The sequence below is a fragment of the Leptospira mtsangambouensis genome (assembly GCF_004770475.1).
Taxonomy (GTDB): Bacteria; Spirochaetota; Leptospiria; order Leptospirales; family Leptospiraceae; genus Leptospira_A; species Leptospira_A mtsangambouensis.
The window spans coordinates 115,343-205,000 of the sequence record NZ_RQHK01000002.1 but is presented as its reverse complement, the minus strand read 5'-3'; the positions used below and the strand labels follow the sequence as shown (position 1 = coordinate 205,000).

The 89,658-nt window shown below is 39.0% G+C and carries 82 protein-coding genes (2 of these 82 only partly in view); 35 read left to right on the top strand and 47 right to left on the bottom strand.

Annotated elements, in window-relative coordinates; all coding sequences use genetic code 11:
• A protein-coding gene (locus tag EHR01_RS00880; RefSeq protein ID WP_135693864.1) for a methyl-accepting chemotaxis protein crosses the window boundary here: on the bottom strand, positions 1-1,078 show its 5' portion. The gene continues 629 nt to the left of window position 1, outside the view; 1,078 of the gene's 1,707 nt are visible here — the first part of the coding sequence; it begins with the start codon at positions 1,076-1,078; the stop codon falls past the left edge of the window.
• A gap of 800 nt (positions 1,079-1,878) precedes the next feature.
• On the opposite strand from EHR01_RS00880, the gene EHR01_RS00875 reads away from it, so the two are divergent.
• Both EHR01_RS00875 and EHR01_RS00870 read left to right on the top strand, forming a co-directional pair.
• Entirely contained in the window at positions 1,879-2,712 is an 834-nt protein-coding gene (locus EHR01_RS00875) for a hypothetical protein (protein ID WP_135692671.1), read from the top strand.
• Positions 2,713-2,739: 27 nt separating this feature from the next.
• Positions 2,740-3,342: a hypothetical protein gene (locus EHR01_RS00870; protein ID WP_135692669.1), complete on the top strand. Its 603-nt coding sequence runs from the start codon at positions 2,740-2,742 to the stop codon at positions 3,340-3,342.
• Between the two features lie 136 nt (positions 3,343-3,478).
• Here EHR01_RS00870 and EHR01_RS00865 read toward each other — a convergent pair whose 3' ends face one another.
• The gene (locus tag EHR01_RS00865; protein WP_135692667.1) at positions 3,479-5,260 is read right to left on the bottom strand and encodes a methyl-accepting chemotaxis protein; all 1,782 of its coding nucleotides are present in this window, start codon (positions 5,258-5,260) and stop codon (positions 3,479-3,481) included.
• A 138-nt stretch (positions 5,261-5,398) separates the two neighbouring features.
• Positions 5,399-6,595 carry a metallophosphoesterase gene (locus tag EHR01_RS00860; RefSeq protein ID WP_135692666.1) on the bottom strand — a complete coding sequence of 399 codons (1,197 nt, stop codon included), beginning with the start codon at positions 6,593-6,595 and terminating at the stop codon, positions 5,399-5,401.
• Positions 6,596-6,665: 70 nt separating this feature from the next.
• Between EHR01_RS00860 and EHR01_RS00855 the strand changes: the two genes are divergently transcribed.
• On the top strand, positions 6,666-8,195 hold the full coding sequence (locus tag EHR01_RS00855; RefSeq protein WP_135692664.1) for a malate:quinone oxidoreductase: 1,530 nt from the start codon (positions 6,666-6,668) through the stop codon (positions 8,193-8,195).
• 32 nt (positions 8,196-8,227) lie between these two features.
• Here the strand turns inward: EHR01_RS00855 and EHR01_RS00850 are convergent, their stop codons facing one another.
• Positions 8,228-9,481 (bottom strand): OmpA family protein, encoded by a 1,254-nt coding sequence (locus EHR01_RS00850; protein ID WP_135692662.1) that lies wholly within the window; start codon positions 9,479-9,481, stop codon positions 8,228-8,230.
• A 102-nt stretch (positions 9,482-9,583) separates the two neighbouring features.
• Between EHR01_RS00850 and EHR01_RS00845 the strand changes: the two genes are divergently transcribed.
• The 5 genes from EHR01_RS00845 to EHR01_RS00825 all read left to right on the top strand — a co-directional run bounded on the left by EHR01_RS00845 (position 9,584) and on the right by EHR01_RS00825 (position 15,994).
• Positions 9,584-10,756, top strand: coding sequence for an NAD(P)/FAD-dependent oxidoreductase (locus EHR01_RS00845; protein ID WP_135692660.1), 1,173 nt, complete (start codon positions 9,584-9,586; stop codon positions 10,754-10,756).
• A 4-nt stretch (positions 10,757-10,760) separates the two neighbouring features.
• Positions 10,761-11,699 carry a sigma-70 family RNA polymerase sigma factor gene (locus EHR01_RS00840; protein ID WP_135692658.1) on the top strand — a complete coding sequence of 313 codons (939 nt, stop codon included), beginning with the start codon at positions 10,761-10,763 and terminating at the stop codon, positions 11,697-11,699.
• Positions 11,700-11,876: 177 nt separating this feature from the next.
• Complete coding sequence (locus EHR01_RS00835) at positions 11,877-14,165, top strand: ATP-binding protein (RefSeq protein WP_135692656.1); 2,289 nt, start codon at positions 11,877-11,879, stop codon at positions 14,163-14,165.
• A gap of 10 nt (positions 14,166-14,175) precedes the next feature.
• Positions 14,176-15,207 carry an MBL fold metallo-hydrolase gene (locus tag EHR01_RS00830; protein ID WP_135692654.1) on the top strand — a complete coding sequence of 344 codons (1,032 nt, stop codon included), beginning with the start codon at positions 14,176-14,178 and terminating at the stop codon, positions 15,205-15,207.
• Positions 15,208-15,259: 52 nt separating this feature from the next.
• A complete protein-coding gene (locus EHR01_RS00825) occupies positions 15,260-15,994 on the top strand; it encodes an SDR family NAD(P)-dependent oxidoreductase (protein WP_135692653.1) in 735 nt (244 codons plus the stop codon).
• Between the two features lie 12 nt (positions 15,995-16,006).
• On the opposite strand, the gene EHR01_RS00820 is transcribed toward EHR01_RS00825, so the two are convergent.
• From EHR01_RS00820 to nirK, 4 genes are all read right to left on the bottom strand, one after another.
• A complete protein-coding gene (locus tag EHR01_RS00820) occupies positions 16,007-17,062 on the bottom strand; it encodes a BPSS1187 family protein (RefSeq protein WP_135692651.1) in 1,056 nt (351 codons plus the stop codon).
• A gap of 165 nt (positions 17,063-17,227) precedes the next feature.
• Entirely contained in the window at positions 17,228-17,848 is a 621-nt protein-coding gene (locus tag EHR01_RS00815; RefSeq protein WP_135692649.1) for an SCO family protein, read from the bottom strand.
• Entirely contained in the window at positions 17,845-18,612 is a 768-nt protein-coding gene (locus EHR01_RS00810) for a formylglycine-generating enzyme family protein (protein ID WP_135692647.1), read from the bottom strand. Before EHR01_RS00810 ends, EHR01_RS00815 begins: the two co-directional genes overlap by 4 nt.
• 24 nt (positions 18,613-18,636) lie before the next feature.
• Positions 18,637-20,037 carry a copper-containing nitrite reductase gene (gene nirK / locus EHR01_RS00805; RefSeq protein WP_135692645.1) on the bottom strand — a complete coding sequence of 467 codons (1,401 nt, stop codon included), beginning with the start codon at positions 20,035-20,037 and terminating at the stop codon, positions 18,637-18,639.
• 206 nt (positions 20,038-20,243) lie between these two features.
• Between nirK and EHR01_RS00800 the strand changes: the two genes are divergently transcribed.
• A complete protein-coding gene (locus EHR01_RS00800) occupies positions 20,244-22,007 on the top strand; it encodes a GAF domain-containing SpoIIE family protein phosphatase (protein WP_135692643.1) in 1,764 nt (587 codons plus the stop codon).
• Positions 22,008-22,082: 75 nt separating this feature from the next.
• Here EHR01_RS00800 and EHR01_RS00795 read toward each other — a convergent pair whose 3' ends face one another.
• From EHR01_RS00795 to EHR01_RS00780, 4 genes are all read right to left on the bottom strand, one after another.
• The gene (locus tag EHR01_RS00795) at positions 22,083-23,861 is read right to left on the bottom strand and encodes a methyl-accepting chemotaxis protein (protein WP_135692641.1); all 1,779 of its coding nucleotides are present in this window, start codon (positions 23,859-23,861) and stop codon (positions 22,083-22,085) included.
• Positions 23,862-24,000: 139 nt separating this feature from the next.
• Positions 24,001-24,384, bottom strand: coding sequence for a hypothetical protein (locus EHR01_RS00790; protein ID WP_167482915.1), 384 nt, complete (start codon positions 24,382-24,384; stop codon positions 24,001-24,003).
• 112 nt (positions 24,385-24,496) lie between these two features.
• Positions 24,497-25,138 (bottom strand): hypothetical protein, encoded by a 642-nt coding sequence (locus EHR01_RS00785; RefSeq protein WP_135692639.1) that lies wholly within the window; start codon positions 25,136-25,138, stop codon positions 24,497-24,499.
• A gap of 79 nt (positions 25,139-25,217) precedes the next feature.
• Positions 25,218-25,439: a hypothetical protein gene (locus EHR01_RS00780; protein WP_135692637.1), complete on the bottom strand. Its 222-nt coding sequence runs from the start codon at positions 25,437-25,439 to the stop codon at positions 25,218-25,220.
• A gap of 250 nt (positions 25,440-25,689) precedes the next feature.
• On the opposite strand from EHR01_RS00780, the gene EHR01_RS00775 reads away from it, so the two are divergent.
• Both EHR01_RS00775 and EHR01_RS00770 read left to right on the top strand, forming a co-directional pair.
• Positions 25,690-26,637 carry a GDSL-type esterase/lipase family protein gene (locus EHR01_RS00775; RefSeq protein WP_135692635.1) on the top strand — a complete coding sequence of 316 codons (948 nt, stop codon included), beginning with the start codon at positions 25,690-25,692 and terminating at the stop codon, positions 26,635-26,637.
• 74 nt (positions 26,638-26,711) lie between these two features.
• Complete coding sequence (locus EHR01_RS00770; protein ID WP_135692633.1) at positions 26,712-27,308, top strand: hypothetical protein; 597 nt, start codon at positions 26,712-26,714, stop codon at positions 27,306-27,308.
• Between the two features lie 131 nt (positions 27,309-27,439).
• Here the strand turns inward: EHR01_RS00770 and EHR01_RS00765 are convergent, their stop codons facing one another.
• A complete protein-coding gene (locus EHR01_RS00765; protein WP_135692631.1) occupies positions 27,440-27,973 on the bottom strand; it encodes a gamma carbonic anhydrase family protein in 534 nt (177 codons plus the stop codon).
• Positions 27,974-28,130: 157 nt separating this feature from the next.
• Here EHR01_RS00765 and odhB point away from each other — a divergent pair, with 157 nt between their 5' ends.
• The 3 genes from odhB to EHR01_RS00750 are packed head-to-tail and all read left to right on the top strand — an operon-like array spanning position 28,131 to position 33,571.
• Positions 28,131-29,354 (top strand): 2-oxoglutarate dehydrogenase complex dihydrolipoyllysine-residue succinyltransferase, encoded by a 1,224-nt coding sequence (gene odhB / locus EHR01_RS00760; protein WP_135692629.1) that lies wholly within the window; start codon positions 28,131-28,133, stop codon positions 29,352-29,354.
• A gap of 4 nt (positions 29,355-29,358) precedes the next feature.
• Complete coding sequence (lpdA, locus tag EHR01_RS00755) at positions 29,359-30,768, top strand: dihydrolipoyl dehydrogenase (RefSeq protein ID WP_208721733.1); 1,410 nt, start codon at positions 29,359-29,361, stop codon at positions 30,766-30,768.
• Between the two features lie 34 nt (positions 30,769-30,802).
• Positions 30,803-33,571 (top strand): 2-oxoglutarate dehydrogenase E1 component, encoded by a 2,769-nt coding sequence (locus tag EHR01_RS00750; RefSeq protein ID WP_135692625.1) that lies wholly within the window; start codon positions 30,803-30,805, stop codon positions 33,569-33,571.
• An 83-nt stretch (positions 33,572-33,654) separates the two neighbouring features.
• On the opposite strand, the gene EHR01_RS00745 is transcribed toward EHR01_RS00750, so the two are convergent.
• From EHR01_RS00745 to EHR01_RS00715, 7 genes are all read right to left on the bottom strand, one after another.
• Positions 33,655-34,434: a hypothetical protein gene (locus tag EHR01_RS00745; protein ID WP_208721720.1), complete on the bottom strand. Its 780-nt coding sequence runs from the start codon at positions 34,432-34,434 to the stop codon at positions 33,655-33,657.
• Positions 34,434-35,555, bottom strand: coding sequence for a DegT/DnrJ/EryC1/StrS aminotransferase family protein (locus tag EHR01_RS00740; protein ID WP_135692621.1), 1,122 nt, complete (start codon positions 35,553-35,555; stop codon positions 34,434-34,436). The genes EHR01_RS00745 and EHR01_RS00740 overlap by 1 nt, the downstream gene beginning before the upstream one ends.
• A gap of 12 nt (positions 35,556-35,567) precedes the next feature.
• Positions 35,568-35,993 (bottom strand): hypothetical protein, encoded by a 426-nt coding sequence (locus EHR01_RS00735; RefSeq protein WP_135692619.1) that lies wholly within the window; start codon positions 35,991-35,993, stop codon positions 35,568-35,570.
• Complete coding sequence (locus EHR01_RS00730; protein WP_135692617.1) at positions 35,990-36,934, bottom strand: PdxA family dehydrogenase; 945 nt, start codon at positions 36,932-36,934, stop codon at positions 35,990-35,992. The genes EHR01_RS00735 and EHR01_RS00730 overlap by 4 nt, the downstream gene beginning before the upstream one ends.
• A complete protein-coding gene (locus EHR01_RS00725) occupies positions 36,935-37,375 on the bottom strand; it encodes a bactofilin family protein (protein WP_002973191.1) in 441 nt (146 codons plus the stop codon).
• 68 nt (positions 37,376-37,443) lie between these two features.
• Positions 37,444-38,217, bottom strand: coding sequence for a hypothetical protein (locus EHR01_RS00720; protein WP_004785268.1), 774 nt, complete (start codon positions 38,215-38,217; stop codon positions 37,444-37,446).
• Position 38,218: 1 nt separating this feature from the next.
• Complete coding sequence (locus EHR01_RS00715; RefSeq protein ID WP_135692615.1) at positions 38,219-39,418, bottom strand: LBF_1011 family protein; 1,200 nt, start codon at positions 39,416-39,418, stop codon at positions 38,219-38,221.
• A gap of 48 nt (positions 39,419-39,466) precedes the next feature.
• On the opposite strand from EHR01_RS00715, the gene EHR01_RS00710 reads away from it, so the two are divergent.
• The 7 genes from EHR01_RS00710 to EHR01_RS00680 all read left to right on the top strand — a co-directional run bounded on the left by EHR01_RS00710 (position 39,467) and on the right by EHR01_RS00680 (position 49,506).
• On the top strand, positions 39,467-41,734 hold the full coding sequence (locus tag EHR01_RS00710; protein ID WP_135692613.1) for a lytic transglycosylase domain-containing protein: 2,268 nt from the start codon (positions 39,467-39,469) through the stop codon (positions 41,732-41,734).
• A gap of 68 nt (positions 41,735-41,802) precedes the next feature.
• Complete coding sequence (locus EHR01_RS00705) at positions 41,803-43,092, top strand: citrate synthase (protein ID WP_135692611.1); 1,290 nt, start codon at positions 41,803-41,805, stop codon at positions 43,090-43,092.
• Between the two features lie 50 nt (positions 43,093-43,142).
• Positions 43,143-45,074, top strand: a complete 1,932-nt coding sequence (locus EHR01_RS00700; RefSeq protein WP_244309931.1) for a SpoIIE family protein phosphatase — start codon at positions 43,143-43,145, stop codon at positions 45,072-45,074.
• Positions 45,071-45,904, top strand: a complete 834-nt coding sequence (locus EHR01_RS00695; RefSeq protein ID WP_135692609.1) for a class I SAM-dependent methyltransferase — start codon at positions 45,071-45,073, stop codon at positions 45,902-45,904. The genes EHR01_RS00700 and EHR01_RS00695 overlap by 4 nt, the downstream gene beginning before the upstream one ends.
• Positions 45,905-45,937: 33 nt before the next feature.
• On the top strand, positions 45,938-46,771 hold the full coding sequence (locus EHR01_RS00690; protein WP_135692607.1) for a TrmH family RNA methyltransferase: 834 nt from the start codon (positions 45,938-45,940) through the stop codon (positions 46,769-46,771).
• The gene (locus tag EHR01_RS00685; protein WP_135692605.1) at positions 46,768-47,835 is read left to right on the top strand and encodes a glycosyl transferase; all 1,068 of its coding nucleotides are present in this window, start codon (positions 46,768-46,770) and stop codon (positions 47,833-47,835) included. Before EHR01_RS00690 ends, EHR01_RS00685 begins: the two co-directional genes overlap by 4 nt.
• Positions 47,836-49,506, top strand: coding sequence for a DUF342 domain-containing protein (locus EHR01_RS00680; RefSeq protein ID WP_135692603.1), 1,671 nt, complete (start codon positions 47,836-47,838; stop codon positions 49,504-49,506). It abuts the gene before it with no gap.
• A 14-nt stretch (positions 49,507-49,520) separates the two neighbouring features.
• On the opposite strand, the gene EHR01_RS00675 is transcribed toward EHR01_RS00680, so the two are convergent.
• The 12 genes from EHR01_RS00675 to pyrB all read right to left on the bottom strand — a co-directional run bounded on the left by EHR01_RS00675 (position 49,521) and on the right by pyrB (position 58,888).
• Positions 49,521-50,285, bottom strand: a complete 765-nt coding sequence (locus EHR01_RS00675; protein WP_135692601.1) for an LA_1326/LA_4305 family lipoprotein — start codon at positions 50,283-50,285, stop codon at positions 49,521-49,523.
• A 5-nt stretch (positions 50,286-50,290) separates the two neighbouring features.
• Positions 50,291-50,587 (bottom strand): STAS domain-containing protein, encoded by a 297-nt coding sequence (locus EHR01_RS00670; RefSeq protein ID WP_004785957.1) that lies wholly within the window; start codon positions 50,585-50,587, stop codon positions 50,291-50,293.
• A 117-nt stretch (positions 50,588-50,704) separates the two neighbouring features.
• The gene (locus EHR01_RS00665; RefSeq protein ID WP_135692599.1) at positions 50,705-50,893 is read right to left on the bottom strand and encodes a hypothetical protein; all 189 of its coding nucleotides are present in this window, start codon (positions 50,891-50,893) and stop codon (positions 50,705-50,707) included.
• Positions 50,890-51,684 (bottom strand): pentapeptide repeat-containing protein, encoded by a 795-nt coding sequence (locus EHR01_RS00660; protein ID WP_135692597.1) that lies wholly within the window; start codon positions 51,682-51,684, stop codon positions 50,890-50,892. The genes EHR01_RS00665 and EHR01_RS00660 overlap by 4 nt, the downstream gene beginning before the upstream one ends.
• 47 nt (positions 51,685-51,731) lie before the next feature.
• Entirely contained in the window at positions 51,732-51,932 is a 201-nt protein-coding gene (gene rpmE / locus EHR01_RS00655; protein ID WP_100791481.1) for a 50S ribosomal protein L31, read from the bottom strand.
• Positions 51,933-51,942: 10 nt separating this feature from the next.
• Complete coding sequence (rho, locus tag EHR01_RS00650; RefSeq protein WP_004784490.1) at positions 51,943-53,346, bottom strand: transcription termination factor Rho; 1,404 nt, start codon at positions 53,344-53,346, stop codon at positions 51,943-51,945.
• Positions 53,347-53,488: 142 nt separating this feature from the next.
• Entirely contained in the window at positions 53,489-54,652 is a 1,164-nt protein-coding gene (locus EHR01_RS00645) for a helix-turn-helix domain-containing protein (RefSeq protein WP_135692596.1), read from the bottom strand.
• 46 nt (positions 54,653-54,698) lie between these two features.
• Positions 54,699-55,337: a hypothetical protein gene (locus EHR01_RS00640; protein WP_135692594.1), complete on the bottom strand. Its 639-nt coding sequence runs from the start codon at positions 55,335-55,337 to the stop codon at positions 54,699-54,701.
• A gap of 1 nt (position 55,338) precedes the next feature.
• A complete protein-coding gene (locus tag EHR01_RS00635) occupies positions 55,339-56,331 on the bottom strand; it encodes an adhesin OmpL37 family surface protein (RefSeq protein ID WP_135692592.1) in 993 nt (330 codons plus the stop codon).
• Between the two features lie 53 nt (positions 56,332-56,384).
• Positions 56,385-57,611, bottom strand: a complete 1,227-nt coding sequence (locus tag EHR01_RS00630) for an LL-diaminopimelate aminotransferase (RefSeq protein ID WP_135692589.1) — start codon at positions 57,609-57,611, stop codon at positions 56,385-56,387.
• A complete protein-coding gene (locus tag EHR01_RS00625; RefSeq protein WP_135692587.1) occupies positions 57,595-57,963 on the bottom strand; it encodes a DUF2203 domain-containing protein in 369 nt (122 codons plus the stop codon). Before EHR01_RS00625 ends, EHR01_RS00630 begins: the two co-directional genes overlap by 17 nt.
• Entirely contained in the window at positions 57,956-58,888 is a 933-nt protein-coding gene (gene pyrB / locus EHR01_RS00620; protein WP_135692585.1) for an aspartate carbamoyltransferase, read from the bottom strand. Before pyrB ends, EHR01_RS00625 begins: the two co-directional genes overlap by 8 nt.
• 66 nt (positions 58,889-58,954) lie before the next feature.
• On the opposite strand from pyrB, the gene EHR01_RS00615 reads away from it, so the two are divergent.
• A complete protein-coding gene (locus EHR01_RS00615; protein ID WP_135692583.1) occupies positions 58,955-59,368 on the top strand; it encodes an acyl-CoA thioesterase in 414 nt (137 codons plus the stop codon).
• Here EHR01_RS00615 and EHR01_RS00610 read toward each other — a convergent pair.
• The 5 genes from EHR01_RS00610 to EHR01_RS00590 all read right to left on the bottom strand — a co-directional run bounded on the left by EHR01_RS00610 (position 59,352) and on the right by EHR01_RS00590 (position 63,391).
• The gene (locus EHR01_RS00610; RefSeq protein ID WP_135692581.1) at positions 59,352-59,948 is read right to left on the bottom strand and encodes a UbiX family flavin prenyltransferase; all 597 of its coding nucleotides are present in this window, start codon (positions 59,946-59,948) and stop codon (positions 59,352-59,354) included. The genes EHR01_RS00615 and EHR01_RS00610 overlap by 17 nt on opposite strands.
• A complete protein-coding gene (locus EHR01_RS00605) occupies positions 59,948-60,856 on the bottom strand; it encodes a UbiA-like polyprenyltransferase (RefSeq protein WP_135692580.1) in 909 nt (302 codons plus the stop codon). Before EHR01_RS00605 ends, EHR01_RS00610 begins: the two co-directional genes overlap by 1 nt.
• Positions 60,857-61,658: 802 nt before the next feature.
• Positions 61,659-62,300 carry an endonuclease III gene (nth, locus tag EHR01_RS00600; RefSeq protein ID WP_135692578.1) on the bottom strand — a complete coding sequence of 214 codons (642 nt, stop codon included), beginning with the start codon at positions 62,298-62,300 and terminating at the stop codon, positions 61,659-61,661.
• Positions 62,301-62,323: 23 nt separating this feature from the next.
• Positions 62,324-62,608 carry a 50S ribosomal protein L28 gene (rpmB, locus tag EHR01_RS00595; RefSeq protein ID WP_004785895.1) on the bottom strand — a complete coding sequence of 95 codons (285 nt, stop codon included), beginning with the start codon at positions 62,606-62,608 and terminating at the stop codon, positions 62,324-62,326.
• 18 nt (positions 62,609-62,626) lie between these two features.
• Entirely contained in the window at positions 62,627-63,391 is a 765-nt protein-coding gene (locus tag EHR01_RS00590; protein WP_135692576.1) for an LOG family protein, read from the bottom strand.
• Between the two features lie 34 nt (positions 63,392-63,425).
• Between EHR01_RS00590 and EHR01_RS00585 the strand changes: the two genes are divergently transcribed.
• Positions 63,426-64,274 carry a hypothetical protein gene (locus tag EHR01_RS00585; RefSeq protein WP_135692574.1) on the top strand — a complete coding sequence of 283 codons (849 nt, stop codon included), beginning with the start codon at positions 63,426-63,428 and terminating at the stop codon, positions 64,272-64,274.
• On the opposite strand, the gene EHR01_RS00580 is transcribed toward EHR01_RS00585, so the two are convergent.
• Both EHR01_RS00580 and EHR01_RS00575 read right to left on the bottom strand, forming a co-directional pair.
• Positions 64,225-64,434 carry a hypothetical protein gene (locus EHR01_RS00580; RefSeq protein WP_004787737.1) on the bottom strand — a complete coding sequence of 70 codons (210 nt, stop codon included), beginning with the start codon at positions 64,432-64,434 and terminating at the stop codon, positions 64,225-64,227. The genes EHR01_RS00585 and EHR01_RS00580 overlap by 50 nt on opposite strands.
• A gap of 57 nt (positions 64,435-64,491) precedes the next feature.
• Positions 64,492-65,388, bottom strand: a complete 897-nt coding sequence (locus tag EHR01_RS00575) for an aldose 1-epimerase (RefSeq protein ID WP_135692572.1) — start codon at positions 65,386-65,388, stop codon at positions 64,492-64,494.
• Between the two features lie 55 nt (positions 65,389-65,443).
• On the opposite strand from EHR01_RS00575, the gene sppA reads away from it, so the two are divergent.
• From sppA to EHR01_RS00560, 3 genes are read left to right on the top strand one after another with little or no spacing between them, the layout of a single operon-like run.
• Positions 65,444-66,442, top strand: a complete 999-nt coding sequence (gene sppA, locus EHR01_RS00570) for a signal peptide peptidase SppA (protein ID WP_167482914.1) — start codon at positions 65,444-65,446, stop codon at positions 66,440-66,442.
• Positions 66,443-66,461: 19 nt separating this feature from the next.
• A complete protein-coding gene (locus tag EHR01_RS00565; RefSeq protein ID WP_135692569.1) occupies positions 66,462-67,889 on the top strand; it encodes an MBOAT family O-acyltransferase in 1,428 nt (475 codons plus the stop codon).
• Positions 67,855-68,583 (top strand): hypothetical protein, encoded by a 729-nt coding sequence (locus EHR01_RS00560; protein WP_208721719.1) that lies wholly within the window; start codon positions 67,855-67,857, stop codon positions 68,581-68,583. Before EHR01_RS00565 ends, EHR01_RS00560 begins: the two co-directional genes overlap by 35 nt.
• A 58-nt stretch (positions 68,584-68,641) precedes the next feature.
• On the opposite strand, the gene EHR01_RS00555 is transcribed toward EHR01_RS00560, so the two are convergent.
• The 3 genes from EHR01_RS00555 to EHR01_RS00545 all read right to left on the bottom strand — a co-directional run bounded on the left by EHR01_RS00555 (position 68,642) and on the right by EHR01_RS00545 (position 72,697).
• A complete protein-coding gene (locus tag EHR01_RS00555) occupies positions 68,642-69,082 on the bottom strand; it encodes a tetratricopeptide repeat protein (protein WP_135692567.1) in 441 nt (146 codons plus the stop codon).
• A gap of 239 nt (positions 69,083-69,321) precedes the next feature.
• A complete protein-coding gene (locus tag EHR01_RS00550; protein WP_135692565.1) occupies positions 69,322-71,739 on the bottom strand; it encodes a penicillin-binding protein 1A in 2,418 nt (805 codons plus the stop codon).
• A 4-nt stretch (positions 71,740-71,743) separates the two neighbouring features.
• On the bottom strand, positions 71,744-72,697 hold the full coding sequence (locus tag EHR01_RS00545) for an MBL fold metallo-hydrolase (RefSeq protein ID WP_208721732.1): 954 nt from the start codon (positions 72,695-72,697) through the stop codon (positions 71,744-71,746).
• Positions 72,698-72,755: 58 nt separating this feature from the next.
• Here EHR01_RS00545 and EHR01_RS00540 point away from each other — a divergent pair, with 58 nt between their 5' ends.
• Genes EHR01_RS00540 through glyA form a run of 3 tightly spaced genes read left to right on the top strand, consistent with a single transcriptional unit; the run spans position 72,756 to position 75,696 of the window.
• Positions 72,756-73,580: a rhomboid family intramembrane serine protease gene (locus tag EHR01_RS00540; RefSeq protein ID WP_135693860.1), complete on the top strand. Its 825-nt coding sequence runs from the start codon at positions 72,756-72,758 to the stop codon at positions 73,578-73,580.
• Positions 73,577-74,449 carry a lipoate--protein ligase family protein gene (locus EHR01_RS00535; protein WP_135692561.1) on the top strand — a complete coding sequence of 291 codons (873 nt, stop codon included), beginning with the start codon at positions 73,577-73,579 and terminating at the stop codon, positions 74,447-74,449. The genes EHR01_RS00540 and EHR01_RS00535 overlap by 4 nt, the downstream gene beginning before the upstream one ends.
• Positions 74,446-75,696 (top strand): serine hydroxymethyltransferase, encoded by a 1,251-nt coding sequence (glyA, locus tag EHR01_RS00530; protein WP_135692559.1) that lies wholly within the window; start codon positions 74,446-74,448, stop codon positions 75,694-75,696. The genes EHR01_RS00535 and glyA overlap by 4 nt, the downstream gene beginning before the upstream one ends.
• Here the strand turns inward: glyA and EHR01_RS00525 are convergent.
• Entirely contained in the window at positions 75,693-76,484 is a 792-nt protein-coding gene (locus EHR01_RS00525; RefSeq protein ID WP_135692556.1) for an NRDE family protein, read from the bottom strand. The two genes, glyA and EHR01_RS00525, sit on opposite strands and share 4 nt — an antisense overlap.
• 115 nt (positions 76,485-76,599) lie before the next feature.
• On the opposite strand from EHR01_RS00525, the gene EHR01_RS00520 reads away from it, so the two are divergent.
• Genes EHR01_RS00520 through EHR01_RS00510 form a run of 3 tightly spaced genes read left to right on the top strand, consistent with a single transcriptional unit; the run spans position 76,600 to position 79,307 of the window.
• Entirely contained in the window at positions 76,600-77,211 is a 612-nt protein-coding gene (locus tag EHR01_RS00520; protein WP_135692555.1) for a DUF4254 domain-containing protein, read from the top strand.
• Positions 77,208-78,266 (top strand): glycosyltransferase family 9 protein, encoded by a 1,059-nt coding sequence (locus tag EHR01_RS00515; protein ID WP_135692553.1) that lies wholly within the window; start codon positions 77,208-77,210, stop codon positions 78,264-78,266. The genes EHR01_RS00520 and EHR01_RS00515 overlap by 4 nt, the downstream gene beginning before the upstream one ends.
• Before the next feature lie 39 nt (positions 78,267-78,305).
• A complete protein-coding gene (locus EHR01_RS00510; protein ID WP_135692551.1) occupies positions 78,306-79,307 on the top strand; it encodes a hypothetical protein in 1,002 nt (333 codons plus the stop codon).
• Here EHR01_RS00510 and EHR01_RS00505 read toward each other — a convergent pair.
• Together EHR01_RS00505 and EHR01_RS00500 are read right to left on the bottom strand one after the other, a co-directional pair.
• Entirely contained in the window at positions 79,267-79,902 is a 636-nt protein-coding gene (locus tag EHR01_RS00505; RefSeq protein WP_135692549.1) for a hypothetical protein, read from the bottom strand. The two genes, EHR01_RS00510 and EHR01_RS00505, sit on opposite strands and share 41 nt — an antisense overlap.
• Positions 79,899-81,188, bottom strand: coding sequence for a glycosyltransferase (locus EHR01_RS00500; protein WP_135692547.1), 1,290 nt, complete (start codon positions 81,186-81,188; stop codon positions 79,899-79,901). The genes EHR01_RS00505 and EHR01_RS00500 overlap by 4 nt, the downstream gene beginning before the upstream one ends.
• A 49-nt stretch (positions 81,189-81,237) precedes the next feature.
• On the opposite strand from EHR01_RS00500, the gene EHR01_RS00495 reads away from it, so the two are divergent.
• Genes EHR01_RS00495 through EHR01_RS00485 form a run of 3 tightly spaced genes read left to right on the top strand, consistent with a single transcriptional unit; the run spans position 81,238 to position 86,391 of the window.
• Positions 81,238-82,557: an O-antigen ligase family protein gene (locus EHR01_RS00495; protein ID WP_135692545.1), complete on the top strand. Its 1,320-nt coding sequence runs from the start codon at positions 81,238-81,240 to the stop codon at positions 82,555-82,557.
• 4 nt (positions 82,558-82,561) lie between these two features.
• Complete coding sequence (locus EHR01_RS00490) at positions 82,562-84,538, top strand: glycoside hydrolase family 5 protein (protein WP_135692543.1); 1,977 nt, start codon at positions 82,562-82,564, stop codon at positions 84,536-84,538.
• Positions 84,535-86,391, top strand: a complete 1,857-nt coding sequence (locus EHR01_RS00485) for an adenylate/guanylate cyclase domain-containing protein (protein WP_135692542.1) — start codon at positions 84,535-84,537, stop codon at positions 86,389-86,391. Before EHR01_RS00490 ends, EHR01_RS00485 begins: the two co-directional genes overlap by 4 nt.
• Before the next feature lie 139 nt (positions 86,392-86,530).
• Here EHR01_RS00485 and EHR01_RS00480 read toward each other — a convergent pair whose 3' ends face one another.
• The gene (locus tag EHR01_RS00480; RefSeq protein WP_135692541.1) at positions 86,531-87,175 is read right to left on the bottom strand and encodes a hypothetical protein; all 645 of its coding nucleotides are present in this window, start codon (positions 87,173-87,175) and stop codon (positions 86,531-86,533) included.
• Positions 87,165-89,658 carry the 3' end of a TIGR04388 family protein gene (locus EHR01_RS00475; RefSeq protein WP_135692539.1) on the bottom strand. It continues 3,395 nt past the right edge of the window, so 2,494 of the gene's 5,889 nt are visible here — the last part of the coding sequence; its start codon lies beyond the right edge, outside the window; its stop codon occupies positions 87,165-87,167. Before EHR01_RS00475 ends, EHR01_RS00480 begins: the two co-directional genes overlap by 11 nt.

The window sequence follows — 89,658 nt, the reverse complement described above, 5'->3', positions numbered from 1 at the left end:
TCTGATAAATTGTTTGTTTCACAATGCCTTGGCCTTCTTCTACTTTTTCCAAAACACCATTTGACAATTCTGAAACCACATAAGTTGCCTCAGCAATTTTTGCGATCGCAAGTGTATTTTCTTCTACTGCCGATTTGTTTTCTGAAAATGCTTCCAATTGGGTATTTGAATTACTTCGCACTGTTGTCATTGATTCTGAAATTGTCGCAGCAACGCTTGCAGATCCTTTTGCACTTTCAATCAACTGATCTGCCGATTTCAATACTTCATTTGAAGATTGCGAAACAACCTGAATCATCGTTCGCAAACTATTCGTCATTTGATCAAAATCAGTAAGAAGTGATCCAATTTCATCTTTATATAGATGGTTAGATTTTGAAGTCAAATCTCCTTCTCTTGCTTTTCCGATGAGTGACTTCACGTGATTGATCTTCTTTGCAAAGATTGCTGCAAAAAAATAGGAAAACACTAAGGAAATGACAGAAGCAAAGATAGCACCGAAAAAGAATAAGTAGGAAAGGGACTTAAGGCGCTCTTCATAAAAAATAGCCTCTCTCCCACCAGAACCAACAATCCAATCCCAAGGTTCATAATAAATCTGATAGGCTATCCAAGAATGAGTTGGCTCCTCTCCCTCTTGCCACAACTCATAAACTATTTTTCCGGTTCTTTCTTTATTCGACCAAGTGTCTCGAACCGTAAATTTTCCATCAACCTGGTAATCCCAAAGATTGACTCCTTCAATGTTAAAGGGGTTCATTGTAAAAACACCATTCGGACGAGAGGCCCAAACTCTCATGTCCAATTTGGCAGACATTTTGCCTTTGGACAAGTCGCGAACTCCATCGGATCCTTTAGGTCCCAAAATATAGATCCTAGCCATTTCTTGGGCGTCCGCTAAACTTATTTTTCCGGCCTTTACATCTTCATTTAACAAATCGATCACAGCGACTGAATCAGTTGCCAAGGTTTTAAACAATTCTCCACCGAGATTTACAATTTGGTTTTTTGCAGAATGATATACGAGATAAAAAATTGGGCCAAGTACTAAGTTGAGCACAAAAAAAATGAAGATCATCAGCTGAGTACGGATACTAAGAGAATATAGTTTATGAAGAATTTGTTTTAACATACTTTGTAAGTTATCGATTGAATTATGAGGAAACAAAAACTTCCGATGAAATGAAAGTATTTTTTTAATATCTCTATATTTATTAATCCACTACAAATCATCTAGTGGCAATTCACCAATAAGAACAATGTACTTTTCAGCACCAATTGTAAATAAAAAATTAACCAAGTCCCCAACTGACCAAGATGAAGAGACATAGATTTGGGCATTGGTCACCCTCATTACAAAAATCAAAACTCAGATTGAACAAGAAGATAACGATAGTGAAGGCAGATTATTTTTTTAGCATATGTTTTTGTAAACGTATCATATACTGATAGGTCAAGACTTCGAAAATAAATAGGATGATCATATATCTATGAATGATAAAAACTCAACTGATGCAAATAATCCAAGAAGCATTCAACATCCTTTTGATAAGAATTAACTCATACCTCAATATTCTTAAACTGATTTTATAAAGTAGAACTACGAACCAAAGAAAAACTTGCAAATGTTAAACTGAATCCTTTAGAACCACCAAACATACCCACTATCTTCAGGATTTATCACCCAATCATCTGTGCGAAACTTAGAGACGTTCAGTTCTCTGAACCAGAGAATCTAACACATCAAGCAGGAACCACTGGTGTATATTTTAAGAATAAATTAAATTTCTGTTTTTACGATTTTTCAAATGAACCAAACCGTTTTACTTGCCAAATTCTCAAATCCTTACAGATTTTGCAAAAATTAAGGAAGTCAAAATGAACAAATTTCGCATCACGGGAATTATATTACTCCCCCTATTCTTGTTTGTAACCGCCTGTAAGTCCTCTGTCTACAGGTTAGAGTCTCCCAAGTCCAAAGAAGAAATCAAATCAGTAGGTTTGGTCGGATATGGAATCTATTTAGAATATCCACCTGGTCTTTTTGGAAGTGAAAACCAATACCAATTTGGTCAGGCATTTGGAGACCTAATCGTTAAATTGGATGCAGATAGCAAAGTGAATGCCAAAAAAAGAACTCCAGATCCAGCAGATGTCTTAGTAGAAGAAACGGATAAGGAAAAAATTTATAACGGTAAAAAATTACCAATCATTTCCTTCGTTTCACGGATTGTTCCTGTTGATGGAAAATCATATACTGTTTCAACTACAGGTTATGTTTATTGCCAAACCAAAATTGTATTTGTTAACGGAGTTCCTACAACACAACAACAATGTAATAATGTGTATATAGACTTTGATCCAGAAGACAGTTCTAAAGTAATGAAATTCAAAGCAAAACCAGGTGAAATTCAATATTTAGGATTGTTTAAAGGGGTATTAAAGGAAACAACTTCTGATGACCAATTTGCGCTTTCAGCAACCTTAGATGAGTTAATCGGTCTTTCCAATAAAAAGAAATTTGTTTTAGAAAAAGACAATGGTTTCATCCTAAAATCAAATTCAGAATTACTCAAAGACAAATACTACTACCCAGATTTACGTAGAGCAGGTTTTGACGAGTTTGTTTTTTTAGAAGGTGTGAGCAAAGCGAATCCGAACTCCTACTGGAAAGAAGTTGCAGATAAAAAACTTAGTAAATTTAAAAAATAAACTTTATACCTTCAATCAGGAAAACTAATGATTAAACCTTTTTATAAAAACCTAACATTAATGATTCTGGGAATTCTAACAATCAACTGTTTGAATTTTCGAAGTGGTGAATATGAAGGAACTCCTATTGTCAAAAACTTTGGTACTTCAAAAAAGTTAGCAGTGAAAGTGAATGCCACTTACCAGGGGACAGTGAATGGAGAACCTGACGATCCACATGAATTTTTGAAGCAAAAATGGCAAAATGAATCTGCTAAACTTTTGAATGAAAGCGAGGATGTTTATTCTACCAGAAGTCAAACAGAAGCAGACTATACATTTGATATCAAAGCGACAGAAGATCGTGGTTATTTTTCTGCCAAAGTATCTCTTTGGCTTTCTTTGCCAACTCTTGGGATTTTACCTTATTACGCAGGATCCCATATTACTATGAATGTAGTTGTGAAAGATAAAAAAGGGAAAGTTATTGCCGAAATGAAACGTGAAGAAAAAAGAACTGAAGTCGGCCAAATCTTACTTTTATTTGTAATGCCTTTTGCTGATCCAGTGGCAAAAGTAGATGCACAAAGAAGAGATTTACTGAGTTCAGTCTTTGCTGAAATCAAAGAAAAAGGTTATTTAAAAAAATAACTTTCGAAAGATTCTCATTCTGTTCTGTTTGCAGGATGAGAATCAACTCTTCCATACAAAACCTAAATTTCCATTTCAGTCATTGTATAGCTGTCCCAAGTTTCAATTGGGTGATTGTTTTTCATTTGCTTTTAAACTAAAATCGAAACCGAGAAACAATCTTTTCCATTGAATCTGATACAGTTTGCAGACGATTTGCTTCTTCGGAAATTTCACCAAAGGTTGTAGAAATTTTTGAATGGTTCTCCCACAACTCTTGTAAATTGGTATTCGACTCTTCTGTATATCCTGTTTGTAATTTCATTTCTTCGGTAATTTGTTCTGCATCCCGCTGGAATTGAGCAACAAGGTCTTTTAATGACTTTACATTCTCGGAACTTGTTTCACTCGTCCGACCGAACATCTGCACTACTTTCGAAATTTCTTCAAATTTTAATTTTACATCTTCATTGGTGGAGATAATTTCTTTCATGGATTCCAAACTTTCTTTGGAAGCAACTTGAGATAACTTTACAACTCGTTTGATTTCTTCAATATTCTTGGCTGTTTCATCCGCAAGACGTGATACTTCACCAGCGACAACAGCAAATCCCCTTCCCATTGATCCGGCACGTGCCGCTTCAATGGAGGCATTTAAGGAAAGTAAATTCACTCTGTCAGAAATACCTTCTACAATAGAAATGGTTTCTTTGATATTTTCACTCATTTGATTCATCACTTCTACCTTTTCGTAGGCAGATTGGATAGCATCCTTTGCAACTTGAATGGTTCCAATAGAATGGACTGTATTTTGTGCCAAACCATCCGCTTTTACTGAAAGGTCAGTCATTTCTTCAGTGACTCGAGTGAGTTCTGTCACTAAAAAATTAGTTTTATCTTTCTGGGAAAGAACACGATCATAAGTCGCTCGGGATAAATTTTGAATTTGGTTTACCGATTCAAAAGTGGAGTCTAGTTTGTTTTTTTCTGCACTTACCTGAGAATCGATGACACTTCCTTTATCTAAAATTAATCTAGAAGTAGAAAGGAGAGAGATAGCTTCAACTTTTGCGGTTTGGAAATACTGGCGTAACGATTCCATAAATAAGTTTAATTTAGTGATCGTATGACTCAAGTTTGTGGCAGAAAGCTGTGGGATGGTTTCCGATAGTTCCCCTTTAGATAGTTTTTCTATCGAGTGGTTTAAGTTACCAATGTCTTCTTTAAGAGATTTACTACCAACATATGCTGCATAGATGATAATGACTACCATCATGATAAAAACAATTGGCATTTGGTAAAACCAATAAGGAGAACGAAACTCCGTTAATAAAATTAAAAACAAATAATATCCAAACGTTAACATTGGTAACAAAGCAACCGCAATCATCGTAAAAAGATTTCTTTGGAACACACCAAAAACCCTAATTTTCGTTTCATCCAAAAGAACAGAAGACAATTCATTGGCTTTTAATACGGGACTCAAGTTTACTTCCGTTTGAAAATAAAATGCCAAATAGATAATGGGAGATAACATCACACAAGCATAAGGCAATGCTAATATTTCTTTCCACGGAAGTTCCAAAACGGTCGTTGCCATAAAGGAAAATCCAAAAATAGAAACGATCCAGCGGATGAGGATAACCTTTCCTTCCCAATGCGGATGTTCCAAAAGACCTTTTTTCAAAACTTCTAAGGTTTTTCCATCCGTCTGACTAGAATAAGCTAACAGGCGTTTTAATCTACGATACCGTAAGGAAATTCCAATCACCAATGGGAGAAGGGAAAGTAGAGAACCAAGGATGGCAAGTTGGATGAGAGTTGTAACATCAAAACGTGAGGCAAATAAACAAAAGTTTATAAAATAAGGAAAAATCAGTAAGTAAAGAGGAGCTTCTATTGCAATAGTCAATTTTCTGATGAGTAGATTCTGATTCATGCTCTTTGGTCCGCCATTTCGTTTGACAATCATTTCAGAAATCCCAAAGGACTTCACCTACTTTCGTATTTTTTTTCAACTAGGAACAACCCGAGTTCTAGGTTCAGGATTCAATTTAATAGGCTCGAAACTCCGAAATTATGCGGATTCTAGTTTTAAAATGGAAATTTCAGAAGGAGCCCCTAATCGAAATGGAGGACCCCAATATCCGGTTCCACGACTAACATAAATTAAAGAATTTTTATACTGATGCAAACCGGAAACAAACTTTTGGGCAAAATAAATCAAAATATTTCCGGGAAAAAATTGTCCGCCATGAGTGTGCCCAGAAATCTGCAACTGAAAGCCAGCTTCACTTGCTTCATAAATACTATTGGGTTGGTGGGCCAATAGTATTTTAAAATCACAATTTTCACCACCAAGCATTGCTCGTTTAGGATCTGTTTGGTGAGATTTGATCATTCGACCGGCGGTTAGGTCCGTAACCCCAGCCATTAATAATTTTGCTTTGCCAACTGTTAAAATTTGATTTTGGTTGAGTAGGATTTTTACGCCTAAGTTTTGAATCTCAGGCAACCAGGAAAGAACGCCAGAATAGTATTCATGATTTCCCGTAACATAAAAGGTGCCATATTGAGACTGAATGCCGGCGAGTGGTTTTAAATGTTGTTTTAATGTAGAAGCTGGTCCATCCACCAAATCTCCGGTAATCACAACGGCATCAGGTGATTCTTGGTTAATCCTTTTCACAACTTTTTGCAAAAATTTTTCTTTGATCGTAGGTCCGATATGAACATCCGAAATTTGAACAATCTTAAAACCATCCAAGTCAGGATGTAAATTTTTAATAGGAACTGACACTCGTTTGTATAACAATCGAACGTGTGCATTAAAAAATCCAAGAGAACTGAGAGCAGTAGCGGCAACAATAGTTGAAAATGCCAAACTAAAGTTTTTGACTTCGGTGATTCCATCTAATGGAAATCCAAAATGTACCAAACTTGAAAACAAAACTTGTGAATATTGAGTGATAATTCCCAAATCCACCCAACGTAAAAAATCCATAAAAAGAACCAATGTGAATAGGATGGAAAAAAAACCAAAATTGGTAAAGGTGATATAAGCAAAGATTGTTTGCGTTTTTTCCCGTTTGGAAATCCGACTAAAGGTATAAGTCAAGGGAACAAGTAAAACCAAAGCTCCAATTCCCAATAAAATCACAGAAACTACCGGTCCATTCAGTGAAAGTCCTGAGATCAACCGGAAGGTAGAATAGTAATAGATAAATCCGAGTAACGATGTGAGAACGGACAAAAATAGGAAGAATGCTTTCAATTGAGTGACCCTATTCTTTGGACATAGATTAAATCACAAAAGTTGTCGATAATGAGACAGAAGGTTGAGGATGAAAGAAAAAGATACAGTTAGAACGAAGTCGGATGTAATTTTGATTGGCGCAGGAATCATGAGTGCCACCCTCGGAGTTCTTTTGAAAGAACTTGCACCTCACCTAACAATCACAGTTTTGGAACGTCTGGATGCAGCGGCAAGGGAAAGTTCCAATGCTTGGAATAATGCCGGAACTGGACACTCTGCCTTTTGTGAATTGAATTATACGATCGAAAATGAAGATGGTTCGATCCAAACGAAAAAAGCCCTTCAAATTGCTGAATGGTTTGAAATTTCGAAAGAATTCTGGGGTTATTTATCTGGCACCAAACGAATTTTAGATGCAGATGAATTCATTCACTCTATTCCTCATTATAGTTTTGTTTGGGGGGAAGAAAATGTCTCCTTTCTTAAAAAGCGATACGAAGCTTTAAAAAAATATCAACTCTTTAAGGATCTCATTTATTCAGATGATACCAAAACTTTAACAGAATGGCTTCCACTGGTTATGTCTGGTCGTGATTCTTCAGAACCTGTTGCTGCTACCAAAATGGAATTAGGCACTGATGTCAACTTTGGAACTTTAACTAGAGCCATGTTTCGTTATTTAGAAAGTTTTCCAGATGTTCATGTTCATTATTTTGAAGATGTAAAAGATTTGGAACGAAGTGAAAATGGATTATGGCACCTAACATCAAATAATATTCAAACCCATGAAAAGGAACACCATGAAGCCAAATTTGTATTTATTGGAGCCGGTGGTGGTAGTCTTCCTCTTTTAGAAAAATCAGATATTCCTGAGGCTTCTGGCTTTGGTGGATTTCCAGTCAGTGGGCAATGGTTGCGTTGCCGCAACCGCGATGTCATCAAACAACATTTTGCAAAAGTATATGGAAAAGCGAATGTAGGTTCTCCACCAATGTCCGTTCCCCATTTAGACACAAGAATCATAGAAGGAAAAAAAGAACTATTATTTGGACCATTTGCAGGTTTTACGACAAAGTTTCTAAAACGAGGATCTTATTTAGACTTAGTGAAATCGTTGGAATTTGACAATATCTTTCCAATGTTATCTGCTGGGATGCACAACCTTCCATTAACAAAGTATCTCATTGGCCAGGCCATACAATCACATGAAGATAGGATCGATGCATTAAGAGAATACTTTCCTGAAGTAAAGTCAGAAGACTGGGAATTAGTGATCGCAGGACAAAGGGTACAGGTCATCAAAAAAGATGAAGAAGAAGGTGGCGTTTTAGAGTTTGGAACAGAGGTGGTTTCTGCAAAAGACGGATCGCTTGCAGCATTACTTGGGGCAAGTCCCGGTGCCTCCACTTCCGTTTCGATTATGTTAGAAGTTTTAGCAGATTGTTTTCCAAAAGAAATGTCATCAAATGAATGGAAATCCAAACTCAAAATGATGATTCCAAGTTTTGGTGAATCCATGAAAGATAACCCGGAAGTTTGTTTGGTGAGCCGAAGAAATACTGCCGAACTTTTGGAACTCAACCAAACAGAAAAAACAAACGTTGGTTCCAAAAGGTAATCAATCAAAAATACGATTGGGTTTCGAAGGTATTATTTTACTTTTTTTCGAAGCTCAATCACTACCTTTTCTTTTGATTCTACTGTATAAAGAGAGGAACCCTGAGTGGAATTGATGATCCGCTGTGGACTTACTCCCTTATCTCTTAAAATCCTAGAGATTGCTTGGGAACGTTCAAAACCAAGGTCGTAATTTTCATAATTTCCTGGTAAATCATCCCGAAAGGGGCTAGTATACGTAATCACGAGAACATCATAATCCTTATACTCATTTACTAAACTGCGAGCAATGGCATCTAAACGAGCTCTCCCCTCTAAGTGAATACGGCTTGTGGGTAGATCAAATATCTCACTTGCAAGAAATACAAATCTCTCCAGTTTATTTTCTAAAACCGGTTCTTTGGATTGGGTTGGAATTTCCGAACCTGCGGTATCTATGACTGAGTTAGGTTTGGTTTCTATCTCCGGTTTATCATCACCTAACGCGGGAAAACTGACACCCAATCCTATTTTGTAATATGTTTCTTCAAAATTTCCCTTGTTCCTATGACCAGAACTGGGTGCACTATAATTCACTATATAAACATTGGAATGTTCTAATTCAGCATTCACAAAAAAATGACTGTCGAAATGATACCTAAAACCGACAGCTCCGAATACACGATTCGTACCGCCACCGAACAATCGTTCGTATCCCGCACCACCTCCAACTCGAATATATGGATCCATCTGATCATTTGGTTGTAAGTGAAAAAAAAGATTCAAATCACCTGAAGTCGAATGGAAGACGTCTCTTTTTTTTTGAACAGCTAAGTCATAAGTATCTCCTTGGTTTAGTCGACTGAGGAGAGTAGAATAGTTTGTAGCAGTTAACGCATATAGAATAATCTGTCTTTCGTCTACGGACCGAAAGTTAGAAGCCCGGATCACTTGGTCAGAAACGGATAAACCAATTCCAAAATAACGAAACAATCCATATTCGAATCCCAATTCACCGAAATGGCTAGAAAGTTCAGTTCTCTGTTGGTTCACCATATTGATGGTATAATAATTCATATAAGCGGAGAGATTGTCCGCATAAGGAGAGTTTAGTGCAAGAAAATTCGGAAAATTTGTCTTTTCTACATTTTTTTCCAAAGTCCCCGAATTTTCGCCGATCCCAAAAGCGCCATTCCCATAGAAAATTAATTTTCCACGCTCAAACCCTTCTGCATGAACCGGTAAAATTGGGAAAAGGAAAACCATTCCACAGTAGGCAAGATAAGATTTCCAATTCATTTTCTGCATTTGTGATCTTTCATTTTATCAAGTGTTAAATCAAGCCGAAATTTTTTGCAAACTCTGTCACAAAACCTGAGGGGGTTTTCGTCTTGGTAATGAGGTATAAAGATGAAACCAAAAATTATCATATTAGGAGCTGGTTATGCAGGAATTATGGCTGCAAATCGCTTAGAAAAACAATTGGACGAGGTGGAAATTATTTTAATTTCCGAATCTAATTTCTTCCAAGAAAGAATTCGAAACCATGAAACCACTGTTCAGGAAAAAAGAAAAAACTACCAAATCAAAGATCTACTCCGAACACGAGTTAAATTTTTACAGGCAAAAATTACCAATATTTTACCAAATGAAAAATCGGTTTCACTTGAAGGAAGATCTGAACCACTCTTCTATGATTATCTGATTCTTTGTCTCGGTAGCACTGGAATCCAAAAAAAATCCAACTTTGAAAATTCCATTCAATCCCAAGAAGCCGTTTCCAAGTTTTTGAAAGATTCAAAACAAAAAGAAATTCAAAATCTTTGTATCATTGGAGGGGGACTGACCGGAATTGAAATGGCCACAGAATGGAAACACTACCACCCGCATTCTTCTGTAACAATTGTTGATCGAAATGAATGGGGAACTTCCTTTTCCAAAAAAGCAAAAGATTATTTACAATCCTATATGTTCCAGAACCAAATCCAAATTTTAGATAACATAAAGATCGAAACAATCTCGGAAAAAGAAATCATCTTTCAAAACCAAACCAAACTTTCGTTTGACGTTCTTTTTAATTGTTGCGGGTTTCATTGTTCTCCCCTTCCCAAACAAGCAGGTTTCTCAACGAATGAGAGAAACCAAGTGTATGTGGATCCATTCCTAAGGACTGTTGGACATCCAGAAGTTTTTGTTGCAGGTGATTTAGCTTATTTAGAAAACTCTTATTTAAGAATGGGTTGTGTGACAGCTTTACCGATGGGAGCTTATATTGCAGATCACCTCGCAGATCTCATACAAGGAAAAAACATTTCTCCTTTTTTATTTCAGTTTTTTGGAAGGTGTATATCTTTGGGTAGAAATGAAGGGCTCATTCAATTTACAGACAAAGATGATAAACCGAAAGAGAAAATCATTAAAGGAAAATGGGGAGCTCGTATCAAAGAAATGGTAAACCGTTTTACAATCTTTTCTTTGAAGATGGAAAAACTCCTTCCGTTTCGATTCTATTTTTGGCCGAAAGGAAATCCGATCCAGATGGAAAATAAATTACAGAAGAACCCAGTCCCAATCGGAGTTTAATTCCATGAATGAAATTCAAATATTTTTAAAATGGAAACACTATCTTTTTTCCATTGCATATCGGATTACAGGAAGTTATGCGGATGCAGAAGACATTGTACAGGAGAGTTATCTTAGATGGCTCTCCGCAAAAAAAGAAGATATTCAAAATGAAAAATCCTATTTGGGAAGTATAACTGCAAGACTTGCATTTGATCTTTTGAAAAAGGCTTCTAGAAAAAAAGAAACCTACATTGGACCTTTTTTGCCAGAACCAATTCCAGAAACTGCTGAATCAATGGATGATGAAAGAATCAACTTTGCATTTCTCGTGATTCTCGAAACACTCAATCCAAAAGAAAGAGCAGTATTCATATTACGAGAGTTATTCGATTTTTCTTATGAAGAAATCGCAGAAATAATCGGAAAATCTCCTGATAATTGTAGGCAAATCTTTAGCCGAGCCCGTGTGGCAATTCAATCCAGAAAAAAGAAATTTGAACCTGACCCAAATCTTCATTCTAAACTTTTAATCGAATTTAGTTTTGCATGTTATCATCAGGACACTCAATCGCTCACCAAACTTTTATCTGAAGATGTCATTGCCTATGCGGATGGAGGTGGCAAAGTTCATGCTGCAAGAATTCCAATTCCAGGAATCCAAAGAGTTGTTACATTATTAAAAAAAACGACAGAGAAAAAAGCAAAATCAACAGAAATCTATTTTGGTTATGCCAACGGTTCACCAGCACTTGTGGGATATTCGAACGAAGTTCCAAGTTTTGTTCAAATTTTTACAATCCAAAACAACCAAATCGACACCATCTTCAATTTAGTAAATCCTGATAAACTAAAGGGCTTTCAAAACAAAGAAAATCTAATTAAACTGGGATATCTACGGAAACCAAGCTGGATAACCTGGGTTCTTTTCAACGTAAGGCGGTGGTACCTCATCCGTAATTGATGCAGTTTTTTGTGTTTTCTTTCGTCCAATCAGTTGAAGGCAATGAAGATCACAAAACCAATCTTCCTGTTGATATTTTTGACCACATCGTTTAGCCACTGTGGCGTAGGTCAGGATGTTAGTGTACCAGTTGCCCAAAATGCCGTTTTAGATTTAAGACAATGGAACTTTGAAACCATGGGAAATGTGCCCCTCAATGGTGAGTGGAAAATTCATTGGCAAAACTGGAACCCAAACGAAGACCTATCTTCAAACGAGTTTACAAATGTACCAGGTCACTGGACCAATCACAATGGGGAAAAATACCCAGCCGGATTTGCGACCCTCAGTTTAAAGATCCTGGTTGCAGAAAACACAAAAAATCTTTATCTTCAAAATGGAGTTACTCGCAATGCCTTTGAAATAGCAGTGGATGGGGAAACCATTTACCAATCAGGAATCATTGGAGAAAACTATGCCAATGAAGTTCCTCACTTAAACATTCAAACAGTTGCTCTGCCCAATTCATTAAACAACCAAATCAATTTAGTCGTTAGAATTTCCTGTTTTCATTATCATATCTGCGGTATTGCAACACCTTATCACCTAGGTTCACATTCTGGAATCAATCGATCCTTTTTAGAAGCGATTACACGTGATGTCTTTGTATTAGCATCACTATTTACGTTAGCATTTTTCCATTTGATTTTGTATCTATTTTGGAGAGATGAAAAAACCCATGTTTTTTTCGCCGCTGTCTGTTTTATTGCTGCGATACGATTGTTTACCACTGGTGAAACTCGTTTCATCTATAACTATCTTCCTATTGGTTTTTATGAAACGATTGTAAAATTCAATGGGATTAGTTTTGTTTTGCTCTATATTTCATTTGTTTTGTATGTAAAGGAAATTTATAACGCAAAAGAATATCGTTTTGTGTATCGGGCAAACTTCATCATTGCTTCTTTGTTATTTTTTGCGTTGCCACTTGATATATTAACATTTTCAAAATTTCTCGGCATTCATCTCATTCTTTCCTTATTCACTTTATTTGGAATACTATATCCTATCGTCGATGGTGTGATTTTAAAAAAACCGGGAAGTAAATTTTTTCTTTTTTCTGTCATTGCAACAATGGCACTATTCTCTCTCGATATACTTACGGAATTTGCCAAAAAAGGGACCGCCTATCTCGCGCAATACGGATTTTTAGTATTTGGTTTATCCCAAGCCCTATTTATTGCTGATCGGATGATTGAAAATTTCAAAAACAAAGAAAGGCTAAAACAAGAAAAAGAAAATGCCGAAGCAAAAGTAAATTTCAAAACATCATTTTTATCTACTATGAGTCACGAAATCAGAACTCCCATGAACGGGATTTTGGGTATGACTCAAATTCTGCAACAAACGGACCTAACCGAAGAACAAAAAGAATATTTAAATCTAATTCAGTTCAGCGGAGACAATCTATTATTACTTGTGAACGATATTTTAGATTTAACAAAATTAGAATCGGGGCAATTTGAGTTACACCTTGAACCTGTTCCTTTACCAAAATTTCTAAACGATTGTATCAATCTTTTTAAATCCCAATCAGATCCAAATCGCCTCCTCATCTCATTAGAACTTTTGAACACTCCGCCAAATTTCCTAATGACTGATCAAAGACGATTTGCACAAATTCTAACCAATCTTCTAAGCAATGCAGTTAAGTTTACAGAGAAAGGAACCATCACAGTTACTGTAGAATTTATACCTTTGTTAGATGGAAAAGTTCGATTGGCAATCTCGGTAAAAGATACGGGAATTGGAATTCCGGAAGATCGAATGGGAATTTTATTCCAACCGTTTTCCCAAATCCATTCCCATCTGACAGAAAAAACAGTCGGCACTGGGCTTGGACTTGCCATCACAAAAAAATTAATAGAAGAGTTGGGTGGCTCTATTTCCGTACAAAGTGTATACGGACGGGGTTCCAACTTTTTTTTCCAATTTGATTCACAAATTCCCTCCGACTCCTTTCGAACCGAATCATCCATAAACCAAGGGGAGATACTGACAAAAACCGAATGGGATTCCAAACTCGCTGAAAAATATCCCATAAAAATTTTGATCGCAGATGATGACCCTATCAATCAAAAAGTTTCGGATCTGTTTTTGAAAAAACTTGGATTTACCGCCTTACAAGCAGATAACGGAGAAAAAACCTTGGATATGATACGTTCTGAACAACCAGATCTAGTATTTATGGATGTCCAAATGCCCGATATGGATGGAATCACTGTCACCAAGTGCATTCGCCAATCCAAAACCATATCCAAACAACCTGTGATCATCGCCCTCACAGCCAATGTGTTAGAAGAAGAAAAACAACGATGCCTTTCGGCTGGTATGGATGATTTTATGACAAAACCGCTTCTTTTACACGATCTCGATTTTATGATACGAAAATGGGCAAAAAAGGATTTAGCACCGTCCAATCATTAAGGACGATATTTTGGCAACAACTCTCGGCAAACTCCCTCACGGTGATATTCTCAAACGGATTTCTCAGTCTGAACATTTCCAATCTGGAAGTTTTCAAAACATTGAACATACAGAAATGTTAGCACCTAACAGTTCTTACTGGAAAATGGCTATCAAATATTGGCAAAAACCAAATTCCATTCGGCCTTCTTCCCCCATTCCCTCTACTAAAATCAATTTAAAAGAATTAGATGCAAACAAAGCACAATACATTTGGTTCGGGCATTCTTCTTATCTTCTTCTGGCAGAAGGAAAAAAAATATTAGTGGATCCTGTTTTTTCCGGTTATGCATCTCCTGTGCCTTTTGCAGTTCAATCGTTTGAAGGAACTGATATTTACCTTCCTGAAGATATGCCAGATTTAGACATTCTGATCATTACTCATGATCATTACGACCATCTTGATTATGAAACAATGCTAAAAATACATCCGAGGACAAAAAAAATCATCGTTCCATTAGGTGTCTCTGCACATTTATTGTCTTGGGGAGTACCTCTCTCAAAAATCATTGAATTGGATTGGTTTGAAACAAAAGAAATTGATCCCATTATTACAATCACAGCCACTCCAACACGACATTTTTCTGGACGAAGTGTACTAAGAAACAAAAGCCTTTGGTGTTCTTATGTTTTGAAACTTGGAGAGTATAAAGTTTTTATTGGTGGAGATTCAGGATACGGATCGGTGTTTGAATCCATTGGCAAAAAATACGGACCATTTGATTTGGCTTTTTTAGAATGCGGGCAATATGGTGACGACTGGCCTTCCATTCATATGCGCCCAGAAGAAACAGCTATGGCTGCAGCTAATATTGGTGCAAAATCCTTTGTTCCAGTGCATTGGGGAAAATTTATTTTGTCTCTGCATCCTTGGAATGATCCTATCAAACGAGTGCTTGCTGCTTCCCAAAATATAAAACTAAATTTACAAGTGCCAAAAATTGGAGAAAGTTTTGAATTCACAGGATCTGGCAGTGTGGATGGTTGGTGGAATTTTCAATGAAAAAAAATCTAGCCACCAAATATAGTCAGATCAATTTGGATTCGGTTAAAAAATGAAAAATGCACTTGTCGTTGGAGCCACATCCGACATTGGAATTTATATAGCAGAATCTCTCGCAAAAAGAGGATATTCACTTTCTTTAACGGGAAGAAATAAACAAAAGTTATCTGATACACAATTTAAAATTAAGTCTCAATTTTTGGTTCCTGTGGAAATTTTTGAATGGGATGTTACCAATTTTCATTCTCATCAACAGTATTATGATGGACTTTCCCAAAAACCAAATATTGTTTTTTTCGTAGTCGGATACTATGAAGATCAAACCAAAGCAAGAGAAGATCAAAATGAACTTCTTCGAACCATTCAGACAAACTACTCTGCGGTTGTTTCTCTTATAAACATCATTTCTTTGGATATGGAGAAAAGAGAAGAAGGAACCATTGTTGCTATAAGTTCTGTAGCTGGAGACCGAGGTAGGCAAATGAACTATATATACGGGAGCGCAAAGGCAGGACTTACCACATATCTATCAGGTCTTAGGACTCTCTTGTTTCCAAAGGGAGTCCATATCACAACAATCCAATTAGGACCAGTTTATACAAAAATGTCGGAGGGCCATAACTTAATCCCTTGGCTCACCTTACAACCTAAAGTTGCCGCAGAACTCATCGTTCGTGCAGGATTAAAGAAAAAAAATTTAGTATACATTCGTTGGCCATGGAAATGGATTATGATGGTGATTCGTATGATCCCCGAATGGATTTTCAAACGCCTTCCACCTTTTTAACCAAAGAAAACACTACGGGTAACTAATATAATTCCAAATGGATTGGAATCCATTGACCATAGGGCAACTGTGTAAAGCGGCTGTCCCCATCCCGTTACAAGCACTTGTCACCAAACGATGGCTATTTCCAAATGGAGAACCAACACTTGTATTCGTAAGAGTTCCTGTCATAGAAAACTGACTTGACCAAGCATCTGTTACTTGGTTTGTATCCCCGCTAAAATTAGCGACCGTATCATTTTCATGAATGAGTCCATAATAAGATGCCGCTGGTGTGTTTTGGGTGGTTCCCATCCAACTAGGCAAAGTAGCAAATTGCAAACTATAATCAGAAACTCCACTGTAAATAGAGACTCGCCCCAGAGTTCGAATTTTTCCATGAAAGGCAGCATGTCCACTTCCTTGCGAATGCCCCCCGACATACACTAAGGACCAATTGACAACATTGCCTGTAAGAAATTGGTCCCAACCTTCGCCCGGTCTCGTTTGGACTAAATATTGGATGAGACTAAGCAACCTTCCTTCGATTGAATTGGCGACATCTACGGAGACATAGGGAGAAACATCGGCACCTGTAATCACTTCTCTCCTTAAGTTTTCAAAACATCCAGCATCAGATCTTGCCGCACCTAGGTTACAAAGACTATTCACAGCTTCTCCATTGGGGTAACTCAGTCCAATGATATGGTATCCGCGAGAAGCACCTTGTTGTAGGATGGCTCCGATTTCACAAGGTGTTGAACCAGTTCCAGGATAAAAAACAGAAAGAATATTTTTTCGACTAACACCCGATTGCGGATGGTAAACATGATGGGGTTGGTTATAAGAAGTGATTGCAGAGGAAGTTAAAGATGGTTGGATCTGTAATCTTGTCAAAGCACCGACAGAACCATTTGTAGGAAATGTATTTTGACCCACACAAGACCTAGCATATAATCCAAGCCCGAGGATTGTGACCAAATCTTCCTCAGTATCATCTGCCTTTTTTTTGCAGGAAAAAACAAAAGAAAAAAGAATCACAAAAACGAAAATACTTCGAACCAAACGAACCAAATCAATAGAAAACAATAGCAACTACCTTAAACTAAATTAGAATCTTAGGTATTCATAAAACCAAGCGAATGAAAAGCAAATCAATTCTAAAGTTGAAACCCTTTCATTAGTTTGCAGTAGTTGCCTAAAGAAACAACAATCTGCATAAAGTTTGGAGATAACAAAATATATACCTTAGGTTTATTTTAATTTTTGGTATTGGGAAATTAAACCATCTGCATTTGATCCTATACCTTCAACTCGTGAAACAATAAAACCTTCTTTGGAAACTAAACTATAAACTGCCGAATGATTAAATTCTCCATTGGAAATCTTTTTATAATTGATACCAAGAACAACGGATAACATTCGAATGTCTGTTTCCTTTCCAGATAGAAGAGTCCAATTGTCGTTCAGTTTCATTTTCTTTTTATAAGCATTCAGGACATCTGGACTGTCTTTTTCAGAATCAAAACTAACTAGAACCATACGAGGCTCATGGCCAGCTGATTCCTTTATTTTTTTGGCTAATTGTTCCATATCAGCCACAAGTCTTGGGCAAATGGACTGGCAAGTTGCATAAAACATACTAATGATAAAAAGAGAACCTCGGTATTGGTTCAATTCGATCGTTTTGTTTGATTCGGTTGTCCACTTGGAACCTAAATCAAACAAACTGCCTTGTGCAGCATCATTTGCAGCCAACACATGTTCTTCTCCATGATGGTGGTGATGGTTGATTGAATTTTGTTCGTCACAGCCGGAACAAAAAACCAAACAAATAAAAAAGATGATGAATTGAAAAGTAGATTGAAATTTCATAATGGATTGTCCTTTATTTTAATATCTGATGCACATCTAAACCCTAAATATTTGGCTGTATACCAACCTTTCAATCCAGCACGATACCCATAACGCATGTAAGATGCATAATTGGAAAAATCATTAGCCTTTAATGAACCACCGCCACAAAAAAGATTACTTTCTAAATCGGTATCTTGTCTTGAATCACCAGTCACAGAAGTATTATTAAAATCAAATACCCATTCCCAAATCATTCCATGTTGGTCATACACTCCCAAACCATTTTTATATTTACCTACAGATGGAAGATATTCTGGTTTTTGTTCCCCATACCAACCTAGTATTACCGATTCGACAGCTTTTTTATTTTTCCCAGTGGGAGGAATACTGGCTACATACTCCCATTCTGATTCGGTAGGCAAACGTTTCCCTTTCCAGCTGCAATATGCATTAGCGCTAAACCAGGAAACATAAGTTACGGGAGAATTGGAATCGCGGCTTATTGGAACCTTTTCTTTCCAATCTCCCAAATACCCACCATCAGCAAACAAATGGGAGACTTTTCCCTTTTTCCATTCAGGATTGGCTTCGATAAATTCAAAATATTCTTTTTTGGTAACAGGATATTCATCCAAATAAAAACCCTTTACGATTATCTGTCCACCTAACTTGAATTCGCTTCCCCTTAAAAACGGTTTCAAACTTCCTCTAGGTATTTTAACCATTTCAGCAGAAAGTGAAATGGTTAAAATGAGGATTAAAAAAACAAAAAAACGATTCATTGCCTGATTACATAAGTATTGAACTTATTTTACCTCAGCTTCAGAAACCATAATTCCTTTGTTTCCCCATTGGTTGTATACATAACTTAGGACACTAGCAATCTCTTCATTCGAAAGTTCCAAATGAGGCATAACGTTATTATATTTTTGTCCATTCACTGTGATTGGACCACTAAGCCCTTTTTTCAAAATTTGGATCGCGCGAGCTTTGTCAGCATTTAAATAATCAGACTTCGCAAGGGGTGGGAAGACACCAACGACTCCTTGTCCTTCTTTCATATGACAAGCAGCACAAACTGATTTATAAACTCTTTCCCCATTTGCCAAAATTTCTTTTGGAGTTTTTGCAGAAACCTTTGGTTTTACTTCAGTTACCATCCTTTGGATGGCTGGTCCTTCTGGAAGGTAAACTGTATCATCCTGTTTTCCAGAATATACAGTTGCATTGGGTTCTCCTTCGACTTTCAACATTCCAAGTGAACCTTTGTTAAATGTTCTAAAAATAGAATGATCAACAAGAATCAAAGTACCTGGGACCTCAACTTTAAAATCAACAATGGCAGAACCACCGGCTGGAATGAGAGTGGTTTGAACATTTTTTTGATTCGGTAGTATTCCACCTTCTGTATAAACATTATCAAAAATTTCTCCAATCACGTGAAAGGAGGACACTAAATTAGGGCCACCGTTCCCAACAAACAATCGCACAGTTTCTCCCACTTTCGCAGTGATGGCTCGGTCTTCGACCAAAGAACCTACTGAACCATTAAAAACAACGTAATCAGGAATTTCGGTTATCGCTTTTTCCATGCTAAACGGTTGAAGACCAGGTTCTCCATTTTTACCTTTGGTATAGAACTCACTTTGTACAACATAGTATTCTTTGTCTACTTTAGGGAGATCATCTTTGGGTTGAACAAAAATCAAACCGTACATTCCGTTCGCAATGTGCATTCCCACAGGAGAAGTAGCACAGTGGTAAATGTACAATCCTGGATTTAAAGCTTTAAAAGAAAATTTAGACGCGTGCCCTGGAATTGTAAGAGAGGCTGCAGCTCCTCCACCTTGTCCAGTAACTGCATGCAAATCAATGTTATGTGGCATTTTACTGGAAGGATGATTTTTTAAATGAAATTCTACCTCGTCTCCTTCCCTTACACGAATCATTGGCCCAGGTACAGATCCACCAAAAGTCCAAAACGTATATTCGACTCCATCGGAAAGCCGACCCACAACTTCCACAGTTTCCATATTAACGATGACTTTGGCTTCGTTTGTCCTATCAATATGAGGTGGCACTTCAGGCGCATAAGTGAGTTTTGCCTCTTCTGTTTTCTGCCCTGAACAAACAGAGAATAAACTTGTTATGATCATAAGGAGAAGATAAATCTCGAAGTTCTTGGGTTTCGGTAGTTTCGTCAGCATGTCCGTATCCTCTGGTTTCATTCTAAATTATGTCAACCCAAACCTCATTGATACAAATCAAGGGATCTGAGTGAAAACGTTACAAAATGCACAAAAATGGAGAATCGAGAAGTATTTTTTCCTCTGTTTTCTGATTTTAAGGAAAAACTAAATTGCATTTCTAAATCGACGAATTCGAAACTGAGAGAAAAATGGGTACCGTGTCCATGTCGTTAGACCCTCAAACTAGCCTTAGTAAGTTTCGTAGCCTACTCCATATTTCTTCCATTCTGAATGCAAACCTGGATTTACACCAACTTTTGCCACTCATTATGTTATATTCTAAAGATCTACTAGAAGCCGAAGCAAGTTCGCTCTTTCTTCTAGAAGATGAAGAATTTTTGTATTGTGAAGTGGCTTTAGGAGAAAAGGGAGAGATCATCCAACAGTACGCTCGATTAGAGTTAGGTGAAGGGATTGTGGGTATGGTAGCGAGAGAAAAAAAACCAATCGCCCTAGAAGATGCTTACCAAGACCAAAGATTCAATGCAAGTATGGACAAACGAACTGGATTCAAAACAAAGTCACTGATTTGTGTGCCTTTGTTTGTTGAAGAAAGGCTGATCGGAACTTTAGAAGTTATCAACAAAACAAATAACAGAATCTTTGATGCTTCCGATTTGGAATATTTAATTTCTCTTTCCGAAGTTGCTGCCACTGCCATACAAAATGCAAATACCAAAGACAGTTTGGACAAACGAATTCTCGAATTGTCTCTATTATATGAATTTGAAAAATTATCAGTTTCCGAAAAAAGCCTAAACGAACTAGGCAAATGGATTCTAAATCGAGTTTTAGAATATTTGGGAGCTTCTTCTGGAACTATCTATTTAGCAAATGCCGACAAACAAGAATTAAGTATTCTTTCTGCAAAAGGAATTCCAGAAGATGCTTATGACCAAATCAAAGTTCCTTACGGGACAGGTGTCTCCGGATGGGTTGCTGAAAAAAGAGAAAGCCTTCTCATTCACAACTTGGACTTAGATCCTAGATACAACAAACTTGCTCCATATAAATTTGAATCCAAATCTCTTATCTCGGCACCGCTCGTCTTTCAAGAGGAGTTACTTGGAGTCATCAGCATCAACAACAAAGTTTCTGGGTATGCATTTCAACATTCTGATTTAGATTTATTAACAAATATTGCGGCAAGACTCAGTAGCACGATCAAAAACGCACAACTATTCCATCAAATTGTTGATACAGGAAAAGAGTTGAATCGAGCAAAGAACATAATGAAAAAAATTATGCCATCGATTCTTCCAAATTCAAACGGACTTTCTTACGGTGTGGCACACATTCCTCTGGAACAAGTTGGCGGTGACTTTTATGATGTAACTGAATTAGAAGATTCTAAGTTTTCAATATTGATTGCAGACATTTCTGGACATGGACTTTCCGCAGCTGTTCTCGCTGCAATGGCCCATATGGTTTTAAAAAATTTTGAACCAGATATCAAACATAGTCCTTCATTATTTTTAACAACTTTGAACCATATGTTGTATGGGAAGTTAGCTGGAAATTTTCTCACTGCATTCTATGGAATCATTGATCTCAAAAATAATACTCTGCTTTGTGCGAACGCAGGCCACCATGCCCCATTTTTATTGGACAAAAAAGACTCCCCTTTAATTCAACTTGATGTGAAAGGGAAAATTTTAGGGCTGATCCCCGATCTATTTTACGAAGAAAAAAAGTTTCCATTTGCACCAGGAAATCGTTTGGTCATGTATACTGACGGGATTACCGAACATATGTCAAAAGACCATAACAAACGTTATGATGAAGATTTGTTCCAAAAGGCAATTTTAAATTCCAAAACTCTTGATTCACAAAACTCCGCTGACGATCTCATTCGGGCCGCCAGAGAGTATGTTGGAACAAATGATTTTGCTGATGATGTCACAGTTTTGTTAGTCGATCGTATTTAACAAAAAGTGACATCTTCCCATTCCATCTTTAGGGTTTTCGGATTTAAAAAAAATAGAATCCGGATCAAAAATCTTTCAGGATGTTATTTCCATACTTTCCGTACTACCCGTATGGTAATGTTCGACTAAATCCATAATTTTTTTAGGTTCCGAAACTACTAAAGAACTCTTTTCATGTAAAGTTTCTGATTTAAACGCTATGACCTGAGCCTGCTCTGATAACCCAAGAAGAATACTTGAAATTTGTTTGGAAGCCAAATTGGCCTCTAATACAGATTGGTCAATCTGATTGACTTGGTCCTCGACAGACTCTAATTTTACCTTCACTCGGTTTGATTCTTGAAGGTCATGGTATAAGGATGCTGCCACTTTATTTAAAATCGATTTCATTTCGTAAAACAAATCGGAAACTGAAAAAATTTCCAAGGAAGCATCTTTCACCTTTGTCGAAGTTTCTTGGATCACAGACAATGTCTCATCTACATAAGTTTTGATTTCTTCAGCTGACACTGCAATTTGTTCGTTCAAACTCATCATTTCTTTTGCAACGATAGCAAATCCAGCACCTACATGGCCGGCCCTTGCTGCCTCAATAGAGGCATTTAACGAAAGCAAGTTGGTTCTGTCCGCAATTTCTGTGATCATGGATACAATATTTAAAATTTTACTAGAAACCTTTTTGATAGCATCAATACCTTCCAAAGAATCTGATATTTTTTGTTTTCCTAAATCGGCTTTTTCTGTCGAGCGAACTGACAGTTCATCCAATCCTCTTAAAGCATTCTGTGTTCCGTTTAAATTTTGGTTCACAGCATTCATATAATCTCTCATGTCAGACATGATCACCGAATGGCTTGCTGTGATTTGTTTGATATTGGTGAGAGCAGAAGTCAACTCTTCCATACAGGCAGCCGCTTCTTCACTTCCAGAAGCCATGGAATGGGTAGAAGTAAAAAAGTGATTGGTAAGGTCAGTTAATTCCTCAGAAATTCGAATGGATACATGGGTTGCCCTTTGGATTTGCGAAACAATACCCCAAAGGTTAATGCTCATACTCTTCATTGAGAGTAACATAATTTTGACTTCATCCCTACTATCGTTATGAAAATGGTCAGGATATTGGAACCTACCAGATGAAACGGAAATAACCGATTCTGTTGCTTTTTGTAGTTTTTTATTTTTTTGAGACAATAAATAGATAAAACTAGAGGCAATCAATGCTTGCATCATAAACAAACTACCGCATAATAATGGTTTATCTGAATATAAAAAACAAAATAAACCTAAAAAAGGAAGGCAACCCGCAATTACAAAAAAAACGTCTAAATATTTAACGGTTCTAAGGTTTTTTGCAACTTTTCCTTTTTTCCCAAAAGAAAATTTTTGTTTCCCCATTTTTTTGTATAACTCTTCAAAATACTTCTTTTTATCATCAGCCAATTTTTTCCGAACCGAAACATAACCGATGACCTTTCTTTCTTCGTTTAAAATAGGCGTGATTGTGGCATCAACCCAATAGTAATTCCCTGATTTTGCTCTATTTTTAACGGCTCCAGTCCAAGGCAGTCCTACCTTAATATAGTCCCAAAGTTCTTGGAACACAATTTTTGGCATGTCAGGATGCCGAACTATGTTATGTGGTTTCCCGATCATTTCTTCAACAGTATATTCGGAAATTCTTGCGAAGTCAGGTGACACATATGTAATCAATCCTTTTGCATCGGTGCGAGAGATGATGACATCTGATTCGGTAAGAACATTTTCAACTAAATTTACTTTTGCATTTTTCAATTGTTTTCTCCCATCTTTCTCAACTAACATATCGTAAACTAGAAGGATGGGAATTTGAATCAACTCGGTTGTCCATTTTTTATAGACAAACCATGTTGATATTTGTCAATCAGGCATAGGGGAATCTACGAATTTTTCGCAGAGCAAGAGTTGTGTATTTTTTGCAAAAATAAGAAGTAAACTGAAGTTTAAATTTTACTTTTTAAGGAAGAGGATTGGGAGCCACCGGTTCGAGTTTACAACCCGTTGCTAAAAGCAAAGTTCCCGTAGCATCTCTTGAAGCAAGAAGGTAACTTGAAGTCAGTGCGATACAAGACCTCGCCTTTTTTTTGTTAAATGAAAGATCTCTTTTTTGATAACTTACCCCCATTCCATCTGGCCAACGGGATAGGATGGTTACCTCGTTTAACCTGCGGGAGTAATTCAAACGATCGTTTGCAACATCTTGCATATAAAGCCCGATATATACTGTCAGTTCATCGTAAATATCTCGACCAAGAATGGTCTCTTCACCAATCCCCGATTTTCCAAGTTGGCTACAATTTACAAAAAGAACCATGGACGAAAGAAATACAAATAATTTCACCAGCTAACTATTGATTGCGCAAAACATTCGTCAACTAACAAAACAACAGATTACAGCTGAAAAACGCCTCTATTTACAATAAAGTAAAACAATCGAAAAAAAAATTAATTTTTTATAATTCAATCATTTCCCGACTAAGATATTGTAATTTTTCCAATAACTCTGGATTCTCTTTGCAATCATTTGCAAAATCAGTCTCAAATGCATCCACAAGCAAACGAATGGAGGCACTCGAAGTGTTATACTCAATGCCACCATCAAAGGATTTAGAAAAAATAGGAAGGATAAGATAAAACGGAATCGTTAACCAGGAGTTGATCCTTCTCCCTTTGATTGGGTATGTATAATCACGGATTAGTTTTTTATCATCTCTATTGGAAAGAGTAAAGGTTACCCAAGAATGTGATTCTTCCAAAGAAGGAAAAATCCCGAGTGTCAATAGAAAAAGAATTGTAGAGATCCCGGCGCCGTTCACTCCCGAAGAGGATGTATATGTTAAATCTATTTTGGTAGTTTGGCTTAACTTGAATAATTTTGATTTGGATAATTCATATTCGAGTGCGGATGAATTATATAAATTTGTTTTTCCGGATTCAGCTTTTCGAATAAGATTAAAACGAAGTTTCCCTTGCTGCAGATTTTCATAGACTTCTGAATTTTTTGTTCCATGGTTTGCAATGGAAAAATAGTGCAAATTACAGGAAAAACTGAAAGATAAGGCAAATGCCAAGGTAAACTGGAATAATAGTTTCATAACCTAAAGGATATTTTGGATTTCCGCTTAAGGTAAGGCAAGCGGATTTCCATTCTTAGATGATATCCATCCAAACGAATCAACTAGAATACAAGGCACCCACACAAGTCCCACAGATATCGGAATCAGCATTTGCTGATTTGGCAACGGCTACTCTGATTTTTTTTAAATCCAATCTTTGGGATGATTTTTCCATCGTATGTTTGGATGCATCAAAACCACAAGGAAAGGATTTTACTCCTCCTTTTTCAACTTGGATATGCGCTAATTCTACATTTTCAAAACGAATGAGTGTATACAAACTTTAACTCCCCTCTTATGCTTATCATATTTTTATTCTTAAGAATTACGACAAATAGAAAACTAGGATCTCCCTGATTCAGGGAAACAAAAGTTTTCCATTTACGAAAAGAATTGATATAAAAAACAATGCGCCCAAACAAAAAATCAAATTTAATCGTTTACATGATCAGGTAATAGACTCATATACTCCGAGTTAGCTGAAATGCAAAATACCAAATATTCGACAAAAAAACAGATAGGTAGATAAAATGAAAAACAAAAATCAAAAAATCAAACTTTTACTTCTAACCATTACATTGCTACTGACATTCAATATCGAGGCTCAGACTAAAAATTTATCTTATGATATAACCAAACCTGTTTTAATTCGACCTTTTGGGGATTCCATTACTTATGGATTTGGATTTACTGACTGGGGTTTTTGCCCAGTTTCTTCTATTGGACAATTTATCTGTATGCCTCCCAACCAAGCTGTTGGTGGATATAGAGTTTGGATGACTGAATTTGCCATTACCAACAAAGCATTTATATTTACTACAGAAGGATACCAAAGCGGAGGATCAAACCCTCAACAATGGATCACGAATACTCAAACCCACGACGGTTATCCTGGCTGGCGAAATGACCAACTTCTCCAAATTGCAAATTATGCGAGTTTTGCTGACATTACACTGGTTCACGCAGGGACAAATGATCTAATCCAAGGTAAATCTCCAAACAATGCAATGACAGATCTCTTTAAGGTTGTGAATGCTTTACTTGCAAAGAATCCAAAAACGCAAGTTTTTCTTGCTAAAATCATTCGAATTTCACCAGCAGCTGCTACTATACTACCAAACTATGAAACTCTAAGTACAAATATCAGAGAGTATAATCAACTAATAGAAACTAATTGGATCAATACTGTACCATCTCTTAGATCAAGAATCACTTTGGTTGATATGCATCCGATCCTAGGTCTTCCGGAGGATTATTATGATAACGTTCATCCAAGTCCATTAGGTTATATGAAAATTTCTTGTACATGGATCAATGCCATTAAAAACCAAAAAACAAATCCAAGTGATCCTTGTTATGGATTGAATACAGATCAAATAAAATCAAAAATCACTCCTTCTGAACAAGAAATACAAAAAATGCAACCGACAAAAGAAGAACTAGATAAAATCCTGAATGGAAAATTTGAATTAAAATAAAAGCCAATTCATTAAACAGAATACAACCTGAAATAAAAAATGAATGATCAAGCTTAGAAAACCCAAGGTATAAAATGAAAATTAATATTTCCCATTTGATTCTATTTCTAATTCCAACTTTTGCCTTGGTGGCTTGGCAAGGGGAAGCTTTTGAAAAAATAATAAGTGATTATCAACTCCAATTTAGCTTCAGCTCAGACTTTCAAAAAACAGAAACTAAAGAAAATCCAAATTTGTATTATGACTTTGCAATCAAACACAATACAAAGAAACTAGAGGTTAGATATTTAATTGGCTCTCTCCCACCAAAATTGGATGGGATGGATTTTGAAAAAATTGGATTACATAAACAACAAGCATTAACAACGGCTGCCAATGTATGCCAGTGTATGGATAAAATCAAAAAGAGTGATCTGTCAGCAGAAACTTTGGCATTATTTCATGCGGACTGGGGTGCCAATTTTTTTCTTGAAGCAACTTCTGAATTTGGTGCCGGTTACAAATATTCCATTGTCACCGCAGTTCATAAAAGAGAACTACCGGATCTTTATACTATTTTTTTATTTGATGACTTTGATTCCGTGAAACAAGAAATCCAAAAGTCGACCTTGAACCTTAGATTCAAACAAGAATCCAATCTTAACAAAAATGGAAGTGGAGAAAAAAAATAAGGACTCTCCAACTAACATAAATTCGATTAGAAACATGTGATAACCGATGTATCGATTCCCGCACAAGGGATAGAAGCGGAAATCCTTTCGTGCATACGAAAGATTGGAGCGAATAGCCCGGTCCCTTTCCTTTAGGAAAGGGATGTGCCCCCAATTCCTTCCGAACGATAGTTTTCTTTATACTTCGCATAGTTGTTTGCCGTGCGGGTGATGATTTCCCTATCTTTGTCTGTGATGTCTCGGATGATTTTGGCAGGGCTACCCATCACAAGAACTCCCGGTGGAATTTTTTTTCCTGGAGGAACGAGAGATCCTGCGCCCACAAAAGACCATTCTCCAATCTCCACATCATCCATAAGCATAGCCCCCATCCCGACAAAACTATGGTCTTTCAGAACACAACCGTGGATGGTCGCATGGTGGCCAATGGATACATAATCCCCAATGGTGACAGGAAAGAGATCTCTTGCCACATGTACGAGAGTCATGTCTTGAATGTTCACATGTTTGCCAATGGTGATGGTATTTACGTCACCACGAAGTACACATTGGAACCAAATGGACGACTCTTCACCAATGGAAACTTTTCCCATTATGTCAGCGGAGGGTGCCACCCAGGCCGTAGAGTGGATAGAAGGTGTATGGCCTTGGAAAGAACGGATCATAGTTCTAAGCACAGGCGAACAGGCACAAACTCAAGGCCTTTTCGTTTTTTCCGCTTGCGTTTTTACCTTCCGACAAGTTACCGTAGTCTTAGATTCAAATGGGATCTCACTCCTCAAAAACGCTATTTTTCTCTAAAAACCTGCTAAGGAACATTTCATGGCAATAGATATCAAAGTCCCCGAGATGGGGGAATCCGTAACCGAAGCGACCATCAGTGCTTGGACCAAAAAAGAAGGCGATGCCGTAAAAGTAGACGAAGTGCTCGCTATTTTAGAAACAGACAAAGTCTCATTAGAGATTCCTGCTCCCACTTCCGGGGTTTTGAAATCCATCACCAAAAAGGTGGGGGATGTGGTTCATGTGCGTGATATCATGGGCACCATTGAAGAAGGTGCTGTGGCTTCTGCTCCTGCTAGTTCCGGTGCTCCTGCTCCAAAAGCAGAAGTTGCAAGTGCCCAACCTAACACAGGAAAAGTGAACGAAGAACTTCCTCCTGCCGCTCGCAAACTCATCGAAGAAAATAAGTTAGATGCATCCAAAATCACTGGAACTGGTCGCAACGGACAAATCACAAAAGAAGATGTGATCCTCTTTATGGAAAAAGGTGGTTCCAGTGCCTCTGCTCCTAAAGCAGCTTCCCCTGAGATTCCAAGAGCGGTTGTGGTTTCTGCAAATGCGGGCCCAAGAGAAACCGTGGTGCCAATGACGAAGCTTCGCCAAACAATTGCAAACAGGCTCGTCCAAGCGCAACATACCGCTGCCATCCTTACTACGTTTAACGAAGTGGACATGTCTCCGATTATGGAACTTCGCAATAAATACAAAGACAAGTTCAAAGAAACTCACGGTGTGGGTCTTGGGTTCATGTCTCTTTTCACCAAAGCAGTAGTTGCGGCATTAAAAGCTTACCCTGCGATCAATGCGGAGATTCGAGGAACAGACATCGTCTACAAAAACTTCTATGATATCGGAGTGGCTGTGGGTGGACCAAAAGGTCTTGTGGTTCCCATTGTGCGTAACGCCGACCTACTCAGTTTTGCTGGTGTGGAACAAGAGATCGCAAGGCTTGCCGGCAAAGTGAAAGACGGTAAAATCTCTCTCGAAGATATGGAAGGCGGAACTTTCTCCATCTCCAACGGTGGTGTGTATGGATCGATGATGTCGACTCCCATCCTCAACCCTCCACAATCGGGAATTCTCGGAATGCACAACATCGTCAAACGTGCGGTAGTTGTGAACGATCAAATTGTGATTCGCCCTATGATGTATCTGGCTCTTTCTTATGACCACAGAATCGTGGATGGAAAGGAAGCGGTGCAGTTCCTTGTGAAAATCAAAGAAATGGTAGAGGACCCAACAAGACTCCTCTTTGAGGTATAAGGAAATTATGGAACAATACGATATCATTGTCATTGGTGCAGGACCTGGTGGGTATGTGGCTGCGGTTCGCGCGGCCCAACTCGGTAAAAAAGTTGCCATCATTGAAAAAAGAAAAACTCTCGGTGGGACTTGTCTCAACGTGGGTTGTATCCCTTCCAAAGCCCTTCTCGACTCTTCTGAAGAATATCACAAAACAAAACACAAATTAGCGGATCACGGAATCTCCGTGAAAGATGTCAAAATCGACATCGCTAAAATGATGGCTCGTAAAGACAAAGTGGTGAGTGAAGTGACATCCGGTGTCGACTACCTGATGAAAAAAAATAAAATCACTCGTTACTTGGGTCACGCCAGTTTTGTTTCGAAAACAGAAGTTTCGATCACTGCAGAAGATGGAAAAAAAGAATCCATCTCTGGAACGAATATCATCATTGCTACCGGATCCACTCCGATTGAAATCCCTCCCCTTCCTGTGGATGGAAAAAATATTGTTACCTCCGACCATGCCATTGCTCTAGACTCTGTTCCCGAACACCTCATCATTGTGGGTGCTGGAGTGATCGGACTGGAACTTGGATCGGTTTGGTTACGACTCGGTGCGAAAGTGACTGTGGTGGAGCTTATGCCACGACTTTTCGGAACTGCTGACCAAGCCATTGCCAGTCTAGCAGAACGATTGTTAACCCAACAAGGGATAAACTTTCTCTTTGAAACCAAAGTACATGGTGCGAAGGTCAAAGGCAAAAAAGTAGAAGTGGAAATCGAAGGCAAAGACGGTAAAAAAACCATTCTCGAAGGAGATAAGGTTCTTGTTTCCATTGGTCGCCGCCCGAACACAGATGGACTCGGTGCCAAAGAAATTGGAGTCGAGATGACAGACCGTGGTCGCATCAAAGTAGAACTTAATAAATTTCAAACCAATGTTCCTAATATTTATGCCATTGGAGATGTGGTGGATGGCCCCATGCTTGCTCACAAAGCGGAAGACGAAGGGATTGCCGTTGCCGAACTCATTTGTGGAAAGTATGGCCATGTGAATTACAAAGCCATTCCTTGGATCGTTTACACTTGGCCAGAAGTGGCTTGGGTAGGGCTTGGCGAAGAAGAACTAAAAGCCAAAGGCATCGAATACAAAGTGGGTAAGTACATGTTCAAACCCAATGCTCGTGCCAAAGCCATGAATGAAACTGATGGGCAAGTCAAAGTCATTGCTGATAAAAAAACGGATAAACTTCTCGGAGTGTATATCGTAGGACCAAGAGCTTCCGACATGATTGCCGAAGCTGCGATTGCTTTTGAATTTGGTGCCAGTGCAGAAGACATTGCTCGTTCTACACATGCCCACCCAACTCTTTCTGAAGTACTTCGGGAAGCGGCGATGGATGCTGATGCGAAATGGTCCATCCATTCGTAAATAAACTGTTGTTTTGTTGTTTTAGGGAGAGTATATGACAACCGACCAGATGATGAGTTTATACGGCGATAACGTCGTATTATTGGAAGAGTATTACAAACAATTCAAAGAAGATCCGCAGAGTTTATCAAAAGACTGGATCGACTTTTTTGGAGAATTAGAAAGATCATCGGTTTCCGGTAACGGATCCAATGGAAATGGATTTGGTGGAAATGGATATGTGAACTATGCATCCACCGAACACCGAAAAGGTTCTTCACTCAGTGACTTCGGGATCATCAACCTTCTCAATGCCTACAGAAGACAAGGGCACTTAGCTGCAAACCTAGACCCACTCGGAATCAACAAACCCAACCGCGAATTTATTGACCTCAAAGTCAAAGCCTTAAAACAAACGGACTTAGACACAGAAGTGGATTCTGGAGTTGCCAACTTAGGAAAAGCCAAACTAAAAGACGTCATCGACTGGTTTGAAAAAACCTATTGCGGATCCATCGGTTGTGAACACTACTACCTCGTCAATGATGAGGAACGTGAGTGGTTACAAAACCGAATGGAACCACTCGCCAACAGCGAACCCATTAACAAAAAGACCGCCTTACGTTTGTTTGAAAAACTTTACCAAGCGGATAGTTTTGAAAACTTCCTCGCCAAAAAATTCGTAGGGAAAAAACGTTTTTCTCTCGAAGGTGGGGAAACCATGATCCCTATGCTTGATACCCTTGTGGAAGAAGCAGGTGGTCATAAAATGGATGCTCTTGTGATCGGTATGGCACATAGGGGACGTTTGAATGTTCTTGTGAATATCATTCGTAAACCGGCAGGACTTATCTTTGCTGAATTCGAAGAAAAACTAAACCCAGGCCAACTCGGTTATGCAGACGTAAAATACCATCTTGGGTATTCAAACAATGTCATGACCCATTACGGAAAAGAAGTCAAACTCTCTCTTGCCTTCAACCCTTCTCACTTAGAAGCTGTAGACCCAGTGATTTTTGGATCGGTCCGTGCTCGCCAAGAAATGGCAAAAGACGTAGACCGTTCTAAATTTATGCCAGTCGCCATCCACGGGGATGCTGCCTTTGCCGGACAAGGTGTGGTGGCAGAAACTCTCAACATGATGAACCTAGATGGTTATACGGTGGGGGGAACTTTCCACATTGTGATCAATAACCAAATTGGATTCACCACTCTTCCTAGCGAGTCCAGATCGACTTTGTATGCAACAGACCTTGCCAAAGGATTCCAAGTTCCTATTTTCCATGTGAATGGGGATGATCCGGAAGCCACTTACCGAGTCACAAAACTTGCGTTAGAATACCGTCAAAAATTCAAAAAAGATGTGATCATCGATCTTATCTGTTATAGAAGGCTTGGACATAACGAAACGGATGAACCAACTTTCACACAACCACAGATGTATGATATCATCAAAAAACATCCCAAAACCATCAAAATTTATGAAGAGAAATTATTGCAACGTGGGGACATCACTCAAGATGAAATCCAGTTCATTAAAGATGGAATTGCCCAAGGCCTTGAGGACTCGTTCCAACAAGCAAAGGAAAAAGACACTCGCATTACCGTAGATACACTGGGTGGGGTTTGGTCTAGATACACAAAAGAACCTTTAGATTCAGATGTTCATACCCAACTCCTCCAACAACAATTAGGTGGAATTGTCAAAGCAGTCACTACCCTTCCTGAAGGTTATACAGCCAATCCAAAACACATTAAAGTATTGGAAGACCGTAAAAAAATGGGAGCTGGGGAATTGCCAATTGATTGGGGTTTTGCAGAATCACTATCCTTTGGTTCCATTTTAGAAAACGGATTTCCGATTCGTCTCGGAGGTCAAGATGCACAAAGGGGAACTTTCTCTCACAGACATGCGACTCTTTCGGACATCGTAAATGGGAAAAAACTCACCCTCCTCAATCATATCAGCGACAAACAAGCAAAGATAGAAATTGTAAACTCCTCTCTTTCTGAATATTCCTGCCTCGGATTTGAGTATGGGTATTCGCTTGCTGATCCGAATAGCCTTGTGATGTGGGAAGCGCAGTTTGGAGACTTTGCAAACAACGCACAGGTAATCTTTGACCAGTTCATTTCCAGTTCCGAAATCAAATGGCAAAGGATGTCTGGTCTTGTTTGTTTACTCCCACACGGATATGAAGGCCAAGGTCCAGAACACTCTTCGGCAAGACTCGAAAGGTTCTTACAACTTTGTGCTCTCGACAATATCCAAGTGGCAAACCTGACCACACCGGCTCAGTACTTCCATATACTACGTCGTCAGATCCTCCAAAGTTTTAGAAAACCGCTCATCATCATGACACCCAAGTCACTGCTTCGTTTGAAAGATGCAGCCTCTAGTTTGGAAGACATCACAACAGGTGCCTTTAGAAAGATCCTTCCTGATCCTGTGGCAAAACCGGAAAAAGTAGAGAAGTTACTTTTCTGTTCTGGAAAGGTATACTATGACTTACGCAAAGCCATCGATGCACAAAAACTAGAAAACGTGGCAGTGGTTCGAATCGAACAACTATACCCGTTCCCAGAAAACCATATCAAACAAATGATCACCAGTTACGGAAAACTGAAAAAATTTGTATGGGTACAGGAAGAACCGAAAAATCAAGGTGCTTGGTTCTTTGTTAGGGATCGAATTGAAGCGGTGATGCCAGAAAACAAACGTTTGCATTATGCTGGTCGATCGGAGTTCCCAAGCCCTGCTTGTGGTCACGTGGTCACTCACTTAAAGGAACAAGAAGATTTAGTAAAGGATGCTTTGTCTTAAAAACTAAAAAAAGACAAACATCCAAAAACAATCGATGATTGTTTCATGAATGGCCTTGGGAGAAATCTCAAGGCTTTTTTATTTTATGGATTGGGACTTGTTGGTGTGACCAATGCTTCCAAAGATCCACTTAAGATTCCTTTGGAAGAACTCGCATCATAATCAAAAATATGAAGTTTGATTTCAGGTTCCGGGAGTTTTCTTCTTTTATTGATCTGTTTTTCCGGATTCTTTCCTAAAACTAATGTAAGGTGGTTCTTTGCCGAATTGTATACGAGTTTTCGGAAATGAAATCCAAGAGGAAGGACCGTTTGTAAACCACTGGTTTCTGGATCAAAAAGATAAACCAATTTATGATCCTTATAATTCAAAACCCCATCCAAATTACTATCTTCTGTGACAGCAAGGATGATGATTTTTTTCTCCAAATAGAGAACATCTTCTTTGGGATCATCGATTGTGTTTGAAACTGTTTTTTTGGCAAAGTCTCCCACAAAAAAATCCCAAATGTAAACATCATGAGGAAAGAGTTTTTGGACTTTTCCATCTTTTAAGTTGATGGAGTATAAATTTCTAGCGTGTGATAAAATTCCATCAGGACCAAACCCACCGGATTCCGTCACAAGTCCATGTGGGTAAATGAAGTATTGTTTCCAATAGATCTTCCCGTTCCCGTCTTCTAAATCTAAACTATCAGAGGGTTCAGGAGTATTATCTTTATTGTCTTTTTCCTTAGACTCGGGAGTTTCTACTGTCACTTCATACCCATCATCATAAAGGCGCCAACTTTTAGATAAACTAAAAGTTAACACCGCAAGGATGAGTAAAAAGAATAAAAATACTCCGACTCTAAACTTTTCCATTATTTGGTCGCGTTATAGGCTTTTATCGCACTAAACACTTCATCCAATTCAGAATCTGTCATATAAGCAAAAAGTGGAAAGTTAAGAACGGATTTAGAAATCCTACGAGCATTTCCATCCTTACCAAATCTTTCGATGAGGTATGGTTTGGCGCCTGGTTGGTCAGACATAGCCCCTGGATAGATATTTCCAAATCCAATTCCTTTGTCCTTGAGAACAGCTTCTATTTTGGGACGAACTTCAGGGTCCACCAAAGTCACGTTACAGTATCCGTTTTCCTCATAATCTTTAGGAGGTTTGATAACACCAATTCCAAGGCCTGGTAATTCTTTGTAGTATACGTTTTGTGACTTTTTACGAGAATCAATTCTTGCTTGTAAGTGTTTTAAAGATAAGTTTAAAAAAGCAGCTTGCAAGGAATCAAGTCTTGAGTTCCAACCCACAAGTCCATGTTCGTAATGCGAAGTGCGTCCATGATTAACAAGCCTACGTGTGACGATAGATAATTCTTCATCGTTTGTAAATACCGCACCACCATCACCGGCAGCACCTAACACCTTTGCAGGATAAAAGGATGTTGTGGAAATAAGAGCGTCTTTGTATAAGGACTTTCCATTGTGTCTGACACCAAAACATTGCGCCCCGTCTTCAATGAGAGCCACGTTTTTTTCTTTGCAGAACTTTCGAAGGTCTTCGATATTTGCAGTTCCCCAGCCGTATAAATGAACCACAAGAGCCGCTTTTGGTTTAATTTTTTCGACAGCTTCCTTAAATACTTGGAAGTCCATTTGTAAATCAATAGGATTGGTATCCACTGTATAAGGATCACCGCCCACATTCACCACAGCCTCAAAAGTAGCCCAGAAAGTAGAATCAGGTAACAACACTTTGTCGCCACGACCCACTCCCACTGCACGCAGTGCCAATTGTAAAGCATCAGTTCCATTGGCACAACCAATGGCATACTTTGTCTCTGCCCAAGTTGCAAGATTTGTTTCCAAATCGGTCACTTCGTTTCCACCGATAAACTGTGCGTTTACTGACATGGACTTTACTTTTTCATTCCAGGTGTCCAAAAATCCTGGTTCAAATCGTTTGATATCTATAAATGGAACTGCCATTGTATGCCCTTTTTATTTACTTATTGTGAAAACTTGATGAAGCCAACCATTGAACTCTTTGGAATACATAGTCCAAAGAAAAAATAAAGCCCAATACAGAACCGTCCCATAGGCAAGTGCCGGGATCAAGGTTTTACTTAAATTATTGGATGCGGAATAATAAATGCGAATGAGAACAAGGGGCCATAAAAAGAACAAAAATACATAGATAGAATTTCCCATAGCCGAAATCCAAATGAGGACCTCCGCTTTCGGGTTTTCCTTCCAACGAGCCACCCCTTCCCAAAATTCAGGGAAAAATTGAACCAAATAAAAACAAAATACGAGGAAGAAAAAAAACTTCCAATGGGATTCCAAATCTCTCCGGAACAGAGTGAGAAGGAGGCCCACAAACCAAATAAAAAGAACCGGAAAGGCAAGGACTTCCAATAGTGTCATGGCTTTGTTTTTGTATTCTCCGTGAGTCGTTCTAAACAGGAGATGAGTCCTGTGGGATCACTTAAACCTTTACCTGCAATGTCAAAGGCCGTTCCGTGGTCGGGGGACACACGGGTAAAATCCAGTCCTAAGGTTATGTTGACTCCCTTTTTCCCTTCAAGCAATTTAAATGGAATGAGTCCTTGGTCGTGGTAGGAAGCCAAATACAAATCGTACGGCTTAGCACCTGGTAAAAAGGCGGAATCGGCGGAAAGTGGTCCCTCTACGGCGAACTTTGCTTTTCGGAGTACTTTGGCACCGACACCAAGTAGGGTCGATTCCTCGTCCCCGATCTTTCCACCTTCACCGGCATGGGGGTTAAGGCCCAAATAGGCAATCTTCGGATTTTTTAAAAACTGTGAACGGATGAGAGCCTTTGCCAATTCCTTCCAAGAAAACTTTTTTAATTCTTTTACCACATCTTTCAAAGGGACATGGGTGGTTAAGGGGATGACGTTTAATTTTTCCCCACTCATCATCATAAAGGTAGGTCGTTTATAATACTCGGCTAGAGTTTCTGTATGGCCCCGAAATCCTTTCACCCCAGCCTTTTGTACCCACTCTTTGGAGAGAGGCAAAGTGATGAGGTCAGCTCCGAGTTCCTTTTGTAAATCCATAGCGGCTAGCAACGAATCATAGGCCATCTGACCAGATGTTTTAGAAGGTTTTCCGAGAACAAAAGAACGAGATTTTTGAGAACCAAGCCAAGAAAGGGAATAAAACCCTGGTTCCGCACTGGGTTTGGAGAGGTTGGGGAGAGAGGGAACATGGATGTTGTGAGGCCCACGCACCAGATAGATGCGGTGGTGTTTCCCTAAGGATTGCAACAGAGGGAAGGCGGAAACCAAAAGTTCATAGTTGATACTTGTTGGATCACCTTCCGAAATCAGAATGGTTTTCAATTATTCTTTTGCGTTTGGTTGTTTCCCAAAAATCTTCTCTACACTTAAGGAATCTTTTGAGTATTCCAATTCAATTAGGTCTTTGGCACTGTGTTTGAGGTCGTTGGAAATCATACAACGTCCTTCCAAAATCACCCCGTTTTGGATGATAAGCTCTGGAGTTTTGATATCTCCTAGAATTTTTGAGGTAGGAAGGAGCATCACGCGGTTTCTGGCAGTGACGTTTCCAACAACAATTCCCTCTACGATGACACTGGCAGCAGTGATGTTGGTTTTGACCTTTCCGGTAACACCAATGTAGAGGTGTTCGGCTTGGAGGGATTTTCCCTCGAATTTACCGTCAATTTTAAGAGATCCATTGATGAAGAATTTACCGTTGAAGTAAGAATTCTCACCAATAGTTGAATTGGTAACTTCGGTCTGATTTTTGACTAATGCCATGCTGTTACGAGTCCGTGAATGTGATTTTTCACAGTGTCCTTGTTCCCCCCGGGAATGAAAAGGTTTTTTTACCCTCGAAAGGACGGGAGTCGAATCAAATCACATGCCTCTTCCGCAAATTCTTGAAATTCGCGAAGCCCTTCCATGATGGAACGACCTTCCAAAACCGTGGCCTTTTCAAACCTTGGATTGAATTTGATAGGTTCTTCCATGTTCATAATGACATTTACCCCATCTTTGATGTCTTTATTCACTGCAGTGAGGAAATCTCGAAATTTACCCAAAGTTTCAAAAGACTCAGCAATAAAAATACGGGATTGTTTGTTTTTCATCCGAGAAAGCTGTTCACGAAACTCTTGTTTGTCGGCAGCAGCATATTCTTCTACCGTTTCCACAAGGATTTTCATGTTCCTACGTAAGTTCTCCATATATTTGAGAACAGAATCCCTTTCTGTGGCATGGGAATAATCAAATTTAATATGACCATCTCCAAGGATTGGAATGTATTCCAAATCCATAATATTCACAAGTGTTCCAATCTGATTGATTTCGCTATCATTTGAATTGGGAGTGATTTTCATTACAGGATACTGAGAAATGACTTTGTGTTTGAGGTTTTCTGGGTTTTCCTCTCTGGTTTTTGCATTCCGCATGGTCTGCTCTAAGTTATCCGGGATACCTTCGGGAGAGACTTCTTGCATACGCCGCCTGTAACGTTCAATGTCAAAGGCAACTCTTTCCTTTTGCAGATCATTTTTTGCGTTTCTTTCAATTTTCTCCAAATTCCTTAGCATTTTCTGCAATTTGGAGAGTTCCATAATCTGTTCTTGTGAAAGAGGCATTTTATTCCCAACCTTCCGGAATGTTTGTTGATTCGCCAGTGGCCACTAACGTCCGTTCAATGGATTTCGAAAGAACCTCTTCTCCATTGACTTTTAAAACCCTCCAATACAAATTGAGAGCCATAGGTAAATATTTAAGTCTTCCGGCTTTTTTATAAAATTCCAAAAAACTTTGGTTTTCTTTTTTTACAAAACGAATAAAAGCCAATTGTAAATTGATAAAGTATGAATAAGGTCTTTTCCATAATTCATTTTTTAGTTCTTCCTCGAACCTTTCTTTTTCGTTACGAAACCTTACAACTGTTTCCACAAAGGGATCCATTTGGTGTGTGAGTTCATAACCGAATCCATCTCCATAGGTCCAATCACCTCGAAGATTAGTTTCCAGATCCTGTCTGTATAAAACAAAAGTGTTATATGGAAAATATCGTTTGGCGTAACGCAAAGCAGGAAAGGCAGGAATTTTTCCAAGTGAAACAGAACGGAATTTTTGTTGTTCCCAATCATCCCATTCTGCATAAAATCCTATGAGAAATTTCCAAAATCGGAATGTTTCTTCTCCGGTAAACCATCCTGTTTCGATCGCATGAAACAGAACTCCTGAAATTTGCCAATGGGAATCTAGTGTTACTGCATCGGTAAGTGTTTTAAAATTGATAGAATCTCTGTTCCCTCTTTCATATTCGACTAACATATGTAAAATGGAGTTTTCATAGGGGAACTCAGAACTTTCCCAACCAAGCAAAAACAAAAACCTACGATTGTCATCGGTTTGGCCAAAAAAATCTTTGGTTTTCAAAACCCAATTGCGAAACTCGAGGACATTTCCCAAATACAAAAACCCAAATCCAATTAGCTCCCAGTCCTCCCTTTCCATTTCTTCAAACTCACGTTTTTGGCAAAGTTCCCAAATTTGTTCCAAAGTTTCTTTTGGAAAAGGAGAGGGAGAGACAAGTTGCGGGTCCCGGAAGCGAAAGGTGACCTCATTTTCTCCCAGAACGGAACAAAGGCTGAACCCCCCAGAAAAATCGGTCGATAAATAGAAGAGATAGTTTGCAAAACGAGACTGATTGCCCGAAAAAAAGGCACGAAGGTTTGGCCAAAGTTCATTCAGGTTGGCCTTTTTTGGAATCGGAGGCCCAGGATGGAATTCAATCCGGTATTCCGGCCATTGCAGTTTGTATTCTGTTTGTAAGCTCATAAGGAGAGGAACCTTCCCTCTCTAAATTCGTAATCATAGGAAGTATGCATGAGGCATTTTTGGTTAGCAAGTAGAATTCTTCTCTTTTTCACAACATCCCTATTTGCGGACACTGACCTTCAATATTTAATCAAATCTCATCAGTGGGGGCAAATCGAAAGTCACTTTCGAAATACAAACCCATCCCGTGAAAGTGAAGTTTATAGTTTAATTGAATTCCATGAAAAAGCACCTAACGGAGACAAGGAGAAACGGTTTCGGTATTTGATTTCTCTTGTGCGCGGTGTTTTTGTCACAGAATCCTCGGAAGAAGAAGTAAGAAAAATCCTGACACAAACGATGCCTTTCCAAACCACCCTTTTTAAACTAAGTTATTGGAAGTTGTATACAGAAATCACACAAAAAAATTATCTCACTCCGGCAGAAAGAATCCAATTTTTGAATCGATTGAATTTGGAAGAAGATCCGATTTGCCGCAGGCTACTTGATGAACTCGTTCGTCTCCTTGCCGCAAACAACCAATGGAAGGAAATTTTAGATAAAATTAACTCCATCCAAGAATCGCACAAACGATACCTTCTGACAGGGGATACACAATATCGGTATGGAAAAGCAAAACTCATATTAGGTGACGAAAAGGCAGCCGTAGAAGAATGGTTGAATTGTCTACAAAGAGAAGGACTTTCTGACTCTACTGTGCAGATGATTGCTGCGGACTGGTCCAAATACAAAGGATCGGGAAGTATTTTACAACTGGCTCCATCAGAATTCACCCTTCTCTTGCCTGCGATCAATCATAATGATAAAGAAGCCGTGTTTCGCACAAGGCCTGAACTCTTTTCCACAAGACTTGCTTATTACGAAGGATTCAAAAATCTTACTTCTGTTTTAACCAAAACGGGAAAAATCAATGAACTTTTTAGGGTTTTACGTGCAAATAAAACCTTTGTGGACATGGATTCCTCTTGGATTGTTAGTTTGGCGGACATTTTATACCAACAAAATAAATTCCAAAATGCGATTGAACTTTTAAAAACATTTCCTGGAAAAGATGCAGGATACTACAGAATACTTGCAGCCACTTACGACAGATTAGGTGATCGTGAACTGTATTTTGAAAATTTAGTTTTATATTTAGGGAAATATCCTTTTAATCTTTTTTACCAGGACAGACTGATTGAATACCTTGTGGATCGCAAAGGTGAAAAATCTAATTTTGCTCCACTCGCAAAATTTGAAAGAGCCCTTGCTGAAATTCCCAATCTCCCCGTCAAAGGCAGACTTGTGTATTGGTACTTACGATCCCTCAAAGAAAGTGGTGAGACGGAGAAGTTAAAAAAAGAACTGAAACGATATTATGCTCTTTGTCCCGGATCTTATTATACACGAGTGATCCGAGAAGAATTTTTATCCATCATCAAAGAAGGAAACAAACCGGACAATCCAACTTACAACAAAGAATATTTATTTGAATATCTATCTTATACGGCTGGAATCCCCGAAGAATCTTATGCGATCCTTGGTAGAAACTTAGGATTTGTATACCCAAAAGATTCTTATGAATTAGGAAATAAACTGGGTGGAATGAGCTCACGAATCCAAGGGCATAAACTTTTGAACCTTGCCAAAGAATACTTCCGCGTCGGAGAAGATAGTTTGGGTTTAAGTCTCGTTAATTTTCATGTCAAACGAGAGAACCTTTCCGAAGAAGAAAAGGATGAAATTCTGGTGGGGATTGGAGACTTAACATATAACACATATTATACTGCATTTCACACAAGGTCTCTTCTCAAAAGACATTTGATCCCAGATGACCCCATTTTACTCCCCACTTCCCTTTCCGTCCGCATGTATCCAAGGCCACACCAAAACATCGTCTCTCGTTACGCCCAGGAAAATGATATCTCCGAAGACAAGGTATATGCTTTGATGCGACAAGAATCCTTTTTTAAAGAAACCGCGACCTCAAGATCCAATGCTCGGGGTCTCATGCAAATTATGCCGGCGACAGGAAAGGAACTCGCCTCACGTATGGGAATCACTTCCTACTCCCTCTATGAGCCCGAAACCTCCATCCGTTTGGGGACAAAATTTTTAGCCTATCTTTTGAAATCCAACGACAACGAATTGAAATGGGCATCCATCGCATACAACGGAGGCCCGGGGAATTTACGGAAGTGGAAGAAGTCTGTTTATACCGGTGATTTTAACCATTTTTTGGAAGACCTTCCTTACAAAGAGTCGAGAGATTACTGTCGCATCGTGGTCTCAAATTTCTACGCCTATGACATTATGAAAAAATACCACAAGTTGTAAAAAATGACTTTTCCCCACCCTTTCCCCTGTCTATCCTTTGAAATAGACAGAGATATACAGGAGAAGATATGTCCGAAAAGGCAATTCTGAAAGTGGATGGGAAAGAGTTCGAACTTCCGATTTTAGTGGGAAGCGAAGACGAGAAGGCAATTGATATTACTAAACTCCGCCAATTGTCAGGTTATGTTACGATTGATTCCGGTTATTTGAATACAGGTGCTTGCACCAGTGATATTACCTTTCTCGATGGAGAACAAGGAATCTTGCGTTACCGTGGAATTCCCATTGATGATTTGGCCGCTAAATCTACGTTTACTGAAGTAGCATATTTACTCATTTACGGCAAACTTCCAAACGACGCACAACTCAAAGAGTGGAATACTTCCATCACCAACCATACAATGATCCATGAGGATCTCAAGCGCCTGTTCAACGGATTTCCAAAAGATGGACACCCGATGGCAATCATGTCTTGTATGATGGGTTGTTTGTCTACGTACTACCAAGATAGTTATGATCCAATGAATGAGGAACATAGAGAAATTTCCATCATCCGACTACTTGCAAAGTTTCCAACCATTGCAGCATACGCTTACAAAAAATCCATCGGCCAACCGATCATCCATCCACTCAACGAATTGGATTATGCATCCAATTTTATGAATATGATGTTTGCGGTTCCTGCGGAAGACTATCATATCGATCCAGAAATTGTTTCTGCATTAAACTTACTTCTCATCCTACATGCAGACCATGAACAAAACTGTTCAACGTCTACCGTGCGTTTGGTGGGATCTTCTCTCGCAAACCTCTATGGAGCGATTTCTGCAGGGATTCTTGCACTTTGGGGACCACGTCATGGTGGTGCTAACCAAGAAGTTTTGGAAATGTTAGAAGGAATTAAAAAGAGTGGGCTTTCTGTGAAAAAAATCGTAGAACAAGCCAAAGACAAAAATTCCAGTTTCCGATTAAATGGATTTGGTCACCGTGTTTACAAAAACTTTGACCCACGTGCCAAAATCATCAAAGTAGCTTGTGATAAAGTTCTCAACAAACTAGGAATCAAAGACCCACTCCTTGACATTGCAAAAGAATTGGAAGAAGCGGCTCTTAATGATCCATACTTTGTAGAAAGAAAACTTTATCCAAACGTAGACTTCTACTCTGGAATCATCTACCGGGCTTTAGGAATTCCTACCAACATGTTTACAGTAATGTTTGCTATGGGTAGACTTCCAGGTTGGATTGCTCAGTGGAAAGAGATGATTGAAGATCCAAGTTTAAAGATTGGTCGACCACGCCAAATTTACACTGGTCCAAAAGAAATTTCTTACGAAGCAGCAAAAAAACAGGCTTAAAGCCAATTCGAAAGAGGACAAGGGGTTAATCCCTTGTCCATTACCCACAATTGAAAAAACCATCCATCGAATCGATTTTTTTCTTTTTTATAAGCCTCACTCTTTTTTTTACCAATTCCCTTTTTTCAGAATCACAAAACGATATTGGCGAAAGACTCATCCACACAACAAAGTTCTCTTACTGGATTGACCCAAATTCTTCCATACCTGTAGAATCTGTATTACAAATAGGTGAATTCAAAGAAATAAAAGATCACTTTGTCAATTTTGGATTTTTAAAAGGAACTCTTTGGCTTCGTCTCAACCCGAAAAATTTCCCGGATCCTTCTAAATATCCACTGCTCCTCATCAAGGCACATAACATAGACTCGGTGGAACTATTCCATAAAAATGATGGAAATCGATATATTGTATCTAAATCAGGTCACATCCAACCGGTATTCCAAAGAGAAATCCCTCATAGAAATTTTGTATTTCGAATAGGGCATGAAAAAGAAACCATTCTCATTGCGATTCATTCAGAGATTTCTTTGCAGTTTTCTCTGATTTTTACCAACCAAAGGAATCTACAAAGAGAAGATTACATCACACAGTGGGTTTATGGATTATTTTTTGGAAGTATAGGAATCATCATTTTATATAATCTTGCCATTGCGTTTTTTGTAAGAGATCGAAATTATTTTTATTATATTGGTTATGTATTGTTCTTTGGACTCGGGCAACTTTCTTTACTTGGTTTCTGGAGTTATTTTTTTGTTCCCGATTCTTATTTTTGGAAACGGATTGGAATTCCTTTTTTCTTTAGCGTTTGTCTCTTTTTCTTTGTTCTCTTCACATCTAATTTTCTAAAACTGAAAGTTAGAATCCCCAAAATGGCCAGATGTTTTCAAGTTTTGGGATTTTTTTCACTCCTCAATGCCGTTATTTCTTTGTTTGGTGGGATTTCAGAAGCTTCTATTGGAGTGACATGGCTCTCTTTACTAATTTGTGTTAGTTTACTTGGTGTTTTGATTTGGGGAATTTACAAACGGCTTAGATCTTTTTATTATTTTGCTGTCGCTTTTGTTTTATTGCTCCTTACCTGCATTGTGTATGGATTGCTCAAATTTGGAATCCTTCCCTCCAATGCATTTCTGGAAGAAATGTTATTCCCCATCGCTTCCCTTGCCGACATCACTTTGTTTGCCTTTGCTTTGGCAGACAGAATCCAACTGCTCCGACAAGAAAAAGATTTGGCTCTCGCCCAAGTCACAAGCCTTAGAAAGGAAAGAAAAATCTCTAGGGACATTCTCATGCAGTCCCTACCAAAAACAATTCCTGATGTAAAAAATTTACAAATGCAAATTTACATCCAACCAATGAAAGATGTGGGAGGAGATTTTTATGAATACTTTTCTCCTAATCCTTATGAACTCGGGATTGTTCTTTGTGATGTTTCGGGGCATGGAATTCCTGCTTCACTGATCTCTGCTATGGGAAAGGTTGCCTTTACTACCCAAAAAGACAATATCTCTTCCCCCAAACAAGTTCTAGAAGGAATGAATCGCGTGTTATACGGGAACTGTAATCCACAGTATGTAACCGCGTCTTATGTGTATCTCAATACTTCTACGAAAGTATGGCGGTTTGGCCGGGCGGGTCATCCCAGTGCCTATCTGCAACGTGCGAGTGGAGAAATTATAAAGGTTCATCCCAAAGGAAAAATCATCGGTGTTTTTCCGGAAATCCAAATTGAAGAAACCACACATCGAGTAGAACCTAAAGATAGAATCCTCATCCTCAGTGATGGAGTTTTGGAATGTTTTCATCCAGACGGAACTATGTATGGAGAAGCGGGACTTATCGAATTTTTAAGAGCCAACCGCGAAATACCGAATCATCTTTTTAAAATAAAACTCATCCAAGACTTGGAGTCATTTTCTAAAACAGAAATAAAAGACTGGGACGACGACCTAACCTTTATTTTCCTGGAATTGGTATGACAAAAAGTTACGAGCTCCTGGATTCCGGTGACTTATCCAAATTAGAAATCGTGGGTGGTTACAAACTCCTACGTTCCTCCCCTACTTCGGCTTATGGAAAAGAAAACCCTGGAATTTGGAACGATCTCCATGCGCAGTACATTAAAAATGATTCTGGTGCCGGACATTGGAATTTCCAAAAGAAAATTCCCGAAAGTTTCACCATCGAATTTTCGAATCTAACATTCAAAATCAAACTCACACCTTTTGGCCACATCGGCCTTTTCCCAGAACAAGAAACCAATTGGGACCGCATCAGAGAGATTGGCAAAAAGAAACAAGGCCTCGAAGTTTTAAACCTATTTGCCTATTCGGGAGGATCCACCCTCGCTTGTCTTGATGCAGGTATGAGTGTTTGCCATGTCGACGCCTCCAAAGGAATGGTGGACTGGGCAAGGGAAAACGCAAAACTCTCAGGTCTCGATTCCAAACCAGTCAGGTGGATTGTGGACGATGTTTTGAAATTCATACGTCGTGAAATCAAACGGGGAAAAAAATACCAAGGCCTTATCCTTGACCCTCCGAGTTTTGGTCGTGGGTCCAAAGGAGAGGTTTGGAAAATTGAAGAAAACTTAAGTGAACTCATGGATGCTCTGATGGAACTCTCCGATTCCAAACCAGAATTTGTCATCCTCAGTTGCCATAGCCAAGGGTTTAGTCCTTTGACCTTAGAAAGAATTTTATCTTCTAGAATCAAAACCAAAGGGAATTACCAAACCTCCGAATTATTCATTCCAGAAAAATCAGGAAAAAAATACCCAGCTGGATTTTGTACTTTCTTCTCTAAATAAACCAGGCAAGTTTAAAGATCCGAATCCTGCCATATGCAAAACAGAAGACAATACATTACTAGTTTTTCCAATCCCAAGGTCAAATGGGTTGCTGGACTCAAAGAAAAAAGAAATCGGGATGATGAAAAAAAGTTTTTCATCGAAGGGTATCGTGAAATCAAAAAAGCCATCACGAGTAATCCAAGTTCACCTATTCCTTGTTTACCGGTGAATATCACAAGTTTATTCATTTCCCCTGAATGTTTTTTAGGTGAAAATGAAGAGGCCCTCATCCAGTCTGTCCATTGTCCTATCTTTGAACTCCCTCGTAAAATTTTTGAAAAAATTTCTTACAGAGATCGACCTGACGGCCTTATCGCTGTTGCCGAAACTCCAGATGCCCATGTCCCTTGGGACAAAATCAAAAAAATTGAAACCAATCCCATTCTCATCATTGAAGGGGTGGAAAAACCGGGGAACCTCGGGACTATCCTCAGGACCGCTGAAGGTGCGGGTGTTGGCCTTGTGATTGTCACCGACCCAAGGATTGATCTTTTTAATCCGAATGTGGTACGTGCAAGTACCGGAACTATTTTTACTTTGCCTGTTTATATTGGTGATTTAAAAGAGGTTCTTACACAATTTCAATCAAAAGGTTACAAACGTTATGCGGTCACTCCAGAAGGAAAAACTCTTTATACCTCTATCAATATGAAAGAAAAATCAGTTTTTCTTTTTGGAAGTGAACAGTATGGACTGAGTGCTGATGCAAAAAAACTTTCCGATGATACACTCCACTTGCCAATGCTTGGGGAAGCGGACTCATTAAACTTGGCCATGTCTTGTGGAATCGTTTTGTATGAATCCATAAGACAAAGAAACAAATGAAACTTTATTTTTATATTTCAGGCCATGGGTTTGGCCATATCAGTCGTTCCGGAAATATCATAAAACGCCTCCTAGAAGAAGAATTCATTGAAGAAATTCATTTAGTCAGCACAAGAATCTCCTTTTTGGATTTTTCCCATCCAAAATTAAAAACTCGGAATCTAAAACTTGATGTAGGAGTTTCACAAAAAAACTCACTCTCCATTGATTTACAAACCACCAAAGATGAGCTGATCGATTTTGAAAAAAAGAAAACACAACTCCTAAAAGAAGAAACGGAATACTGCAAAAAAAACAAAATCGGATTAATCCTAACCGATAGTTCTTCGTTTCCCATTACCATTGCTCTGGAAACAGGAATCCCCAGTATGTTTATTGGGAACTTCACCTGGGATTTTATTTATCAAAATTACGCAAAAGACGATTCGTATTTTGGTGTTCTTAGCGAACAACTCCAAGTGGAATACGGATTTGTTACAGAAGCTTTGGTTTTACCGTTTTCTTGTCCTATGCCACCGTTTTTAGAATCGTCTAACATTGGTCTCGTGGGGAGAAAACCAAATCTTTCAAAATTGCAGGGCCGACAAAAGTTTGGTTTGAAAGATGATATCACTTATATCCTTTTATCCTTTGGGGCTTATGGTCTCGAAGGAACCAAACTACAAACTGAAAATCTATCCAAGTCCATCCAACTCGTTGCTTATGGAGTTCCCGGAATCCAATCGGAAGGAATTTTAGTTCCATCCGTCTCACATTATCCAGACCTTGTGGCAGCAGTCGATTATGTATGCACCAAACCAGGGTATGGAATTTTAGCAGAATGTTATTATGCCAAAACTCCGATTCTTTATACCGATCGTGGCGATTTTAGCGAATACATCCACTTGGTAAATGCATTAGATTTATACTTTCGATCCGCTTATATTGACCTTTCTCGAATAATTTCTTGTCAATTTGAAGAAGTGCTGACTCTAATTAATACAATCGACTCCATGACTCCAAAGTTAGAATTAAAAACTAATGGAGAAGAGGATGTTGTTTCACACTTATTAGAATACAATTAAATGCCTGGCCCAGACTCTTATACTGATCGAATCCTCCAAGATTTAGAAGCCTCAGAAAATGGTTATTTCCAAATCGAAAACTCGGGTGGCAAAGCTGTATTAAAAATCACCAAACCCGGGGCCAAAGGTAAAAAAGTCGATTATAAGGATGTTTTGGCCAGGGTTCAACTTTTTGGTGTTGAAGGTTTCAACCAGGAACAAATCAAAAAGATAGTTGCCCTTGCTGAAAACAAACCAGTAGAAATTGGAACTTGGTCGAAGGGAGATCCCATCAGTTCTTATGCTGACATCACAATCTCCGAAGATCATATGGAAGCCAAAATGGTCCTCCACCCACCAAAACATGGAGGAGCACTTCTCACCGAATACCAGTTACGTGAACAAATTGCTTCAGTCGGAATTTCAGTCGGGATCATCGATGTTGTCATCCAAAACCAAATCAAAAACCCAAACTTTTTTGTCCCTTATACCATCGCCAAGGGTTTCGCACCAATACCAGGCAAAGATGGAGAAATCAAAATTTACTTTCGTTCGGACAACAAACCTCAGTTAGAAGAAGACGAACATGGTCGAATTGATTATAAAAATATTGGAGTCATTCAATCCGTAAAACCCGGTGACCTGATTGCAGAAAGGATTCCACCAAAAAAAGGTGAATTTGGAAAAACCGTCAATGGAACCCTCATCCCCTACCAGGAAGAAAAATCGGTGGATTGGCATCTTGGTCCCAACGTCGAATTAAAAGAGGACAAACTGTACGCGAAAATCGCTGGTCGACCTGTTTTATCTGCTGCTTGGGAAATCAAAGTCGATGAAGTAATCCAATTAGAAGCTGTCGATTATTCTACTGGAAATATAGATTTTCCAGGAACTATCATCGTGGAAGAAAAAATTGGAGATGGGTTTTCTCTTACCACAAATGGAAGCATCATCATTCGTAATTCCGTAGGAAAAGCCTTTCTCAAAGCCAAAGGAGACATTGTTCTTTCCGGCGGATTTATGGGACGCGGAGAAGGTTATATCGAATCCGAAGGAAATATCTACGCTAAATTTGTCGAACAAGGAAAACTCACTGCCCAAGGAAGTATCTTTGTGGAAGAAGCAGTGATGCATTCAGAAATATCTGCCAAAGATTTCATTCGTGTATTAGGAGGAAGAGGAGAAGTGATGGGTGGAACAATCATTGCTGGAAACTCCCTTACCTGCTCCAAACTCGGTGCCGTAGTAGAAACAAAAACCAAAGTTGCCATTGGAACACCTCCAGAGTTACTGGATGAGCTCAACCGAATGAAAAAAGAAATCACAGATAAAGAAATCACTCTTCATAAGGTCCAACTCGCACTCACAAAACTTGTTGAAAAAAGCCAAAAAAAAGAACTGAACAAGGAAGAAAAAGAAACCATCACTAAACTAAAAGATGCGAATGAAAAGTTTACCAAAGTTTTAGAAACAGAATCCAAACAGTTTGAAACTGCACTTGGTTCTTATGAACCAAATCCGGATGCCTTTGTAGATGTGGAAAGAGAAGTGTTTCCTGGTGTGGATTTAAGTTTCGGAGCAGGAAAAAACTACCGTTTGGGCATCAATTCGCTCGTTGGGAAAACACATTTTTATTTAGGAACTGACGGAAGCATTCAAACAGAACGAACCGTCATCAGAAAAGAAGACTAAAACAAAAACTTTTTTTAATCTCCGTTGATGATTCCATCTTCTTCATCACGAGAAATTCTTTTTTCAGGTTTAAGATCTGCATCCACAGAGTTTATTACTTCCGGAACTGTAGTTTTTTTCCGTTTTTCAAATTTTAATTTGGTCAAATCAGCTTTATCAAAAACTAACCAGTGTTTGTTGCGAAACCCAGAAACCTTTTTAAAAGAAAAACCTTGTCCTTGTAAAACATATGTCGATGTTGGGAAGTGTTCAAACGGAATATCAGGGATATTGGACCAATCATAATAATTCCCTTGTTCATCATAGGTGATTTCTTTTTGAAGTTCCCCAAATAAAATCTCAATGGAAGTATCAGATGACCAAATATAAAATCCAGTTCGAGAATAATGAGAAACCACCGATTTCACAGGATTGTATTTAGAGATAACGAGTAGGATTTGGTCTGATTTTAATTTTTGCAAACCATCTGCAAGATCCATGGCGAATTCTTTGATTTCTTTTTCTTCAAAGATGTACTGGTTTACATCTCCGTAAGAACTTTCTTCACGGAATTTAATATTCCCCAGTAAATCCAAAATTTTATCTTCGGAAATTTCTAAAGGATGGGCCAAGGTTTTAGGAACAGAAGATTCAGATTTTAAATTAATTTTGTCTCGATTGACTGTATAAATTGCAAATTCATTACTACGGAACAGAAGGTTACGAGACTTTACACCTGAGGCACATGAATGCAAAAGGATTGATAAAATGATAAGGGAAAATATTTGGAAAAGTTTCATTACGCTTATGCCTCTAGAGTTTTTTGAAACTCTGGAAATTTAGAAAGGTATTCATCTAAAGTTAAAATAGAAAGAATATGATTGAGCCCAGAAAGGCGAAAAACGGAGTTTAGGTTTTTATTCAAATTGGTGACAAAGATTTCAACCCCGCGGTTGTGTAGCGCAGATGATGCCTTGATCACCGCACCGATCCCACTCGAATCCAAAAACTTTACTGAGTGGAAATCCATAGTCAGTTTTCCAAAATTCTGACTGTCGATTGCCTTCTCAAATTCTTGGTAAAACTCGCGCGAGTTTTCCATCAGGACATCCCTTTGGATCGATAGAAGCAGGTGATTTTCCTGACGGTGGCTTAGAATCAACATAGTTGGATTAACAATACGTTACGATTCTCTAGATTTGTGTCAAGAAAATCGGCTTTAGGAAAGCGGGGCCAAATCCGTCAGATTCATCTCCAAATCGTGTGGGTATCCTTCTTTATCGTTATAAACAACAATGGCTTTTTCGGATTGGATTTCTTTGATTTCCACTGTAGAACCAGTAAAAATAAAGATCCCTTTGTGCAGAAAGGTTTGTTTGGTGAGTTTTGCCTTATCGCCTGGCTTCATTCCCCATCCTCTTTTTTCACATAGAGATCCTTACCTGCTTTTTTCATGACATCAAAGATGTACATTTGGCTATGATCCACTCGTGTTCCAATATCATAAATGGCGTCAGTAAAATCAGCACCTTCAATTTTGGCAGAGGCAAGTTTGGCAAATCGGAGATCCGCACCACGGAAGTTTGCGTTTCTTAGATCCGCTCCATTAAAAAAAGAAGCTTTCAGGTTGGCACCTTCGAAGTTAGCGCCCACGAAACTAGAGTTTTGTAAGAAGGCATTGTGAAGATCAGCTCCGCTAAAATCCACTCCATCTAACTTCTCTTTTTCCAACATAACACTGGATAACTTGGCTTCCCGAAGGTGGCCTTGGTTGTGGAGGAGTTCCATGGTTTGCGATTTTGTGATTCGGTTTTCTTTGGGAACACCTTGTCCTGACTCATAATCTTCAACTGCTTTTTTAAGAGCAGCAACTGCAGACTCAGGGTAGTTTTTTCTTCTTTCTGGAAATTCGAAAAGGGTTTCTAAGGTTTCAGGAGTTAGGCTTTTGAGTTCAGTTAAAGATTTGCCTTTTGCATACTCAGTTGCCATCGCGAGCGCAACAATCCCAAACCCACAACCTGTTGTGGTGTAACTTGCGTCTTCCACAACTTGATTTTCGTCTAACTTTAAATAAATTCGGTATCCGTCTCCGCAACCTGTGTTGCGGTAATAGGAGACGACAGTCGCGTCATCCATCTCACGGTAATTCATCCTTTGGTCGTTGATTTCTTTGTAGCGAGCAAAGTCCATTACTGCCATGAGTTGTTCCCCCGTTATTAGTTAGACGGATCTGAGGCCAAAGCCTCTTACTTCATTTTGTATTTTTTCTTGAACTTGTCTACTCGACCAGTTGTATCCACTAGTTTGGATTTTCCGGTAAAGAATGGGTGGCAGTTGGAACAAATTTCCACGCTGATATCCCCAGCAGTGGATCTTGTATCGATCACTGTACCACAAGCGCATTTGATTTTTGCAGAAACGTATTTTGGATGTATGTCAGTTTTCATGGTGGCCCTTTTAGTTCGTATTCATGCTGGCGAGGAATTGGTCGTTCGTCTTTGCGCCACGCATTTTTTCAATCAATAGTTCCATACTTTCGGTGATACTCATAGGAGAAAGTACTTTTCGAAGGATAAAGACTCGAGTGAGGGTATCTTGCGGAAGTAGGAGTTCCTCTTTTCTTGTGCCGGAACGGTTGATGTCAATGGCAGGGAAAATTCGTTTGTCTGCAAGTTTACGGTCCAAATGGATTTCCATATTTCCCGTTCCCTTAAATTCCTCAAAAATCACCTCGTCCATTCGGGAACCAGTGTCAATAAGGGCAGTGGCGATGATGGTGAGTGACCCACCCTCTTCGATATTCCTTGCTGCTCCAAAAAAACGTTTTGGTTTGTGAAGGGCATTGGAGTCCACACCACCGGAAAGGATTTTTCCCGAAGTAGGAACCACTTGGTTGTAAGCACGGGCAAGTCTTGTGATGGAGTCGAGTAGGATGACCACATCCTTTCCATGTTCCACAAGTCGTTTTGCTTTTTCAATGACCATCTCTGCCACTTGGACGTGGCGTTGTGCTGGTTCATCAAATGTTGAACTTACCACTTCCCCTTTTACATGGCGAGCCATGTCTGTTACTTCTTCAGGACGTTCATCAATTAGGAGAACAATAAGAAAAATTTCTGGGTGATTTCTTGTAATCGCATTGGCAATGGATTGCATAAGAACTGTTTTACCAGTTCTTGGAGGGGCAACGATAAGAGCTCTTTGCCCTTTTCCAATCGGACACATAAGGTCAATCACACGAGTGTCCAAATGACTTGGATCAAACTCCATATTGATTCTTTCGTTGGGATAAAGAGGTGTTAGGTTATCAAATAAATTTCTTTTTTGGGCCACTTCCACAGGGAAACCGTTGATGGATTCCACACGTAACATGGCAAAAAATCGTTCCGCTTCTTTCGGTGGTCGAATCAGACCAGTGACAGTATCTCCTGTGCGAAGGCCAAACAATTTGATTTGGGAAGGAGAAACATAAATATCATCTGGACCTGGCACATAATTGTAGTCAGGTGAACGAAGGAACCCATACCCATCAGGAAGTCTTTCCATTACGCCTGCTGCATGCACTTGTCCGTCTTTTTCGGTTTGTGCTTGGAGAAGAGCAAACATCAAGTTTTGTTTTTTCAAACCATGAGTGTTTTCAACACCCAAACCTTTGGCAAGATCAGCCAGTTCGTTGATATTTTTTTTCTTGAGTTCGACTAAATCGAGAGGAGGAGGAATTGGACCTTCGTATCGGTTCTTTTTCTTCTTAAATTGTTTCGGAGGTTCGGAACCATCTTCTTGGTCCATGATGCCGTTAGTATATTCAGTTGGTTCTTCAGGAGGGTTAACTTGGATTTCTTCTTGTTTGCGTGATGCCATAGATTGTTCTACATTGATTTGTTAGGGTATTTGATTAAATTCGGGAAACCATTTGTGCAAGTTAAGTATGCAAGTGAAACAGCGAAGTGCGGAGGTGTTTTCTCAAACGGTAATGAAAAAATTGTTTTTCCGAGTGTTTTCGTCAACGTCTTTTTTTCGACTTTTTCCCCACTTGTGTTGGTTTTGGGCTCTGTTTCTTCGCTTTCGCCTTTGGTTTTGAAGATTTCATAGGTTTCTCCTTGGTTTTTGCCTGATTCGGAGAGATTGCCTTTTTTTTCGGGGAAACTTTTTTTTGTTTTTCTTCCGGTTTTTCAGAGCGTTTTCTCGGAATTACGGACTTTACCTTGGCCTCATTCTGAAACCGTTCCGAAAGTTTTAAAAAACGAATTCTGTTTTGTAAGGTAGTCCTTGGGACACCAAGTTCCGTTGCGGCATGAGAGATATTATTGGAATTTCTTTTTAGCGACTTATGGATGTAATGCGCTTCCATTTCTTCTAGAACTGATTCTAAAGGAAGTTTAGAACGGAAAGCTTCATCCATATTTGGGAATTCAGAATTCCCAGTTCCGGTAGGACCTGCAAAGTTTGATGGCGAAAAATGATATAAAAAACCAACTACCTTTTTCTCTTTTTTTAAAGTGATGATGCGAAGGTTTGTACGAAGTTCTGTGATGTTCGTATGTAATACATTTGTGTCAGCATCTTTACCCAAAGTCAAATCATGATCCTTAAGATAAGTGGCTAGGACTTCCCGATTGAGATTGTGAAGGTATTTTTCAGTCAACTGCAAAGAGTCACGAAACAAAGGTTTGGTGAGAATATTGGTTTCGAAGGTTTCGTTATAAAAAATAGTGGATCCGTTGACATCAGTCGCAAGAAGTCCATCGGGGAAATGGGAAAGAATTAACTCCATAAACCACTGCACAGAGTCTGCGTTTTCTTTTTTCTTTTCTAGTTTGGATTCAATTTCTTCGAGTTTGGGATCTCTGACATTAGTAGAATCAAAACGAGTGAAGGCAGCAAGAAACCTAGGTTTGTCCCAATTGTCTTTTTTTTCTCCGTCCAGGCCAATAACGGGGATCTGAGTGGATTCTTTAAAATAGAGCAAAAGATTTTCGTGAAGTTCATTTTCGAGGATGTCCAAAGGAATCTCGTCAAGGTCTTCCCTCTCTCTTCCCAGATCAGACAACTCTCGGTGAACTCGATCTTTGGAAAGAAGACCTAAAAGTTCCCCGTCTTCCGAAATCACAGGAAGGTGGGTTGCCTTAGTCAGCAAAAAATGACGATAAAGTGATTCGAACTTCACTAAGCAGTCATTCTTTCGAATTTGTTATCAGTGAAAATCGAAATTTTTAGTTTTCTTGGATTGAGGTTTGCTTTTGTTTATGAAGTCCCATCCAAATTGGTTGGACCCAAACACTATCAGCCAACTGGTATTCTTCAGGGATCTCAGCTTTTTGCGATCGTAAAGACATAAGACTGTAAACTAGCGAACGTTTGTATGTATGCAGTGATAGTTGGTAATTCCCAGACAAAAAGTATTCTTTTGCGTGGTCTTTTTCACTTTTTGCCATCAAAAGGTATCTTTGGATTTTTTCTTTGGTATCCCATTCCAAAGTTTTTGCACCAGATTTTTCTTCTCCTTCAAGAAGGATCCATTGTCCCATGGCTTTTTGGTAGAGCCCGTTTGCTGATTCTTCCATGGGAAAACAGAGTTTTCGTTGCGTGACAAGAAGGTCCCCTTCGGCAAGGGAAAGTGTTTTTTCAATTTCCACTCGGTTACCTGCACGGTAAGTTTCTTCCACTTGGGTGCGGATGGATTCAATTGAAGTTTTACCAGTTTCTGGCTCTAACTTCAACTGTTCTTTGATATCGAGTACAAGTGCTATTTTTCCATCTAATTGTTTTTTACGTTCCCTGTAAGACATTGTGGTTTTGGCCACAAGTCCCAAAGTGAAACTTAAGATGATAACACTTGTAATCCACTTCATATTATTTTTTCTTTTCTTCTGGGTAGATGGCTTTTCCGTTTTCATCAAACTTTGGAGTTGGAGGAACTGACTCACGTCTTGCACCTTCCGTCTCTTTGATTTGTGCATTGGCTTCCATAAGTAGATCCAATTTTTTAGAAGTGATGAGTCCATAATTGTCATCATGTTGTTCTAAAAGATCCAAAGGTTTTGCATCCGGGTTTCCGGGAGGAACCACCGTTCTTTCCATACGTTTGTTTTCTACGAAGTTGATGATGGTATCTCTCACCTTCTCGTAGTTACGTTGTTTTTCTTCATTACGAGCATCTTTTAAATCCTCGTTGGATCGGTATTGGTATTCTGGTTTGTCCTCATCTGGTGTTTTGCTATAAATCATCGCAAGGATGGCAAAACGTTTCGCACGACGGAGCGTAAGAATCCCTTCTTTATAAAGAGTGAGTTTGTATCGGTATTGGTGTGGGCTTGAGTTGAGACCAGTTGTGTAAAGGTCTTCTGAAGAACGAAGGTCACGAAAACCAAGACGTAACAATGCTTTGGCGTTATTATCATTGGAGCGAATGATGGTAGGAGCCGCAGCTTCGAGTAATGCTCTTGCATCTTCTATATATTTCTGAAGAACGATTTCAAAAATATTTTTTAACTCCCCTTGGGCTTGGCGAAGTTGGCGAAATCCATAGACATAGTTACTTTGCAGATACCACATGTTTCCGCTAAAGTCAGATTGGTTGGCTGCTTTTAGGAGTTTGAAATAATCAAAATCCAAATTCTTTTTGGAAGGATCCGCAGCGGGAGTTTCAGCTCCAGGTTGCGCCGAACTTTGTGTTTCTTCTTGCGAAGGAGCCAAATTACTCAGAGCAACATTGATAAAATTTAAGTTTTCTTTGTTTTCAAAGATTAAAATCCCCAGATTCGTCTGTTCTGGAGATACTGCGCTGATATGTGAGATATGACCCACAACCATTGCAAAAAAGAGGATGAATTTCCATTTTCCCATAGCTCTACCTTGTTTTTATATATCGGAGCTACGGGAAAAACCAGGACTAAATTTTACATTTTTTGGATTCGTTCAATGGCAGAAATCACGTCTTCCCGCTTACCAAAGGCAGAAAGTCGAAAATATCCTTCTCCAGCCGGCCCAAATCCCGAGCCGGGAGTCCCAACCACTTGTGCTTTTCCCAAAAGTTCGTCAAAAAATTCCCAGGATTTTAATCCGCGTGGGGTTTTTAGCCAAATATAAGGAGCATTGGTTCCACCGAATACGGTGTATCCTGCCGTCGCCAAACCTTCGCGGATGAGTTTCGCGTTTTGCATATAATAGGAAATTTGTTCCTTTATTTCTACTTGGCCTTGTGCGGAGAAAATTGCCTCAGCACCTTTTTGTGTCACATAAGACACTCCATTGAACTTGGTGGTGTGGCGGCGGTTCCAAAGAGAATTAAAACTGATTTCTTCACCCGCTTTTGTTTTTCCTTTTAGGTCTTTGGGAATCACAAGGTAAGCGCAGCGTGTTCCTGTAAATCCTGCAGTTTTAGAAAACGAACGAAATTCCATCGCTACTTCTTTGGCACCAGGGATTTCATAAATGGATTTTGGAATTGCAGGATCTTGGATAAAGGATTCGTAAGCAGAATCATACAGAATGATACTTCCCATTTTTTTGGCAAAGTTCACCCATTCGGTAAGGCGTGCCTTTGTTGCCACCATTCCAGTAGGGTTATTGGGATAACAAAGGTAAATGATATCTGGTTTTTCTTTTGGAAAGTCTGGTTCAAAATTGTTTTCTTCGGTGGCTGGCATATAAATGATATTCGCATATCTTCCGTCTGCACCCACTTCTCCTGTTCGACCTGCCATTACGTTTGTATCAACATACACTGGATACACGGGATCAACCACGGCGATTTTACTATCTAAAGAAAAAATCTCTTGGATGTTTCCACAGTCACATTTAGATCCATCAGAAACAAAAACTTCATCTTCTGCAATTTGGACGCCGCGAGCAGTATAATCATGAGCGATGATTTTTTGGATGAGAAAGGAATATCCTTGTTCTGGGCCGTAACCATGAAAACCTGCAGAACTTCCCATTTCTTTTGCAGCATCAACCATCGCATTCACAATCGTTGGCGCGAGTGGTAAAGTCACATCTCCAATCCCAAGGCGAATGATTTTTGCACTTTGGTTGGCATCTGAATAAGCCTTCACTCTTCTTCCGATTTCAGGAAAAAGATATCCTGCTTTCAATTTTAAATAGTTTTCATTTATCTGAGTCATTTTCTTCTTTATTTTCCTCTATGAGTTTTCTCGATCTAAATCCTTCAAAATAACCATGCTCGTATAACACGTCTTCTTCGCCCCAGGTCCAACAATAGAACCCACTGCCATGATCAAAGTCTACCAACCACAATCCTTTGACATCGATCTGCATTGCCAAAATTTCATTTGTCCAATGGTTTACGATTTCACCAATTTCTTCTTCTTTGGCTTCTAAAACATTTTCTGGTAATAATTTGTTCCTTACATCATCAGCAAGAACACTAGCTCTTAAATAGTATTCTCTTGTGATGTCTCGCACGAGTGGAAGGACTTCTTTTGCTTCCGCTAGTGTCCAAATCTTTTTAGTCAAAATTCACTCCGAGACTCAGACAAAGTAAAACCATTCTGACCACCACACCATATTTCGCCTGACGGAAGTAAGCTGCATTCGGTAGATCATCTACATCTGTAGAAAGTTCATTCACACGTGGGAGTGGATGGAGGATGGTTGTGTCTTTTTTGGAGGCAAGAACTAGTTCTTTGTTCACCTTATAAATATCTTTTAGTTTTTCGTATTCTCTGTGATCTGGAAATCTTTCTTCTTGGATCCTTGTCACATAAGCAACATCGGCATCCCAAAACGCTTTGATGTCTGTGGTTTCTTCCCAAGTCATGGGAAAACCTTCTAAGTTCTTTTTGTATTTTTCTGGAAGTTTGAGTTCTTCAGGACTAATGAGATATAAGTGAACTGGATAATGTCTTAAAAGATTGATTAGGGAATGGATGGTCCTTCCATATTTTAGATCTCCGATAAAGGCAATGTTTAGTCCTTCGATTTTTCCTTTCTCAGAAACGATGGTGTATAAATCAAGAAGGGCCTGTGTAGGGTGTTGGCCAGCCCCATCTCCAGCATTGATCACAGGAATATTGACCGCCCCTGCTGCAATCCGAGATGACCCTTCTACTGGATGGCGGATGACTGCTATGTCCACATAGGCTTCAATCATCTTCATAGTGTCATAAAGAGTTTCGCCCTTTGAGATCGAAGAGAACTGGAATCCCACTGTTGAGATGAGCCTTCCCCCAAGCCTCTCCATCGCTGCTTCAAAGGACATACGTGTTCGTGTGCTTGCTTCAAAAAATAAGGAGGCAAGGAGTTTTCCATTCAGAATTCCAAACGCTTCCCCCGATTCGTGGAGGACACTCATACGGTTTGTTTTTTCGATTAAAAAATCCAAGTCTTCTTTGGAAAATTGGAGGGTGTCTAAGATGTTTTTGTGGGAGTAAGAGTACATAGTTCGGAAATCTTTTCTCTAGGGTTTTTGGTATCGAATAAATCGAAAACATATTTTTTGGTATTTATGGTCGATACGATTCAGAACAAACTCCAAGATATGGAACTGGTCACCCAACACCTGGTCCAACCAGACGATTTGAACTACCATAACAATCTATTTGGGGGAAAAATGCTCTCCTGGATCGATGAGGGAATGGCAATGTATGTGATGAATAAAATCCGTTATACCAATATTGTCACCATGAGTATGGACAATGTGGTGTTTCGATCCCCTGCTCGGGCCGGAGACATCATTCAAATTTACGGAAAAATCGTAAAATATGGAAAATCTTCCGTGACCTCTCGCACTTTGGCCATCACGAACAATCCACAAACGGGAAAAATGTCTGCTGTGATTGAAAGTGACATCACCTACGTTTGTTTAGGTGATAATGGAAAACCAACTGCTTACTTTCGGAACTTTACCCCAACCACTTAGGAAATAGAGTTTGGTTGACCCCAAGAAGATTCAAAATCCTTCCCGCAATAAAATCTCCTAAGTCATCTAAAGTTTTTGGCATTTGGTAAAACCCAGGAGAGGCAGGAAGGATGATGGCACCTGCTTCATCCAAACTAAGAAGATTTTTTAGGTGGATGCGGTTGTAGGGAGTTTCTCTTGGCACAACAATCAGTCTTCTTCTTTCTTTCAAACTGACATCGGCTGCCCTTTCAATTAAATTTTCCGTGAGACCCGCAGACATCGAAGCAACCGTTTTCATACTACAAGGAATCACAACCATCCCATCCCAAGTATTGGAACCACTGGCAATATCAGAACCAATATCAAAAAAATTACGAACGTGAAACCTGTGTTTGGTTTTTGTTTTCCATTTGTTTTCTACAAAAGATAGAATCTCTTCTGCTGACTCCACTTTGGTTTCATACTCTTCGGAAAAAATCCGTAATGCAGCAGGACTTGCAGTGATATAGGTTTCGCCTTCTATCTCAGACAAAGCACGAAGAAACCGGGCGGCATAAATACTACCGCTAGCACCTGCAAGACCTACAACAAGTTTCATTAGAAACTAATACCCGAAGAAATTTTTAATAAAAACTCATTCCACTTATCAAATAAAATCGCCAGGAATAAAACAACGCTGATCCATGAATTGATTTGGTAAAAAACCATCGGTAAATCTTTTGATTTGTATTGGTAAGAAATCCGATGTTCATACAAAACTAAAATTCCAATCACAGAAAGGATCAGGAAATACATAAGCCCAAGTCCGGCACTGATCCCTGCATAAATAAAAAATACAAAAGAAAAACTATGGAGAAAAACAGCGATGGCTCTTGATTTGGTTTCTCCTAAACGAGAAGGAATACTATGAAGATTTTCTTTGGCGTCAAAGTCCATATCCTGAATGGCATATAACACATCAAAGGCGGAAATATGAAAGAGTAGTCCCAAAGAAAATAAAATTGGGACCAAGTTCACAGTTTCTGTGATGGCAATCCAAGCACCAAGAGGAGCAAGAGAAATTGCAAATCCCAAAACCAAATGGCAAAACAGAGTGAATCGTTTGGTGAGTGAATAAAGGAATAAAACAAACAGTGCAGGAAAAGAGAGCAAAAATGCCAGTTTGTTCACAAAGAAACTGGCAAAGATAAAAATAAAAGAAGAAAGCCCAATGAAAAGAAGAGCCGAAAGTTTGGAAATTTTTCCAGAAGGAATTTCTCTATTTTGTGTACGGGGATTTTTTTCATCAATCTCCGAATCTACATAACGATTAAATCCCATCGCGGCGCTACGGGCTGTGACCATACACACAAGGACAAGGGCCCCGATCCGGAGCAAATCACCTGTATCCAGCGTGGATTCTAGATAAGCTAGGAGGAAACTAATCCCAGCGAAGGGCAAAGCAAAGAGTGTATGGGAAAATTTAACCATTTTAGCGTAAAGAATTAGATTTTTAAAGAAGTTCATGGCATCCTTTCTGCCCTTAGTTTAGACAGACTGAAGGTTTTTTGGTTCATTCAGATTCGATTTCTTCCGTTCTTAGAACCAAGGTCCCAAATTATGAATATCCGTCTTTCTTTTCTTGGAAGATCCCCGTTTCCCAGTGTTACATTCGGGATTTTTCTTCTCTCCTCAGTTTCTTTTGCTCACCCAAGCTTAGAAGACCGGCCTTTACGAATTTTTTTCCATTGTGGTAAAGAACTGTTTACCAGTATGGATGAGGAAGGACGTGGGGGCCTCAGTGCCCTTCTCGGATTTGTTGAACGAGAAAAAATGGATTTGGACTTAAAACGTGGGAAAGGGTACATGTTGTACCCTTTTACGCCCAAAGACAAACCCTTAGAATTTCCCTTTGATGGATTCACTCTTGGGAAACCGAGAGAAATGAACCATGGCCCCGTCAAACTTGGTTTAGGTTCTATTCAAGAACTGATCGATGTCAAAAATATTGAGGACTACGATGGTTGGATTGTTTATGTAAATAACGACGATGAAACCAAAATTCCTCTCCTACCTTGGCAAAACCACCCAGAACTCCCACTCTTCCTTCTTGTAGAAGGGAAACCAATGTCTAGGTTTCGATATTTATCCAATGTACACCAAATTGAATGCCCAAAAGACTATGGTAGACTTGGCACTTTGAATTTATTCTTTCGCAAACGAAACTTAATTCGTTTGGATTACAAATTAGAATCCATAAACTTAACAGATAGAAATCGTTCTTGGAAACAAAAAAAAGAATCGGAAACAGAAGAAGGTTTAGAGAAACCTACTCCGAAAACGAAGGACATAGGGAAGAAAGAGGACAAGTCGAACAAAATGTCCGGCGGGCCTGGCAGTACTTACGACCGAGAAATATTAGGTACAGAGATAGGTTTCGGCAAATCTCCTTAGGAGTCATCTTCATCATCTCCCGTTCAATTTGTACGGGATCAGTTTTTTTTGTAAAACCCAATCGTTTGGTGAGTCGTTTCACATGGGTGTCCACAACGAATCCTTCCACGACTCCATAAATCTCTGCAAGAACCACATTGGCAGTTTTCCTTCCAAACCCAGGAAGTTTAATGGCTTCTTCCATCGTCTTTGGAATTTCACCACCGAATTCGGAAAGAACCATCCGCGCAAAACCCTGGATGCTTTTGGCTTTGTTTTTATAAAACCCTGTGGAGAATATTTTTTTCTCTATGGCCGTTAGAGGTGCCTCTGCAAAAGATTCAAGTGTGGGAAAGGTACGAAAAAGTTCGGGTGTGACTTGGTTTACACGTTCATCAGTACATTGTGCACTTAAAATGACCGCAATTGCTAATTCATAAGGTTTCGTAAACGTGAGGGGAGTTTCTACTGCACCGAACTCCGCCTCGAGGAGACGGTAGACTTCGGTGACTTTTGGTGTTTTTCTGGATTGTTTCAATCCAAAAGTGCGCTTAAAAGAATTTAAGCTGCTGGTTGTGCTTTTGGAGTAATCCCTACGTATTTTTTAGGAGTGATTGCAGCGATATCGCCACCGTGGTCTTTGATTGCCACTTTCAAACCTTTTTTACGAAGAGTTCTCAAAGCACGTGTAGAAATCTTAACGCGAACCCAACGGTTCTCGTCTTCTAAAAAGATTTTCTTTGTGATCACATTCACCTTCCAGATACGGCGGTTCTTTTTATGAGAATGGGATACATTGTTCCCTGCCGTCGTTCCTTTTCCGGTTACTACACATGTTCTAGCCATAATTATTACCTTGTTTCGCTATGTTTTTGTACCCTCAGAATGGGTCAATTCGAAACGAATCTTTTCCTGAAAGAAACGAAGTGCATCGATGGGAGTATCAGCAAACCCAAACAAATGGAGGTCTTCTTCCGAAATCAGACGCATCTCTGCTAGTTTTTTGAAATTGATCACACTAGTCCAAAATTCTGTCCCGTACAACAAAATAGGAATCCTGGATTTTTTTCCCGTCTGGACCAAGGTGAGGGTTTCAAATAGTTCATCAAAGGTTCCAAACCCACCAGGAAAGGCAATCATCCCCCGGCAAGTTTTCATAAACCAAAGTTTTCTCATAAAAAAATAATGAAATTCAAAGGCAAGTTCTGGATCAACATAAGGATTTACATGTTGTTCATGAGGCAAAACAATATTTAGGGCAACGGATTTGGATCCAGCCTCTTTTGCTCCCCGGTTCCCGGCTTCCATAATCCCAGGCCCACCGCCAGTACAAATGTGTAAATTTCTATCTGGATTTTCCTGTTTGAACAAATCGGCCCATTCGGAAATCAATCGTGAAAACTCACATGCTTCTGTATAATAATGGCTCAATGATTCAATCGGGGAAGGAGGATTTGTTTTGGGAGTTTCTGGAGAAGGAATGCGAGCTGAACCAAACACAACAATTGTATCCGTGATTCCATGTGTTTGGAATTCCGATTTGGGGTGGAGGTATTCAGAAAGGATTCGAACGGGTCCTGCTTCATTTCCCCATAAAAAACTTTGATTCTCAAAGGCTAAATCATTCATCTTAATATCATAGATCGACCGAATGGTATAAAAAATGCGGAAAATCCAAAAAACAATCTTTATCGCAATTTCATTAGAACATCTCCCTATGACAGAGAAAGAATTGAAACAAATCTGTAAGGATTGGGATTACCAGGGGTTTTCTTTTTTCCGCCCAGTCGTGGTAATGGATTGGAACACAGAACCAAAAGCCTTGGGAAAGGCCAAGTTAAATGTCAATTTATTCATTCCTTTAACATTTTGGCAAAGTCTCTACCACTGGATTTTTCCAAAACTTTATACCCAAAAAAAGTTAAACAAACTAACAGAAATTTTACGAGATGCAGTTTTATTTAGGGAGAGAAAAGTAAAACCAAATGGGTTTTCTTTTTTATGGAACCAGTTTTGGAAGACTCCCCTTTCGATTGTTTGGCTGAACCTAGGTTATACAAAACTTCGAATGGATCTAAAATTAGATGAGGATTCCATCGCCCAAGCAATTCCTCTCGTTTATACAGGTGAAAAAAAATTCTACTTCCGCGCAGGGTATCTAAAATCCATCCACTACCGATGGATTAAAAAAGAATTTAAATTTCCATATCCTAAGTTTGCAGAAGTGTATGTCAAAACTCGAGACAAACACAGCGACGAAAGTATTGGTAGGGTCTTTTATACTTTTTTGGGATATATGCTCGAAAAAGAGACCGACGAATACCTGTTACCTTACTTTGGATTTCGTTCTGTTTTGCCTACCAAAATCAGAAACCTAATTCCTGAAGATATATGGAAAGTGGTCCATCCTCAAATCCAATCAGAATGGAAGGAGGAAAATCTTTTTGAAAAAGAATTAGAATTTAGGACTGTCTACCAGGTTTCCACTTCTTCGCAGAATCATCCAAAATGATAAAACGAGAGTTTTTTCCTATCACAACTTCATTGATTTTTTTATCTTGTAAAGCTCGGTAAACAGAAGTTCGGCTAGTGTTTTTCTTTTCAGCGAAATATTTGATCTCTAATAAATTTTTACTGATTTGTTTGCATGTATTCACTAGGGCATCTGACATTGTTGGACTAACCTCTATTACCTTAGACAGTTTGTTCGATAAAGAGATGAGATTTTTTTAAAAACGATCCAATCGAATGGAAAATTCGATCTTTTTTTCCGTCTTAGGCGCAATCGTTTTAGGATTACCACCAAGGAAGTGTAAAAAATTCCCAGTACCTGTCATAGGTTCTATCGCTATAGATCTACGATCTTGTGGAGTATATACCTGATAAAACTCTCCACCTTGGATGATGAGTTTTTCTTTTTTATTCATAGAAAAAAGACCAATGTAAGAATTTTCGCCATCAATGGATGCGTATAAATCATCCAAGTTTTTTCCCATAAGAGTTTCTTCTGAATTTAGAATTATATCTTCTTTCTGAACTTTTTCTGGTAAGAGATAATCTCCTAACTTCACTTTGTGAAATCCACTTCCAAATAAAAAAAGATCATCAATGGATTCATCCTCATTCCATCGAAAGTATGGATGAATTCCTAAAGCAAATGGAAATTCTGTGTCAGATCCATTGGTCAGTCTGTAGATGACCTTTAACTCCGAGGGAAACAATTGGTAACATTCTTTCACTTGGATTTGAGAGAGCAAACTCCCCTTCCATGTTGCGGGAATTTCCATTTCAAATTCTGCATAAGAAACCCCATCGGTGATCTCCTCTCTTACCAAATGTCGAGGGAGATTGTGGTAGAGGCCGTGCAAAGGGATTCCGTTCCCATCAGTCAGCCAATGGGTACTGGGATAAAATGGTTCCCGGGCCCAAGGGTTAGGTTCTAGTCGATTCACCCAAGGAAACATCAAAAAAGACCCGGAAGCGAAAAAAGGATCGGGGGGCTTGTGTCCCGAAACCACTGAGACGGATTTTCCGTCCACCGGGGACAAAAGATGCAAACCAAGCCATTGGCCACCGCCCGTTGGGTGGATTTCAAAACAAGACTGTTTTGTTTTCAGTTGGTACAAGATTTATCTCCCAAAAATGATTGAAGTCATAGTTTGCGATCTTAGAAAGGTTTGTATGCCTTCAAGAAAGTCTTTTCTTTTCGTTTGTGTCGTTCTGCTTTCGGTTCTCTTTACCGAATCTTGTGTTATTGGAAACAGTATGAACCTGTTTCCGCAAAGTGGCAAGGCTGATTTCGAAGAGAAACTCATAGCCGGAAGAGATCAAGAAAAAATCGTGATTATCTCCATCGAAGGAATGATTACGGATGATGCCAAAGATTCATTTTTCGGCCCTCCGACAGAATCCATGGTCGCAAGGATCAAAGAATCCTTAAAATATGCAGAACGTGATCCTGATGTCAAAGCAGTGATTTTAAAAATCAACTCACCAGGTGGAACTGTAACAGCTAGTGATATCATTTACCAAGAAGTATTGAAATTTAAAAATAGAAAATCCATTCCTGTTTTTGCTGGATTTATGGATACGGCTGCCAGTGGAGCTTATTACATTGCGATGGCCACTGATGGAATTGGTGCTCACCCAACAACTGTTACAGGTTCTGTCGGTGTCATCATGTCAGGGATCAATGTAAAAGAAGGATTGGATAAAATTGGAGTCAAAGATCAGTCTTTTACTTCTGGCCCGAACAAAGCCCTTGGTTCACCGATTTCAGAAATGACTTCTGAACAAAGAAAAATTCTTCAATCAATTATCGACAGTTTGTATGGAAGGTTTTTTGAAGTAGTCAAAAAAGGAAGACCAAACGTAGCAGAAAGTCGACTCCGAGAAATCTGCGATGGAAGAATTTTCACAGCAGAACAAGCAAAGAAAGAAGGTATGGTTGATTTCATCGGATATTTTGATGACTTCGTTTATCAAATCATGCAACACCCTAAATTCCAAGGAAATCGCCATGGTGACCCACGGGTGATCACTTACCAAAGAGGAAAAGGCAGAGTTGATAACATTTACCAAGCCACTGATATTAATAAAAATCCGTTTTCTTTAGGAATTGCTGATAAAATTTTAGGAACTGGAACCAATTCTAAATTTCTTTATCTTTGGGATCTATAATTTCAAGGCCAACTAATCAATGTTATTTAATTCTATTCCCTATTTAATACTTTTTGCGTTAACTTATTTAATTTACTGGAATATTCCTCAGAAAGGTAGAAAACCATTACTTGTAATTTCTTCACTTACCTTTTACGCTTATTTCAGTTTTCCTTTTCTGTTTCATTTCCTTTTGGTGATTTTAGTCAACTATGGATTTAGTGAATGGATTTTTCGTAAAAAAGACAAAGGGGAAAAATATAACCATCTACTCTTTGCCATTGTTGCGTTAAACTTAATCAACTTAGGATTCTTTAAGTATTTCTATTTTATTACAGGATCTTTGTTTTCTTTGACAGGTTATCCCGCATTCAAAGAAATTTCAGGTTCTTGGAGTATTTTTTTACCTTTAGCGATTAGTTTTTATACCTTCCAAATCATTGCTGTGCAGGTGGACATCCACCGAGGAATTATTGAAAAAAGAATGTCCGCTGTGGACTATTTTTTATTCATTCTATTCTTCCCACAATTGATTGCAGGTCCCATCATGCGATCGCAAGATTTTCTTCCGCAACTCGATCATCCCACAATCGATTCAGACCGAATGAAAAAAGGTTTGTTTTTGATCATTGGTGGACTTTTCAAAAAAGTGATCATTGCCGAAAACATTGCGCCCATCATCTCTCCGATCTTTATGGATCCGGCTAAATTCGACAGTTTTTCTATATTTTTCAGCGTAATTGCCTTCGCAGTACAAGTGTATTGCGACTTTTCAGGTTACACTGATATGGCACGTGGTTCTGCCAATTTACTTGGGTATGAGATTCCAGAAAACTTCCAAGGCCCGTTTTTTTCTCAATCATTTCGGGAACTTTGGTCTAGATGGCATATCACATTGTCATCTTGGTTAAGAGATTATATTTATATTCCTTTAGGTGGAAGTAAAGGTTCAATCTTTCGTTCCAACCTAAACTCTTTTATCACTATGTGTCTTGGTGGACTCTGGCACGGAGCCAATTGGGCTTTTGTGTTTTGGGGAGCTTATTTAGGTGCATTGATTTGGGTGGAGAGGTCCTTGTATTTAGGCAGAGGGAAAAAGAAATTTCTACCTGACACTTTGCCTTTAGTGGGAATCATTCGTACAATTGTTGTGTTTATTATTTTTTCTTTTTCTGGAGTTTTCTTTCGATCAGCAGCCCGTGGAGAAGAATCCATGTCTGTTGCTTTTGAAATTTTCAAAGGTGTTTTAACATTTAGAAACACCGGGGAAACATTGAGTCGTGTTGATGAACTTCCTACCTTCATAGCTTTGGGACTTATGTTCAACTGGTTCCAATATTCAAACTTTGTGTATGAAAAATTAAAACCCTACCAAAATATTCTCCTGCCGATTCTATCAGTGGTCATTCTGCTTTTGCTTGGAATTTTTGGAGATGGTGGACAAGATTTTATCTACTTCCAATTTTAAATCCTCACTTCTAAAAAGTAGAGCAAACAACAAACAAATGGGAAGAAAACTTCCGATGATTCTTTCTGTTTGTTTGTTATTCTTTAATATCCAATGTGCACCCAAAATTGATTGGATCCGCACACTTCCTTCGGATCTTCCTCGAGATACAAAGATTCCATTGGGTTTTTATATCCGGCCAACGGAAAAAAAATCACCATTTAACTCGAAAGAATTCCATTTGTATTGGAAAGAAGAAATCCAACTCAAAGAAAACACTCAGTTTGTAAAAACTTGGAGTGAATGGAAGGTTTACAAAGACCATTCAGAATTCCATCAAAAAGAAGGAACGGGTACATTTGAAAAATCAGGAGAATGGGTTTTACTCAAAACAAATTCAATTTCCGAAGTAAAATGCAAATCGACTCAAACTGATAAAACAATCCCAAGGGGCAAAGATTGGTTCTCCTCGTTTCCTTGTTCCCCTCAATCTTCAAAATCCAATCGTATCACTGACCATCGGTTGTTGTATTACTTTGACGGAAAATCTCTGTTTCCCTTACAATTTGAATCAGGTTATCATGAAGCCGACTTTGGAATTGCTTGGGAATCCGATCTGCCTTATACAAGATCAAGTTTGTTCGAAAAAGCTAAGTTGAAATATGGAAAAAAAGAATTCCAACCCCACGTGTACAACCACGTGAAGTTGGATTGATTCGAAGAAGAATCAAAAAAGGGTAACCATCTCTAGAAAGAATCATTACATATAGTTTTTATCTGAATGCCACAACTGCACAAGCACGTGCATATTCTTTGTATTCTACATTTGCTCTATGTTCAAATTTTGTAATCCCGTGTTGGCGGAAAGCTTCACTTGCTTTTTTTGCATGTGTTGAAGCTTCACAAAAGTTTCCCGCCTTTGAGTGGGCTTGGCTTGCAAGGTATTGGATGGAAGCAAAACTTTTGTGTTCGCTCATTCCAATCGCTTCTCTAATTTTAATTGCTCTTGAATAATGACCTGAAGCTAAATCAAATTCTCCCATCCCCTCTTCTTCACTTGCAAGTTTCACAAGTTCATTTGAGATCGCAGTGAGTGTTTCTTTATCATATTGGCTGATGAGGGAATCGAGGTCTTCGTTCATAAAAGAAGACTCTCCAGCTGAAATGGAAGCGGTAAGTGCCAAAACTAGAATGGTTAGAATTGCCTTTTTCATATTCCCTCCGAACCAATGGTTCTCTTACATTAATGCAACTATCGTGCCAGGCCCAAAACGGCCTAAATGCAGAGAGATTGGCAAACAAAGGAGAATCCTTTGAGAGATTAGGAGTGAATTTGCTTAAAAAGTACGCAAATTGTTGCATCAGAAATAAATTGCCTAAGAAAAAGGGGTGAGAGCCTGAAAAAGGAAAGTCACTTACCTTTGTGCGTTTCTTTCCTACGTAAGCGAGTTACTTATTTCAGTTCATCGTCCGAGATTTCTAGCTCTCTTTGGAGGAAGTCAGTAAGATCCATCGAGCGGTAGTGGTCACGGTCCCCATCACACTGTCTCCCACCTGGTACGGCCAGAGTGCGACCTGCAATGGTAATTGGTTTTAAAAATAAATTCCCAGTCAAAGGGCAGTTGGGACCAGGAGAAAGTCCATTAAAGGCACAAGTGGCACCTTTGACCACATCTGCCGGAATTTCTTCTGCTTTTCCATTCGGATAGAAAACAGGATAAGGGCCTTCGTTGTACCAACGAGAGTACATCTTTCCCCAAATCGGTGCAGCAACACCAGCGGCTGTGACACCCTTTCCGAGAGAAAGTGAGGATTTATCAAAACCCATCCAAACAATGGATGTGTATTTTGGATCAAAGCCCGCATACCAAACATTGGTATAAGAGGAAGTAGAGCCAGTTTTTCCACCGGATTCACCTTTATAATTTCCTTTATCGGCGGCACGAAGGGCTTGGGTAGGTGTTCCTCCCATTGCCACTCCAATTAACATTTGTTTAATGATATATGCTGTGGCTTCAGGAATGATTTGGATCGTACCGTTTTTTGCTTCCTCTGCAAGAGTCTCTTGGACTTCTTTTTCTTTATTATAAACAACAGAACCACTTTGGTTTAGCACATAACGAACACTAAATGGAATTACATCTTTTCCTTTATTTGCTAAAATAGAATATCCCAAGGCCATTTCATACGGAGTTAACTCTGCAACTCCCAGTGCCAATGCAGGACCAGTAGGAAACCTGGATTTATTTGCTTTAGTAACTTTGGACGCAAAATCAATGACAGCATCAGTTCCTGTTCTCATTAGTACCTGAACAGAAACAATATTAAGAGATAAAGACAAAGCACGAGATAACGGAACCATTCCTCTAAAATCACCAGAGATGTCTTGTGGAGAATAACCTTCTCCTTCTTCGGTGATTGTCGTTAAAGGAGCATCCATAATTCCAGTTCCGGAACCGACGGCTCTATTTTGAATTGCGGCAGCATAAACAAATGGTTTGAATGCAGAACCAGTTTGGCGTCTTGCCTGCATGGCACGGTTAAATTGATTTTTTGGGGAGAATCTGGAACCACCCACCATTGTTTGGATATATCCAGTTTGGTGGTCAATTGTAACGATAGCACCTTCTACGTGTAAGTTGGAAGAAAATACAAGAGATGACCTTTGAAATTCTTTGACTGCAGAACTTTCATTTTCAGAAGGAGTGAAATCGGTCAAAAGCTCTAAGGCAGGTGCCATTTCTTTTTCTAAATGAAGTCGGAATACTTGTCTATCATCCAAACTGGTAACGTAAGGAACTCCCACCGGAAAAATAGAACCGAATAAATTATACAAAGAAACAAGGCCTCGGTCGGCCCTTCCCACATAACGGAAGTTTGCACCAAAAGCATATTTATCTTGTTCGATAAGACCTTTTCTCAGTTCTTCTTCTGCAATCTCTTGTTTTCTGACATCAAGAGTGGTATAAACTCGTAGTCCGCCAGTGTATAAGGCCTCTTCCCCAAGTTCTTTCTCTAGAATTTGTCTTACCCACTCCGTAAAATACGGAGCTCTATTGAGTTTTGCTCCCCAAGTAGAGCGAGATGGTGATTGAGTGATTACAACGGGCCAATACCTTTCCCAAAAATCATCATGGATTTTTTGAACTTGGTCTTTTGGGATAAAACCATTTTTTGCCATCAGTCCCAAAACCACAAGGTGAGCTTGTTTTGCTTCTTTTGGATTTTTGAATGGGGAATAAGTAACAGGAGCTTTAGGAAGTCTCGCAAGCATAGCAGCCTCTGCAATGCTCAAATCTCTGACATCTTTTTGAAAATACACATTGGCTGCTGAAGATAGACCAGTAGTTCCATGGCCTAAATAAATTAAATTAAAATAGATTTCTAAGATTTCTTCTTTAGTGTATTCTTGTTCAATTTGTAAGGTAAGGAGAGCTTCTAAGAATTTACGGCCAAAGGTCTTTTTTCTTTGTTGTAAAATTGTTTTTGCTAACTGTTGGGTAAGGGTAGATCCACCTTGTACAATTCGTCCAGCAAATACGTTTTTGATGGCAGCACGAACGATGGCTAAAAAATCAATTCCAAAGTGATTAAAAAAGTTATCATCCTCAACAGAAAGAAAGGCATGGATTACATGAGGTGGAATGTCACTATATTTTAGTAACTCTTGTTTATGGCGGTATAGTTCTGCGAACAATACTCCATTCGAATCATAAAGTTTAGTAGGAGTTGTAGGTTGGTATGATGCCAACTTTTGTAACTCCTTTCCTTTATTTACTTCAGAAAGAATGTATCCAAAAAAGAATCCGCCAAGGAGCGCAATGCTAAAGAAAGTAGTGATTGTGATTCTAAGTGTTTTTTCTTTGTTCATGGTATTATAGGTGGAAGCGTAACCCTTCCCTTGCTAAATGAATTTTTAATTTTTTTTCGCCTAACTGTTCTTTGTGGAGCTTGGCATCATTATATATTTCGTAAATTTTTTCATCTGAATAACTTGGTTCATGATGGGTGAGTACTAAGTTTTTTACCCGCCAGGATGTTGCACAGTTCACGGACATTGTATAAGCAGTATGACCCCAATCGAACTTGGAAAAAGATTCATCTAAGGTATATTGGGTATCTAAAATAAGTAAATCAGCATCTGCAAAGAACGGATGACATTCATGGATTAAATCCATATCTGCTCCTGTAAATTCCGCATCCGTAGCAAAAATAAAAATTTTACCAGCTCTATCGGTAAACTTATACGCAAAAGATCCTCCCGGATGTTTTAACGGATAACATTCCACCTTCATGCCAGATCCAAATTCTAAAACATCGCCTGGAAAGAAGAGTTTGAAATCTTTCGCTGATCCCGTTCCATCCAAAGGAACTGGAAAAAACTCAGGTTCTTGTTGTTTTTGCAAACGAGATTCTAGGTCGGAGTAAGGGGAATAAAAATTCAGTAGGAAGTCAGGGAAGTAAATGGGTTTAAAAAAAGGTAGTCCTTGGATATGATCCCAGTGGGTGTGCGTGATAAAGAAAGAGACTGTCCTTTTTAATTTGTTGGAAAGATAATCGGAGACAAGTTCATCTCCTAAATTCCGAAGCCCAGTTCCCATATCCAGAATAAAAATTTCTCCGTCATCATCGGTGACAGAAACACAAGTCGTGTCAGATCCTGTGACAAATTTAAGATGGTACGGGAGGTCTTGCCAGAATTCATCGGCCGAAACACCAGCCCCCGATTGCCGATAGAGGTCCAGAATATCGATAATTTTTTTGCGGTAGTCTTGGTTTCGGAGGGGACTCGCAATGGAGCCGCGGACTCCGTAGAGTTGCACAATCACTTCCTCGATGCTAGGAAATCGACTTTCCTTGTCACTCAAGATTTGCGACCTTGAATTTATGGCCTCTCGTTACCCAGGATATGAACTCCGATTTGGACCCCCCATGGTTCCCGTTGTACGCACTCTCATCATCATCAACGCAGTTTTATTCCTTCTGCAGATGATAACGAAACTGGCTTTCCATTCACCCATTCTAGAACTTTATTTCGGCCTTACCCCGGAACTGGTCTTTACAGGTTGGGTCTGGCAGCTCCTCAGTTATGCCTTCCTCCACGGGAGTTTTTTACACATCCTTTTCAATATGCTGAGCCTTTGGATGTTTGGTTCAGAACTTGCGGAAATTTGGGGGGAACGTGCCTTTTTAAAATTCTATCTTTTCACTGCCTTTTTAGGTGGGGTGGGAACCGTCGTTGCCCATTTTTTTGGCATTCCGCAAGGACTTGTGGTAGGGGCAAGTGCGAGTATCTATGGATTACTCGTGGCCTATGCGATGACTTGGCCAAACCGCGAACTTCTTGTTTTTTTGATCTTTCCGATGAGAGCCAAATACTTTGTTTTGATTGTCATGCTAATGGTGCTTTTTGCACAAGGGGAGAGAGTGGCCCATTTTGCTCATTTAGGGGGAGCCATTGGAGGTTTATTCTTAATGAAGGTTTACACTGGCTGGAAAAAGAAAGTGGGAAACCTTCCGACTTGGTCTCTCTCTCGTTACTTACAAAAACGTAGGTTTATGCGGTACCAGGAAGAAATGGCAAAAAGGGAAAATGCAAAAACCAAAGTGGATGAACTTCTCGAAAAAATTTCCAAAAATGGAATGGATTCCCTTTCTCGAAGCGAACGAAAGTTTTTAAACGAAGCCTCTCAGAAATATTTTAACGAGTGAATTCCAACAAAGTATTCTATTTTCCAGAAATTCCCCCTAGATCGCCTTACTATAATTTGGCGATTGAAGAAGCCATTGCGCTAAAATTAGTTTCCGAAGGAATTATGGCAGGGGTCAGACTTTGGAAAAATCCAGATTCTATCATTTTAGGCCTTTCGGAAAATCCATTTCGGAACATCAAAGAAGAAGTGGTGACAAAATACGAAACCATGGCCCGAAATGTTGGTTTTTTCAAAAAACCAGAACCTAATTTTTGTTATATTGCAAGACGAGCTTCTGGTGGGGGAACTGTCTTTCACTCACTTTCTGGAAACATCAATTATTCTCTCTATTTTAATTTGGATGAAAGGAAAGATCTTTTTCCTGTTAAAGATTCCTATGATATCCTCCTTGGGATTGTGGCAAAATCTTTGGGAAGACAAAACATCCAATGTTTTCCTAAGGGTAAATCCGATTTGGTTTTGGAAAAAAATGGAATCTTTAAAAAGATTTCAGGAAACGCTCAGTTTCGAAAACGGAATTGTATTGTCCAACATGGGACACTTATTTTAGAAGATCAGTTAATTGAACGAGTGGCAGAAGTCCTACACCACCCTCCCGAAGAACCCGACTATCGCAAAGAAAGAAGCCATAAGGAATTTCTTACCTCCCTTCCCGATTTTTTTTCGGAGAAGATTTGGGCAAAAGATCTCGTTCGAGAAGTTTTTTCTTATTTAGGAGAAAAAGAACCTGAGGATTTTTCAAAAATTTCCTTCTTTGGCTCCGACTTTTCTACTTTTCGGAAACACGTGCTCCAAGAATCTGAATCTATTCGCAAGAAGAAATACCAAAATCCAGAATACACACTTCATAGAGAAATTCCAACATGAGTTATTTAGAAAAACAAGATCCAGAAGTTTACGCCGCATTAAAAAAAGAAGACGAACGCCAAGAACATTCCCTAGAAATGATTGCTAGTGAAAACTTTGTTTCTCGTCCTGTGCTCGAAGCTTATCACTCCACTCTAACAAATAAGTATGCGGAAGGGTATCCTGGAAAACGTTACTACAACGGCTGCGAAAACGCAGACAAGATAGAACAACTCGCCATCGAACGGGCAAAAAAAATGTTCGGTGCAGAATATGCGAATGTGCAACCACATAGCGGTGCACAGGCGAACATGGCAGTATTTCTTGCAACTCTCGAACCAGGGGACAGTTTCCTTGGGATGAATTTGGCCCACGGTGGTCACCTAACACATGGTAGTGCTGTAAACATCAGTGGAAAGTATTTTAAACCAATCCCTTACGGTGTGGATGAAAAAACAGAAACCATCAACTACGATGAAGTGGCAAAACTTGCGAAAGAACACAAACCAAAACTAATTGTTGTGGGTGCTTCCGCTTACCCAAGAACCATTGATTTTAATAAATTCAGAGAAATTGCAAATGGCATTGGTGCCAAAATTATGGCCGATATTGCGCATATCTCAGGTCTTGTAGTTGCGGGAGAACACCCAAGTCCGATTGGTGTTTGTGATTTTGTCACAACAACCACTCATAAAACTTTACGTGGACCAAGAGGAGGACTCATCCTTTCCTCTTCTGAACATGAAAAGATTTTAAACTCAAGAGTGTTTCCCGGAATTCAAGGCGGACCACTGATGCACGTGATTGCAGCGAAAGCCGTTGCCTTTGGGGAAGCACTTCAACCAGATTACAAAACTTATATCAAACAAGTCGTAAAGAATGCAAAAGTCCTAGCTGATACATTCCAAAAACGTGGTTTTCGTGTGGTGTCTGGTGGAACAGACAATCATATTGTTCTTCTTGATGTATCTGTCAAAGGTCTCACAGGAAATGATGCTGCCAATGGGCTGGATCATGTGGGAGTGACGGTCAATAAAAACGCCATTCCTTTTGATAAAAATCCACCGGCTGTGGCTTCTGGGATTCGACTCGGAACACCTGCTCTTACCACTCGTGGTCTAAAAGAAAAAGAAATGGAAGCCGTAGGAAATCTAATCTGTGATTATCTAGATCATTTTGGTGATTCTACTTGGGAATCCAAAGTAAAAGCAGGTGTGAAAGAAATCACTTCAGCTTTCCCAATGACAAACTTCCGATTAGAAGATTAACTCTCGCTAAACGCTAAAACCTCTCTCCGTTCCGAATATTCATTAGAAAGCGGATCGGGGAAGGTTCTTTCCACAATCTCCACTCCGTTTTTACCATAAAACAAAATTGTAGAAGCGCGGGTTCCGTAACCAGGAACACGAATACGAATGGAAGATAAATATCTTTCCCGTTCCAAACCAATTCCTGTGTCGGGGAGGCGAGAGTCTTCTTTTACAATTTCAGCATCAGAAAGTAACCGAAAGAACTCTAACGTGGCATGAGAAATCCAATTGTCATTCATGGGAATGGAATCAAACACCTGTTTCACGTTCGCCTTTAGTTTTGCCGTTTTGGGCCAGACTGTATTCCAACTTGCATTACTGACTGCATGAAAACCTGGTTCCAATTCCAATTCATGTAAGGGATCACCACCCACATAGTGCGCTTCCTTGCCATCATATACAAATAAATTAAAACCTTCAAACTCACTGGCATTGGAGAAAACTTCTGCCCGATAATTTCGAGAAGAAAGATCCTTGGGTGATAATAAAAAATCTAATACAAGTTTGCCTCTTGATTTTGGATGGGGATGCAGAGGCTTTCGAAAATTTCTGACATTGGTAAGAAAGGAAACCTTACGAGAAGTACTTGCACCAAGCCAAGTGCCCCCTGCTTTTAAATCTTTTCCTGCAATGATTTTTGGACTCGTGTCCCACAAGTGAAGGGATTCCGTAGGTCTTTCAAAAAACTCATCCCTGTTGGAAACAATGACAAGAGGGTAATCTGGATGGACCCTATATGCGATCACAACTAAGCACATCTACTGTAAAAAACGAAAAAAGGTGGCAAAAGAAAGCGAAAAACTTGGGAAATATTTAGATTGAACGCCAAAAACCATATTAAATCATGAATTGCAGTACGTTATGAAAGCATTGGAAGCCATAAAAGCCGTCTCAATTTTCCAGGAATCCGTTCTGGATTGGCATAAAAAAGAAGCCCCTCATCCAAACCCTTACCCAGAAGGGAGTCTCGAATCCACTCTCTACCAAAAGAACCATATTGATACCATCCAATGGCATATTGAAGATGAAATCCGAAGGCCGGACATTGCTTTGGAAGAAGTAGTGGCTCTCAAACGCAAGATCGACAAACTCAACCAAGACAGAACCGATATGGTAGAAAAACTTGACGACTTTGTCATTGAGATGTTTCGTTCCGTCACTCCCAAACCAGATGCAAAACTAAACTCAGAATCACCAGCTTGGTTACTCGATCGAATGAGTATTTTGGAACTCAAGATCTACCATATGGAAGAACAAGTTTCCAGAAAAGATGCATCTGCCTCAAAAGAACATATTGCCAAGTGCCAAGCAAAACTAGATATTCTCCTAGACCAAAGAGAAGATCTCAAAAAATGTTTGGACGAACTTTTTTCGGACTACTCACAAGGAATCAAAAGAGTAAAAGTTTATCGTCAGATGAAGATGTACAATGATCAGAATTTAAATCCGTCATTGTATAAGAATCAAAAATGACAAACCTCTTAGTGTTACGATTTTCGGCGATGGGAGATGTGGCTTTGATGACCCCTGCTCTCATTGCCATTGCAGCCAAATATTCCAATATTCAGCTGACAGTTGTTACAAGAGGAAACTTTGCACCATTTTTCTATAATATCCCAAATCTTAATGTTTTAGGAATTAATCTAAAAAAATACAAGGGGATTTTAGGTCTTTGGCGGATGTATCGTGATATCGCCAAACTGGGTCCATTCGGCCATGTGATTGATTTACATGGTTCTGTCCGTTCCAGGTTCATTGCTTTTTTGTTTCGAAGCCAAGGTGTCCCTTATTCTAAAATCATCAAAGGTCGCCGGGAAAAGTTAGCACAAACAAGACGTTATAATAAAAAATTAAATCAACTCCCACATACCGTAGAACGTTATTTAAATGTTTTTCGCAAAGCAGGATTTGATGCACCCATTCGAAAAGGCCCATGGCTCAATGTGGATGGAGAATCCAAAGTGTATGCCAGGGATTTTTTTAAATCCATTGGGATAGATAAAAAAGAAGGACAATGGTTTGGATTTGCACCATTTGCAGGACACGAACTCAAAGAATGGAGTTTCGAAAAATGCAAACGCCTAGTGGAAGTTTTACTCGATGAATTTCCAGATTGCAACGTATTTCTGTTTGGCGGGAAGGATGAGGCAAAAGAACTAGAAATCCTTCGGAATGGACATTCACGTGCTCATATTGTCCAAGGTGGAAATTTAGGAATCCGTGGGGAACTTGGGATTATGGATAGATTAGATGTTATGATAGGGATGGATAGTTCCAACGTTCATATCGCTGCCCTTCTCAAAAAACCGGTGATCGGAATCTATGGAACCACACACCCGCTCTCTGGTTTTGGTCCCTTTGCCCAAGAAGATTCTGGTGTTTTACAAGTGGATCTACCTTGTCGCCCTTGTTCAATTTATGGAAATACCAAATGTTGGCGTGGAGACCATGCCTGTATGGAACTCATTGACCCACTTGATGTTGTTAGACGAATTCGACTCATTCAAAATGTAAATACACTTTGGTAATTTAGGTTTATCGGCATTCGGTAAGTCTTGGAGGTTTCGATGTTATCTCGAAAAAATATCGTAATTTTTTCCTTATCTCTTTTTTTACTCTTACTTTTACATTCTTCCCAAGTTTGGTCAGAAGAATTTTCTTCGGAATTCAAACCTGTATTTCTCCCTTCACCCAACAAGGCCGATTATGAAGAACAAATCAAATGCCAGGACTTGTATTGCAAAAAGATATCCTATACCGAAGATGGAACCTACCTAGATGAAGTTTGGTTAGAACTAGGAAAAAACAGTGGTAAGGTAGTTGTAGATTTATTAGATCACCCACTTACTTTTAGTGAATCCAAAATGGATGATCTCACAGAATACTTACGTGAAATTGCAAAACGTGATGGCCATGTAAGTTTAGAACCATTTTACATCGCAACGAGAGGTTTGGGAGTTACAGATGTCCCAATCATCAAAGATTTGTTTGGTCTCGGTTACAATTTTTACAAACGTATTCGTTCGGTCGTAAAATTTGGTAGGATGGGGCATTACAATGCAAAAGTCCTTTACCATCCCACAACTGGTAAAGTGTTACAAGTTTTTTTCTTCCATAAAAATTATGGAAATTTATGTAACACAGTGTATTCCACTTGTGATCGAATCGAATACATAGATGATGAATTGTTTGATAAACAGCTGTCTTTAAGACTCAATGAAGCCCAAGCAAGAGGAATCGAAGTTAGATTCACTCAAACACCCGCCATCCTTCCTTTAATGAAACTGGATATTGGAAATTTATTAGACACCAATCGATCAGCAAGGTTATACAAATGGCTCATCATAACAAAAAAAACTGAAACAAAAACCATAACTCAAGAAAGGTTTCTCAGTCTAGAACTTGCGATCAAAGCATTAGATTATACACTGAGTGCGTACGAAATTGTGGAAGCTGTGCAAATGTATTTACCAGCCCGTGCCAAACAAGCTGAAGTTGTTTATGAGGATACAGAAGAAGGTAGAATGCTTAAATCAGTGGTATTTTATCCGGTTGTGAATCGAGAATAGACTCAATTTTCTTTTTCCTTATCTTTACCATCACCACAAAAACTACACAAGCTATGGCAGCAGAACCAGGAAATAACAATGTGGTAGTATTCCATTCCGCTAAAGCAACCATCGCTAAGAAGTTTCGAAATAAAAAGATAAGATAAAACCCTAACGGTTCAGAATTAGGGTATATGTATCCCTTACGAAAGGTCGGAATAAAACCTAAAATGTCAGCAAGAGTTAAAATTAAAACTGCAGCCAAAGGATCGGAAAAATAAAACCAAAATGGCAAACTGGAAAGGGCCAATCCAAAGAAAAACCAATCTGATTTTGTGATCTGTATATCAGATCGTTTGTGATAAACAAAAAATGCTACAAAAACGGTAATGATTCCAGATACACCAATGGGGATACTGCCCACTCCACCGTGTCCAGCTACCTGTGCAAAAAACACGATGAAGGTGGTGGCTCCCCAAATGATCCAGGAAAAAACATGCGGTTGAATTGTTCCGATTCGAATTCCTTTAATATACGGAATATAGGCATAAAAAGTTAATAATATAGCTATAACCGTAAGTAAAGTCCGTATCTCCCAAGAAATTTCATTTGTCATTGCATAAAATCAAAAAACAAATCGAAGATATTTGATTTTTTAACCTTACCTTTCATTGCTTCTATCACTTTAGAATATACTTCTTCCATCGCATCCACACATTTTTCCATTTCATGTCCTGATGCAATTTGAATGGAATTTTTTGAGAACTTAGCATATTCATCTGGATTTCGAATCATTTCTAGTGCCCCTTGTGCAATTCCTTTTGCATCAAAAGACTTAGCAATGTATCCGTTTTCACCGTGTCGTATGAGTTCTGGTAATGCAAAAGCATCCACACCAACAGCAGGAAGTCCACAAGCGATTGCCTCCAACACAACAAGTCCTTGTGTTTCCATAGTTGAAGCCGTTAAAAATACATCATACTTTGGATACTCTTCATGTAACACAGCGTTGGGAATAAATCCTTTAAAACTGACAGCATCTTGAATCCCTAAATGTTCTGCTTGTCTTTGTAAGGATGGAATGGCTGGACCTTCTCCAATGATTGTGAGTGTAGCCTCTGGAAAATATTCATGAATGGTTTTAAATGCATTGAGAACTACATCGCAATTTTTTTCATAAGAAATTCTGCCTACGTGCAAAAACTTAGGAGCCTCACCACTAGAATAAATTTTTGGTTTCCCTTGAAATCTTTTCAAATCCATACCGTTGGAAACTACAGTGATCGGACGAGTGATTCCATATTCAATGAGTTGTTCTTTGATGAGATGGCTTGGAGAAATCACCACATCACATCTGTTATAAATATCGTTACAAATTTTTAGAATGATTTTTTTGCGAATATTGAAGTTATCAAATTTTACAATTTTGTCCAATTCGTCTATATTTAGTTTTTTCTTAAACTTATTGGCCTTAAAAAAGAGTTTATCCAGTTTAAACAAACGGTAAAAAGAAACATACATTTCCTGCTCGGCCATCAAAGTGTGATAGGTCCCTATGGTGGGAATTCCAAAACGTTCTGCGGCATTGACAGCATATAACCCGAGAAGGCCTGGTGTATGAATGTGAATGAGATCTGGTTTAAAGTCTTCGATGACCCGTTTGATTTTGCCTGGCGAGGGCAAAACCACTTTGATATCTGGGTAACTGGGGAGATATCCAGAGCGAAATCGGACCACCTGGATTTTGTCTGTCATCCGATCAAAGTCCCCATCCCCATATTTGGGCGCACAAATACAAAACTCATGACCACGCAAAGCTAAAAGTTCAGAAAAATTCTTAATGGAAACTGCGACTCCGTCGGTTTTTGGCAAAAAAGTATCGGAAAAATATAAGACTCGCAACTGTTACCTCTTTACAAATTGGAGAAAAGCATTAGTCTCATCCAAAGTTATGTTTTACCGAATCTATCGTGCTTTTCTCGCCTTGTCCATCATTTCCTGCGCCCTTTCCGTTTCATTAAGCCAACTTTTCTTACTCCTCTCATTTGTTTTTTTCCTCTTTCTTCCCGAAAAACCAAAATTCAAAAGTCCTTTGGTAAAAATTCTCTTCCTATTTTACGCCTGGCAAATTGTAACCGTTTTGTATCATTTCGCTGGATCAGGTTTCGATTTTCTTTCCATCAAACACGCGTTTCGTGATGAAATGAAAGACATTTTCCTTGTCACTGCCTTTGTGTCCGTTCAAGGGATCAAACCAGAAGACAGAAAATACTTATATAAAACATTTTTTATTTTTGCCCTAGTGATTGTTTTCACAGGATTTGTGTCCATATTCTCGATGACCAGGTTATCCAGATTAATTTCAGATTTATACAAAACTTCAGCATCTTGGCCTTACCAACACCATTATGGCAAAATTACGAACATTAATATTTATCTTCCGATTGGATTAATGAATACCCATCTTACCTTCGGTGGACTACTCGCCTTTATTTTCCCTGGGTTTGTTTTTCGTTTATATGAATCTTGGTATAAAAAAGAATCTATATCCAAAATTTCGACAAACGCCGTTTTGCTTTTGTTAGTATCTATCGTTTTTTTATTTAATAATGCAAGATCATCTCTTCTAGGAGCTTTGGTTAGTACAATTTTTGGAATCTATATTCTTGTTTTTGTCGATAAAGATATATCTAAAAAAATGTTAAAACGCATTGGGGTTTTTATCCTTTTGATTTTGGTTTTTGTTTTTGTAGGCTACAAAACCACAAGTGCAGTCAAAAGAGTGGTAGATCCATTGTTTGGTGGAGAAAAACATACTGACTCAGGAAGAACTTTTATTTGGGATTCCACATTTCCTTTAATCGAAAAAAATCCTATCTTCGGAATTGGATCTGGTAACTACCAAAAAGAAATCGAAATCTCAAGAAAAGAAAAAGAAAAAGAAAACAAGGAACTCAGTTTTTTTTATGAGGTCACACAAAGAGGACATGCTCATAATGATTACTTTCACTTAACTGCCGTCTTTGGTGGGCCACAGGGAATCCTTTATCTTATGTTATTTGGGATCATTCTATTTACCTTATTAAATGGGAACATACCTAAACAAATAAGGTTCATGACATATGGGCTTGTCGGATTTTTCTTTTCTGGACTTTTACAATGTTATTTTCAAGATGATGAAGTTCTAATTGTATTTTACTTTTTACTCGGCTATCTCAACCTCTATGTCGAGTCTGAAAAAAAGACAATTGATTCGAAGATAGAAGGTTAAATCGATGGCACCAAAAAAACTCTCACCCCAAGGCGAATGGTTTGTAGATGCAAATGGCAGAAAAGTTATTTTGCGCGGAGTCAATTTAGGTGGAGACACCAAAGTTCCTTATCCAAATGGTGGGACACAGTTTCCGTCCGATTTTTCTGACCACAAAGATGTTAGTTTTATAGGAAGGCCCTTTCCTCTTTCTGAAGCAGAGATTCACTTTACAAGACTCAAACGATGGGGGTTTAATGCACTTCGATTGTTAACCACTTGGGAAGCAGTGGAACACAAAGGTCCTAACGAGTATGATCAAGATTACTTAGATTATTTTACAGAGATCGTTCGTTTAGCTGGCGAATATGGATTTTATGTATTTATTGATTTTCACCAAGATGTTTGGTCCCGGATGACGGGAGGTGATGGTGCCCCTGGTTGGATCTTCAAAAAACTCGGCATTGATTACCGCAAACTTTCGGAAGCCGATGCAAGCCTAGTCATGCAAAGAGCATACGACTACACAAACCCAGGGATTCGTCAGGAAGATAATTATCCTACCATGTGCTGGTCACAAAACTACCGTTATGCTGGAAATGGAATTCTTTGGACTTTATTTTTTGGTGGAAGAGATTTCGCACCGAACTTTTTTATCAACGGTAAAAATGTTCAAGATTATTTACAAGGTCACTACTTAGGTTGTATGAAACAAATTGCAGAACGAGTCAAAGGTTTTGACTTTGTTTTGGGTTTTGATTCTTTAAACGAACCAGGCAAAGGTTTCATTGGTCGGGCCATGAATGATCGCGGTTTAAAAAATACAGAGGAAGATCCATCAAAACCTGGTCTTGGTTGGTCTCCCATTGATGCATTGTTTTCTTCTCATGGACATTCCATTGATTTACCATACCTCACCTTAAAAGTTTGGAAAGGTGGATTTGTTCCAACAAAAACAGTTACTGTAAATGAGAATCAAGTTTCTATTTGGTTGCCAGACTCTCCTGGTGATCCTTTTCAACTAGAGGGAGCATACACCATCACCAAAGACGGCACTCCCTTTATCGAAAAAAATGATTTTTTCCAAAAGGTAAATGGGCGTGATATCGACTTTGATGCAGATTACCTAATACCTTTTATGCGCACTGTTGGCGAAACCATCCAAGAGATTCGAAACGACTGGATGGTTTTTATCGAAAGAGAAGCATCAGATGCATTCACCCATCCTCATCTCAATGGAGAAGTTCCCAAACTTGCCGTAAACGCTGCCCATTGGTATGATATCCTTACCCTTTTATTCAAAACGTTTTTATATCCAATTGCAATTGATACCCTCACAAAACGTCCTGTATTCGGTAAGTCAGGTATTGAGGCAATGTATGTACGCCAGTTAACAAGAATTAAAAACACTGCCGACTCTGTTCCAGGAAAAATCCCAAGTCTCATTGGAGAGTTTGGAATTCCCTTTGACCTACAAGGTGGGAAAGCATACAGAGAATGGAAAAAGGGAAACCGTTCGCCCAAAATTTGGAAACGCCACGTGATGGCCCTCGATGCAATGTACAATGCAATGGACCAACTATTTTTATCCAATACTCTTTGGAACTACACTGCATCGAATGAAAACGATTTAATGGTAGGCGATGGTTGGAACCAAGAAGACCTCAGTATTTTTTCCAAAGACCAAATCATCCCAGGATCCGATCCTGATGTTTATGGAGGTGGGGGACGTGCGATCGAAGGATTCTGTCGCCCGTATGCAGCTTCCATCCAAGGTACCCCGATCAGAATGAAATATAATTTAGAAAACAGAGAATTTCATTTTGAATGGTTATCGGATCTTTCGGTTAATGAACCTTGCATCATCAAGGTTCCCAGATTCGTTTACCCCAATGGTGTACAAATTGTACTTTCTAATGCAGAAAAAATTTCTGAAACAGAAGGTGAATTAACAGTCAAAGGAAATGGAGGAAAGGCAACTCTCATCCTAAAACCACTATGATCGATTTACAATCTTTACTTCAAAAATATCCCTGGGAAGACAAATGGAAATCACTTGCGAAACCAATGGACTATCTCTGGGAAATAGACCTTCCCGTTACCAGAGAAGAAATGTGGCCTCACCTCATCGACACCTCTTCTCTAAACAAAAGAATGGGAATGCCACGATTTGATTATAAAGAAGTCGATGGAAAACTAATCGGGAAAACCAAAGTGGCAGGTTTTTCATTTGAATGGGAAGAAGTCCCTTGGGAATGGGAATACCTCAAAGAAATCTTTCATGCAAGAATTTACACCAAAGGTTTTGGACACTACATTAGAGGAAAAATATTTTTAGAGCCCTTAGGTGAATCGAGAAGCAGAGTATATGTTTACTTTGGCTGGATCCCAAGAAATTTTTTCATGCGGAAACTTTTAGAAGTAGTGATGCCAAAAATGGGTGAAGATTTTCGCAAATCTCTAAATGAAATTGCTGAAGAAATTAAAAAAGGAAAACACCAGAAAACCACAAAACTGGGAAAAGAAACTTCTTTTGTCCCTGATGCCCAATGGATTCACCAGGAAAAATTAGACCAAGAAAAAGACAGATTGATTCAACTGGGAATTTCAAAAGATACGGTGACTTCAATTTTTGATTGGATCAAATCAGCATCAGACAATGAACTTTACAGAATTCGCATAAAAGAAGTGAGTCGAAATTTAAACTTAGATCCCGACGAAGTTTTATTTCTGTTTTTACATGGCTGTCGACTTGGGTTGTTTACTCTCAGTTGGGACATTGTATGTCCACATTGCCGTGGCGCAAGGACTTCCCTTTCTCGCCTCAGTGACATCCCCTCCAAAGACCAATGCGAAGTTTGCGAAATTGATTTTGATACAACAGGTGTCAATTCGATAGAAGTAACTTTTCATTTACATCCAGGAATCCGAATCATCGAAAAACAAATGTATTGTGCAGCAGAGCCTGCAACAAAACAACATATACTCCTTACGAAAAAAATCGGGGGGAAAAAATCATTCTCTTCCAATTTGCTGATTGGTTCAGGAATCTTTCGACTCAGAAAAAAAGGAGAAAAAAAATATCGTTTAGTGGATATCAAACCAAACAACCAACAAACGGATATTTTGTGGTTACCTGAAACAAAAGAAGAAGAAATCAAAGTTTCACCTAAACCAAACCTTGTTTTTGAAAACGAATCAGAAGATGATATTACGATTGTATTGGAGGAAAGGAGTGAAGACCAAACAAGCCTAAGACCATCGGAAATTTTTGATTACCAGGAATTCCGAGACTTATTTTCAGAAGAAGCCATCGCCACAAACCTACAACTCGACATAGGCATCAAAACGATTCTATTCACTGATATAGTTGGTTCTACAAAGTTTTACGAATCAGAAGGTGACCATGGTGCTTTTTTACAAGTGCGCGAACACTTTATCAAAACCAACCAAATCATTCAAAACTTTCGTGGCGTTGTTGTCAAAACCATCGGCGATGCCGTTATGGCCAGTTTCTCTTCCCCCTTACAAGCGCTAAAGGCTGCTAAAGAAATGCAAGAATGGTTTCACCCCGAAAACAAACATACGCCCGTACGAATACGAATTTCAATCCATGCTGGGAATTGTTTGGCGGTGAACCTCAACAGTAACATTGATTACTTTGGAAACACAGTCAACTATACCGCAAAACTACAATCCGTCACCAATTCAGGAGAAATTTCCTTTAGCGAAACCATCTTTCGCGACAGAGACATCCGCGAATACCTTCGTGCTGGCGAAATCAAATTACGCAAAATAGAATTCGAACTTCCTTGGGCAGACCGAACCGATTTTGTGTATGTATGGAAAGTATAGAAGTCTGGGCGCCTCGCACTGGTTTGGTGCTCAGGAACTCACTTGTCCACTCGACCGCGCTTTCCGCTACAATCTTTCGCCAAGCGAAAGGATTTTCGCTTCAATCGCTGGCGCAGGGACCCTTTTAGGATACGCTGATTTATTTAGGAGGAGGCACTAAGTAGAGTTCGAAACCGTTGCGGATTTGAGGTTTTACGGTTCCGTTAAATTCGATAGAAAGATGTTTTGAATCCTTATTTTCCTTTAGGAAATCATAATATCTATTACCAATTGTAATTGATAGATGATATCTCTCGTCACTAGCATGAAACATTGAATCGCAGCTTATGTATTCAATTGGAAAGGTTAAATTTTCGCATTTCCCTGTTTGACAGGAATGTTTATACATCCAAGTACCTTTTTCTCTAAAAAATCTACCTTGACCGATTATTTGGTATTCATCCTCCATTTTAGATGGTCCTCCTTCTAAAATGGTAACCTTACCTAGTTCATCTACCAAAACATGTTTTGAATCTTGTTCCGAAATCGACCATTTAGTATTAGAAAATATTTGTTCAATTTGCGATGCTTGCACTTTCTGAAACATGTTATAGCATAATAACAATTCTTTTTTAGTAAGGCACGTTTCATCCTTCATATTTAGATACTTTTCGGATGTAGATGGGCAGCCTTCATTGATTTCCATATAAAATGGATTTGTATCTTCATTGACTGACACTTTATTTTCTTTACAATCCATATTAATGGTCAGGATCAAAGTAAAAACAATAAACTTAAGTTTCATTATTAGTTCCTACCCTAACCTGAGGTTTTAGTTCATAGAATTCCGATCTATTGAGGTAGTCTGAATGCTCAGAGGAAGCGAGTAATAATTTAATTCGTTCCTGCATCGCCTTTTTAGATAACTTACTCTTTTTCAATTCTTCTTCGATCTTTTGCGATAATACTTGCTTTGTCTCTGATCTTATCCACCGATTATCAATTCCTTTTCCACCCCGAGATTCTGCAATTTGATACTCAAAAATCCCTAGCTCCTGATTAAATCGTTTGTCTGTAATTATGTACACATGGTCTGATTTTACTGCTGAAATCTTACTATCAGGTAAATTTTCATTTGCCCGAGTGATTCCAATCAGTCCCACACTCAGTTCTTTAGCCTGAAAATTGGTTTTGTGGTTTGCCAAATCCTGGCTTGTGGTAATACGATCGGAAACCAATGTCATAAAGTTAGATGCTTGGCGAAAGTATTCCACTCCGTTATAATGTGCATTTCGATTGTCATATTCTAAATCCATATTTTTCATTTCATCTGGCATTTGGTACAGTTCGGTGTTTAAGTTCGCAAAACTTCCATTAGTTGTTATTCCGGAAGCATTTAAAACCGCTCCGATAAAGCGAATGCAATCAAGTCCATCCACGGCGCGAAATCCATTTGCATCTACAGGATTTACTGCTGATACATCTTTTTTTCCATCGATGATTTTATATTGGTCATAAGAAATTTTCCCTTTCAGAGATTTCCCTAATAACTTTGCCACATTCACGGCATGTTCGGTGACAAGTTCTTTCGTAGAGAGATCTACATTTTGGGAAGCTTCTGAAATTTCTTTTCCCAATCGTTTTAAATAGGCTGCATTGGTTTCTTTTTTGGTATCATGATTCAAATTAATTCGTGCCAGTGCCTCTGTTGAAGAAACTAAGGTCGTCGCTTCTGGGTTGAGTGGATACAATGAACTACCTTCTCGCAATCGAATGTATTCCTTTAGTTCTTTTTCAACCTTGGCGGGAATTGGAACATCTTTATCTCCCCTTAGTTTTTTTAACTTTGCTTCTATTTCTGTTGTATCTGCTCCAGCTTTACGTAGTTCATAAAGTTTTTTTTCCGTATCGATACGACTATCTTTGGAATAATCATCAATAATACTGGCTTCGATCTTTTTTATCTGTTCGCTCTGCGTTTTTTGTTTCTCATCTGAACTAAGATTCTTCTTGTGATTGGTATTTTTTTCTATGGTAAATCCATCAGCAAATTTTGATACAATCTCCCCAAATCGAAGGATCCCACTCTTCAATGGATTTGTTAAATTTCCTAATACAGAATTTCCCGAAGAAGCTCCGATGGACAAAGATCCAGAATCAGAACCAACAGCAATAGAATTACTAAGACCACCACCAAAACGATTTCTTAAACCTAATCCTAAACCAATTCCGCTTAATAATAAAGTTCCCATAGTACCTGCTGCCGTTGCAAAGTCAGTAAATGGATCAGAATCATTATCTTGTAACAATACAGTTGCCCCATCACCGGAATCGCTAACATCCTGGGCAGCATTGATATTCTGTTCGGCAAAATTCATTTCTGACATTTCAAATCCATCTTCAGAATTAGTTCCTAAAGTTACCCCTTGTAACTCAGATGAGGCGGAAATTCCATTTTTATCAATCGAAGATTTCAAACCTAATTTCGAAATGGGATCTGTATACCCAATACTACCACTAAACCCACCTCCATTAAGATCATACATCATAGAATAATTCCAGTCTGTCCTAGTTCCTTTTCCAGTAGGATTATAATTAAATCCAATGTTAGCAGCACCGTTTGTTGTCACATCTGCGGCAAATTGCACCCCTCCCCCTAGTGACTTAGAAGCTTGTAAGGAGGTATTTCCATTTTCAGAAAAACTCAAACTTACATTACTAATCGCATTTCCAATGCCTAAAGATCCTCCCCAACCATTTTTATCTGAATAAGTAACACCTACTCCAGGAACCATCCCCTTAAAATATCCAGACTGAATTTTACCCATCCCTTGAGATATTCCTCCTAACACACCATTGGCGAATCCTGCCAATGCTCCCTTGGGACCTTCATGGCTACCCGCGATGGTCTGTACTAATGTGGATGCCACAGCTTGCCCTATTTGTGTTGTCGCAGGTAATAATCCATTAGAGATAGTGCTGATTGCCTTTCCGATAGATGAAAGCATAGAATTAACACCCGTTAACATACCACTGGCCCCGAAGGTAATTGCTAATGATGCTGCATTGACAACCGTTTGTCTAACCGCATTCGATCTTGCTTTTTTATCTGATTTTTGTTTTTGATAAGAAGAATAAGTGGAACCAACGATTTGGCTGATGGTATTCTCATCAACCCCCATCGATTTTGCTAATTCTTTGGCGAGTGCTTTTTTCCCAAGTTCCTCCACAACTGCCTTTGAATCTCGTAAATTCAGATACTGACTTTGGTATTTTGTCCAACTCGCT

What these genes read in the sequence shown, in the direction of transcription:
- EHR01_RS00875 (WP_135692671.1), top strand. Translation starts at nt 1,879, where the DNA reads ATGAACAAATTTCGCATCACGGGAATTATATTACTCCCCCTATTCTTG.
- EHR01_RS00870 (WP_135692669.1), top strand. Translation starts at nt 2,740, where the DNA reads ATGATTAAACCTTTTTATAAAAACCTAACATTAATGATTCTGGGAATT.
- EHR01_RS00865 (WP_135692667.1), bottom strand. Translation starts at nt 5,260, where the DNA reads ATGAATCAGAATCTACTCATCAGAAAATTGACTATTGCAATAGAAGCT.
- EHR01_RS00855 (WP_135692664.1), top strand. Translation starts at nt 6,666, where the DNA reads ATGAAAGAAAAAGATACAGTTAGAACGAAGTCGGATGTAATTTTGATT.
- EHR01_RS00850 (WP_135692662.1), bottom strand. Translation starts at nt 9,481, where the DNA reads ATGCAGAAAATGAATTGGAAATCTTATCTTGCCTACTGTGGAATGGTT.
- EHR01_RS00845 (WP_135692660.1), top strand. Translation starts at nt 9,584, where the DNA reads ATGAAACCAAAAATTATCATATTAGGAGCTGGTTATGCAGGAATTATG.
- EHR01_RS00840 (WP_135692658.1), top strand. Translation starts at nt 10,761, where the DNA reads ATGAATGAAATTCAAATATTTTTAAAATGGAAACACTATCTTTTTTCC.
- EHR01_RS00835 (WP_135692656.1), top strand. Translation starts at nt 11,877, where the DNA reads ATGGGAAATGTGCCCCTCAATGGTGAGTGGAAAATTCATTGGCAAAAC.
- EHR01_RS00825 (WP_135692653.1), top strand. Translation starts at nt 15,260, where the DNA reads ATGAAAAATGCACTTGTCGTTGGAGCCACATCCGACATTGGAATTTAT.
- EHR01_RS00815 (WP_135692649.1), bottom strand. Translation starts at nt 17,848, where the DNA reads ATGAAATTTCAATCTACTTTTCAATTCATCATCTTTTTTATTTGTTTG.
- EHR01_RS00810 (WP_135692647.1), bottom strand. Translation starts at nt 18,612, where the DNA reads ATGAATCGTTTTTTTGTTTTTTTAATCCTCATTTTAACCATTTCACTT.
- nirK (WP_135692645.1), bottom strand. Translation starts at nt 20,037, where the DNA reads ATGCTGACGAAACTACCGAAACCCAAGAACTTCGAGATTTATCTTCTC.
- EHR01_RS00800 (WP_135692643.1), top strand. Translation starts at nt 20,244, where the DNA reads ATGTCGTTAGACCCTCAAACTAGCCTTAGTAAGTTTCGTAGCCTACTC.
- EHR01_RS00785 (WP_135692639.1), bottom strand. Translation starts at nt 25,138, where the DNA reads ATGAAACTATTATTCCAGTTTACCTTGGCATTTGCCTTATCTTTCAGT.
- EHR01_RS00775 (WP_135692635.1), top strand. Translation starts at nt 25,690, where the DNA reads ATGAAAAACAAAAATCAAAAAATCAAACTTTTACTTCTAACCATTACA.
- EHR01_RS00770 (WP_135692633.1), top strand. Translation starts at nt 26,712, where the DNA reads ATGAAAATTAATATTTCCCATTTGATTCTATTTCTAATTCCAACTTTT.
- EHR01_RS00765 (WP_135692631.1), bottom strand. Translation starts at nt 27,973, where the DNA reads ATGATCCGTTCTTTCCAAGGCCATACACCTTCTATCCACTCTACGGCC.
- odhB (WP_135692629.1), top strand. Translation starts at nt 28,131, where the DNA reads ATGGCAATAGATATCAAAGTCCCCGAGATGGGGGAATCCGTAACCGAA.
- EHR01_RS00750 (WP_135692625.1), top strand. Translation starts at nt 30,803, where the DNA reads ATGACAACCGACCAGATGATGAGTTTATACGGCGATAACGTCGTATTA.
- EHR01_RS00745 (WP_208721720.1), bottom strand. Translation starts at nt 34,434, where the DNA reads ATGGAAAAGTTTAGAGTCGGAGTATTTTTATTCTTTTTACTCATCCTT.
- EHR01_RS00740 (WP_135692621.1), bottom strand. Translation starts at nt 35,555, where the DNA reads ATGGCAGTTCCATTTATAGATATCAAACGATTTGAACCAGGATTTTTG.
- EHR01_RS00735 (WP_135692619.1), bottom strand. Translation starts at nt 35,993, where the DNA reads ATGACACTATTGGAAGTCCTTGCCTTTCCGGTTCTTTTTATTTGGTTT.
- EHR01_RS00725 (WP_002973191.1), bottom strand. Translation starts at nt 37,375, where the DNA reads ATGGCATTAGTCAAAAATCAGACCGAAGTTACCAATTCAACTATTGGT.
- EHR01_RS00720 (WP_004785268.1), bottom strand. Translation starts at nt 38,217, where the DNA reads ATGCCTCTTTCACAAGAACAGATTATGGAACTCTCCAAATTGCAGAAA.
- EHR01_RS00715 (WP_135692615.1), bottom strand. Translation starts at nt 39,418, where the DNA reads ATGAGCTTACAAACAGAATACAAACTGCAATGGCCGGAATACCGGATT.
- EHR01_RS00710 (WP_135692613.1), top strand. Translation starts at nt 39,467, where the DNA reads ATGAGGCATTTTTGGTTAGCAAGTAGAATTCTTCTCTTTTTCACAACA.
- EHR01_RS00705 (WP_135692611.1), top strand. Translation starts at nt 41,803, where the DNA reads ATGTCCGAAAAGGCAATTCTGAAAGTGGATGGGAAAGAGTTCGAACTT.
- EHR01_RS00695 (WP_135692609.1), top strand. Translation starts at nt 45,071, where the DNA reads ATGACAAAAAGTTACGAGCTCCTGGATTCCGGTGACTTATCCAAATTA.
- EHR01_RS00690 (WP_135692607.1), top strand. Translation starts at nt 45,938, where the DNA reads ATGCAAAACAGAAGACAATACATTACTAGTTTTTCCAATCCCAAGGTC.
- EHR01_RS00685 (WP_135692605.1), top strand. Translation starts at nt 46,768, where the DNA reads ATGAAACTTTATTTTTATATTTCAGGCCATGGGTTTGGCCATATCAGT.
- EHR01_RS00680 (WP_135692603.1), top strand. Translation starts at nt 47,836, where the DNA reads ATGCCTGGCCCAGACTCTTATACTGATCGAATCCTCCAAGATTTAGAA.
- EHR01_RS00675 (WP_135692601.1), bottom strand. Translation starts at nt 50,285, where the DNA reads ATGAAACTTTTCCAAATATTTTCCCTTATCATTTTATCAATCCTTTTG.
- EHR01_RS00670 (WP_004785957.1), bottom strand. Translation starts at nt 50,587, where the DNA reads ATGGAAAACTCGCGCGAGTTTTACCAAGAATTTGAGAAGGCAATCGAC.
- EHR01_RS00665 (WP_135692599.1), bottom strand. Translation starts at nt 50,893, where the DNA reads ATGAAGCCAGGCGATAAGGCAAAACTCACCAAACAAACCTTTCTGCAC.
- EHR01_RS00660 (WP_135692597.1), bottom strand. Translation starts at nt 51,684, where the DNA reads ATGGCAGTAATGGACTTTGCTCGCTACAAAGAAATCAACGACCAAAGG.
- rpmE (WP_100791481.1), bottom strand. Translation starts at nt 51,932, where the DNA reads ATGAAAACTGACATACATCCAAAATACGTTTCTGCAAAAATCAAATGC.
- rho (WP_004784490.1), bottom strand. Translation starts at nt 53,346, where the DNA reads ATGGCATCACGCAAACAAGAAGAAATCCAAGTTAACCCTCCTGAAGAA.
- EHR01_RS00640 (WP_135692594.1), bottom strand. Translation starts at nt 55,337, where the DNA reads ATGAAGTGGATTACAAGTGTTATCATCTTAAGTTTCACTTTGGGACTT.
- EHR01_RS00635 (WP_135692592.1), bottom strand. Translation starts at nt 56,331, where the DNA reads ATGGGAAAATGGAAATTCATCCTCTTTTTTGCAATGGTTGTGGGTCAT.
- EHR01_RS00630 (WP_135692589.1), bottom strand. Translation starts at nt 57,611, where the DNA reads ATGACTCAGATAAATGAAAACTATTTAAAATTGAAAGCAGGATATCTT.
- pyrB (WP_135692585.1), bottom strand. Translation starts at nt 58,888, where the DNA reads ATGTACTCTTACTCCCACAAAAACATCTTAGACACCCTCCAATTTTCC.
- EHR01_RS00615 (WP_135692583.1), top strand. Translation starts at nt 58,955, where the DNA reads ATGGTCGATACGATTCAGAACAAACTCCAAGATATGGAACTGGTCACC.
- EHR01_RS00610 (WP_135692581.1), bottom strand. Translation starts at nt 59,948, where the DNA reads ATGAAACTTGTTGTAGGTCTTGCAGGTGCTAGCGGTAGTATTTATGCC.
- EHR01_RS00605 (WP_135692580.1), bottom strand. Translation starts at nt 60,856, where the DNA reads ATGAACTTCTTTAAAAATCTAATTCTTTACGCTAAAATGGTTAAATTT.
- rpmB (WP_004785895.1), bottom strand. Translation starts at nt 62,608, where the DNA reads ATGGCTAGAACATGTGTAGTAACCGGAAAAGGAACGACGGCAGGGAAC.
- EHR01_RS00590 (WP_135692576.1), bottom strand. Translation starts at nt 63,391, where the DNA reads ATGAATGATTTAGCCTTTGAGAATCAAAGTTTTTTATGGGGAAATGAA.
- EHR01_RS00585 (WP_135692574.1), top strand. Translation starts at nt 63,426, where the DNA reads ATGCGGAAAATCCAAAAAACAATCTTTATCGCAATTTCATTAGAACAT.
- EHR01_RS00580 (WP_004787737.1), bottom strand. Translation starts at nt 64,434, where the DNA reads ATGTCAGATGCCCTAGTGAATACATGCAAACAAATCAGTAAAAATTTA.
- sppA (WP_167482914.1), top strand. Translation starts at nt 65,444, where the DNA reads ATGCCTTCAAGAAAGTCTTTTCTTTTCGTTTGTGTCGTTCTGCTTTCG.
- EHR01_RS00565 (WP_135692569.1), top strand. Translation starts at nt 66,462, where the DNA reads ATGTTATTTAATTCTATTCCCTATTTAATACTTTTTGCGTTAACTTAT.
- EHR01_RS00560 (WP_208721719.1), top strand. Translation starts at nt 67,855, where the DNA reads ATGGTGGACAAGATTTTATCTACTTCCAATTTTAAATCCTCACTTCTA.
- EHR01_RS00555 (WP_135692567.1), bottom strand. Translation starts at nt 69,082, where the DNA reads ATGAAAAAGGCAATTCTAACCATTCTAGTTTTGGCACTTACCGCTTCC.
- EHR01_RS00550 (WP_135692565.1), bottom strand. Translation starts at nt 71,739, where the DNA reads ATGAACAAAGAAAAAACACTTAGAATCACAATCACTACTTTCTTTAGC.
- EHR01_RS00540 (WP_135693860.1), top strand. Translation starts at nt 72,756, where the DNA reads ATGGCCTCTCGTTACCCAGGATATGAACTCCGATTTGGACCCCCCATG.
- glyA (WP_135692559.1), top strand. Translation starts at nt 74,446, where the DNA reads ATGAGTTATTTAGAAAAACAAGATCCAGAAGTTTACGCCGCATTAAAA.
- EHR01_RS00520 (WP_135692555.1), top strand. Translation starts at nt 76,600, where the DNA reads ATGAAAGCATTGGAAGCCATAAAAGCCGTCTCAATTTTCCAGGAATCC.
- EHR01_RS00515 (WP_135692553.1), top strand. Translation starts at nt 77,208, where the DNA reads ATGACAAACCTCTTAGTGTTACGATTTTCGGCGATGGGAGATGTGGCT.
- EHR01_RS00510 (WP_135692551.1), top strand. Translation starts at nt 78,306, where the DNA reads ATGTTATCTCGAAAAAATATCGTAATTTTTTCCTTATCTCTTTTTTTA.
- EHR01_RS00505 (WP_135692549.1), bottom strand. Translation starts at nt 79,902, where the DNA reads ATGACAAATGAAATTTCTTGGGAGATACGGACTTTACTTACGGTTATA.
- EHR01_RS00495 (WP_135692545.1), top strand. Translation starts at nt 81,238, where the DNA reads ATGTTTTACCGAATCTATCGTGCTTTTCTCGCCTTGTCCATCATTTCC.
- EHR01_RS00490 (WP_135692543.1), top strand. Translation starts at nt 82,562, where the DNA reads ATGGCACCAAAAAAACTCTCACCCCAAGGCGAATGGTTTGTAGATGCA.
- EHR01_RS00485 (WP_135692542.1), top strand. Translation starts at nt 84,535, where the DNA reads ATGATCGATTTACAATCTTTACTTCAAAAATATCCCTGGGAAGACAAA.
- EHR01_RS00480 (WP_135692541.1), bottom strand. Translation starts at nt 87,175, where the DNA reads ATGAAACTTAAGTTTATTGTTTTTACTTTGATCCTGACCATTAATATG.